At 73.1% G+C, this 112,930-nt stretch carries 95 protein-coding genes, 3 tRNA genes, 2 pseudogenes and 1 riboswitch (1 of these 101 only partly in view); of the genes and pseudogenes, 39 read left to right on the forward strand and 61 right to left on the reverse strand.

Annotated features, from left to right (window positions below):
- Positions 1–232: 232 nt before the first annotated feature.
- Positions 233–306 (reverse strand) — tRNA-Pro (locus tag ACZ66Z_RS01325).
- Between the two features lie 53 nt (positions 307–359).
- Positions 360–3,044, reverse strand: coding sequence for an ATP-binding protein (locus ACZ66Z_RS01330; RefSeq protein WP_469932244.1), 2,685 nt, complete (start codon positions 3,042–3,044; stop codon positions 360–362).
- A 259-nt stretch (positions 3,045–3,303) separates the two neighbouring features.
- Between ACZ66Z_RS01330 and ACZ66Z_RS01335 the strand changes: the two genes are divergently transcribed.
- On the forward strand, positions 3,304–3,834 hold the full coding sequence (locus ACZ66Z_RS01335) for a DUF309 domain-containing protein (RefSeq protein WP_469931893.1): 531 nt from the start codon (positions 3,304–3,306) through the stop codon (positions 3,832–3,834).
- Between the two features lie 203 nt (positions 3,835–4,037).
- On the opposite strand, the gene ACZ66Z_RS01340 is transcribed toward ACZ66Z_RS01335, so the two are convergent.
- Both ACZ66Z_RS01340 and ACZ66Z_RS01345 read right to left on the reverse strand, forming a co-directional pair.
- Positions 4,038–4,409: a DUF488 domain-containing protein gene (locus ACZ66Z_RS01340; RefSeq protein WP_469931894.1), complete on the reverse strand. Its 372-nt coding sequence runs from the start codon at positions 4,407–4,409 to the stop codon at positions 4,038–4,040.
- A 151-nt stretch (positions 4,410–4,560) separates the two neighbouring features.
- Entirely contained in the window at positions 4,561–5,163 is a 603-nt protein-coding gene (locus tag ACZ66Z_RS01345) for a TetR/AcrR family transcriptional regulator (protein ID WP_469931895.1), read from the reverse strand.
- A 149-nt stretch (positions 5,164–5,312) separates the two neighbouring features.
- Here ACZ66Z_RS01345 and ACZ66Z_RS01350 point away from each other — a divergent pair, with 149 nt between their 5' ends.
- The 7 genes from ACZ66Z_RS01350 (at position 5,313) to ACZ66Z_RS01380 (ending at position 16,559) form a co-directional block, all read left to right on the forward strand.
- The gene (locus ACZ66Z_RS01350; protein ID WP_469931896.1) at positions 5,313–6,287 is read left to right on the forward strand and encodes a phosphatase PAP2 family protein; all 975 of its coding nucleotides are present in this window, start codon (positions 5,313–5,315) and stop codon (positions 6,285–6,287) included.
- The gene (locus tag ACZ66Z_RS01355) at positions 6,284–7,426 is read left to right on the forward strand and encodes a DMT family transporter (RefSeq protein WP_469931897.1); all 1,143 of its coding nucleotides are present in this window, start codon (positions 6,284–6,286) and stop codon (positions 7,424–7,426) included. The genes ACZ66Z_RS01350 and ACZ66Z_RS01355 overlap by 4 nt, the downstream gene beginning before the upstream one ends.
- Before the next feature lie 121 nt (positions 7,427–7,547).
- Positions 7,548–8,558, forward strand: coding sequence for an SPFH domain-containing protein (locus ACZ66Z_RS01360; RefSeq protein WP_190160357.1), 1,011 nt, complete (start codon positions 7,548–7,550; stop codon positions 8,556–8,558).
- Positions 8,555–9,454, forward strand: coding sequence for a hypothetical protein (locus ACZ66Z_RS01365; RefSeq protein WP_469931898.1), 900 nt, complete (start codon positions 8,555–8,557; stop codon positions 9,452–9,454). The genes ACZ66Z_RS01360 and ACZ66Z_RS01365 overlap by 4 nt, the downstream gene beginning before the upstream one ends.
- 667 nt (positions 9,455–10,121) lie before the next feature.
- A complete protein-coding gene (locus ACZ66Z_RS01370) occupies positions 10,122–10,988 on the forward strand; it encodes a GNAT family N-acetyltransferase (RefSeq protein ID WP_469931899.1) in 867 nt (288 codons plus the stop codon).
- Positions 10,989–11,523: 535 nt separating this feature from the next.
- Complete coding sequence (locus tag ACZ66Z_RS01375) at positions 11,524–13,326, forward strand: S8 family serine peptidase (RefSeq protein ID WP_469931900.1); 1,803 nt, start codon at positions 11,524–11,526, stop codon at positions 13,324–13,326.
- A 191-nt stretch (positions 13,327–13,517) separates the two neighbouring features.
- The gene (locus ACZ66Z_RS01380; RefSeq protein ID WP_469931901.1) at positions 13,518–16,559 is read left to right on the forward strand and encodes a helix-turn-helix transcriptional regulator; all 3,042 of its coding nucleotides are present in this window, start codon (positions 13,518–13,520) and stop codon (positions 16,557–16,559) included.
- Positions 16,560–16,784: 225 nt separating this feature from the next.
- On the opposite strand, the gene rox is transcribed toward ACZ66Z_RS01380, so the two are convergent.
- Positions 16,785–18,212 (reverse strand): rifampin monooxygenase, encoded by a 1,428-nt coding sequence (rox, locus tag ACZ66Z_RS01385; protein WP_469931902.1) that lies wholly within the window; start codon positions 18,210–18,212, stop codon positions 16,785–16,787.
- A 196-nt stretch (positions 18,213–18,408) separates the two neighbouring features.
- A complete protein-coding gene (locus ACZ66Z_RS01390) occupies positions 18,409–19,068 on the reverse strand; it encodes a maltokinase N-terminal cap-like domain-containing protein (RefSeq protein WP_469931903.1) in 660 nt (219 codons plus the stop codon).
- A gap of 197 nt (positions 19,069–19,265) precedes the next feature.
- Here ACZ66Z_RS01390 and ACZ66Z_RS01395 point away from each other — a divergent pair, with 197 nt between their 5' ends.
- Positions 19,266–19,730 (forward strand): GreA/GreB family elongation factor, encoded by a 465-nt coding sequence (locus tag ACZ66Z_RS01395; RefSeq protein WP_469931904.1) that lies wholly within the window; start codon positions 19,266–19,268, stop codon positions 19,728–19,730.
- Positions 19,731–19,760: 30 nt separating this feature from the next.
- Here the strand turns inward: ACZ66Z_RS01395 and ACZ66Z_RS01400 are convergent, their stop codons facing one another.
- From ACZ66Z_RS01400 to ACZ66Z_RS01415, 4 genes are all read right to left on the reverse strand, one after another.
- Positions 19,761–20,396: a DUF1345 domain-containing protein gene (locus tag ACZ66Z_RS01400; protein ID WP_469931905.1), complete on the reverse strand. Its 636-nt coding sequence runs from the start codon at positions 20,394–20,396 to the stop codon at positions 19,761–19,763.
- Positions 20,397–20,400: 4 nt separating this feature from the next.
- Complete coding sequence (locus tag ACZ66Z_RS01405; RefSeq protein WP_469931906.1) at positions 20,401–21,216, reverse strand: family 1 encapsulin nanocompartment shell protein; 816 nt, start codon at positions 21,214–21,216, stop codon at positions 20,401–20,403.
- Entirely contained in the window at positions 21,213–22,202 is a 990-nt protein-coding gene (locus ACZ66Z_RS01410) for a Dyp-type peroxidase (protein WP_469931907.1), read from the reverse strand. Before ACZ66Z_RS01410 ends, ACZ66Z_RS01405 begins: the two co-directional genes overlap by 4 nt.
- A gap of 101 nt (positions 22,203–22,303) precedes the next feature.
- Entirely contained in the window at positions 22,304–24,814 is a 2,511-nt protein-coding gene (locus ACZ66Z_RS01415) for an ATP-dependent Clp protease ATP-binding subunit (protein WP_469931908.1), read from the reverse strand.
- A gap of 273 nt (positions 24,815–25,087) precedes the next feature.
- Between ACZ66Z_RS01415 and ACZ66Z_RS01420 the strand changes: the two genes are divergently transcribed.
- Positions 25,088–26,395, forward strand: coding sequence for a YhgE/Pip domain-containing protein (locus ACZ66Z_RS01420; protein ID WP_469931909.1), 1,308 nt, complete (start codon positions 25,088–25,090; stop codon positions 26,393–26,395).
- Positions 26,396–26,399: 4 nt separating this feature from the next.
- Here the strand turns inward: ACZ66Z_RS01420 and ACZ66Z_RS01425 are convergent, their stop codons facing one another.
- The 11 genes from ACZ66Z_RS01425 to ACZ66Z_RS01475 all read right to left on the reverse strand — a co-directional run bounded on the left by ACZ66Z_RS01425 (position 26,400) and on the right by ACZ66Z_RS01475 (position 38,429).
- The gene (locus tag ACZ66Z_RS01425) at positions 26,400–26,906 is read right to left on the reverse strand and encodes a hypothetical protein (protein ID WP_469931910.1); all 507 of its coding nucleotides are present in this window, start codon (positions 26,904–26,906) and stop codon (positions 26,400–26,402) included.
- A gap of 73 nt (positions 26,907–26,979) precedes the next feature.
- Complete coding sequence (locus ACZ66Z_RS01430; protein WP_469931911.1) at positions 26,980–27,951, reverse strand: hypothetical protein; 972 nt, start codon at positions 27,949–27,951, stop codon at positions 26,980–26,982.
- 327 nt (positions 27,952–28,278) lie between these two features.
- Positions 28,279–30,366, reverse strand: a complete 2,088-nt coding sequence (gene recQ / locus ACZ66Z_RS01435; protein ID WP_469931912.1) for a DNA helicase RecQ — start codon at positions 30,364–30,366, stop codon at positions 28,279–28,281.
- Positions 30,367–30,433: 67 nt separating this feature from the next.
- Positions 30,434–32,251 (reverse strand): ABC transporter ATP-binding protein, encoded by a 1,818-nt coding sequence (locus tag ACZ66Z_RS01440; RefSeq protein WP_469931913.1) that lies wholly within the window; start codon positions 32,249–32,251, stop codon positions 30,434–30,436.
- A 123-nt stretch (positions 32,252–32,374) separates the two neighbouring features.
- Positions 32,375–32,842 carry a hypothetical protein gene (locus tag ACZ66Z_RS01445; protein WP_469931914.1) on the reverse strand — a complete coding sequence of 156 codons (468 nt, stop codon included), beginning with the start codon at positions 32,840–32,842 and terminating at the stop codon, positions 32,375–32,377.
- A gap of 130 nt (positions 32,843–32,972) precedes the next feature.
- A tRNA-Leu gene (locus tag ACZ66Z_RS01450) sits at positions 32,973–33,057 on the reverse strand.
- 151 nt (positions 33,058–33,208) lie between these two features.
- Positions 33,209–35,347 carry a tetratricopeptide repeat protein gene (locus ACZ66Z_RS01455; protein ID WP_469931915.1) on the reverse strand — a complete coding sequence of 713 codons (2,139 nt, stop codon included), beginning with the start codon at positions 35,345–35,347 and terminating at the stop codon, positions 33,209–33,211.
- Positions 35,344–35,754: a hypothetical protein gene (locus ACZ66Z_RS01460; RefSeq protein ID WP_469931916.1), complete on the reverse strand. Its 411-nt coding sequence runs from the start codon at positions 35,752–35,754 to the stop codon at positions 35,344–35,346. Before ACZ66Z_RS01460 ends, ACZ66Z_RS01455 begins: the two co-directional genes overlap by 4 nt.
- 105 nt (positions 35,755–35,859) lie before the next feature.
- Positions 35,860–37,023: an oxygenase MpaB family protein gene (locus tag ACZ66Z_RS01465; protein ID WP_469931917.1), complete on the reverse strand. Its 1,164-nt coding sequence runs from the start codon at positions 37,021–37,023 to the stop codon at positions 35,860–35,862.
- Between the two features lie 82 nt (positions 37,024–37,105).
- Positions 37,106–38,161: a polyprenyl synthetase family protein gene (locus tag ACZ66Z_RS01470; RefSeq protein WP_469931918.1), complete on the reverse strand. Its 1,056-nt coding sequence runs from the start codon at positions 38,159–38,161 to the stop codon at positions 37,106–37,108.
- Complete coding sequence (locus tag ACZ66Z_RS01475) at positions 38,151–38,429, reverse strand: polyprenyl synthetase (RefSeq protein WP_469931919.1); 279 nt, start codon at positions 38,427–38,429, stop codon at positions 38,151–38,153. The genes ACZ66Z_RS01470 and ACZ66Z_RS01475 overlap by 11 nt, the downstream gene beginning before the upstream one ends.
- Positions 38,430–38,626: 197 nt before the next feature.
- Here ACZ66Z_RS01475 and ACZ66Z_RS01480 point away from each other — a divergent pair, with 197 nt between their 5' ends.
- The 4 genes from ACZ66Z_RS01480 (at position 38,627) to ACZ66Z_RS01495 (ending at position 41,802) form a co-directional block, all read left to right on the forward strand.
- Positions 38,627–38,938, forward strand: coding sequence for an STAS domain-containing protein (locus ACZ66Z_RS01480; RefSeq protein ID WP_469931920.1), 312 nt, complete (start codon positions 38,627–38,629; stop codon positions 38,936–38,938).
- A gap of 149 nt (positions 38,939–39,087) precedes the next feature.
- A complete protein-coding gene (locus ACZ66Z_RS01485) occupies positions 39,088–40,317 on the forward strand; it encodes an alcohol dehydrogenase catalytic domain-containing protein (protein ID WP_469931921.1) in 1,230 nt (409 codons plus the stop codon).
- 162 nt (positions 40,318–40,479) lie between these two features.
- Positions 40,480–41,352, forward strand: coding sequence for a S1 family peptidase (locus tag ACZ66Z_RS01490; RefSeq protein ID WP_469931922.1), 873 nt, complete (start codon positions 40,480–40,482; stop codon positions 41,350–41,352).
- Positions 41,353–41,490: 138 nt separating this feature from the next.
- Complete coding sequence (locus tag ACZ66Z_RS01495) at positions 41,491–41,802, forward strand: SCO0607 family lipoprotein (protein WP_469931923.1); 312 nt, start codon at positions 41,491–41,493, stop codon at positions 41,800–41,802.
- A gap of 24 nt (positions 41,803–41,826) precedes the next feature.
- Here ACZ66Z_RS01495 and ACZ66Z_RS01500 read toward each other — a convergent pair whose 3' ends face one another.
- A complete protein-coding gene (locus ACZ66Z_RS01500; protein WP_469931924.1) occupies positions 41,827–43,551 on the reverse strand; it encodes an acyl-CoA dehydrogenase family protein in 1,725 nt (574 codons plus the stop codon).
- 53 nt (positions 43,552–43,604) lie between these two features.
- Positions 43,605–44,162 carry a PadR family transcriptional regulator gene (locus tag ACZ66Z_RS01505; RefSeq protein WP_469931925.1) on the reverse strand — a complete coding sequence of 186 codons (558 nt, stop codon included), beginning with the start codon at positions 44,160–44,162 and terminating at the stop codon, positions 43,605–43,607.
- 130 nt (positions 44,163–44,292) lie between these two features.
- On the opposite strand from ACZ66Z_RS01505, the gene ACZ66Z_RS01510 reads away from it, so the two are divergent.
- Positions 44,293–46,686: a macro domain-containing protein gene (locus tag ACZ66Z_RS01510; RefSeq protein WP_469931926.1), complete on the forward strand. Its 2,394-nt coding sequence runs from the start codon at positions 44,293–44,295 to the stop codon at positions 46,684–46,686.
- Between the two features lie 68 nt (positions 46,687–46,754).
- Here the strand turns inward: ACZ66Z_RS01510 and pntB are convergent, their stop codons facing one another.
- Entirely contained in the window at positions 46,755–48,173 is a 1,419-nt protein-coding gene (gene pntB, locus ACZ66Z_RS01515; RefSeq protein WP_469931927.1) for a Re/Si-specific NAD(P)(+) transhydrogenase subunit beta, read from the reverse strand.
- 1 nt (position 48,174) lies between these two features.
- The gene (locus ACZ66Z_RS01520) at positions 48,175–49,704 is read right to left on the reverse strand and encodes a Re/Si-specific NAD(P)(+) transhydrogenase subunit alpha (RefSeq protein ID WP_469931928.1); all 1,530 of its coding nucleotides are present in this window, start codon (positions 49,702–49,704) and stop codon (positions 48,175–48,177) included.
- Between the two features lie 638 nt (positions 49,705–50,342).
- Between ACZ66Z_RS01520 and ACZ66Z_RS01525 the strand changes: the two genes are divergently transcribed.
- A complete protein-coding gene (locus ACZ66Z_RS01525; protein ID WP_469931929.1) occupies positions 50,343–50,513 on the forward strand; it encodes an SflA family class IV lanthipeptide in 171 nt (56 codons plus the stop codon).
- Between the two features lie 2 nt (positions 50,514–50,515).
- Positions 50,516–53,131 carry a class IV lanthionine synthetase LanL gene (gene lanL, locus ACZ66Z_RS01530; RefSeq protein WP_469931930.1) on the forward strand — a complete coding sequence of 872 codons (2,616 nt, stop codon included), beginning with the start codon at positions 50,516–50,518 and terminating at the stop codon, positions 53,129–53,131.
- Between the two features lie 203 nt (positions 53,132–53,334).
- On the opposite strand, the gene ACZ66Z_RS01535 is transcribed toward lanL, so the two are convergent.
- Both ACZ66Z_RS01535 and ACZ66Z_RS01540 read right to left on the reverse strand, forming a co-directional pair.
- Positions 53,335–54,276: an SDR family NAD(P)-dependent oxidoreductase gene (locus ACZ66Z_RS01535; protein WP_469931931.1), complete on the reverse strand. Its 942-nt coding sequence runs from the start codon at positions 54,274–54,276 to the stop codon at positions 53,335–53,337.
- A 572-nt stretch (positions 54,277–54,848) separates the two neighbouring features.
- Positions 54,849–56,291, reverse strand: a complete 1,443-nt coding sequence (locus ACZ66Z_RS01540) for a serine/threonine-protein kinase (RefSeq protein WP_469931932.1) — start codon at positions 56,289–56,291, stop codon at positions 54,849–54,851.
- A gap of 435 nt (positions 56,292–56,726) precedes the next feature.
- Here ACZ66Z_RS01540 and ACZ66Z_RS01545 point away from each other — a divergent pair, with 435 nt between their 5' ends.
- Both ACZ66Z_RS01545 and ACZ66Z_RS01550 read left to right on the forward strand, forming a co-directional pair.
- Positions 56,727–57,191, forward strand: coding sequence for a DUF6003 family protein (locus ACZ66Z_RS01545; protein ID WP_469931933.1), 465 nt, complete (start codon positions 56,727–56,729; stop codon positions 57,189–57,191).
- An 11-nt stretch (positions 57,192–57,202) separates the two neighbouring features.
- Positions 57,203–57,343, forward strand: coding sequence for a hypothetical protein (locus ACZ66Z_RS01550; RefSeq protein ID WP_469931934.1), 141 nt, complete (start codon positions 57,203–57,205; stop codon positions 57,341–57,343).
- Between the two features lie 128 nt (positions 57,344–57,471).
- Here ACZ66Z_RS01550 and ACZ66Z_RS01555 read toward each other — a convergent pair.
- Positions 57,472–57,639 (reverse strand): annotated as a pseudogene (locus ACZ66Z_RS01555) (IS5/IS1182 family transposase); the annotation flags it as partial.
- Positions 57,640–57,736: 97 nt separating this feature from the next.
- Positions 57,737–57,813: transfer RNA gene (locus ACZ66Z_RS01560), tRNA-Pro, on the reverse strand.
- A 583-nt stretch (positions 57,814–58,396) separates the two neighbouring features.
- Between ACZ66Z_RS01560 and ACZ66Z_RS01565 the strand changes: the two genes are divergently transcribed.
- Positions 58,397–59,605, forward strand: a complete 1,209-nt coding sequence (locus tag ACZ66Z_RS01565; protein WP_469931935.1) for an acyl-CoA dehydrogenase family protein — start codon at positions 58,397–58,399, stop codon at positions 59,603–59,605.
- Positions 59,606–59,685: 80 nt separating this feature from the next.
- Here ACZ66Z_RS01565 and ACZ66Z_RS01570 read toward each other — a convergent pair whose 3' ends face one another.
- Genes ACZ66Z_RS01570 through ACZ66Z_RS01590 form a run of 5 tightly spaced genes read right to left on the reverse strand, consistent with a single transcriptional unit; the run spans position 59,686 to position 63,719 of the window.
- On the reverse strand, positions 59,686–60,258 hold the full coding sequence (locus tag ACZ66Z_RS01570; RefSeq protein WP_030686834.1) for a GAF domain-containing protein: 573 nt from the start codon (positions 60,256–60,258) through the stop codon (positions 59,686–59,688).
- Positions 60,255–60,878: a GTP-binding protein gene (locus ACZ66Z_RS01575; protein ID WP_469931936.1), complete on the reverse strand. Its 624-nt coding sequence runs from the start codon at positions 60,876–60,878 to the stop codon at positions 60,255–60,257. The genes ACZ66Z_RS01570 and ACZ66Z_RS01575 overlap by 4 nt, the downstream gene beginning before the upstream one ends.
- Positions 60,856–61,227 carry a DUF742 domain-containing protein gene (locus ACZ66Z_RS01580; protein WP_469931937.1) on the reverse strand — a complete coding sequence of 124 codons (372 nt, stop codon included), beginning with the start codon at positions 61,225–61,227 and terminating at the stop codon, positions 60,856–60,858. Before ACZ66Z_RS01580 ends, ACZ66Z_RS01575 begins: the two co-directional genes overlap by 23 nt.
- A 2-nt stretch (positions 61,228–61,229) precedes the next feature.
- Entirely contained in the window at positions 61,230–61,664 is a 435-nt protein-coding gene (locus tag ACZ66Z_RS01585) for a roadblock/LC7 domain-containing protein (protein WP_123456341.1), read from the reverse strand.
- Positions 61,665–61,670: 6 nt separating this feature from the next.
- Positions 61,671–63,719, reverse strand: coding sequence for a sensor histidine kinase (locus ACZ66Z_RS01590; protein ID WP_469931938.1), 2,049 nt, complete (start codon positions 63,717–63,719; stop codon positions 61,671–61,673).
- Positions 63,720–64,482: 763 nt separating this feature from the next.
- Here ACZ66Z_RS01590 and ACZ66Z_RS01595 point away from each other — a divergent pair.
- Positions 64,483–65,790 carry a chloride channel protein gene (locus ACZ66Z_RS01595; protein ID WP_469932245.1) on the forward strand — a complete coding sequence of 436 codons (1,308 nt, stop codon included), beginning with the start codon at positions 64,483–64,485 and terminating at the stop codon, positions 65,788–65,790.
- Between the two features lie 52 nt (positions 65,791–65,842).
- Here ACZ66Z_RS01595 and ACZ66Z_RS01600 read toward each other — a convergent pair whose 3' ends face one another.
- From ACZ66Z_RS01600 to ACZ66Z_RS01620, 5 genes are all read right to left on the reverse strand, one after another.
- The gene (locus ACZ66Z_RS01600; protein ID WP_469931939.1) at positions 65,843–66,133 is read right to left on the reverse strand and encodes an SHOCT domain-containing protein; all 291 of its coding nucleotides are present in this window, start codon (positions 66,131–66,133) and stop codon (positions 65,843–65,845) included.
- Positions 66,134–66,223: 90 nt separating this feature from the next.
- Positions 66,224–66,682 (reverse strand): DUF6325 family protein, encoded by a 459-nt coding sequence (locus tag ACZ66Z_RS01605; RefSeq protein WP_469931940.1) that lies wholly within the window; start codon positions 66,680–66,682, stop codon positions 66,224–66,226.
- A gap of 193 nt (positions 66,683–66,875) precedes the next feature.
- On the reverse strand, positions 66,876–68,114 hold the full coding sequence (locus ACZ66Z_RS01610) for a PP2C family protein-serine/threonine phosphatase (protein WP_469931941.1): 1,239 nt from the start codon (positions 68,112–68,114) through the stop codon (positions 66,876–66,878).
- 177 nt (positions 68,115–68,291) lie between these two features.
- Entirely contained in the window at positions 68,292–68,933 is a 642-nt protein-coding gene (locus ACZ66Z_RS01615) for a carbonic anhydrase (protein ID WP_469931942.1), read from the reverse strand.
- A 217-nt stretch (positions 68,934–69,150) separates the two neighbouring features.
- Positions 69,151–70,098, reverse strand: a complete 948-nt coding sequence (locus ACZ66Z_RS01620) for a quinone oxidoreductase family protein (protein WP_469931943.1) — start codon at positions 70,096–70,098, stop codon at positions 69,151–69,153.
- Between the two features lie 75 nt (positions 70,099–70,173).
- Between ACZ66Z_RS01620 and ACZ66Z_RS01625 the strand changes: the two genes are divergently transcribed.
- From ACZ66Z_RS01625 to ACZ66Z_RS01650, 6 genes are all read left to right on the forward strand, one after another.
- A complete protein-coding gene (locus ACZ66Z_RS01625; RefSeq protein ID WP_469931944.1) occupies positions 70,174–70,647 on the forward strand; it encodes a MarR family winged helix-turn-helix transcriptional regulator in 474 nt (157 codons plus the stop codon).
- A 581-nt stretch (positions 70,648–71,228) separates the two neighbouring features.
- On the forward strand, positions 71,229–71,750 hold the full coding sequence (locus ACZ66Z_RS01630; RefSeq protein WP_469931945.1) for a transposase: 522 nt from the start codon (positions 71,229–71,231) through the stop codon (positions 71,748–71,750).
- Between the two features lie 603 nt (positions 71,751–72,353).
- Positions 72,354–72,938, forward strand: a complete 585-nt coding sequence (sigK, locus tag ACZ66Z_RS01635; RefSeq protein WP_469931946.1) for an ECF RNA polymerase sigma factor SigK — start codon at positions 72,354–72,356, stop codon at positions 72,936–72,938.
- Complete coding sequence (locus ACZ66Z_RS01640) at positions 72,935–73,687, forward strand: anti-sigma factor (protein WP_469931947.1); 753 nt, start codon at positions 72,935–72,937, stop codon at positions 73,685–73,687. Before sigK ends, ACZ66Z_RS01640 begins: the two co-directional genes overlap by 4 nt.
- A gap of 100 nt (positions 73,688–73,787) precedes the next feature.
- On the forward strand, positions 73,788–74,720 hold the full coding sequence (locus tag ACZ66Z_RS01645; protein WP_469931948.1) for an alpha/beta hydrolase: 933 nt from the start codon (positions 73,788–73,790) through the stop codon (positions 74,718–74,720).
- Complete coding sequence (locus ACZ66Z_RS01650) at positions 74,717–76,291, forward strand: molybdopterin-dependent oxidoreductase (RefSeq protein WP_469931949.1); 1,575 nt, start codon at positions 74,717–74,719, stop codon at positions 76,289–76,291. The genes ACZ66Z_RS01645 and ACZ66Z_RS01650 overlap by 4 nt, the downstream gene beginning before the upstream one ends.
- On the opposite strand, the gene ACZ66Z_RS01655 is transcribed toward ACZ66Z_RS01650, so the two are convergent.
- Complete coding sequence (locus tag ACZ66Z_RS01655; RefSeq protein WP_469931950.1) at positions 76,278–76,454, reverse strand: hypothetical protein; 177 nt, start codon at positions 76,452–76,454, stop codon at positions 76,278–76,280. The two genes, ACZ66Z_RS01650 and ACZ66Z_RS01655, sit on opposite strands and share 14 nt — an antisense overlap.
- 211 nt (positions 76,455–76,665) lie before the next feature.
- Here ACZ66Z_RS01655 and ACZ66Z_RS01660 point away from each other — a divergent pair, with 211 nt between their 5' ends.
- From ACZ66Z_RS01660 to ACZ66Z_RS01670, 3 genes are all read left to right on the forward strand, one after another.
- Complete coding sequence (locus ACZ66Z_RS01660) at positions 76,666–77,265, forward strand: hypothetical protein (RefSeq protein ID WP_469931951.1); 600 nt, start codon at positions 76,666–76,668, stop codon at positions 77,263–77,265.
- Positions 77,266–77,376: 111 nt separating this feature from the next.
- The gene (locus ACZ66Z_RS01665) at positions 77,377–78,111 is read left to right on the forward strand and encodes a class F sortase (RefSeq protein ID WP_469931952.1); all 735 of its coding nucleotides are present in this window, start codon (positions 77,377–77,379) and stop codon (positions 78,109–78,111) included.
- A gap of 200 nt (positions 78,112–78,311) precedes the next feature.
- The gene (locus ACZ66Z_RS01670) at positions 78,312–78,968 is read left to right on the forward strand and encodes a fasciclin domain-containing protein (RefSeq protein WP_469931953.1); all 657 of its coding nucleotides are present in this window, start codon (positions 78,312–78,314) and stop codon (positions 78,966–78,968) included.
- A 96-nt stretch (positions 78,969–79,064) separates the two neighbouring features.
- Here ACZ66Z_RS01670 and ACZ66Z_RS01675 read toward each other — a convergent pair whose 3' ends face one another.
- The 4 genes from ACZ66Z_RS01675 to ACZ66Z_RS01690 all read right to left on the reverse strand — a co-directional run bounded on the left by ACZ66Z_RS01675 (position 79,065) and on the right by ACZ66Z_RS01690 (position 83,710).
- Positions 79,065–80,456 (reverse strand): GH1 family beta-glucosidase, encoded by a 1,392-nt coding sequence (locus tag ACZ66Z_RS01675; protein ID WP_469931954.1) that lies wholly within the window; start codon positions 80,454–80,456, stop codon positions 79,065–79,067.
- A gap of 68 nt (positions 80,457–80,524) precedes the next feature.
- The gene (locus ACZ66Z_RS01680; protein WP_469932246.1) at positions 80,525–81,364 is read right to left on the reverse strand and encodes a carbohydrate ABC transporter permease; all 840 of its coding nucleotides are present in this window, start codon (positions 81,362–81,364) and stop codon (positions 80,525–80,527) included.
- A 37-nt stretch (positions 81,365–81,401) separates the two neighbouring features.
- Entirely contained in the window at positions 81,402–82,394 is a 993-nt protein-coding gene (locus ACZ66Z_RS01685; RefSeq protein ID WP_469931955.1) for a carbohydrate ABC transporter permease, read from the reverse strand.
- 11 nt (positions 82,395–82,405) lie between these two features.
- Positions 82,406–83,710: an ABC transporter substrate-binding protein gene (locus ACZ66Z_RS01690; protein WP_469931956.1), complete on the reverse strand. Its 1,305-nt coding sequence runs from the start codon at positions 83,708–83,710 to the stop codon at positions 82,406–82,408.
- A 183-nt stretch (positions 83,711–83,893) separates the two neighbouring features.
- On the opposite strand from ACZ66Z_RS01690, the gene ACZ66Z_RS01695 reads away from it, so the two are divergent.
- Positions 83,894–85,195, forward strand: coding sequence for an ROK family protein (locus ACZ66Z_RS01695; protein ID WP_469932247.1), 1,302 nt, complete (start codon positions 83,894–83,896; stop codon positions 85,193–85,195).
- Between the two features lie 52 nt (positions 85,196–85,247).
- Here ACZ66Z_RS01695 and ACZ66Z_RS01700 read toward each other — a convergent pair whose 3' ends face one another.
- The 5 genes from ACZ66Z_RS01700 to ACZ66Z_RS01720 form a co-directional block, all read right to left on the reverse strand.
- Positions 85,248–86,267, reverse strand: a complete 1,020-nt coding sequence (locus ACZ66Z_RS01700; protein WP_469931957.1) for a LacI family DNA-binding transcriptional regulator — start codon at positions 86,265–86,267, stop codon at positions 85,248–85,250.
- 151 nt (positions 86,268–86,418) lie between these two features.
- Positions 86,419–88,914 carry a beta-glucosidase gene (locus ACZ66Z_RS01705; protein WP_469931958.1) on the reverse strand — a complete coding sequence of 832 codons (2,496 nt, stop codon included), beginning with the start codon at positions 88,912–88,914 and terminating at the stop codon, positions 86,419–86,421.
- Positions 88,915–89,016: 102 nt separating this feature from the next.
- A complete protein-coding gene (locus ACZ66Z_RS01710) occupies positions 89,017–90,105 on the reverse strand; it encodes a DUF1996 domain-containing protein (RefSeq protein ID WP_469931959.1) in 1,089 nt (362 codons plus the stop codon).
- A 150-nt stretch (positions 90,106–90,255) separates the two neighbouring features.
- Complete coding sequence (locus ACZ66Z_RS01715) at positions 90,256–92,451, reverse strand: discoidin domain-containing protein (RefSeq protein WP_469932248.1); 2,196 nt, start codon at positions 92,449–92,451, stop codon at positions 90,256–90,258.
- A gap of 180 nt (positions 92,452–92,631) precedes the next feature.
- Positions 92,632–94,818: a discoidin domain-containing protein gene (locus ACZ66Z_RS01720; protein ID WP_469932249.1), complete on the reverse strand. Its 2,187-nt coding sequence runs from the start codon at positions 94,816–94,818 to the stop codon at positions 92,632–92,634.
- 482 nt (positions 94,819–95,300) lie between these two features.
- Here ACZ66Z_RS01720 and ACZ66Z_RS01725 point away from each other — a divergent pair, with 482 nt between their 5' ends.
- Positions 95,301–95,933, forward strand: a complete 633-nt coding sequence (locus ACZ66Z_RS01725) for an ATP-binding protein (RefSeq protein ID WP_469931960.1) — start codon at positions 95,301–95,303, stop codon at positions 95,931–95,933.
- Between the two features lie 60 nt (positions 95,934–95,993).
- On the opposite strand, the gene ACZ66Z_RS01730 is transcribed toward ACZ66Z_RS01725, so the two are convergent.
- Both ACZ66Z_RS01730 and ACZ66Z_RS01735 read right to left on the reverse strand, forming a co-directional pair.
- Positions 95,994–96,362, reverse strand: coding sequence for a barstar family protein (locus ACZ66Z_RS01730; RefSeq protein ID WP_469932250.1), 369 nt, complete (start codon positions 96,360–96,362; stop codon positions 95,994–95,996).
- A gap of 116 nt (positions 96,363–96,478) precedes the next feature.
- Positions 96,479–97,681, reverse strand: a complete 1,203-nt coding sequence (locus ACZ66Z_RS01735; RefSeq protein WP_469931961.1) for an MBL fold metallo-hydrolase — start codon at positions 97,679–97,681, stop codon at positions 96,479–96,481.
- A 124-nt stretch (positions 97,682–97,805) separates the two neighbouring features.
- On the opposite strand from ACZ66Z_RS01735, the pseudogene ACZ66Z_RS01740 reads away from it, so the two are divergent.
- A pseudogene (locus tag ACZ66Z_RS01740) lies at positions 97,806–98,309 on the forward strand (TetR family transcriptional regulator C-terminal domain-containing protein); the annotation flags it as partial.
- Positions 98,310–98,370: 61 nt separating this feature from the next.
- On the opposite strand, the gene ACZ66Z_RS01745 reads toward ACZ66Z_RS01740, so the two are convergent.
- The 3 genes from ACZ66Z_RS01745 to ACZ66Z_RS01755 all read right to left on the reverse strand — a co-directional run bounded on the left by ACZ66Z_RS01745 (position 98,371) and on the right by ACZ66Z_RS01755 (position 100,649).
- A complete protein-coding gene (locus ACZ66Z_RS01745) occupies positions 98,371–99,141 on the reverse strand; it encodes an SIMPL domain-containing protein (RefSeq protein WP_469931962.1) in 771 nt (256 codons plus the stop codon).
- Positions 99,142–99,285: 144 nt separating this feature from the next.
- Positions 99,286–100,296 carry a DUF6745 domain-containing protein gene (locus ACZ66Z_RS01750; RefSeq protein ID WP_469931963.1) on the reverse strand — a complete coding sequence of 337 codons (1,011 nt, stop codon included), beginning with the start codon at positions 100,294–100,296 and terminating at the stop codon, positions 99,286–99,288.
- 26 nt (positions 100,297–100,322) lie between these two features.
- Complete coding sequence (locus ACZ66Z_RS01755; protein WP_469931964.1) at positions 100,323–100,649, reverse strand: hypothetical protein; 327 nt, start codon at positions 100,647–100,649, stop codon at positions 100,323–100,325.
- 166 nt (positions 100,650–100,815) lie between these two features.
- Here ACZ66Z_RS01755 and ACZ66Z_RS01760 point away from each other — a divergent pair, with 166 nt between their 5' ends.
- The 5 genes from ACZ66Z_RS01760 to ACZ66Z_RS01780 are packed head-to-tail and all read left to right on the forward strand — an operon-like array spanning position 100,816 to position 106,011.
- On the forward strand, positions 100,816–101,775 hold the full coding sequence (locus ACZ66Z_RS01760; RefSeq protein ID WP_469931965.1) for an STM4015 family protein: 960 nt from the start codon (positions 100,816–100,818) through the stop codon (positions 101,773–101,775).
- On the forward strand, positions 101,772–102,980 hold the full coding sequence (locus ACZ66Z_RS01765) for an STM4014 family protein (RefSeq protein ID WP_469931966.1): 1,209 nt from the start codon (positions 101,772–101,774) through the stop codon (positions 102,978–102,980). The genes ACZ66Z_RS01760 and ACZ66Z_RS01765 overlap by 4 nt, the downstream gene beginning before the upstream one ends.
- 11 nt (positions 102,981–102,991) lie before the next feature.
- Positions 102,992–103,813 (forward strand): STM4013/SEN3800 family hydrolase, encoded by an 822-nt coding sequence (locus ACZ66Z_RS01770; RefSeq protein WP_469932251.1) that lies wholly within the window; start codon positions 102,992–102,994, stop codon positions 103,811–103,813.
- Positions 103,810–105,141 (forward strand): STM4012 family radical SAM protein, encoded by a 1,332-nt coding sequence (locus ACZ66Z_RS01775; protein ID WP_469931967.1) that lies wholly within the window; start codon positions 103,810–103,812, stop codon positions 105,139–105,141. The genes ACZ66Z_RS01770 and ACZ66Z_RS01775 overlap by 4 nt, the downstream gene beginning before the upstream one ends.
- A 9-nt stretch (positions 105,142–105,150) precedes the next feature.
- Positions 105,151–106,011, forward strand: coding sequence for an STM4011 family radical SAM protein (locus tag ACZ66Z_RS01780; protein ID WP_469931968.1), 861 nt, complete (start codon positions 105,151–105,153; stop codon positions 106,009–106,011).
- On the opposite strand, the gene ACZ66Z_RS01785 is transcribed toward ACZ66Z_RS01780, so the two are convergent.
- Entirely contained in the window at positions 105,998–106,792 is a 795-nt protein-coding gene (locus ACZ66Z_RS01785) for an SGNH/GDSL hydrolase family protein (protein ID WP_469931969.1), read from the reverse strand. The genes ACZ66Z_RS01780 and ACZ66Z_RS01785 overlap by 14 nt on opposite strands.
- Positions 106,793–106,955: 163 nt before the next feature.
- Positions 106,956–107,900 (reverse strand): M23 family metallopeptidase, encoded by a 945-nt coding sequence (locus ACZ66Z_RS01790; RefSeq protein ID WP_469931970.1) that lies wholly within the window; start codon positions 107,898–107,900, stop codon positions 106,956–106,958.
- A gap of 2 nt (positions 107,901–107,902) precedes the next feature.
- Positions 107,903–108,060: riboswitch (cyclic di-AMP (ydaO/yuaA leader) on the reverse strand.
- Between the two features lie 372 nt (positions 108,061–108,432).
- On the opposite strand from ACZ66Z_RS01790, the gene ACZ66Z_RS01795 reads away from it, so the two are divergent.
- Positions 108,433–109,254, forward strand: a complete 822-nt coding sequence (locus ACZ66Z_RS01795; RefSeq protein ID WP_469931971.1) for a tyrosine-protein phosphatase — start codon at positions 108,433–108,435, stop codon at positions 109,252–109,254.
- Between the two features lie 6 nt (positions 109,255–109,260).
- Here ACZ66Z_RS01795 and ACZ66Z_RS01800 read toward each other — a convergent pair whose 3' ends face one another.
- From ACZ66Z_RS01800 to ACZ66Z_RS01820, 5 genes are all read right to left on the reverse strand, one after another.
- The gene (locus ACZ66Z_RS01800; protein WP_469931972.1) at positions 109,261–109,416 is read right to left on the reverse strand and encodes a DUF6126 family protein; all 156 of its coding nucleotides are present in this window, start codon (positions 109,414–109,416) and stop codon (positions 109,261–109,263) included.
- Positions 109,417–109,434: 18 nt separating this feature from the next.
- Positions 109,435–110,064, reverse strand: a complete 630-nt coding sequence (locus ACZ66Z_RS01805) for a helix-turn-helix domain-containing protein (protein WP_469931973.1) — start codon at positions 110,062–110,064, stop codon at positions 109,435–109,437.
- A 74-nt stretch (positions 110,065–110,138) separates the two neighbouring features.
- Entirely contained in the window at positions 110,139–111,524 is a 1,386-nt protein-coding gene (locus ACZ66Z_RS01810; RefSeq protein WP_469931974.1) for an aspartate aminotransferase family protein, read from the reverse strand.
- Between the two features lie 7 nt (positions 111,525–111,531).
- Positions 111,532–112,554 (reverse strand): adenosyl-hopene transferase HpnH, encoded by a 1,023-nt coding sequence (gene hpnH, locus ACZ66Z_RS01815; RefSeq protein ID WP_469931975.1) that lies wholly within the window; start codon positions 112,552–112,554, stop codon positions 111,532–111,534.
- Positions 112,555–112,561: 7 nt separating this feature from the next.
- On the reverse strand, positions 112,562–112,930 hold the 3' portion of the coding sequence (locus ACZ66Z_RS01820; RefSeq protein ID WP_469931976.1) for a phosphorylase family protein. 303 nt of this gene lie beyond the right edge of the window; the window shows 369 of its 672 coding nt (coding positions 304–672); the start codon falls outside the window, past its right edge — the gene reads right to left on this strand; it ends in the stop codon at positions 112,562–112,564.

Below are 112,930 nucleotides of genomic sequence, written 5' to 3' on the forward strand. Positions count from 1 at the left end.
CCGTCGTGTCGGGCAGGTCGATGGGGACCCGATCGAGCAGGTCGTCCAGCCGCCGGCGCCGCACCGACCGCCCGGCTCGGCGTGCTCCGCGCACCCGGGTCCCTGCCCACCGCGATCGCGGTCGCCCGCCGGGGCGGGTCAAGGCCGATCGGTCCCCGAGCGGCCCCTGAAACGGTCGAGGGGCCGTTTCAGATCTCTCTGAAACGGCCCCTCGACCTACGACTCCTTCGAGTCGGGACGACAGGATTTGAACCTGCGACCCCTTGACCCCCAGTCAAGTGCGCTACCAAGCTGCGCCACGTCCCGATGCGCGTCTCCGCGGGGTTCCTCCCGCGTCGCCGTGCAGGGAAAACATTACCTCACTCCGGAGGGTGGGATGACGCACGGGCTGTCACGGCCTCCGGGGTGAGGAGGTCGACGCCGCAGGTGGCGGCCAGGGCGGTGGCTTCGGCGAGGGCTTCGGCGGAGCCGGTGGCGTGCGCCAGGTCGAGACGGGCGCGGGCTTCCTCGTAGCGGGACGGCGACGCCGCGAGGTGCTCGACGGCCCGCTCCAGGAGGCGGCGGGACTCGGACGGGTCGGCGAAGAGGGCCAGGCAGCGGAGGGCTTCGCCGAGGGCGGTGTGCGTGCCGAGGCGCTCCGCGTGGACGTGGGCCTCGCGGGCGATCCGGACCGCGCGGTCCGGATCGGTGGGCGCCAGGGCGCGGGCGAGGTCGAGCGGCCAGGGAGCCCAGACGATGTGGTGACGGCCCCGGACGGTCAGGGCCTCGGCGGCGCCCTCCAGGGTGGACACGGCCTCGTCGACGCGGCCTTCGGCGAGCAGCAGCCGGCCGAGGACGCTGGGGCCGTCCGGCAGCACGATCGCGCCCGGCCAGGGCGGCCCGAAGGAGTACCGGTCGGCGACGGCGCGCGCCTCGCCGATGCGGCCCCGGGCGACGAGGGTGTCGACGAGGAGGCAGGCGGTGTCCCAGTGGACGGGCAGGCCGTCGCCGACGCGGTCGGCCAGCCGGAGCCCCTCCTCCAAGTGGTGCTGCGCGCGGGGCAGGTTGCCGCGGCGCCGGTGGACCAGGCCCAGGAGGGTGTGGGCGAAGGCGAGGTGGGCGCCGCTCCAGCCGGAGATCTCGAAGGCCCGGACCGCCTCGGTGAAGAGGGCCTCGGCCCGGTCGGGGCGGTCCGCGAAGGCGTAGGCGATGCCGGTGAGGGACGGGATCTCGAAGCCCCATTCCTGATCGGTCCAACCGAGCCCCCGGGCGGGTGCGCCGTCGACGAGGGCGAGGTCGCAGAGCCGTACGACCTCGGCGGCGGGCTCCCCGCGCATCATCGCGTCGAAGCCGCGGACGGTGATGAGGGCCCGCTCGGAGTTGTCGGCCCCGGTGAAGCCCGCGGTGAGTTCGGCGAGGCGGCGGGAGCGGTCCGGGCCGTCCGCCTCGGCGGCCTGGAACCCCTCGTACACGAAGTGCGCGCCCTGGAGCCGTCGGCGGCCGGTGCCGGGCGGCGTCCGGGCGTGTTCGAGGGCGGCGGTCCGCGCGGCCTCCTGGAGCTGGTTGTTGTGGGCGAGGGCCTGGACGAGCCGGAAGGTCGCGTCGATGCGCAGGTCGTCGTCGAGACCCGGCAGTTCGAGCGCGGAGCGCAGGTGGCCGACGGTGGCGGCGGGCGCGGTGAGCAGGGAGGAGCAGCCGAGTTCGTACAGGACCCTGGCGTACGCGTCGGGGCCGGGCGGTTCGACGAGGGCCCGCTCCAGGCAGCGGCGGGCGGCGTCGGGGGCTCCGACGGCGAGGTGTTCGACGGCGGCGGCCCGCAGCCGGCTCACCACCTCCTGGTCGTCGTCGGGGTGCACTTCCAGGAGGTGGCGGGAGACGGCGGCCGGTCCGTGGCCCGCCTGGGTGAGCGCCCAGGCCGCGCGCCCGTGCAGGGCGGTCCGTACGCCGGAGGGCACGGAGCCGTACACGGCGGTCGCGATGAGCGGGTGCGTGAACTCCAGCGGCGGGACGGGCACGAGGGCGAGGCCGTTCCGGCCGGTCGTCGGCGCCGTCACGATCCTGGCGGCCCGGAGGCGTTCGGTGTCCTCGGCGACCTGCTTCTCGTTCATGCCGGTGAGGGCCGCGAGGAGTTCGGGCGTGCTGTCCGTGCCGAGCACCGCGGTCGCCCAGGCGAGCTGCGTCGGGCCGCTGCCGAGCTCCTCCAGGCGGGCGACGAGTCCACCGCCGCGGGTGCCGGCGCCGAGGTCGCGGAGGAGGCCGGCGGAGCCGGCGACGGGTTCGAGCATCCGGTCACGGGCCTTGGCCAGCAACTCGACCATCTCGTAGGGGTTTCCGGAGGTCACCGTCCACAGTTCGCGGCAGAACGGTTCGTCCGCGTGCCCGCCGAGGGCGTCCCGGGCGAGTGCGGCGGTGGCGCCGGAGGTGAGGGCGTGCAGGCCCAGGGTGAGGACGGCGCGGTCCGCCAGCGCGGCGAGCGTCGCGGACGGACCGGGTCCCTGCGGCTCGCGCACGAAGGGGCGGTGGGCGAGGACGACGAGGGCGGGCAGCCGGCCGTCGTGCCGGGTCCGGGTGAAGGCGTCGAGCCAGGCCAGGGATTCGGCGTCGGCCCAGTGGACGTCGTCCACGAGCAGCACCGGGGGCCGGTCCCGCAACCGGTCCGCGAGGCGGTCCAAGAGCCGGGCGAGGCCGAGCAGCACGCCCTGCGGGTCCGCGGGCGCGTCGGAGGACGGCGGGGCGAGGCCGAGGGCCGGGGCCAGGAGGTCGAAGTGGTCGCCGAAGAGCTGCCGCACCTCGTCGGCGTCGAAGCCGTCCAGGGCGGGCTGGAGCAGCTGGCGGGTGAGGTGGAAGGGGACGGAGGTGAGGGTCTCGCCGCCCCGGGCGGTCAGCACGGTGCACCGGTCCCGGGCGGTGCGGTGTATCTCGGCGAGGAGCGCGGTCTTCCCTATGCCCGCGTCGCCCCGGTAGACGAGGATGCCGCCGCGTCCGGGGCCGCCGGTCCTGGCTCCGGCGACGAGTGCGTCGACCGCGTGGGCGGCCGCGGCGAGTTCCGGGCCGCGTTCGAGCAGACCGGCCCGCTCCGGGCCTCGTTCCGGCGGGCCGCCCCGCTCCCGGCCGCGGTCCGGCGGACCACTCCGCTCCGCGTCGGAGACGTCCGGCGCGAACGGCGTTGCGGGCGGCGACTGTTCGGGATCCGTCGGCACCGGTGACTCACTCCCCACACACGAACTGTTGGCATGACGCGTCCGGCACGACCCGCGCGGATCGGAACGGTGCCGGACCGATGAGCCTAGCGCTCGTGATCGTCCAGGGGGTGACAATGGACGGGTGAACCGGACAACGGGTGACGAGGGCGGGCGCGGCGGGGCCGGCGGCAGGGATCGTGACGAGGCGGGGCGCGCCCGGAGCGCCCGGCCGCGCGACGGGCTCGGCCGGCCGCTGCCGTACGGGACGGAGGGGGTGCCGCGACAGCCCGAGGGGGTCGTGCGCGGCCCCGACGAGACCCTGCGCGAGGCACAGCGGCTGCTCGACGCCGGGATGCCCTTCCACGCGCACGAGGTCTTCGAGGACGCCTGGAAGTCCGGCCCGGAGGAGGAGCGGGACCTGTGGCAGGGGCTCGCCCAGCTGGCCGTCGGCCTGACGCACGCGGCCCGCGGCAACACGGCGGGCGGGGCCAGGCTGCTGCACCGGGGAGCCGGCCGTCTGGCGGGGGCGGGCCGCTCCCCCGCGGGCGCGTACGGGATCGACGTCGGCGGACTCGTGGCGTGGGCGCGGGAGTTGGCCGGGCGCACGGAGGGCGGGGACCTGGTGGTGGACGCGGCGGCGGAGGCACCCCGGCTGCGGCCCGGGGCCCGTTAGCCGGCGCCCCGTCGACCCGGGGTCGATGGGGCGCCGGTCCACCGGGCCGCCGGGTCTCCGGGGCGCCGGGTCTCCGGGGCGCCGGGGCGCCGGGGCGCCGGGGCGCCGGTCCTGCCTCGTCGTTCTCGTGGCGGGGCGAGGAGAGCCGACCGGCGCGGCAGGGCGGCCGGGCGCCGCCCTGCCGCAACCTCCCGCACCGCGCTTCAGCCCGTCAGTTCCCGGCGCAGTACGGAGGTGTGGCTCACGGACGGGTCCTTCGCGGCCGTCAGGAGGGTGACCGTCTCGCGGGCGGCGAGCTCCCGGAGCCGGTCGAGCGCCGCGGCGGCCTCCGGGGCGCCGAGCTCGGCCCCGTAACGACGGCAGAACTCCTCGTACTCGCCCTCGGGGCCGTGGTACCAGCGGCGGAGTTCGATGGACGGGGTGAGCGCCTTGGGCCACTCGTCGACGTGGGCGTCCGTCTTCTTGATTCCGCGCGGCCAGAGCCGGTCGACGAGGACGCGCACCCCGTCGTCGGGTGACGAGTCCTCGTAGACGCGGCGGACGCGGACGTCGGGGGTGCGGCGGGCGGCGGCCATGGCTCCAGGGTGCGGGACGGAGCCGGACCCCGCCTCCCCCGACGCGCGGAGCACGGGCGGCTCGTGCTTCTCGACGTGCGCGGCGGGCGGGGCGGGCCGTGGCGGCGTGGGCGGGACCGCCCGCTCCGGCCGACGCGCCGGGCCGGCGGTCTCAGCCCTCGACGCCCAGGGCCGGGAGGAGGACGGCGTCGACGAAGGTGCGCATGGTCGCGGTGTCCGCGAACCGTTCCTCGAAGAGCCGCTCGATGCGGAGCATGCCCATGAAACAAGGGGCGACGAACCCGATCGCCGGGTTGTCGGCGTCGACCTCGCCGCGCTCGACCGCCCGTGCGACGACGGCGTCGATGGCGGCGACCTCGGGGGCGATGACGGTCTCGCGGAGGGCGGCGCGCAGGTCGGGGTGCTGGATGTAGGCCTGGGCGACGGCCTCCATGAGCTCGGTGTCCCGCTCGCGCCGGGAGGCGGCGATCCGGGCGGCCTCGCGCAGGTCGCCGGCGAGGCCACCGGTGTCAATGCCGGCGAAGACGATGCAGCGGCGCCGGGCGAGGGCGGCGGTCACGAGCTGGGGCTTGGTGCCCCACTGCCGGTAGAGCGTGGCCTTGCCGCACTTGGTGCGGGCGGCGACGCCCTCCATGGTCACCGAGTCGTAGCCGCCCTCACGGAGGAGACAGAGCACGGCGTCGTAGAGCTCCGTCTCGCGCTCCGGCGTGATCTTGCTACGACGGGCTGCGGCGGTCGCGGCCTCTGTGGACATCGATCCTCCCGGACACCTCTGGCTCTGCACATACGAGAGTAGGGGGTGCACAATCGAGACGCAAACGTATCGAGACGCTTGCGTCTCGATGAAAACGGATCTAGGCTCACTCCGTTTGCTGGCGATTTGACGGATTAGAGGGCCGCGCTATGGCTGTCGGGATACCCGGGACACGAGGACCACGTCCCGCAGGGCCGGGAATCCCCCCTACCCCGGACACCGCCCGGCATGACGGACGCGCCAGGCGCGATGAGCGCGACGGGCACGATGAGCGCGACGGGCGCCAGGAGGATGCGGGGGCCGCTCCCGAACGCGGGCCGGAAGCGGATCCCGGGCCGGAGACCGCGCCCGCCCCGCCCGCTTCGCCCCCCGCCCCCGCCCGGCCGCCGCTCCTGCGCGAGCTCCTGCTCGTCACCGCGCTCTTCCTCGTCTACAAGTTCGGCCGGCTCTTCGCCAACGGCCACGAGACCCGCGCCTTCCGGAACGCCGACCGCGTCTGGGACGCCGAGCGCGCGATCCACCTCCCCGGCGAGGGAACGATCCAGCAGCTCCTCCTGCACGGCGAACCGCTGATCCGGGCGGCCAACACGTACTACGCGGCCGTGCACTTCCCGGCCACCGTCGCCTTCCTCGTCTGGCTGTACTGGCGCCGCCCCGCGCACTACCTGTGGTCGCGCCGGGTGCTGGCCCTCGTCACCGGTGCCGCGCTCGCCCTGCACCTCCTGGTCCCGCTCGCGCCGCCCCGGATGCTCGCCGCCTCCGGACTCGTCGACACCGCCCGCGTCTACGGCCCCTCCGTCTACGGGGCGACGCCGGAGACGGACTCGATGGCGAACCAGTTCGCGGCCATGCCGTCCCTGCACTTCGGCTGGGCCCTCATGGTCGCGATCGGCCTGATCGCCGCCACCCGGTCCCGGTGGCGGGCGCTCTGGCTGCTGCACCCGCTGCTCACCCTGCTCGTCATCATCGGCACCGCCAACCACTACTGGTTCGACGCGCTCGCCGCCGCCGTCCTCCTCGGCCTCGCGCTGCTCGCCGTCCGCGCGCCCGGCCGGCCGACAACGCCCCCACCCGTCCCCCGCCCGCTCGGTGCGGCACCCCTCCCGGTCGGAGCCCTGCGATGAACCCCGCCGCCGGTACCGCGCTCGCGGTGCTCCTCTCCCTCGTCTCCGCCGCCGGATACGCGCTCGCCGCCGTCGCCCAGGCCCGGCTCGCCGCCGCCTCCCCCGCCGCTCCCGACGGGCGCGGCGCGCTGCGCGCCCTGCTCGCGCGCGGGCAGTGGTGGTGGGCGGTCGGCCTCAACGCGGCCGGAGCCCTCGCCCACGTGGCCGCCCTGCACTACGGCCCCCTGACCCTCGTCCAGCCGCTCGGCGCGCTGACGCTGGTGGCGGCGCTGCCGTTGGGCGCGTACTGCGCACGGCGCCGGGTGACCCGTACCGAATGGCGCGGGGCCCTGTGGACCCTGGGCGGACTCGTCGGGCTCGTCGCCGTGACCGGCCCCACGGCCCCCGGCGAGGCGCTCAGCCTGCGCGAGTCCCTGGTCGTCGCCGCGGCGACCGCGCTCCTGATCGCCGCACTGGCCTCCGGGCGGCTGCACGGGCGCCGGCGGGGCGGGACCGGCGGCACGGCCGCGCGCGGACTCGGGCACGCCACGGCCTCCGGGATCGCCTCGGGCGTCGCCTCGGCGCTCACCCAGACCCTGACGGCCGCACTCGCGCTCGACCTGCCCGGCACCGAGCCGACCTGGTGGCAGACCGCGCTGCTCGCGGTGCTGATCTCCGGCTTCGCCACCGGCGGCCTGCTGCTGTCCCAGGCCGCCTACCGGGGCGGGCTCGCGGCACCGCTGGCCGTCGTCAACCTCTCCAACCCGGCGGCCGCCGCGGTGATCGGCGTGGCCCTGCTCGGCGAGACCTTCCGCGCCGGCGCCTGGGGCTGGCTGACGGCGGCCGCCGCGTCGCTGGTCGCGGCGCGGGGCGTGGTCCTGCTGACGAAGGGCGGGGCGGCGGCGGAACCGGCGTCGACGGAGCCGGTGGCGACGGCCGGGCCGACACCGGTCGCGGTCCCGTCGGCCAGGGTCTCGGGCCCCGCGGCGGCAGCACCGTCGACCTCGCCGGTCCCGGCGGCCTCGCCGCTCGGGGAAGTGCTGCTCGCGGCCGTACCGGCGCCGCCCGTCGCCCCGGAGGCGCGGCCGAGGCAGGCGCCCCGCGTCACCGGTCGGGGCACACCGGAGGGCGAGGCGCTGCCGGCCCCGGTCGCGGGGTGAGGGGCCCCCTCCGCTCACGGACCGGCCGCCGCCCCTCCGGGCAGCCGCACCCACCTGAATGCGTCACCTTGACGACAATTACCCGCACCCCCTATCGTCAATGTGACGACAAGGGGTTTCCATGGCCGACATCACCCGGCGGGCCGGCTGGCGCCATCTGCGCTCCGCGCCCACCGCCCACATCCGCCACCAGCGCCGCGGCCGGCTCGTGCACGACGGCGAAGGGCTGAGCTTCTGGTTCCGGCCGCTCACCGCCGCCCTCTCCGAGGTGCCGGTGAACGACCGCGAGCTCGCGATGGCCTTCCACGCCCGCACGGCGGACTTCCAGGACGTGAGCGTGCAGTCCACCGTCACGTACCGGATCGGCGACCCCGGCGCGGCGGCCACCCGGCTCGACTTCTCGATCGACCCCGACACGGGCGCGTGGCGCGGAACGCCACTGGAGCAGATCGCCACCCTCCTCACCGAGACCGCCCAGCAGCACGCCCTCGACGTCCTCGCCCGCACCGCGCTCGCCGCCGCGCTCGTCGACGGCGTCGCGGCCGTACGCGACCGCATCGCGGCCGGACTCGCCGCCGAACCGCGCCTTCCGGACACCGGCATCGAGGTCGTCGCGGTCCGCGTGGTCGCGATCCGCCCCGAGCCCGAGGTCGAGCGCGCCCTGCGCACGCCCGCGCGTGAGCAGATCCAGCAGGAGGCCGACCGGGCCACGTACGAGCGGCGCGCGGTCGCCGTCGAGCGGGAACGCGCCATCGCCGAGAACGAACTCGCCAGCAAGATCGAGCTCGCCCGGCAGGAGGAGCGGCTCGTCGAGCAGCGCGGCACCAACGCGCGTCGCGAGGCCGAGGAGAACGCGGCCGCCGACGCGGTACGGGCCGAGGCCGAGGCCGCGCGGAAGGTCCGGCTGGCCCGGGCCGAGGCGGAGGCGGCGCGGGAGGTCGGCGAAGCGCGCGCCGGAGCGCAGTCCGCGTGGCTGCGGGCGCACGCGGAGGCCGACCCGGCGACCCTGCACGCCCTGGCGGTGACCCGGGCGGCGGAGAACCTGCCGCGCATCGAGCACCTGACGCTCTCCCCGGACGTGCTGACCGGGCTGCTCGCCAGGCTGGGCGGCGAGGGCGGGGCGCGGCCGTGAGCCTCGCGCCGCGCGCGGTGCTCGTGCACCGGACCACGGAGTACGAGGAGCTGCTCGCCCGGCACGGCACGCACGGGCAGGCCGCGTTCTTCCTCTCCGCGCGCGGCCGCTCCGTCGACGCGGTGCGCGAGCGGCACGAACGCGCCCGGCGGGCGCTCGCCGAGGTGGCGGCCGCGGTTCCGCTGACGTGGCGCCAGACCCGGGTCGAACGCGCCGACCTGGACCGGTTCCTGTTCGGGCCCGAGGACGTCGTCGTGGTGGTCGGACAGGACGGACTGGTCGCCAACGCGGCGAAGTACCTGACGGGGCAGCCGGTCATCGGCATCGACGCCGACCCCGGGCGCAACCCGGGCGTCCTGGTCCGGCACCGCCCGGACCGGGCACGGCGGCTGCTGCCGTACGCGGCGGGGGCGGGGGCGGCGGTCGACGAGCTGACGATGGTCGAGGCGGTCACCGACGACGCCCAGCGGCTCCTCGCGCTGAACGAGATCTACGTCGGGCCACCCGGCCACCAGACCGCCCGCTACGCGCTCGGGCTCGACGGCACGGACCTCCCGCCCGAGCCCCAGGCCTCCTCGGGCGTCCTGGTGGGCACCGGCACGGGCGCCACGGGCTGGCTCCGCTCCCTGTGGGAACAGCGCTCCAGCGCGCTCGCCCTGCCCGCGCCGGCGGACGCGCGGCTCGCCTGGTTCGTCCGCGAGGCCTGGCCGTCACCGACGACCGGCACCACCCGCGTCGAAGGCCTCCTGGACGCGGGGCGGGGGCTGCGGCTCACCGTCGAGTCGGACCGCCTGGTCGCCTTCGGCGACGGGGTCGAGTCGGACGCCCTCGAACTGACCTGGGGCCAGACGGTCCGCCTCGCGGTGGCACCCTCCCGCCTACGGCTGATCCACTGAACACCGCCCCCCACCCCTACGAGCCCGCCCACCCGCCGGGGCCCGTTGTGGCCAATCGTTCGGCCGGGACGTCGCCCCCGCCCACCCCGTCGTGGGCAACCGTTCCGCCGGGGCGGCGCCCGCCCCGCTGCGGGCTGCGCCCACCCACCCCCCGTTGTGGGCAACCGTTCCGCCGGGGCGAAGGGGGTCCCCCCTGCTCGAGCGAAGCCGAGAGCTTGGGGGAGGGTGGGCACAACGGAACGGCGCCCCTGCCGGCACCCGAGGCTCCCGCGCCCGAACCCGCACCGGCAGGTACGGCGCACACGGGTGCGGGCCCAGGCGCGGAACGCGGAGGCGCCGCTACGGGCGCCGTCCCGTGTGCCCACCCTCCCCCAAGCTCTCGGCACTGCTCGAGCAGGGGGACCCCCTCGCCCAGCGGGACGACTGCCCACACGTCGGGTGGCGGGGAGGGCACCGCCCCGGAGCGCGCGGGCCCCGCACGGCGGATGGTGGGGGCACCGCTCCGCCGGGCGCAGCCCGCGGGTGGGGAAGGCGCCGCCCCGCGGCCGGAATCGATCGGCGGCGGACCGGCGGAACCCGGCACGGCGCTATGCTCGCCCCGCTTCGCCCGGCTTCCGACCGCCCGGGCGTCCGCCCGCCTCCCCGGCCCGGCCGTCGAAGGACACCCATGACCTCCGCCTCCCCCGGTTCCCTGTCCGTCTCGTCCGCCACGCCGCAGGACTGGGCGCTCGTGCGGTCCTGGGCCGCCGAGGAGGGGTGGAACCCCGGGCTCTCCGACGTCCCGGCCTTCTTCGCCCAGGACCCCGCCGGCTTCTTCCTCGGCCGGGTCGACGGGGAGCCCGTCTCCGCCGTCTCGGTCGTCACCTACGACGACTCCTACGCCTTCCTCGGCTTCTACCTCGTCCGCCCCGAACTCCGCGGCCTCGGCTACGGGCTGGCGACCTGGCGCGCCGCGCTCGCCCACGCCGGCGGCCGGGCCGTCGGGCTCGACGGGGTCCCGGCCCAGCAGGACAACTACCGCCGCTCCGGCTTCACCACCGCCCACCGCACCGCGCGGTACGTGGGCGAGGTCCCGGCCCCCGACCGCCCCGCGGCCGACCTCGTGGCCGCAGGGCGGATCGATCCGGCCGTCCTCTCCGCGTACGACAACGCGTGCCACCACGCCGACCGGCCCCGGTTCCTGAACACCTGGCTGACCACCCCCGGCCATCGGGCGCTGGCCCGCGTGACCGACGGCCGGTTGACCGGGTACGGGGTGGTTCGTCCCGCCCAGGACGAGGCCCGGGTGGGGCCGCTGTTCGCGGACACCCCGGCGGACGCCGCGGCCCTGCTCGACGGGCTCGCCGCCGAGGCCCGGGAGTTCGGCGCGGCCCGGATCGCGGTCGACATGCCGGAGGCGAATCCGGCGGCGGCCCGGCTGGCCCGGGAGCGCGGCCTGGAGCCGACGTTCGAGACGGCCCGGATGTACACGGGCCCGGTCCGCCCCGTGGCACGGGAGCGCGTCTTCGGCGTCACCACGCTCGAACTCGGCTGACCCCGCCGCACCTCGCCCTCCCGCCCGAACCGTCCGAACCGTCCGAACCGCCCGAACCGCCCGAACCGTCCGAACCTCCCCTCGCCGCGGCGCCCCCAGGCCTCCGGCCAGGCCCCTCCCGGGCTCCTCGCCCGGGCCCCGCACGTCTCCGCACGTCCCGCGCCCCGCACGTCTCCGGACGCCTCCGCGCATCCCCTCGTCCCCCTCCCCTCACCGGACCCCCGCCGCCCCGTGAGGGGTGACAAGGGTTTTCCCCGTATCGGGTTCACCCCCCCGTTCCCTACTGTCCTCCGCACCGGCAGATATCATCCCCCGAGCGCACCATGACAGGTGCATGCGGAGGGTGCTGTCCGCCGGTGGCGGCCTTGACCCGGGCCGTCGCGCCGGTGGCGGCGCACGGGCCCCCCAAGCCCAGGGAACCTCGGACGCGACCCCACTTCGCCCCGTGCGTCCCCGCGCCGCCGCCACTGCTCCGCAGTTACGTCGTACTCGAAAGGGCCACACCTTGAACGGTTCCAGGCGGAGAGTCATATCCGTGGTCGCGAGCGCCGCGATCCTCGGTGCCGCTGCCATGACCTCCGGGGCGTTCGCCGCCGCCCCGGTCGCTGCCAGCCCGAAGCCGGTTCCGGCTTCCCAGGCGATGCGGGCGCTGCCCGACGCCCCCGTCGAGAAGGTGATCGTCACCTACAAGAGCCGGACCGCCGAGGCCGGTTCCAACACCGCCGCGAAGAGCGACACGGCCGAGAAGGCCGCGAAGACGGGCGAGAAGCTCTCCTTCGAGCGCCGCCTCGCCGGCGGTGGCGCCCTCGTCGACCTGGGCGACAAGGCGACCAAGCAGGACGTGACCGAGGTCATGGACGCGTTCCGCGCCGACCCCTCCGTCGCCTCGGTCGAGCCCGACATCCGCGCCTACGCGATGGCGGTCGCCCCGAACGACACCGACTACGCCAAGCAGTGGGACCTCTTCGAGCCCACCGGCGGCATGAACGTTCCTGCCGCCTGGGACAGGACGACCGGCTCCGGCGTCACCGTCGCCGTCATCGACACCGGCTACGCGGCCCACTCGGACGTGGCGTCCAACGTCGTCGCCGGGTACGACTTCATCTCGGACTCCACCGACGCCCGCGACGGCAACGGCCGCGACGCGGACGCGAAGGACGAGGGCGACTGGAACGCCACCGCCGGCGAGTGCGGCACCGGCTCCACGGCCTCCAACTCCTCCTGGCACGGCACCCACGTGGCCGGCACCATCGCCGCGACCACGAACAACACCAAGGGCATCGCGGGCATCGCGTACAACGCGAAGATCCAGCCCGTGCGCGTGCTCGGCAAGTGCGGCGGCTCGTCCTCCGACATCGCCGACGCCATCACCTGGGCCTCCGGCGGCTCCGTGCCGGGCATCCCGGCCAACCCGAACCCGGCCAAGGTCATCAACATGAGCCTGGGCGGCGCGAGCTCCACCTGCCCGAGCGTCTACCAGACCGCGATCAACGGCGCCGTCTCGCGCGGCACCACCGTCGTCGTCGCCGCGGGCAACAGCAACGCCAACGCCTCCGGCTTCACCCCGGCGAACTGCACCGGCGTCATCACCGTGGCGTCCACCAGCCGCGAGGGCAACCGGTCGTACTACTCCAACTACGGCAGCATCGTCGACGTGTCGGCGCCCGGCGGCGAGACCCGTCGCTCGACCGACACCCCCGGCACCGTCACCACCCCCGAGAACGGCATCTACTCCACGCTGAACTCGGGTCTGACGACCCAGTCGACCGAGACCTACAAGCCCTACCAGGGCACCTCGATGGCCGCGCCGCACATCGCCGGCCTGGCCGCCCTGCTGAAGTCGGCCAAGAGCACGCTCACCCCGGCCGACGTCGAGTCCGCGATCAAGAACACCGCCCGCCCGCTGCCCGGCACCTGCACCGGCGGCTGCGGCACCGGCATCGCCGACTCCGCGAAGGCCGTGGACTCGGTCCTCAACACGACCCCGCCGACCGGCACCGTCTTCACCAACGCGACGAACGTGACGATCGCCGACAACACCACCGTGTCGTCCTCGATCGCCGTCACCGGCCGCGCCGGCAACGCCCCCGCCACCCTCAAGGTCGGCGTGGACATCAAGCACACCTGGCGCGGGGACCTGGTCGTCGACCTGGTCGCCCCCGACGGCACGGTGCGCAACCTGAAGGCCTCGTCCTCCTCGGACAGCGCCGACAACGTCCTGGCCACCTACACGGTCGACGCGTCGAGCGAGGTCGCCAACGGCACCTGGAAGCTCCAGGTCCGCGATGTGGCCACGGGTGACACCGGCTACATCGACTCGTGGAGCCTCACTTTCTGACGCACCGCCCGCACCACCTCTGAACCACCCCCCACATCAGCATCATTGCTGGTCAGCAACGCGCCCGTGGTCTACACCACTGGCGCGTTCTGGCGTTGTGGGAGCGCGTCCACCCCGGGCCCCCTGTCCGTATGTCGGACAAGGGGCCTGGACTGTGCCGGTCCGCTCCGTATCCTCTGCGCACGGGGTCCATGGGCCGGGCCCCGAGGGGCCGGAGGTGGTGGACAGTGACGACAACTCCGCAGAGTCCTGCCCCGGTGGGCCGGGAGGAGCTCCTCAACCGGCTGGAACGCGCCCTCCACGCCCGGGGCCGCGCCCTGCTCACCGGCCCCGCCGGCGTCGGCAAGACCGAGGTCGCGCTCGCCGGGGCGGCCCGCGCGGAGGCCCGCGGCGAGACCGTGCTGTGGCTCGCGACCCTCCCGTCCGACCGCGAGATACCCGGAGCGGCCGCCGCCGCGCTCGTGGCCTCGGTGGCGGCGACCGTCACCTGGCCGGGGCTCGGCACCAGCCGCCCCGAACCGCCCGCCGCGCCCCTCCAGGACCCGTACGGGACCGGAGCGACCGGAACCGATCCGGCGGCGGGCCCGCCCCGCCCCGACTCCCCCGTCCCCGACGCCCTGTCCTCCGGGATCCTCTCCTCCGGCGTGCTGAACTCCGGGATCTTCTCCTCCGGGGTCTTCGACCAGCTGCCGGGCCCCCAGCGCACCGCCGTCGCCATGCTCTGCCGCGAGGCGCCGATCGACGCCGGCGGCTGGGACCCGATCGCGCTGCGCCTCGGCATCGCCCGGATCCTGCGCGCCCTGACCTGCCGCGGCCCCGTCCTGCTCGTCGTCGACGGGGTGCAGCACATCGACGCGGACAGCGCCGACCTGCTCCGGTTCGCCCTCCACCTGGCCCCGCCCTCGCTGCGGGTGGTGGCGGTGGAGACCCCCGAGCCGTACGCCGAGACCCACGAACCGCACCGGGAGAGCCACCGCCCCGAGGACCCGCACGCCGCGCACCTCTGGGTGCCGTCCGAGGCGGACGTGCTGCGCGTCCCGCCGCTGCAGGCCGACGAGATCGCCGAGCTCCTCATCCACCACCGGCTGCCCTCCCGGATGGCCGGCCGCATCCACCGCGCGAGCGGCGGCAACCCGCGCCTCGCGCTCGCCGTCGGTCGCTCCCTCGCCGACGCGCGGACCCCGGTGCACCACGCGGAGGCGCTGACGCTCTCCGGGCGCGCCCGCGACCTGGCCCGCCAGCTCCTGGGCGCGGCGCCGCCCGCCGTGCGCGAGACGCTGCTGCTGGCCGCGCTCGCGCTGCGCCCCTCCGCCACGCTGGTGCGGCGGGCCGGTCGGCCCAGTGCGGAGGCGGACCTCGCCGCCGCCGAACGGGCCGACCTGGTGTCGCTGTCCGAGGACGGCTCGGTGACGTTCACCGCCGGACTGCTGCCCTCCACCCTGGTGCACGACGCCTGTTGGGCCGAGCGGAGCGCCGGACACGCGGCCCTCGCGGAGGTCGTGGACGACCCCGTCGAGGCGGTGCGGCACCGGGCGCTGGCCACCGAGCGGCCGGACGAGGAACTCGCCGCCGAGGTCGCGGCCGCCGCCGACCTGGCCCGGCGGCGCGGGAACAGCGCGCTCGCCGCCGAACTGGCTCTGCTGGCCGCCGAGTCGACCCCCGGTCGGCACGGGACGCGGCGGATCACGCGGCTCGTCGACGCCGCCGAGGAGGCGGCCCGCGCCGCCCGCGCCGACCTCGCGATGCGGGCCGCCACCGATCTGCTCGCCCGGGACGCGGGGCCGTCCGACCGGGTCAGGGCGCGGCTCGCCGTGCTCGACACGGCGGGCCAGGGGCTCACCGGGCTCGACGAGATGTACGTCCACGCCATGGAGGACTCCGAGGGGGACACCGCCCTGCGGGCCGCCGTGCAGCTGCGGCTCGCCGTCAAGTACGTGCTGGCGGACGGCGATCCGGAGCGGTCGCGGACGGCGGCGGTCGAATCGGCCGCGTTGGCCGCCTCGATGGGCGATCCCCGGCTCGCGGCGCAGGCCCTGACCGTGCAGGCGCGGATGGAGCGGGCCCTCGGCTTCCCGGACGCCGAGGCCGTGCTCGCCCAGGCCCGCGGCCTGGAGCGGGCCGAGCGTCCGCTCGGCATCCGCAACGCCGCCCAGATCCTGACGATCCGCCACGCCCTCTTCGACGACCGGCTGAACGACGCCCGGGACGAGCTGAACGCGCTCCTGCCCCTGGTCCAGCGGCGCGGTTCGGTGGAGGACACGATCGAGCTGTTCTCCACGCTGGCCGCGATCGAGTCCCGCCGGGGCGCCTGCGCGGCCGCGCTCTCGCACGCGGGGCAGTCCCTCGCGCTGACCCTGGAGGCGGGCCTCTCCCCCGGCCCCGCCTGGTACACGCTGGCGCTCGCGGAGACGGCCGGCGGCAGCTTCGCGCGGGCCGCGAGCTACGCCCGGCGCAGCGTGCAGGCCTCGGAGGAGGAGGGCGACCGCGTCTTCCTCTCGCGCAGCCGGTACGCGCTCGGCCGCGTCCAGCTGATCACCGGCGACGTCGCCACCGCCCTGGAGACGCTGCGGCGGGTCCAGGCCGACGAGCGCGCCCAGTCGACGGTGGACCCCTCGATGCTGCGCTGGCACGAGGAGCTGGCGGAGGCGCTGCTCGCCCAGGACGCGGCCGACGAGGCCCTGGCGCTCCTGGCGGAGGTTCGGCCGGTGGCGGAGCGCCTGGGCCGGTCCACGGTCCTGCTGGGCTGCGACCGGGCGTACGCGCTGTGCCTGGCGTCGGAGGGGCGTACGGACGAGGCGGCGGAGCTGCTCACCCGCACGGCCGAGAGCTTCGGCCGGGCCGGGCTGCCGCTGGAGCGGGGGCGCGTGCTGATCGCCCTGGCCCGGGTCGAGCGCCGGCGCCGGCGCCGGTCGGCGGCGCAGACGGCCCTGCACGAGGCGGCCTCGGTGTTCGAGCGGGCCGGGGCGGCTCCGTGGCTGGCCCTGGCGAGCGAGACGCCGGCCGGCGAGGGCGCCGGGCCCGGTGCCGGGGTCGAGGAGTCGGTGCCCGCGCTCTCCGCCCTGACGGAGGCGGAACTGCGCCTCGCCCGGCTGGTGGGCCAGGGCGCGAGCAACCAGGAGGCGGCGGCGAAGCTGTACCTGAGCGTGAAGACGGTGGAGGCGCGGCTGACCCGCATCTACCAGAAGCTCGACGTCCGCTCCCGCGCGCAGCTGGCGACGGCCCTGCGTCCGTGACGGCTCCGGGCGGCGGCGGTACGTCGCCCCCGGCACCCCGCGGGCCCGCACCCGCACGAACGGCCCCTCCCCGGGCCCCGGCCGCCCCGCCCCCACCCGGGGCCCGCCCCACGACGGGCCCGCGCCGAAGCGCCCGGGGCGCGGGGGCCGCGCGAACGGTCCCCCGGCCTCCGCCCGGCGGCCCGGCACCCGCCCGGGCCCGCCCGTCGGGCGCCGTCGCGCGGTTCAGTCCGTCGCGGCGCCGAACCACTCGGCCAGGGGGCCGAGGAGGTCCTCCTGGGCCTCGCCGACCCACACGACGTGGCCGTCCGGCCGCAGCAGCACGGCGGGGGCGTCCAGCTCCTCGCTGTCGTCGACGACGTGGTCGACGCGGTCCGCCCAGCCCTCCACCGAGAGCCGGCCGGTCCGGTCCAGCAGCAGGCCGCGGCCGCCGTGCGTCAGCTCGTACAGCCGCCCCCGCTTCAGCGCCACGTCCCGCAGCCGTCGGCCGAGGAGTTCATGGCCCTCGCCGAGGTCGTAGCGGACGTCGACGGCGGTGATCATGCCGGTCACGTACCGGTTGACCTCCTCGAAGTCCATCAGCTCCGCGAACAGCTCCCGCAGCGCGGTCGCCCCGGCGTCGGTGCCGAGCAGCGTCATCTGCGCGCGGGTGTTCCGCACCACTCGGGCGCCGACCGGGTGCCGTTCGGCCTCGTACGTGTCGAGCAGTCCCTCCGGCGCCCAGCCGGCGACCGCGGCGGCCAGCTTCCAGCCGAGGTTGAAGGCGTCCTGGACGCCGAGGTTGAGGCCCTGGCCGCCGGTCGGCGGGTGGATGTGCGCCGCGTCGCCGGCCAGGAACACCCGGCCGACCCGGTAGCGCTCGGCCTGCCGGGTGGCGTCGCCGAAGCGGGACAGCCAGCGGGGCGAGTGCACGCCGAAGTCGGTGCCGGCGACGGCCCGCAGCCGCTTCTTGAAGTCGTCGAGGGTCGGCGCGGTCGCGCCGTCCTCGGCCACCGCGTCGGCGGGCACGCCGACGCGGCACACCCCGTCCGCCAAGGGCTGGACGCCGAAGCGCAGTTGGGTCTTGCGGACCTCCGCGACGACGGAGGCGATCGTCTCCGGGTCGGCGGTCACCTCCATGTCGCCGAGGAGGGTCCAGACGGTGGCGGGCTCACCGGGGAAACCGACGCCGAGCAGCTTGCGCACCGTGCTGCGGCCTCCGTCGCACGCGGCGACGTAGCGGGCGCGCAGTTCGGTGCCGTCCGCGAGCCCGACGGTCACCCCGTCCTCGTCCTGGTCGATGCCGACCACTTCGGCGCCGCGCCGGATCTCCGTGCCGAGTTCGAGCGCGCGCTCCTGGAGCAGCCGCTCGGTGACCGGCTGCGGTGTGGCGAGGCCGTACGGGTGGGCCGTGTCGAGCCGCTCCGGCCACGGCTTCATCACGCCTCCGAAGAGGCCGCCGACCTGGAACCTCTCGCTGACCGCGGCGAACCGACCCAGCAGGCCCCGCTGGTCCATCACCTCGACGCTGCGCGCGTGCAGGCCCTGCCCGCGGGACTCCCGGGTCGGCTCGGCCAGCTTCTCCAGGACGACCACGCGGACGTCGTGGAGCCGCAGTTCGCTCGCCAGCATCAGACCGGTCGGTCCGCCGCCGACCACGATCACATCAATCATCAGTACGCCCCGTTTTCCGCAGGTCCTTGCTCGGAACGGAGATTCTGCGACATGGCGGGGGCCTTGCCGCAAGGCCCCCGGTGCGCTATATCTTGAGAGTGGCAAGGAGAGGTCGTCCCTCCTTGCCTTTGTTCGTTCTCCGGCCCTTCGCCTTCGGACCGCTCGAAGAGCTGCCGCCACCGGCCGCCGGAATCCGCTACCGGTCGGCCTCCGCGAGGGCGACGGCGTACGTGCCGCGGGCGGTGGTCCCGTCGGGGAGGCTCCACTCGGCCGTGACCCGGCCCCGGCCCGGCGTGCCGTCCTCGCCGGGGCGCAGCACGCGCCGCACCCGGAGCGTCAGCGGTGCGGCCGCGCCGGTCTCCCGCACCTCCACGTCGGTGCGGTCGGCGCCGTCCGTGACCCGTACGAGCTCCGCACCGGTCCCGGCGGGGGCGAGCTCGGCGGAGACGGTGGGGTCGGGCGCGTCGGTGAGGGACTGGGCCTGTGCCTCGGTCCGGCCGGCGAGCAGGGCGTACAACTGGGCGACGAGCACCGGGTCGTGGGCGCCGTCGTAGATCCAGCGCGTGCCGAGGACGCCGTGTTCGGAGGTGCCGATGAGGGCGTGCTCGGCGCCCTCCAGGGGCGCGCCCCGGTAGGTCATCGGGACGAGGTAGGCGACCGCGTCCGGCGCGGCGCCGTCGGTGACCGCCATGAACTCGATGCCCACCTCGCCGGCGGGGTCGTCCAGCCGGAAGCCGCCCGCCTTGGCCGGCCGCGGCTCCTCGGCCCCACCGGTGTACCAGGCGCGGGTGGGCAGCCAGGAGGCGAGCAGTTCCAGCTTCGTGGGCTGCATCGTGGTGTGGTGGATGACGGCCATCGTGCGTTTCTCCCTCTCGCCGCGGTCCGGGCGGCCGTGGCTCGGGCCCGGAGCACCGCAAGCCTACCGACGGAGCCGGAGCCGGGGCCTGGGGCCGGCGCGGGTCCCCGGCCGTCCGGCCGCACCCCTGATAATCTGCGAAATGTCCTGAATGTAACCTTGCACTCCTTTGTGCCGCCGCAGAGTCGGGAGCAGCAATGACCGGTGGACCCGAGCCCATCAGCGCCGTCGCCCGCGAGGAGCTCGAGCGCGAGCTCGCCGAGTTGCGGACCGAACGCGAGGCCGTCGCCGCCACCCTGCGGGACGGCGGCGGGGACGAGGCCGGCGACCGGGCCGACCAGGCCGACGAGTTGCAGCGCGCCGACGACCTCGACCGCCTGGACGCCGACATCCAGGAGGTCGAGGGGCGGCTCCGGGAGGGGTCCGTCGCGGCGGCTCCGCCCTCCGACGCGGTCGGCGTGGGCAGCAGCGTGACCGTGCGCTTCGAGGACGGCACCGAGTCGACCGTCCGGGTCGGCGAGCTCGCGAACGCCCTGGACGCGACCCTGGTCACCGCCGACAGCCCGCTCGGCCGGGCCCTGCTCGGCCACGGCGCCGGCGACACCGTCACGTACGAGACCCCCGAGGGCCGGACGACCGCGGTCGTGCTCTCGCTCGGCTGACGGCGCCGGGCCCGCCGACGGTCGCACCGGTCAGCCCGTGACGATCCCGGTGACGAGGTTGATGGTGGTGGCCAGGATGCTCGCCCCGAAGACGTACGACAGCAGACAGTGCCGCAGGACGACCGACCGGACCGTGGGGCTGGAGACGTTCGTGTCGGAGACCTGGCAGGTCATGCCGAGGTTGAAGCTGAAGTACAGGAAGTCGCTGTACTTCGGCGGGACCGGGGAGTTGAAGTCGATCCCGCCGCCGGGGTTCAGGGCGTAGTAGAGGTACGCGTACCGGGTGGCGTACATGAGGTGGAGCGCCGCCCAGGCCATGAAGACGCCGCAGAGCGCCGTCGCGGCCGCCGCGTGGCTCAGGTCGGTGCGGCCGACCAGGAGCAGCACGACGATGCCGACGAGCCCGCACAGGGAGGTCGCGACGACGACGAGTTCCTCGACGACGGGCCGGAACTCCTCGCGCCGGACGTTGTGGTGGGTCGTGGCGGCGTCCATGGGCCACAGGACGATCCAGCCGGTGGCGACGAAGACGGTCTCGGCCGCGGCGATGCCGGCGAGGACGCCCAGCGGCACGCGGGCCGGGGCGGCGACGGCCGCGCCGACCGCCGCCCCGGCGAACGCCGAGACGGCGAGCCGGGGCACGGCGCCGAGGAGCCGTCGTTCCATCGGCTCAGGTCTCCAGGACGACGACGGCCTCGTCCGTGTGGGTCAGGAAGGTCAGCGTCTCCTGGAGGTACAGCTCCACGCCGGTCGCGTCGTGCGCGGTGTAGCCGATCGCCACGTCCTGGCCGATGCGCAGCGCGAAGTCACCGCCCCGGGTGGAGAGGACGAGACCGCCGTCGAGGGCGGGCGCCCAGATCGGGGAGCCGTCGAGCATCCGGGCGAGGTGGGCCGCGATCGGGTAGCCGTGGTCGGAGGTCTCGCTGACCGCCCGGTACTGGTCGGCGCCGAGCAGCAGGGCGTAGGGCCCGTCGACACCGGCGAGCCGCAGGGCGGTGAGGGCCCGGCTGACCGCGTCGGGGTAGTCGCGGGGTTCGGTCGGCAGCCGCAGCGGCGGGTTGGAGCTGCGGCCGCGCAGCCCTTCGATCCCGGCGGCCCCGTACCCCTCGAAGACCATGCGGTCCTCGATGAGCGCCAGGGCGCGGGCCGCGTCCTTGACGGGTTGCCAGTCGGAGTCCTCGGAGCCGCGCTCGACGTCGTCGACGGCGGCCCGGGCGACGGTGAACGGCACCCGGAGCTCGACGAGGGGCCGCGCCTCGCGCAGCCGCGCCGTGGCGCCGGGCGCGGGCGCCGTCAGGTCGGAGAGGTGGCCCGTGCCGACGGCGGAGAGCTCCGGTCCGGCCGGGTCGGGGACGTCGACGACGCGGCGGCCCGCGACGTTGCGGCGGAAGGTGCGGCGGGCCTCCTCCTCGATCTCGGCCCAGGCGGCCGCGGTGATCGGGGCGAGTTCGCGGTGGAGGTTGTTGGTGGACTCGGGGGGCGTCATGGGGCGAGGGCTCCTTTCAGGCTGCCGATGCCCAGGGTCTCTTCGGGGGCCGCGGCGGCCGGCGGGGCGGGGAGGTCGTCGAGGAGGTCGGCGCTCGGCACGAAGAAGAGGCCGCCGGTCACGGCCCGGGAGAAGTCGAGGATGCGGTCCGTGGTGCCGGGGGGATCGCCGAGGAACATGTTGCGGAGCATCCGCTCGGTCACGGCGGGCGTCCGCGCGTAACCGATGAAGTAGGTGCCGAACTCGCCGGTGCCGACCTGGCCGAACGGCATGTTGGCGCGGAAGATCTGCTGCTGGACGCCGTCCTCGTCGGTGACCGTGTTCAGCGTGACGTGCGAGTCGGCGGGCTTGACGTCGTCGGACAGTTCGATGTTGGAGCCCTTGGCGCGCCCGATGACGTGCTCCTGCTGCTCGACGGTGAGCGCGTCCCAGGCCGCCATGTCGTGCACGTACTTCTGGACCATCACGTAGCTGCCGCCCCGGAAGTCCGGGTCCTCGTCGCCGATGTGGACCGCGCCGGCGGCCGTCGCGCCCTCGGGGTTCTCGCTGCCGTCGACGAAGCCGAGCAGGTCGCGGTCGTCGAAGTACGCGAAGCCGTGCACCTCGTCGACGACGGTCACCGCGGCGCCGAGGGCGGCCACGACGTGCCTGGCCAGCTCGAAGCAGAGGTCCAGGCGCTGGGCGCGCAGGTGGAAGAGCAGGTCGCCGGGGGTGGCCGGGGCGCGGTGGCGGGGGCCCCGCAGCGCCGGGAAGGGGTGCAGCTCGCGGGGGCGGGGGCCGCCCACGAGCCGGTCCCACCCCTCGGAGCCGATGCCGGCGACGCAGGTGAGGTACGAGTCGGGGGCGCGGAACGCCACCGAACGGGTCAGTCCCGTCAGGTCCCGGAGCGCCTCCCGCACCGCGGTCTCGCCGCCCGGGTTGACGGTGGCCACCAGGAAGACGGCCGCCTGCGAGGGCGGGACGACGACGTACTGGGGTACGGCCATGGCGCTCCCACGAGAGTTGGACGAAAAGCCGTGAAGGGGACGGCGTCAGCCTAGGTGCGCATGATCCGGTACGCAGCCCGGCGCGCGCCCTCCGGCGGCCGTCAGGCCACGGCGGTGCTGCCCGACTCCTCGTGCTTGCGGACCGTGCAGTGCAGCGAGTCGTCGACGACGTCCGCGACGATCGTGTCGCCGGGGTCCGCCTCGCCGCCGAGGAGGAGGGTGGCGACGCGGTTGTCGAGCTCCGCCTGGATCGTGCGGCGCAGCGGCCGGGCGCCGAAGGCCGGCTGGTAGCCGTGGGCGACGAGCAGCTTCTTCGCCGCCTCGGTGACCTCCAGGGTCATGCCCTGGGCGTGGACGCGGTGCTTGCTCCGGTCGAGGAGGTGGTCGACGATCTCCGACAGGTCCTGCTCGGTGAGGCTGTGGAAGACGATGATGTCGTCGATGCGGTTGAGGAACTCGGGCAGGAAGCGCCCCCGCAGGTCCTCCATCAGCTCGTCCTTGAGCTCGGCGGCGTCGCCCTCGTGCGCGAGGATGCGGTGGGCGCCGATGTTGGACGTCATGACGACGACGCAGTGGCGGAAGTCGACCGTGCGGCCCTGTCCGTCCGTGAGGCGCCCGTCGTCGAGGATCTGGAGCAGCGTGTTGAAGACGTCGGGGTGCCCCTTCTCCACCTCGTCGAAGAGCACGACGCTGTACGGCTGGCGGCGGACCTTCTCGGTGAGCTGGCCGGCCTCCTCGTAGCCGACGTATCCGGGGGGCGCGCCGACGAGGCGGGCGACCGTGTGCTTCTCCTGGAACTCGCTCATGTCGAACCGGATCATGCGGTCCTCGGCGCCGAAGAGCAGCTCGGCGAGGGTCTTGGCGAGTTCGGTCTTGCCGACGCCCGTGGGTCCGAGGAAGAGGAAGGAGCCGACGGGCCGGTTCGGGTCGCCCATGCCGGCCCGGTTGCGGCGCACGGCCTCGGAGACGGCGGTGACCGCCTCGTCCTGTCCGACGATCCGGGCGTGCATCTCCTCCTCCAGCCTGAGGAGCTTCTCCTTCTCGCTGGCGGTGAGCTGCGAGACGGGGATGCCGGTGCGGCGGGAGACGACGTCGGCGATGTCGGAGGCCGTGACCGAGACGACGCCCTCGCGGCGCTCCTCGATCCCGGCGAGCTCGCCCTCGATCCCGGCCATCCGCTCCTTGAGCTCCTTGGCCTTCTCGAAGTCCTCGCGGGCGACGGCCTGGTCCTTCTCGCGCCCCAGCTTGGCGAGCTCGTCCTCGCGGCTGACGACCTCGGTCGAGCGGCCGCCGCTGCGGAGCCGTACCCTCGCACCGGCCTGGTCCATCAGGTCGATGGCCTTGTCGGGCAGGAAGCGGTCGCTGACGTAGCGGTCGGAGAGTTCGGCCGCCGCGGCGAGGGCGCCGTCGGCGAACCGGACCTGGTGGTGGGCCTCGTAGGCGTCCCGCAGTCCTTCGAGGATCTGCACGGTCTCCTCGACGGTGGGTTCCGGGATCAGGACGGGCTGGAAGCGGCGTTCGAGGGCGGCGTCCTTCTCGATGTGCTTGCGGTACTCGTCGATGGTGGTGGCGCCCACGACGTGCAGTTCGCCGCGCGCGAGGGCGGGCTTGAGCATGTTGCCCGCGTCCATCGAGCCCTCGCCGGTGGCGCCGGCGCCGACGACGGTGTGCAGTTCGTCGATGAAGAGGACGACGTCGCCGCTCGCCTCCTGGACGTCCTCGATGACCTTCTTGAGTCGCTCCTCGAACTGTCCCCGGTACTGCGCCCCGGCCACCATGCCGGACAGGTCCAGGGAGACGACCCGCTTGCCCTTCAGGGTGTCGGGGACCTCGTCCGCGACGATGCGCTGGGCGAGGCCCTCCACGATGGCGGTCTTGCCGACGCCGGGCTCGCCGATGAGCACGGGGTTGTTCTTGGAGCGCCGGGAGAGGATCTCGACGGTCTGCTCGATCTCGTCGGCCCGGCCGACGACGGGGTCGAGCCTCCCCGCCCTGGCCTCCTCCGTCAGGTCCCGGCCGTACTCGTCGAGGGTCGTGGCCGGCTGCTTCGCGGCGGGCGCGCCGCCCTGCTCCGGGCGGGGCGCCCGGTCGGTGAGGCCGCGCAGCTTCTTCACGTCCAGGTCCTCGGCCCGCAGGAAGCGGGAGGCGCCGGAGTCGGCGTCGCCGAGGAGGGCGCTGAGGATGTGCTCGGGGCCGATGTAGGAGACGCCGGCCGCCTGCGAGTAGGCGTGGGCGGTGGCGAGGGTCCGCTTGGCCGCCGGGGTGAGCCCGGGCTCGGCGGACGGTTCGGCGGACTCCCGGGGGAGGACCTGGGCGAGCCGGTCGGCGAGCTTGTCGGGGTCCACCCCGCCCCGGGAGAGGAGCCGGCGGGTCGGTTCGGTCCGGGTCGCCGCCCACAGGAGGTGTTCGGTGTCGAGGTCGGAGCTGCCGTCCTCGTCGGCCTTGCGCGCGGCCGTGTTCAGCAGTTCGTGGGAGGACTCGGTCAGCAGCCGTCCGATGGGCACGCGCTGCACCGCGGGGGGCGACGAGGCCGGCGACATGCCGAAGAACCGGTTGAACAGGTCGCTGAACGGGTCCGACGAACCGAAGGGTGAACCGAACGCCATCGACATGGCAGCTCCTGAAGGGGCGAAAGAGGGGCCCACCCACTCAAACCCGACGCCGACCGCTCCGCAATCGGAGCGTGACCGGCGGCCCGTCGACGCTCCCGTCCCGCGGGGAGGCCTACGTGCCCACCCGTACGGAGGCCGACGCCCGCCCCGTACGGAGGCCGGCATCCATCCCCTGCGGAGGCCGACACGCCACCTCGCGCGGACGCCGACACGCCACCCCGCACAGGCGCCCGAAATGACCGGATCGCGGCTCGGTCCGCCGACGATGGGCCCATGACCTCCGCCCTCCCCCCGAACGCCCCGGACCCGGCCCCCGGACCCGATCCGACCCCCGGCCCCCAGGTCCGCGCCTCCGCGCTCGTACGGCACGCCAAGCTGTGGCTCGTACCGACCGTCCTGTGCGCCCTGGTGTCGCTGCTGCTGTCGCTCCTCTACATGGGCGGCATCCTCAGCCCGGGCGACCACCTGGACCGGCTGCCCATCGCCCTGGTCGACGAGGACGAGGGCCGTCCGCTGCCGGGACAGCGGGAGAACCTGGGGAAGCAGATCACCGACTCGATCGCCTCGGCGGGCTCCTCCAGGGCCACCGTCGACTGGCGCCGCCTCGACCGCGCCGCCGCCCAGGACGCGCTGGCCTCGGGGCAGGTCTTCGGCGCCCTGGTCGTCCCGGCGGACTTCACCGCGTCCGTCGCGGCCCTCACCACGAACCGGGCGACGGCCCGCCCGACGCTGACCGTGCTCACCAACCCCGGCCTCGGCAGCCTGGGCTCGTCCCTGGCCTCCCAGATCAACCAGAGCGCGGCCCACCGGGCCTCGCTCACCATCGGCGGACGGCTCTCGGCCGCCTCCGCCGTGCCGACCACGCGGGTGCTCCTGTCCGACCCCGTCACGGTCGTCACCCGCGTCGGGCATCCGATCGGCCGGCACAGCGGTCTGGGCCTGACCGCCTTCTACTACACGCTGCTGCTCGTCCTGGGCGGCTTCATCGGCGGGAACCTCGTCAACAGCGGCGTCGACACCGCGCTCGGCTACGCCGACAGCGAGATCGGCCCCTGGCACACCCGCCGGCCGACCGTTCCCGTCAGCCGCACCCAGACGCTCGTCCTGAAGATGCTGATGACCGCCGGGATCTCGCTCCTGACGACCACGCTCGTCATGGTCGCCACCATCGCGATCCTGGACATGGACGCCGACCACCTGCCGATGCTGTGGCTCTTCTCCTACTGCGCCACGGTCGCCGTCGGCCTGGGCGTCCAGGCCATCAACGCGGCCTTCGGCGGCATCGGCCAGCTCGTGTCCATGTTCGTCTTCATCGCGCTGGCCCTCCCCTCCTCGGGAGCGACCGTCCCCCTGGAGGCCACCCCCGCGTTCTACCGCTTCCTGGGCGTGTTCGAGCCGATGCACCAGCTCAGCGCGGGCATCCGGTCCATCCTGTACTTCGACGCCCGGGCCGACGCGGGGCTCGCCCGTGGCTGGATCATGATCGCGATCGGCGTGGTGGCGGCCCTGGCGTTCGGATTCGCCATGACGCACTACTACGACCGCAGGGGGCTGCGGCGCCTCACGCCGCAGCCCGAGTGAGCGACTACCAGGTGCTGGTGAAGTGGATGGAACGGTTGTCGTTCCGGGTGTTCCAGAGGGTGGACATGCCGGAGCGCGCGCCGACCGTGTCGGAGACGCCCTTGTAGCCGGCGCTGTAGTACACGGTGCCGACGTAGCCGTCGTACCAGTTGTAGGCGGAGGCCGCGTTGTTGCCGACGGCCTGGCCGCTGCCCGAGCCGGTGCCGTCACAGAAGCGGAGCGGCATGGCCGGGGTGTACGGCATCTTGAGGGCCAGCATGTCGTAGATGTTGTGGCCGATGTTGACCCAGGCGCCCGAGTAGTTGGGGCTGTAGTAGAGGCGGAAGCGGAACTCCTCCGACGAGCCGGCGCACTTCTGGTTCGACATGATGGTGTACTCGTCGCTGGTGATGTAGGCGGTGGGGTCGCCCTCCGCGTGGGCCGTGCCTGTGCCGGAGAGCGCGGAGGCGCCCATCACGGCGGCGACGAGGGCGGTGCGCAGGCGGCGGCGCGAGGTGGTCGAGGTCTGCATCGGGTTCTCCAGAGGGATCGTCGGAACGGAATCGACAGGAACGGGATCGACAGGAAGGGCGGAGGGAGAGGGGTCAGGGGCGGGCGAGGACGTCCGCCGCCTTGCGCAGGGAGGCGTCGAGGGCGCGGCGGTCCGCCGCGAGCGCCGTGGCGTTGCGCGCGATCGAGCCATGCTGGATCCGGGTCTCCGCCTCGTGCCAGACCTCCGCGACCCGGTGCGCGGCGCGGCAGGCGATGTCGGCGAGCGCCGTGTCGATCTCCGCGCGGGACGCGCCCTCGGGCCGGGGCCGGAACCGGGGGTCGTCGTTGGCGGCCATGGGCGCCGGGTACGTGAAGCCCTTGGCCTTCATGCAGGCGGACCAGCGGGCGAACACCGCCTTCACCGGCGGGTCCTCCATGGAGGCGGGGTACGACTCGTTCGTGAGCCGCTGCACCAGCGGGGAGATTCCCTGGGGCGGACCGCCCAGGGTCCGGCGGGCCCGGCCGAAGCAGCCGCCCTCGGGGATCCTCCGCCCCGCGTAGGAGCCGTGCCGGGCCCCGGGGCCGGCCTTCCGCAGGAGTTCGGCCGGCACGTCGGTGCCGCCCAGAACCAGCTGCTGGTCGTCGGAGAGTCGCGGTCGCGCGTCGGCCTCGCTCAACGCCTTCTCGTACCTCGCCTGTTGGGCCGGATCCACCTGGTAGCCGAACTTCGCGGACATCTCCGCGTCATGGATCCCGTACCGCCAGTCGAGCATGTTCTTCGGGCCGATCGGGGGGAGCTCCGGCGCCGGCTTCCAGGCGATCCCGAACTCTGCGAGGCACCGGCCGACCAGCTTCTGCTCGGCCCGGGCGAGGGTCCGGGTCTGCTCGGTGGTGGGGCGGTACGCCTGCATGGGCAGGGTCCAGGACGACGGGTCGGCGGCGGAGCCCGGCACGGCGCCCGCGGCCGACGCGGCGGCCGGTGCCGCGGGCCCTGCTCCCTGCCCGGTGGAACACCCGGTCAGGGCGAGGGCGGTCAGGGCGAGGGGCGCGCCCGTCCGCAGGATTCCGTGCAGGCTGCTCGTCATCGGCGGAGGGGTCCTCACGTGCGCGGTCTCAGGGGTCCTGGTCGCCGCACGAGGGGCGGTTCAGTGACGCCTGGAGCAGCGCCGAAAAGCGCGCTGCGCTCCGGCCCGCGCCGCCGTCGTCCTCCGCGTCCGAGGCGCACCCCGGCCGCCCCCCGGGAGACTGGGGAGAACCGTACATCCAGAGATGATCACTGGTCAAAGCCCCCGGAGAACGCCGATCGGGGGCCCGCCACCAAGAGGTCCCCCGACCGTGTTCCACCGCTGGAAAACGGCCGGAGGCCGTGTCGGACGTCTCCGTACGGCCTCCGGTGCGCGGGGTGCCCCGGGCTACTCGCCCTCGTCCCACGGCGGTTCGAGCTCGTCCTCGTCCCACGGCGGTTCCTCGTCGTAGGACGGCGGAACGTCCGGCTCCGCCCTGCGCGCCGACGGCACGGAGGCGGCCGGGGCGTCACCGGACGCCGCCTTGGCGGCAGGCGCCGGAGCCGCGGGCCCGGACGGGGCAGGACCGGAGGACGCGGTGGCCCCGTCGGGACCCGTGTCACCCGTCCCCGCGCCCCCGGACTGCGCCAGGGCGTCGAGGACGCCCTCGGCGTACTTGGCGAGTTTGGCCTCGCCGACGCCTCCGATGGTGCCGAGCTCCTCGACGGTGGCGGGCAGACGGGTCGCGATCTCGCGGAGCGTCGCGTCGTGGAAGACGACGTACGCCGGCACGCCCTGCTCGCGCGCCGTCGCGGCCCGCCAGGCACGGAGCGCCTCGAAGACCGGCACGGCGGCCGCGGGCAGGTCGACCGGCACGCGCGCGCCCTTGCCGGAGCGGCTCCCGGACTCCTTGCGGGCGGGGGCGGCGACCGCCTTCTCCTTGCGCATCGGGACCTGGCGGCGTCCGCCGAGGACCTCGCCGCTGTCCTCGGTGAGCACGAGCGTCCCGTAGTCGCCCTCCACCGCGAGCAGCCGCTGCGCGAGGAGCTGGCGGACGACCCCGCGCCACTCGGCGGTGCCCAGGTCCGATCCGACGCCGAAGACGGACAGCTGGTCGTGGTCGAACTGGATGACCTTGGCCGTCTTCTTGCCCTGGAGGATGTCGATGATCTGGCCGGCGCCGAACTTCTGGCGCCGTTCCTTCGCCAGCCGCCACACCGTGGAGAGCAGCTTCTGCGCGGCGACGGTCCCGTCCCAGGACTCGCCCGGCGTCAGGCAGGTGTCGCAGTTGCCGCAGGGCTTGCCGGACTGTCCGAAGTACTCCAGGAGCCGCACGCGGCGGCAGTCGACCGTCTCGCAGAGGGCGAGCATGGCGTCCAGGTGCCTGGCCAGGGAGCGGCGGTGCGTCTCGTCGCCCTCGGAGCCGTCGATGAGCTTGCGCTGCTGGACGACGTCCTGGAGGCCGTACGCCAGCCACGCCGTGGCCGGCTCCCCGTCGCGGCCCGCGCGGCCGGTCTCCTGGTAGTAGCCCTCGACCGACTTGGGCAGGTCGAGGTGGGCCACGAAGCGCACGTCCGGCTTGTCGATGCCCATGCCGAAGGCGATGGTCGCCACGACCACCACCCCGTCCTCCCGCAGGAAGCGGGCCTGGTTCGCCGCGCGCGTCCGGGCGTCCATGCCGGCGTGGTACGGGACGGCGTCGATGCCGTGCTCCACGAGGGCGGCCGCCGTCTTCTCCACCGAGGCCCGCGAGAGGCAGTAGACGACGCCCGCGTCCCCGTCGTGCTCGGTCCTGATCAGCTCCAGGAGCTGCTTGAGCGGATTGTTCTTCGGGACGATGCGGTACTGGATGTTGGGCCGGTCGAAGCCGGCGACGAAGTGCCGGGCGTCCTCCAGGCCCAGTCGCCTCGCGATCTCGGCGTGGGTGGCCTCGGTGGCGGTCGCCGTCAGCGCGATCCGCGGCACCTTCGGCCACCGCTCGTGGAGCATGGAGAGGGCGAGGTAGTCGGGCCGGAAGTCGTGGCCCCACTGGGCGACGCAGTGCGCCTCGTCGATCGCGAAGAGCGACACCGTGCCCCGGTCGAGGAGCCGCTGGGTGCCCTCGGTGCGGAGCCGCTCGGGGGCCAGGTAGAGCAGGTCCAGCTCGTCCGCGAGGAACGCCTGCTCGACGGCCTGCCGCTCGTACGGGTCCTGCGTCGAGTTCAGGAAGCCGGCCCGCACCCCGAGCGCCCTGAGCGCGTCCACCTGGTCCTGCATCAGGGCGATGAGGGGCGAGACCACGACGCCCGTGCCCGCTCTGACGAGGGCCGGGATCTGGTAGCAGAGCGACTTGCCGCCGCCCGTCGGCATCAGGACGAGCGCGTCGCCGCCGCCGACGACCTGCTCGATGATCTCCTGCTGCTCCCCGCGGAAGGAGCTGTAGCCGAAGACGCGGTGGAGCACCCGAGCGGCTTCGGAGGTCTCGGCGGAGGCGGCGGGAGCGTCGGAAAGGACCATTCGTGAAGCCTAGCCGTCCGCACCGACACCGCGGTCCCGCCCGGGGCGACCTGTGGACGACCGCGGGTCACCGCAGGCCGGCCGCCGCGGGGGCGTCGTCGATGAAGCCGCCCGACTGGTGCTGCCACAGCTTGGCGTAGGCGCCCTCGGTGGCGAGCAGCTCCTGGTGCGTGCCCTGCTCGACGATCCGTCCGCGGTCGAGGACGACGAGCCGGTCCATGGTGGCCACCGTGCTCAGCCGGTGGGCGACCACCAGCGCCGTCCGTCCCTCCATGAGCCGCCACAGCGCGTCCTGCACGAGGATCTCGCTCTCGGAGTCCAGGGCGCTGGTCGCCTCGTCGAGCAGCAGGATCGGGGCGTCGCGCAGGATCGCCCGGGCGAGGGCGACCCGCTGGCGCTGGCCGCCGGACAGCTTCACTCCCCGCTCGCCGACCATGGTGTCGAAGCCCTCGGGGAGGGCGTCCGCGAACTCCGTGACGTGCGCCGCCTCGGCCGCGCGCCGGATCTCGGCCTCGGTGGCCTCCGGCCGGGCGAAGGCGATGTTCTCCCGCAGGGTGCGGTGGAACATCGCGGGGTCCTGCGGCACGTACGCGATCATGCTGCGCAGTTCGGTCTGCCGGAGCCGGCTGATGTCCTGGCCGCCGATCGTGATCCGGCCGCCGTCGATGTCGGTCATCCGCAGGAGCAGCCGGGTGAGGGTGGTCTTGCCGCCGCCGGACCGTCCGACGAAACCGATCTTCGCGCCGCTGGGCACGTCCAGGTCGAGGCCCTCGAAGAGCGGCTTCGCGCCCGCGTGGGCGAAGGTCACCTTCTCGAACCGCACCTCGGCGTCCTCGGGCCGGAGGGGCTCCGGCTCCTCCGGGTCGAGGACGGTCGGCTTCTCGAGGAGGAGCTCGGTGAACTGCGCGGCCTCCGTCATCGAGCTTTCCAGGCGCCGGTAGATCTGGTTGAACTCGAACATGATCCGGGTCGCGTTGGCGTAGTACGTGAAGGCGACGATGACGGCCTCCACGCCGTGCTCTCCCCCGCCGAGTCCGACGGCGAGGAGGAGTCCGAGGACGTTCGTCAGGACGGACATCGGCGCGACGAGCGTGTCGATGCGCAGGTTTCCGTAGTCCCAGGAGCGCAGGGTGAGCCGTCGGGACTCCGCGACGCGGGAGCGGTGCTCGGCGGCCTCGCGGCGCTCGGCGCCGAAGGACCGGACCGTGTCCATGTTGGTCAGGCTGTCGGCGACGTGTCCCGAGACCCGGGCGATCGCCTGTTCGCGCCGGGCGACGAGCGCCTGTCGGCGCCGGATGAGCGGTGCCACGCCGAGGCCCGTGACGGCGATGAGGAAGAGGAGTCCGACCACGAGCAGCGGGTCGTACTGCCAGAGCACCACCGAGGCGAAGACGAGCGGTACGAAGCTGCCCATGACCGAGAAGGTCAGGGTGTCGACGCACTCCTCGAAGCGGGAGGCGAAGCTGAGGACCCGTTTGGTCAGCGATCCGGCGAAGTTGTCGTGGAAGAAAGCGGCGTCCTTGGCGAACAGTTCGTCCATGCCGATGACGTACAGGTTCTCGATGCCGCGCGCGTCGAGGCGGTTCAGGCAGTGCAGTCCGACGCGCCACAGGGCCTCTCCGAGCAGCAGGACGCCGGCGAAGACGAGGACGTACGGGAGGAGCGGGCCGATCCCTCCGCCGGTGTCGTGGCCGACGATGCGGCCGACGAGCTTGGCGACGACGAGGGGGGCGATGTAGTTGATGCCGATGTTGCCGAGTGCCGGCAGGAGGAGGGCGGGGGCGGTCAGCCGTCGGAGGCGGACCAGTTCCCGTCCGTAGAAGCGGACTGCGAGGAGTACCGAGCCTTTGTTCGGCAAACCTTCGCGCGATTCAGGTGATCCCATACCCAACCCTGTGCTGTCGTACCGAAGGTGAGCAAAAGGAGTCTCCCGTGCGGATGCTCGCGCGGTCCAGGCATTTTCCGCCCGACCGTCCGGTCGCGACCCGTGACCCGTGGCCGTGGCCCGTCAGGAGCCTTGCGAGGCCGCCGGATTGACGGCGTCGAAGACCATGAGCCCCGCTTCGGGATCCAGATGGAACGATCCGGAGGAGACGTCCCGGGTGACCTCGGAGGCGAAGTCCTCGCTCGTCCGCCACGCGGCGCCCTCGGGGACCTCGGGCGCGACGCCTCCCAGGACGGTCGGCGGCTGCTCGGCGGGCACCCAGTCGTACTCCTTCAGGAGCCGCCGGACGTCCTCCTCCGCAAGGGTCGCGACACCGGAGAGCCGGATGTCGGTGGGGCCGGGCACTCGGGAACCCGCCCCGCCGAGGGGGGCCGCGACCCATGCGACGCCGGTGAACCTCCCGAACTGCGGGAACCGCTTCTCCACCGGTTCCCGGTCCGTCCTGACCTTCGCCTGCGGGGGCTGCCGCGAGGCCGTACCGGTCCGCGGCCCGGCCGCGTCGCCGCAGCCGCCGACCAGGCTCAGCACCATCAGGACTCCGACCACCGCTCGACGCGGACCACCCGGACCCATCGGCCACCCCCCGGTGCCATGTGACGACGCACGGAAACACCATGTGGTGGTCGGGAGACTTCCCGACCACCACATGGTGTTCTTCTCGTGTCCGAGGGGGGACTTGAACCCCCACGCCCGATAAAGGGCACTAGCACCTCAAGCTAGCGCGTCTGCCATTCCGCCACCCGGACGGGGTGATTGTCGTTCCGGGGTTTCCCCCGCGGCGACAGAGAACAATCTACCAGGCCCCCGGAGTGCTCCTCACCCGCGTTTCCGGTGGTCAGCAGGGTGGGGAGGCGCGTACTGACCAGATCGGACCGATCGAGGACGACGGCTTCGGGATCAGAACGGCGCTCCCCCCTCCCGGTACCGCACGAGCAGCTCCTCGGCCGACCGGGTCCACGGGTGTTCGGGGCCGAGCACCCGCCGCCGCCCCTCCACCACCCGCTCGATCTGCACGACCGCCTCCGCCTGCTCGCCGACGGCGGCCAGGACGTTCGCGAGCAGATGCCGCGCGGCCAGGGTGATCGGGTACTCGACCCCGTAGAGCTGCTCATGGTGGGCCAGTGCTTCGCGGGCGCGGGGCAGGGCGTCGACGGGATGGCCCGTGTAGAACAGCGCGTAAGCGCAGTTCAGCTCGACGACCAGGGTGATCTGATGCTGCGCGCCGAGCTCTCGTCGGCAGTCCGTGACGAGCTCGGGGCCCGCCGGGGCCGCGGCGTCCAGCTCGGGGCCGGGGTCCACTTCCATGGGGTGGGAACGCGCCAGCAGCGTCAACGGGTGGAACGGCCCGAGAGACGCGGACCGGCCCTCGATGGCCCGCCTCATCAGGGCCGCCGCCTCGGCCATCCGTCCGAGCTGGCGCAGGGGGCGCGCCAGGGCGATGCACGCGTCCAGGGTCACCAGATCGGACGGGCCGAGTGCGCGCTCGCAGTCGGCCAGCACCTCACGGTTGACCGTTTCCGCCTCCTCGAAGCGCCCGAGCCGGTAGACGGCTCTGCCGACGCGCTGTCTGAGGCCGAGGACCAAGGGGTGGTCCCGCCCCAGACGCTGCTCGCCGAGTTCCCTCGCCGCCGTCCCCAGAGCGAAGGCGGAGGAGTAGTCACCTGCCCGGTGCTGGGCCGTCACGAGCCGGAGGGCGCATTCCACCGCGGCTTCCGCGGTCTGCTGCAGAACGCCCGGCCAGTCGCGCACGCGCCGGAGAAGTGCCAGGACGTGCGGTCCGACGAGGCTGAGACCGGCGTCCCCGTGTCCCCGCTGCGGCACCGCGGGAAGCGCGGACGACAGGCGCCCGGCAGCAGCGGCGGCGAGCGGTTCGTGCTCGTCCTCGGGTGTGCTGCGCGCGACGCTGTCGAGCAGGACCCCGTGCGTCCGCAGGCACCGCGCGCGGCCGGGCACGAGCTCGGTCAGGGAGTGGTCGAACAGCCCCCGCAGCGCCGGCTCGACACGAGTGGCGGGAAGGCTCGTGCCGACCGAGACGCCTGCGAGCAACGAGAGCGGGAGCGGGTCGTGCGACCAGCAGGCCAGCAGACGCAGCAGGGAAACGGCCTCGGGCAGGCCGCGCGCGACGAGGCGGTCCGTGGAGAGCTGCCACGTGCCGCTGACCAGATGGCGCGAGTCGTCGCCGGCGGCTCCCTGGTCGATGAGCTCGATGGGGTGGATCCCCCGGTCGCCCTCCAGGTGGCGGACGTACTCGGTCATGCTCCAGGGTTGGATGACCTGGTGGGCGAGGAATCCGCCGGCGAGGGTCAGGGCCAGCGGGAGGCGCCCGAGCCGGTCGGCGATCTCCGCCGCTTCCTCGGCCGATCCCCTTTCCGGGGCGAGGTCGCACAGGACCTGGGCGGCCTCCGTTCGTGGCAGCACGCCGACCTGGAGCAGCTCCGCCCGGGGCCACCAGTGGGCCGCCGCCTGCCGGGTGGTCACGAGGACGGTGCCGCGCGGGCTGGAACGGAGCCAGCCGCCGTCGCGGAGTACGGCCGGATCGTCGGCGTTGTCGAGGATCAGCAGCCAGGGCCGGGCGGATCGGTCCAGGTACTCCCAGACCAGGTCCGCCGCCGCGCGGAGACCGCTCCGTGCGGCGACCAGCTCGCCCTGGCCCGCGCCCCGGTCGGCGGCGACGGCGAGCATGCCGGCCCGCAGGGTGCCCTGGTCCGACGCGTTCACCCAAAAACCGAGCCGCTCCCCGTCGGCGGTCGCCTGCTGGAAGAGCGTGTACGCGACGGCGGTCTTGCCGCAGCCACCGAGCCCGTGGAGCACCAGCACCTCGTTGCCCGTGCCTTCGACGACAGAGGCCCGGAGTCGGGTCATCAGCTCGACGCGGTCACGGAGCACCACGGGGGCCCGGCCGATGGCTGGGTGACGCACGGAGTCCGGCCCGGACCAGGACGGGCCGTGGTGGTGGTGCTCGGAGATGTGCACGTCGCCCGACGCCTGGTAGACGCGCCCCTGCCCTTCGGCCCGACCGTCGTTCCGGCCGGTCACGACTGGTCCAGGTGCATGTCGCGGCCCGCCTGGTAGACCCGTGCCTGCCCCGAGGCGGTGGCTCGCTGCGTGACGACGTACGGCGCGGCCTCGGAAGGGGACGCGTCGACGAGAAGTTCCCTGAGTTCTGCGGCCAGTTCGGGGTGGGCGGCGAGAAACCTCCGGATCCGTCCCTGCCACTCGGCCCGGACCTCGGCCTGGGTCTCCTGATCGTCGGTGTCCCTGGCTCTGATCAACTCCTCGCGGGCGGACACGAGTTCCGTCGAGATCGCCGACGCGCGTTCGGGCCTGGCCCGTCGCCACAGGTCCACCACACCGTCCCTGACGCCCTGCCAGGTGTCGGTCACGAGCATCGTCACGAGCGCGGTCCCTGCGGCACCGGCCAGAGTTGCGATCTCCGGATCCATGAAGCCCCCCTCACCTCTCGACGACGGAGCCACCTTAGGCGAGGAAGTCGGCGCGCGACACCCGATGATCAACCGCCTCACCGGCGACGTCTCCGGGCGTCCGCGTCACGGGGAGACCGTGGCGGCCGGTGGGGTCCAGCGGTGGGTGCGCGGCGGGCCCGTCGGGAGGCCGTAGTCCTTCTTGAGGTGTTCGGGGATGGCGTAGTGCATGACCCGGCCTCGGGTGAGGGAGGACAGTTCGAGGACGGTGGTGAGGTGGCCCAGGCGGTCCAGGGCCCAGGCGCCGAGCGGGGAGCGGTCCTCGATGGTCTCCAGGACGCCGAGGAGGTGGGGGACGGCCTTGACGACGGTGTCCCAGGGTGTGCGGGGGACCTCCAGCCAGTCGCCGCAGGTGTCGCCGACGAGGTGGCGGATGAGCGCGGAGACGATCGGGTCGAAGAAGGTGCCGGGGACGACCTCCTCGTACAGGTCGATGAGCTGCCGGGTGAGGTGGACGCCCTCGGGGGACGGCCCCATGTGGCGGATCATGTACAGGTCGAGGAAGCGGCGGGCCTCGTCGAGGGTCTTCGGGACGGCTTCCTGGTCGACGCCCAGCATCGCGCCGACCACGCGCCAGGCGTAGTAGTAGGCCTCGGCCCCCTCGGAGGACATGTGGATGCCGAGGCGGTGCAGGCTGTCGAGGACGAGCATCGAGAAGAACATCTGCCCGCCGATCATGTCCTCCTGACAGATCGGCACCCCCGACGCCCCGGCGTCCCAGAGGTCCTCGCGCCGGAGGTGGTGCCGGATGGAGGCGTGCAGCAGGCGGACCTTCTGCGCGGCCGGGACGAAGCGGCCGCCGGCCTCGAAGGCGTCGGGCCGCATGAGGTGGACGGTGAACTGGCCGGTCTCCGCCATCCGCTTGGAGGGGTACTTCAGGCCGTGCGTCGCCGACAGCAGCTTCGCCACGTGCGGGACGAGGTAGCAGGCGGGCATGGAGGCGAAGGAGAGCGCGGTGGAGATGTGCACGTTGTTGTCGATGAAGAACAGCCGGGCCTTCTCCATCTCCCCCCAGTCCACCCAGGACGGCGGGGCGCTCGTGGCGCGGAGGTACTCCCGGGCGACGTCGGGCAGCCCGTCCGGCAGGGGGGAGCCCGCGGTAGAGACGTACCGCATGAGGGTGTTGAACGTGCCGACCTCCCCGCGCTCGAAGAGGGTGGCGACCGTGGCGTCGGCGAGTTCGTCACCGGCGTGCCGCAGGGCGTCCATGGACACCTCGGTGGGGGGCATGGGCAGGGCTCCTTGTTCTGCGTCGTTCTGCTTCGTTCTGCGTCGTTGCGCGTCGTTGCGCGTCGTTGCGCGCCGTCCCGCGTCAGGAACGGCGGACCGCGGCCGAGTGCGCCAGGGCGGTGAGCGCGGCGGCGGGGGCCGCGGGAAGGTTCAGCCCGTGGAGGGCGCGGAGGGCCTCCTCGACGCGCTCGGTGATCATGGCCTCGACCCGGTCGGGCGCCTTCAGCCGTCGCATCACCTCGCGTACGGCCTCCAGGGCGTCCCCGTCGGGCGCGCGCCGGCCGAGCAGCTCGCGCAGCCGTCCGCGCTCCTCCTCGTCGGCGAGCCGCCAGGTCTCGGCGAGCAGGGTCGTGGGCCGGTGTCCGCGGACGTCGTCGGCGCCGGCCTTGCCGGTGGTCCCGGGGTCGCCGAACAGGCCGAGCAGGTCGTCCCTCAGCTGGAAGGCCTCGCCCAGCGGCACTCCGTACGCGGAACAGCCCTCGCGCAGCCGGCCGCCGGCCCCGGCCAGGGCGCCGCCGATCAGCAGGGGCTGCTCGACGGTGTACTTGGCGGTCTTGTAGCGGATCACCTTCAGCGAGGCCGTCGTGTCCGGGGCGGCGCCCGTGCGCAGGATCTCCAGGGACTCCCCCGCGACGAGGTCCCGGGCGAGCGCCGCCCAGAGCGGTCGGGCCCGGCCGAGGTAGGCGGCGGGCAGGCCGCTGGTGACGAAGAGCTGCCCGGCGAGCGACATGAGCAGGTCGCCGACCAGCATCGCGAGCGACCGGGCGCCCGCGGCGGGCCGCGGGTGGTGCGCCACCGCACCGCGCAGGGCCATGTGCGCGGTGGGCCGGCCGTGCCGCAGCGGGCTGTCGTCGATCAGGTCGTCGTGCACGACGGCGGCCGCGTGCACGAGTTCCATGGACGCCGCCGCCCGTACCAGGGCGTCGCTGTCGGGCTGTCCGGCAGCGCGCCAGCCCCAGTAGCAGAACGCGGCCCGCAGCCGTTTGCCGTCCGCGACCGCCGCCTCCAGCTGGTCCGCCACCGGGCCCAGGTCCGGGTCGACCGCCGTGAGCCCGTCGGCCTCCGAGGCGACGTGGTCCCGCAGCACCTCGTCGACGCGCGCCTTGAACGCGGCCGGCTCCCACCGCTCAGCCGTCATCGCCGGCCCGCCGCGCCAGCACGTGCCGGGCGAGGACCTCCAGGTGCGCCGGCGGTGGGGACGCGTACCGGTCGAGCACGAGACGGCCCCGCGCCGCCAGGTCCCGCTCGGCCTCGGCCGCCATCTCGGCGGCGTCCGACCGCCTCAGCAGCCCCCGCACGAGCCCGAGGCCCGAGCCGAGGGTGCTCACCGCCAGATCGGCGAGCCCCGCCGCCAGTAACACCACCCGCTCGTCCGGACCCCCGCGGGATCCCGGTTCTCGCGTCACGTCCACTCCCTGGTCTCTCGCCGCCCTTCGCCCCCAGCGTGGCGTCCGGTCGGCGGGCCGGGCGGCGGAACTCACCAACGGGTGATCCACTCGTCGGGACGTACGAACCGCGGGGGCCGGACGTGCCGGGTCGGGTGGCCCGGCAGGCGTGAAACGGGCCCTGCCGGGCAGACGCGGGGCGTACGAGGAGGCTCGCGATGGCAGTCCGTGACGATCCGTACGTGATCCGTGTGATCGGCGACATGGACCTCAACAGCGCGGAGGAGCTGCACACCGCGCTCATGGGGGCCGTCGAGGGGGCTCCCCCCGGCTCCGAGATCGTCGTCGACCTGCGAAACTCCTCGTTCTGCGACTCCACGGGCCTCAACGCGCTGCTGGCCGCGCGGGAGCGGGCACGGGTCTCGGGGCACGCGCTCAGGCTCGCGGCGCCCAGCCACCAGATGGTGCGGCTGCTGGAGCTCACGGGTACGGAGGGCCTCTTCGTCCTCGGACCGGCCGTGTCGGGCTGAAGCGGTCCGCCGCTCCCGGCGCCGCGGACCCGTTCGTCGGGAGCGCGGCGAGTAGGGCCGCTCGCCCCGGGTAGCCGCCGCAGCGACATCGCCGAGCTTCCGGGGCGGGGGAAGGCCCGTCGTCCCGGACGGACGGGAAGGTGGCCGCCATGAAGGCCGTCACGTGGCAGGGACGACGGAAGGTCTCGGTGGAGCAGGTGCCGGACCCCGTGCTGCAGGAACCCACGGACGTGATCGTTCGGATCACGTCGAGCGGGCTGTGCGGTTCCGACCTGCATCTGTACGAGGTCCTCGGGCCGTTCCTCGACGCCGGTGACGTCCTCGGGCACGAGCCGATGGGTGTGGTGGAGGAGGTGGGCCCGGAGGTGCGGCGGCTCCGGCCGGGCTCGCGGGTCGTGGTGCCGTTCAACGTGTGCTGCGGCACCTGCGCGATGTGCTCGCGGGGGCTGCACTCCCAGTGCGAGACCACGCAGGTGCACGCGTACGACACGGGCGCCGCCCTGTTCGGCTACACGAAGCTGTACGGGCAGGTGCCGGGCGCGCAGGCCGAGTACCTGCGCGTGCCGTTCGGGGACACCCTGCCGATCCCGGTGCCGGAGGGGCCGTCGGACGACCGCTTCGTCTACCTCTCGGACGTGCTGCCGACGGCGTGGCAGGCCGTCGAGTACGCGGAGGTGCCGCCGGGCGGCTCGGTCGCGGTGCTGGGCCTCGGGCCGATCGGCGACATGTCCGCGCGGATCGCCCTGCTGCGCGGCGCCGGCCTCGTCATCGGCATCGACCCCGTGCCCGAGCGCCGGGCCCGAGCGGCGGCCCGCGGGGTGCACGTCCTGGACCCGTCCGAGGACGAGCTGATCGACCGGGTGCGGGACCTCACCGACGGGCGGGGGCCCGACGCGGTGATCGACGCGGTCGGCATGGAGGCGCACGGCGCCCCGGTCGCCAAGGGGCTGCACACCATGGTCGGCCTGCTTCCGGACGGGCTCGCCCGGCGCATGATGCGCCGCTTCGGCGTGGACCGGCTGTCCGCGCTGCACCTGGCGGTCGAGCTGGTGAGCCGCGGCGGGACCGTGTCGCTCTCCGGGGTGTACGGGGGCGCCGCGGACCCGATGCCGCTGCTCGCCATGTTCGACAAGCAGCTCAAGCTCCGGATGGGCCAGGCCAACGTGCTGCGGTGGGTCGACGACCTGCTTCCCCTGCTCACCGACGACGACCCGCTGGGCGTGGACGACTTCGCCACGCACCGGCTGCCCCTGGACGCGGCGCCCGAGGCGTACGACATGTTCCAGTCCAAGCGCGACGGCGCCGTGAAGATCCTCTTCTCCCCCGACGCCCGCCTCCCGGGCGGCGACACCCCCGTCGTGGGGCCGCCTGCCGCCTGACCCCCGCGACACCCAGGGCCGCTTCGGACCGTTCCGAAGCGGCCCTGGCGCGTTTCGCCCCAACCCGGTTCGCGGTCTTGCCAGTTGGGGTTCCCCCTTCAAAGAATGTGCATGACAACCGAAGGATCTTCGGTTGCACAGCCATCAGAGGGGAACCCCCACATGAAGAAGCCTCTCGCCGGCGCCCTGCTCGCCCTGCTCCTGGCAGGCGCGGCAGCGGTCCCGGCCGCCGCCTCCGCACCCCGGGAGACGGTCGCACAGGCCCCGGCCCCCGCTTCCGCACCCCGGGCGCAGGCCGTGACCGCCGTCGACTTCGCGGGAACGGTCGCGCTCAGCAACTGTTCCGGCTCCGTCGTCCGCACCCCGAGCTCCCTGCCGAGCGACCCCGCCCTCGTCCTCTCCAACGGCCACTGCCTGGAGACCGGCATGCCGGGGCCCGGCCAGGTCGTCAAGGACCGGCGCTCCAGCCGCTCCTTCACCCTGCTCAACTCGGCCGGCACCGGCGTCGGCACCCTGCGCGCGAGCAAGATCGCGTACGGCACGATGACCGACACGGACATCTCGATCTACCAGCTGACCAAGACGTACGCGCAGATCCAGAGCACGTACGGCATCAGCGCCCTGACCCTCAACGACGCCCACCCGGTCCAGGGTTCGGCGATCAAGGTGGTCTCCGGCTACTGGAAGCGGATCTACAGCTGCAACGTCGACGGCTTCGTCTACCGCATGAAGGAGGGCGACTGGACCTGGAAGGACTCGGTCCGCTACACCTCGGCGTGCAACACGATCGGCGGCACGTCCGGCTCGCCCGTGATCGACGCGACCACCGGCAAGGTCGTCGCCGTCAACAACACGGGCAACGAGAGCGGTGAGAGCTGCACCGTGAACAACCCGTGCGAGATCGACCAGAACGGCACCGTCACCGTCCACCAGGGCATCAACTACGCCCAGGAGACCTACACGATCGTCCCCTGCGTCGGCGCCGGCAACGTGATCGACCTCAACCGCCCGGGCTGCACCCTGCCCAAGCCGTGACGCCCCCGCCGTCCCCGCCGGCCGCCCGGAGGCGGGCGGCCGGCGGGGGCGGCGCCCCGCTCAGGACCGGTTGAGTACGCGTACTCATCACAGGGGCCCCGCATTCGCCGAGACTGGGGGCACCAGCGAGAGAGGCCCGTGACAGTGACCACGCAGCAGACCCGACGCCCCCGCCCGTCCCGCACCCTTCCCGTCCTCGCGGCAGCGGGGGCGGTGGCCCTCCTCCTGACGGGCTGCGCGGGCCAGGAACGGGTCTGCGGCTCCGGCCGCCACCCGGTCAAGGCGGTCGGCAACACCGACGGCCAGGACTGCGTGGCCGACGGCCAGGAGCCGCCGGAGGGCTACGTGCGCTACCCGGCGGGCAAGGTGCCCGAGCACGTCGGCGACACGTGGGACCGCTACTGGGGCACGGTCGTCGTGGACGAGGAGGGCCGCCAGGTCCCGAACTGACGGCCCGTCACCCGAGGGGACCGGTCAGGGCGTCATCTCGTACGCGCCCGACAGCGCCTCGACGCGCCGCCAGACGCGCTCCGACCGCGCCTCGTCGACGACGGGGCGCCGGACGGCGCCGAGCGCCCAGAGCTGCTGCTGCTCGGTCGCGGAGTCCTTGCCGTGCAGCTCGACCGCGTGCCCGGAGAAGTCGCGGACGAGGACGGCGAACAGCTCGTCGAGGACGTCCTCGTCGAGACCGGTCAGGGCGGCCTGCTCCAGGACCAGCTGCCCGTGGACGACGAGCGCGAAGAGCTGGCCGACGGCGAGGAGCAGGTCGAGGTCGCGGCTCTGCTCCTCGCCGGGCGCCGCCTTGAGCACGAACTCGCAGAGCGCGTCGGCCTGTTCGCGGAAACGGGCCACGTTGGAGACGTGGGCGTACGCGTCGTAGGCCGGCCGCCAGTCGTGGAAGCGGACCGAGCCGAGCCCCCGGGCCGGGCCCTGCCGGAAGAGGAACGCGTCGTCGGCCGCGTCCAGGCGGGTCGGGACGGGCTCGTACGCGACCGGGTCGAGGAGGTGGTTGCGCATGAACTTCAGGATCAGCGCCAGATTGACGTGGACCGTGCCCTCCAGCTTCGGCAGGCCGCGGATCTCCACGGCGGCCTCCGCGAAGTAGTTGTCCTTCTCGAAGCCCTTGGCCGCGATCACGTCCCACATCAGGTCGATGACCTTCTCGCCCTCCGTGGTCACCTTCATCTTCGTCATCGGGTTGAAGAGGAGGTAGCGGCGGTCGTCGGGACCGGCGGTGCGGAAGTAGTCGACGGCGCGGTCGCTGAACAGCTTCATGCCGACGAGGCGGACGTACGCGTCGGTCAGCTCGCGGCGCACGTGCGGGAAGGCGGTGACCGGGCGGCCGTACAGGATGCGGTTCTGCGCGTGGGTGACGGCCTCGTACATCGCGTGCTCGCAGATGCCGATGGAGGCGGTGCAGAGGTTGAACTTGCCGACGTTGACGGTGTTGAGGGCGGCGTCGAAGGCGGCGCGCCCGGTGTGCAGGACGTCCTCGGCGGCGACGGGGTAGTCCTCCAGGCGGAACTCACTGACGAACTTCGACGAGGCGACGACGTTCTTGACGAGGCGGTACGCCGGGTGGCGGCTGTCGGCGGCGAAGAAGACGTAGCCGTCGGGGCCCTCGACGTCGGTGCGGCGGCCGAAGACGGAGACGAGGCCGGCGGCGTTGCCGTTGCCGATGTAGTACTTGGAGCCGGTGGCGCGGAAGCCGCCCCCGCCGTCGGGCTCCAGGAGCATGTCGGTGGAGTAAATGTCGGCGCCGTGGGACTTCTCGGAGAGGCCGAAGGCGAACACCTCGCCCCGGCCGAGGAGTTCGGCGGCGCGGGCGCGGGCGGCGGCGTTGTCGCTCTGCCAGACCGGGCCGAGGCCGAGGATGGTGACCTGCCAGGCGTACCAGTAGTCGAGGCCGTAGAAGCCGAGGATCTCGTTGAGCGCGGCGATGCGGGCGGTGTCCCAGCGCTTGTCGCCCTCGTCCTCGCCGGCGGCGGCGGACGGCGTCAGGAAGGTCGCGAAGAGTCCTTCCTCCGCGGCGAAGGCGAGGAAGTCGCCGAGCCAGACCCGGTTCCGGTAGTCCTCGATGATCCGTCGCTTGCCGCGCGCCTCGAACCAGTCCACGGTGGCGCGCAGCAGCCGGCGGGTCTCCGGGTCGAAGTGGGCGGGATCGTAGGTGTGCGGGTTGAACAGCAGCGGGTCGGCCATGACGTCCGCCTTTCCGGCTCGGGACGGGGGATGGGGGTGGAGGGTGAGGGGTTTCAGCGCTCGGCTTGGAACCGGGCGAGCGTGGCGAGGACGTCGTCGAGCCAGGCGATCATCATCCGCTCGTACGAGATGCCGCCGCGCAGCACGGCGTGCTGGAGCTCCCGCTCGGCGTCGAGCGGGCCGTCGGTCCCGCTCTGCGGGAAGTCGCGCGCCTCGCCCGCGAGGTAGTGCTCCAGCCGGTCGGCGTGCGCCCGCCGGTGCCGCTCGACCTCGCCGATCAGCGCGGCCGGATCGTCGAAGGCGGCTCCCCGGATCTTCACCGCGAGGTCGTGCCGCACGCTCTCGGGCTCGATCGGTTCGTGCAGCCACGTGGAGAGCGCGGCCCGCCCGGGGCCCGCGACGGAGTACTCCTTCTTGTCGGGGCGCCCCTGCTGCGGCACGTCCCGGACGTCCACCCAGCCGTCGCTCTCCATGCGCTTGAGCACGCGGTAGATCTGCTGGTGGGTGGCGGTCCAGAAGTACCCGATGGACCGCTCGAAGCGCCGGGCCAGCTCGTAGCCGGATCCGGGCTTCTCGAGCAGGGAGACGAGGATCGCGTGGTCGAGCGCCATGCGCCCGATCTTGCTATGCAACGAGTTGCATAGCAAGGGAGGCCGGGTCGGTGAGACGCGGCTCACGGGCGTTGTCAGTGGTGCGCGATAGCTTCGAGCACGTTCGAAAGATTGCGCGGGAGGGGAATTCGTGGGTGTCGAGCGTGCGTTGAAGGTCGTCCTCGTCGACGTCAACGACGAGGTGGTGGCGGCCTGGCGGTCCGCGTTCTCGGACACGCCCGGGGTCGAGATCCGGCGGGGTTCCGTCCTCGACGTGGACGTCGACGCGTGGGTCTCCCCCACGAACGCGAAGGGCCGGATGGACGGAGGGGTCGACGCCGTCGTCAAGCGGCACCTCGGCGCCGGTGTCCAGGTGCGGGTGCAGCGGGCGATCCGCGAGCGGTTCGGCGGGAGCCTGCCGGTGGGCAGCGCGGTCTGCGTCCCGTCCGGGGCGGCCGTGCCGCGCCACCTGATCTCGACGCCGACGATGCGGCAGTCCTCGCAGGACGTCAGCGACACGGTGAACGTGGCGCTGGCGTGCGCGGCGGCGTTCCAGGCGGTGCACCTGCAGAACCTGGCGCAGCCCGGCAGCATCCGGTCGGTGGCGCTCGTCGGGATGGGCGCGCGGACGGGTCGGGTGCCGGCGCAGGTGTGCGCCAATCTGATGTGGACGGGGTACACCCTGTTCCACGACCACGGGTTCGCGGACTACGACGAGTTGCGGGCAGCGGTGCTCGGACAGCTCGCCGACATCGAGGGCGCGGGGCCGACGCAGCGGGTGCGGATCAAGGTGCCGGAGCAGCCGCCGGCCGTCGCGGCGCCGGAGCCGCAGGAGCAGGCCGGGGCCGCTCCGCACGCGCCGGAGCCGCCGGAGCAGGCCGGGACGCAGGCCGGCGGGGCCTCGGGCGCGTCGGAGCAGGCCGGGACGTCCTCCGGCGCGGCCTCGGATCCGTTGGGGCTGGCCGAGCTGTTCACGGGCGGTGGTGAGCCGTGGCTGCCGCTGCTCGCCCCGGTGATCGAGGCGCAGCCGGGGGCCGCCTCCTTCATCGGGCCGAAGCGGAGCCCGGAGGTCGTTCCGGTGCGCGAGCTGACGTTCCAGGCGCTGAAGCCGCATCCGCCGCACCGGTGGAAGGTGGTCGCCTTCGGGCAGAACCCGTACCCGCGGGCGGAGAGCGCGACCGGCATCGCGATGTTCGACAACACCTTCCACGACTGGAAGGACAGCCAGTTCGGCCGGGTGGTCAGCATTCGCTGCCTCATCAAGGCGGCCGCGATGTGGAAGTACGGCATCGTCAAGAAGACGCCGATCGCCGATGTCCGGGCCCTGTTGAAGAAGGAGGACACGGTTCAGCCGCCGGAGTGGTTCCAGGCGATGCTCGCCCAGGGCGTGCTGCTGCTGAACGCGTCCCTCACGGCGAGCGCGGACGGGGCCGTGCCGACCGAGGGGCACACGTCGTTCTGGCGGCCCGTGGCCGAGCAGATCGTCGAGGAGATCCTCCGGGCGAAGCAGGACGCCGAGGAGGAGGACCGCGGGGTGGTGTTCGCCTGGTGGGGTGCGCACGCCCGGAGCCTGAAGCGGGTCGTCGAGCGGCTGGAGAAGAAGTACCCGGGGGTCGAGGTCCGGCACCTGGACCACGCGAACCCGGCGGCGCAGGGGGACCTCTTCTGCGAGGGGGACCACTTCGCCCGGGTGAACGACGCCCTGGCGGCGGTGGGGGCCGAGCCGGTCGACTGGCTGCCGCGCAAGGGCTGGGACCGGGACACGGCCGGGGCCGGCGGGTCCGGCGGCGGCGTCGCGGAGCGCATGGGCGCGTTCATCGCGTCGACGATGGAGCTGCACCAGCTCTATCTGGAGCGGCTCACGAGCGTCAAGGACGAGGGTCTCGTCCTGCCGCCGATCACCGGGGTGTTCGACACGCCGGTGACGGACTTCCGGAAGGCCGTCGAGCCGGTGACGCGGGTGCTGGCGAACCTGGACCGGTACGTCGAGCGGTCGAGCCGGTTCGCGGAGGCCAAGGTGGCGGAGGCGGAGGCCGCGGGCGGAGCGTCCGGGGCCGGACCGTCCGCCGACGCGATCTCGGCGCTGTACCTGTACACGTGCGAGTCGGCGTTCTACCGCGAGATCAACGCCGTGCTGCGGTCCCCGGACCGGGAGCGGCTCGTGCCGTACCTGCCGTATCTGCGTCTGCTGTTCTCGGCCGTCGCCGACCTCCCGGCGCAGACGCGACCGCTGTGGCGCGGTGTGGCGCTCGACCTGCGGTCCCAGTATCCGCTGGGCCGCACGGTGACGTGGTGGGGCGTCTCGTCGTGCACGTCCGAGCCGGGCGTCGCCCGGGCCTTCCTGGGGAGCCGCGGCCGGCGGACCCTGTTCGAGGTGACGCCGGCGCGTGCGGTGGGGATCCGGCGGTTCTCCGCGTTCACGGGCGAGGAGGAGTACATCCTGACCCCGGGCACCCAGCTGAAGGTGACGGACGTGAGGACGGAGCGCGGCGGACTGTGCACCGTGCGCCTCACCGAACTGGAGGGCCAGGGGCTGGTGTCGTAGGCCGCGCCGCCGGGGTGCGCGGGGGGCCGTCCTCCCCCGAGGGGGAGGACGGCCCCCGTCCGTTCCTCTCAGAGCGCGCCGACGATGTCCTCGACCCGGTCCTTCGCGTCGCCGAAGAGCATGGAGGTGTTCTCGCGGAAGAACAGCGGGTTCTGCACGCCGGCGTAGCCGGAGGCCATCGATCGCTTGAAGACGATGACCTTGTTCGCCTCCCAGACGGTGAGGACCGGCATGCCGGCGATCGGGCTGCCGGGGTCCTCGGCGCCGGCCGGGTTGACGGTGTCGTTGGCGCCGATCACGAGGACGACGTCGGTGTCGGCGAAGTCGTCGTTGATCTCGTCCATCTCGAGGACGATGTCGTAGGGCACCTTGGCCTCGGCGAGGAGCACGTTCATGTGTCCGGGCAGGCGGCCGGCGACCGGATGGATGCCGAACCGGACGTCGACGCCCTTCGCCCGCAGCTTCGAGGTGAGCTCCGCGACCGGGTACTGCGCCTGCGCCACGGCCATGCCGTAGCCGGGTGTGATGACCACCGAGCGGGCCGCGCCGAGGAGTTCGGCGGCGGCCTGGGCGGTGATCTCGTGGTGATCGCCGTAGTCGACGTCCGAGGCCGAGGGCGCCTCGATGCCGAAGCCGCCGGCGATCACGGAGAGGAACGAGCGGTTCATCGCCTTGCACATGATGTACGACAGGTAGGCACCCGAGGAGCCGACCAGCGCGCCGGTGATGATCAGCAGGTCGTTGCCGAGCAGGAAGCCGGAGGCCGCCGCGGCCCAGCCGGAGTAGCTGTTGAGCATCGAGACCACGACCGGCATGTCGCCGCCGCCGATCGAGGCCACCAGGTGCCAGCCCAGGGCGAGCGCCAGGACCGTCACGGCGATCAGCAGCCACAGTTCCGGCGTGATCACGAACCACACCGTCAGGGCGACGAACAGGCCGAGCGTACCGAGGTTCAGCGCGTTCTTGCCCGGCAGCACGAGCGGCTTGGAGTCGATCTTCGCCGAGAGCTTGAGGTAGGCCACGATGGAGCCGGTGAAGGTCACCGCGCCGATGAACAGGCCGATGAACACCTCGGCGTGGTGGATGCCCAGGGTGCCGAGCGCGTCCAGGGCCGCGGCCTCGTGGCCGTCGGGGTCGTGCTCGACGTTCAGGAAGCCGTTCCAGCTGACCAGCACGGCCGCGAGGCCGACGAAGGAGTGCAGCAGCGCGATCAGTTCGGGCATGCCGGTCATCTCGACGCCGCGGGCGCGCTGCAGACCGATCAGCGCGCCGATCAGCATGGCCACGGCCATCAGCCCGAGGCCGGCGGTGCTGATGTCGCCGTCGATCGCGAGCACGATCGTCGCGACGAGCGCGACGCCCATGCCGAGCATGCCGAACGCGTTGCCGAGTCGTGCGGACTCGTGCTTGGAGAGTCCTGCCAGCGCGAGGATGAACAGCAGCGCGGCAACGAGGTAAGCCGCCTGTGCGGCGATGGTCGCAGACATGTCAGCTCCGGTTGAACATGGCGAGCATGCGACGCGTCACCGCGAAGCCGCCGAAGACGTTGATACTGGCCAGGAGGATCGCCACGGACGACAGCACCGTGACCGCGGCACTGTCGTGCCCGATCTGCAGCAGCGCGCCGACGACGATGATCCCGGAGATCGCGTTGGTCACCGACATGAGCGGCGTGTGCAGGGCGTGGTGCACGTGGCCGATCACGTAGTAGCCGATCACGATCGCGAGCACGAAGACGGTCACGTGCGGCAGCAGCGCCGCCGGCGCGAACCCAGCGGCGAGGAACAGCGCCAGCGCGGCGACGGCCACCCCGCCGAAGCGCCGGGCCGGCGTCAGCGGTTCCTTCGCCGACTTCGCCGGCTTCGTCTCCGCCGCCGCGGAGGCGGGGGCAGGGGCCGCCGAGACCTGGACCGGCGGGGGCGGCCACGCCGACTCGCCCTCACGGACGACGGTGATCGAGCGCTGCACCGGATCGTCCCAGTCGAGGACCAGCCGACCGTCCTTGCCTGGCGTCATCAGCTTCAGCAGGTTCACCAGGTTCGTGCCGTAGAGCTGCGAGGCCTGGGCCGGCAGCCGGCCCGCCAGATCGGTGTAGCCGATGATCGTCACGCCGTTCTCCGTGACGACCTTCTCGCCCTTCACGGTGCCCACGACGTTGCCGCCGTTGGCGGCCGCCATGTCGACGATCACGGATCCCGGCCTCATGCTCGCCACCATCTCCGCGGTGATCAGCGTCGGCGCGGGACGCCCGGGGATCAGCGCGGTGGTGATGACGATGTCGACCTCACGGCACTGCGCGGCGTAGAGCTCGACCTCGCGCGCCTTGTAGTCGTCGCCCATCTCCTTGGCGTAGCCCGTCTTCGAGACCTCGACCTCCGGGGACTCGATCGACAGGTACTCGCCGCCCAGCGACCGCACCTGGTCGGCCACTTCGGGCCGGGGGTCGGTCGCCCGTACGATCGCGCCGAGCGAGCCCGCCGCACCGATCGCGGCCAGGCCCGCGACGCCCGCGCCCGCGACGAGCACCTTCGCCGGCGGCACCTTGCCCGCCGCCGTCACCTGGCCGGTGAAGAACCGGCCGAAGGTGTGCGCCGCCTCGACCACGGCCCGGTAGCCGGCGATGTTCGCCATCGACGACAGCACGTCCATCGACTGCGCCCGGCTGATGCGCGGCACCGCGTCCATCGACAGCGCCGTGAACGGCCGGCGGCCCAGGTCCTCGACCGTCGCGGGGTCGAACGCCGGGGCGAACAGGGCGATCACCGTCGCCTCCGGCCGCACTCCGTCCAGCTGAGCGGGACTCGGGGCGTTGACCCCCAGCACCACGTCGGCGGTCGCCGCGTCGCCGATGCGCGCGCCGGCGGCCTCGTAGGCGCTGTCGGTGAAGCCCGCCGCGACACCCGCGCCGGAGTCGACGACGACGTCGTACCCCAGTTTGCGGATCGGCTCGATCGTGGCGGGTGTGGCCGAGACACGATGCTCACCCGCCCGCGCCTCCTTGAGGACTCCGACAATCACGAGTGTTCTCCGTTCGCTGCAGTTGCCGACGACGGCCGTTTCCTGCCTCGACTCCGCTTCGGGTCCCACCCCGTCGGAATCGGGCCGCTCCCACCTCGACCGGAAGCGTTCCGGCGATGATCCATGCCATACCACTCGACCGACCCCTCGCGAGCCACCGCCCGCGCGGGCACGGTGAAGTCTCCGGATCTCCATGGTCGAGGACGGGCTCACGTTAGGGGTCCCCGGTCTTCCCGCGACACCGGCGGCTCGCAGGGGATAGCTCATATTGACGCGCGACTCGCCCGCTCCTAGGCTCCTCCGCCCTCCATCGAGCACCACGCGCGGGACACGGGCCCTCTCCGTGCCCGGGGAGATCCGGTCGCCCGGCGGCGCCGCACGGGCGCCGGGCGGGGACGGACGGGCGGGCGCCGGGCGGGGACGGACGACCGTGCCCGGACCCCGCCCGTCCGCAGGCCCGTCCGCCCAGGGGCCCGGTGACGTCCTCCGGAGCAGTGCCACCCGTCCTCTTGTCAGGGAGTTCGGCCCTCCCTACCTTGGTTCAGCGAGTCCCGGCCCAGTGGGTCCACCGGCCCGCGCCGGCCGTTTCCTGTTCCTCAGCGCACGACAGACCGTGGAGGCGTCACATGCCCTTAGCCGTGCCGGATCTTCTGGAAGTCGACGGATTCCGCGACGCGGGTCCGCTGGAGATCGACGACGAGTCGATCGTGTTCGAGGACGACGACCGCAGCGACCGCGAACACACCGCGTGTCTCGCCGATCCCTGGGTGACCGCCACCACCCGCTTCGCCTGTGACCTGAACTCGTAGCGGTGGCCGTTTCCATCACCGGCCGCAGCGGTTGGTCCGACGGGACGTGGTCGTACCTGAACGATCCGCGGATGCCGGTGATGGAACACGGCTGGAAACTCCACGTCTCGACGCGCCCCGGCGACCTCGACGCCGTGATCCGGCTCGTCCTGCCGGTGCTCTCCCGACACGTCTGCCACGCGAAGTTCGCCCGTGACCCGGAGACGCTGCGCCGCCTCAACTCCGGGGCGGTGAGCGCCGGAGCCGTCGGCAAGGCGATCACCGTCTACCCCGCGGCCGACGCCGTCGTCGAGGTCGCCCGGGAACTCGTCGCCGTACTGCGCGACCGGGAGGGTCCGCGGATCGTCAGCGATCGGCGGGTCGACCGGAGGGCCCCGGTCTACTACCGCTACGGCCCCTTCACGGGCGACTACCGGACCGGCCGGAGCGGGCGGCTCGAATCCATCATGACCGGGCCGGACGGCCTGATCTTCGACGGCCTGGCCGTCGGCCGCTACCGGTGCCCGCCCTGGGCCGAGGACCCCTTCGCGATCGATTCCGCACACGGTGACGAGCCGTCCGCACCCGGCTTCGGCGGCGGACGCTACACGGTCACCGCCGGCATCGCGCGCGCACCCCGGGGCAACGTCTACCGCGCGGTCGACCGCACGCTCGGGCGGCCGGTGGTGGTCAAGCAGGCGAGGGCCTTCGTGGGCGAGGACGCGTCCGGTACGGACGCCCGCCACCGGTTGCGCAACGAGCGCACGGTCCTCACCGTGCTCGACGGCGTCACGGGCGTGCCCCGCGCACTGGACTACTTCGCCCACCGGTCGGACGAGTACCTGGTGATGACCAGCTGCGGCGACCTGAACCTGCGCAGGGACGTTCTGCGCAACGGCCCCTACCGCGACGGCCCCCGTCCCGACGCCCCCCACGGCGACGACGGCCTCCACCGGGACGGCGGCGCCCGCCGGGACGACGGCTCCCGCCCGGTGCGCTCCCTGTCCGTCCTCGCCTCCCGGCTCCTGCGCGTCCTGGACGCCATCCACGGCCGGAACGTGGTCGTCCGCGACCTCAAGCCCGACAACGTCGTGCTCGACGGCTCGGGCCCCGGCCACTGCCACGTGATCGACTTCGGGATCAGCGAGCTGGACGGCGCCGGTCCGGGAGGCGCGACCCCCGGATACAGCGAGCCGGTCCTGCCCCCGACCGGACCGGCCGCCCCCGCCGACGACCACTACGCCCTCGGCGCGACCCTCTTCTTCGCCGCCACGGGCATGGACCCGGTGATCGTCGACACCGACCACGGGGTCAACCGTGACAGGACCCTGGCCTGCCTGGACCGGGCACTCCCCGGGCGCGCCCACCGGGAGGTCCGGTCGACGATCGCCGGCCTCCTGAGCTTCGATCCGGCCGTACGGACCGCCGCCGCCGACCGCCTGCGCACCGGCACGCCCGGAACCGCACGCCGGCCCGCACGCCCCCGGATCGACGACGGCCTGCTGGACGAGATCATCGAGCACACGACCTCGTACTGTGCCGGTGAAGCGCGGGCGATCGTGGACCCGGTACGGGCCGCGCAGCTGCACGTCCCCACCTCGATCGACGTCTACGGCGGCAGTTCGGGGCTCGGACTGGAACTCCTCCACCATGCGCACCGGCCCCATGTGCGTTCCGCCGTCGACGCGTTGGCGCGGTGGACGGCGGAACAGCCCAGGAAACTGCCTCCCGGCTTCTACACGGGGCACACCGGCGTCGCGCTCTTCCTCGCGGAGGCGGGCGGGGAGGCGGGGACCGGCGCGGACACGGACGGCCGGTCCGGGCACCCCGTCCTGCCGGAACGCGCACCGGACGGCGGTCCGCCGGAGGCGGACCTGATCGCGGGCGCCGCCGGGATCGGCCTCGGCCGACTGCTGCTCGCCCGACACGCCCTCCGGACCGGTCACCGTCCCGCCGCGGACCGGCACCTCGCCGTCGCCGCCGACTGCGACCGGTTGCTGGCGTCGGGCACCGCCCGGCTGTCCCCGACCGGCGCGGACGCGCCCGGCGGCGCCGCACTCCGCGAGGGCATCGCGCACGGCGACGCGGGCGTCGCCTGCTTCCTGCTCGAGTACGGCGGCGCGACCGGGGACCCGGACGCGATCAGCCGCTCCGCGAAGGCCGTCGCGCGCCTGGCCGCCGTGACGCCGGACGTCGTCGCGGCGGCCACCGCACCGGGGGCGGCACGCAGCTACGGCTCGTGGTGCCGGGGCCTGGCCGGCATCGGCACCGTACTCGTCAGGGCCGCCGCACGCCTCGACGAACCCGGGTACCTCGACCTGGCCCAGCGGGCCGCGCGCGCCTGTGCCGCGCTGGCACCGCGGATGCCGCTGGTCACGCAGTGCTGCGGACTGGCCGGAGTGGGCGACCTGATGGTGGACGTGGCGGAGGCCTCCGCGTCCGAGGAGTTCCGGAAGGCGGCCGAGACCGTCGCCCTGCTCATCCTGAGCCGCAGCGGCGGCACCTGGTCCCGGCCCGTCTTCCCGGACGCCGGTCTCGCCCGGCCGAGTGCCGCCTGGGCCGGCGGCTCCGCAGGCGTGCTGGGCTTCTTCAGACGACTGCGCGACCGGGGCGGCCCGCGACTCGGTCTCGTCGCCTGACCACTGCCGTCGGCGCCGCGATTCCCCTCGGGCCGATCGTCCGCGCCCGAGCAGGGCGATCCGGACGACGTGGTGAGAGCCGGTCGGCAGCGGGACCGGCCGGCCGGACCACCGGGCGGCACGTCGGGCGGGAGCGGCTCCGCGACCCGGCTGACGTCCGCGACCCGGTCGGCGATCCGTCGGCCACCACGCGCGTGTCCGAGCTACCCGGAGACGGGGCTGAGGTCGGCGCCGGTCAGCTCGCGGCTCGCGTCCCACAGTCGTGCCGCGGCGGAGCGGTCGGCCAGGTGGTTCCACACCGCTTCACGTCGAGGCCGGCCGCGCAGGCCGAAGACGTGAGGCCCCCACAACTGGCCTCCGCGCACGGCCGGGTCGAGCACCGCCCGGACCGCGGGCCATGCGCCGGCGTGCTTGCCCTGGACGAGGAGGGCCGCGGGCGCCGCGCTCAGCCGTGCGCCGGTGGTTCGCACGTGGACCGGCGGGCGCGACGGGGTGAGGGAGTCCAGCGCGCCGCCGGGATGGACCACCACGCTCGCCACCGTGCTGCCGGCCGCACGCAGGCGGCGGTCGAGTTCGAGGCCGAAGTACATCTGTGCCAGCTTGGAGCGTCCGTAGGTGCGCTTGGGCCGGTAGTCCTTCCGGGACTGCAGGTCGTCCAGGTCGAGGCGTTCGGACTTCGCCGCGAAGCTTCCCGTGGTCACCACGCGGGCCGCCGGCGCGGCCGACAGCAGGGGCATCAGCCACTGGGTCAGGACGAAGTGTCCCAGGTGGTTCGTGCCGAACATGAGCTCGTGGCCGTCCCCGGTCTCCCTGCGCGGCGGATCGTCGAGTGCGACGCCGGCGTTGTGGACCACCGCGTCGAGGCGCTCGACCCCCAGTGACTCCACCGCTGCTCCGAGCGACGAGGGGTCGGCGAGGTCCAGCCGTACGGACCGCACCTGTGCGCCGGGGACACGCGCACGGATCGAGGCCGTGGCGACCTCGGCCCTGGCGGGGCTCCGGCTGCCGAGCACGACGGTGGCTCCGGTCGCCGACAACTGCTCGGCGACGAAGTACCCGATCCCGGCGTTGCCGCCGGTCACCAGGAAGACGCGGCCCTCGGCCTCCGGCAGTCGTCGGACGTTCCAGGGTGGGGTGGACGGCATGGCGACGGGGTTCCCTTGCTGTCGGCATCGGTTGCGGTTGCTCCCTCGGGCAACTCGACGTCCACCGTTCCAGCGGCCGCCGACAGACCGCTGATGAATCACCGACAGTCCCGCCGGCCGACCGACGCCCCGCCGACCGTCCGGACCGGAGCAGTGGCAAGCGTGGTGTCCGCCGTCCATGGGGCCCCGGTCGGCAGTGCGTCGCTGCTCGTCGAGGGGCGGCTGTCGGGCGAGGAACTCCTCGAACGCCGCCTTCTGCTTCGGGTCCATGAAGCTTCCCTGGAGGCTCCGGTGATCAGGTGCGGTTCGACGGTCTTGTCCCCGCCGACATGTCCGCCTGTTGCCCGACTGCGGGGCAGGAGCGTCGGTGGCCTTGCCCGACCGCCCGGGATGTGGGTGGCGGGGTCGAAGGCGAGACCGCCGGTCGATCCGTGGAGATCCGTTCCCGAGGGGGATGGGAAGGTGCGGCTCACGAGTCGGCGGATCGTCTTGCGGTCATCCGGCCGGGCAGTCGGCGAGTCGACCGCCCGGTGTTCCGTCAGGCGGCGTGGACGCAGGGCGTCGCGGCGGTGTCACCGCGCGTGCCTGCCCTTGGCCGGCTTCGGCTTCTTCTGCCGCGCCTCGCCCTTCCGGGGGGCCGGCCCGGCTGCTTCCGGACCGGTCGTACGGCCGTGTTGCCGCTTCGAGGCGCCGGGGGCCGACGGCGTCCCGCTGTCGACCGCCGCGCCCTCGGAGCGGGAGGCCCGCCGGTCCCCGGTGTACGAGGGGGACCGCGGCACGGACGCGGAGACGGCGGCGGCTCCGGCCGGCGGAGCGGGCGAGGCGGTCGGGGAGGCCGGCCCGGTCGTGGCGGGGCGCGACGGAACGGGCGCGACGTTCTCCGCCTCGGCGGCCGGCCCGCCCACCGAACCGGCCAGTCCGACGCCGAAGACGGTCAGTGCCGCACCGGCGGTCACCAGGATCCGGCCGGCCCGGCGTGAGGCGGGCCGGCCGGAAGAGGATCGTGCGGGCACCGGCTCGCCGTGTGCGGGGACGGCGGCCTCGACGCCGGCGACCCCCACCGCCGCGCCCGCCCCGTTCGACCTCAGCGTGTTCGGATTCCGCTCACCGGCGCCGTCCTCGTCCGTCATGGGCGGAGCCGCGAGCGCGGAGGACCCCGCGGGCACCTCGGCCGTCCTCGCGAGATCCTCCGATGCCAAGGCGGCCAGGGCGCGCCCACAGGCCCGGGCGTCCGGCCGACGGCTCTCGTCCGCGTCGGTCATGGCTTCCAGTAGTTCGACGACGGCCGCCGGTACGTCCGGGGGAATGACCGGGGGGCGGTTCAGGCGGGCGATCGCGGCCTCCAGCGGTGCCCCGTCGTACTCCAGTTCGCCCTTGATCGACTCGATGAGCACCAGTCCCAGGCTGTAGATGTCCGCTGCCGGCCCGGCGCCCCGGCCCAGTACCTGCTCCGGGGCCATGTACGCGGCGGTGCCCACCAGGGCGCCCGTCACGGTCTGAGCCGTGGTGCCGAGCAGCCGGGAGATGCCGAAGTCCGTCAGGCGGGGGGCGCCCGCCTCGTCCAGCAGGATGTTGGCGGGCTTGACGTCGCGGTGGACGATTCCGGCCTCGTGCACATGGGCCAGCGCCGAGGCCAGCGCGGCTCCGATGCGGCACGCCTCGGCGGGCGCCAGCGCAGCCGCCGCGATCCGCCGGCGCAGCGTGGTGCCCCTGACCAGTTCCATCACCAGGTAGGGCGTTCCGTCGTCCCGGCCGCAGTCGTACACGGTGATCAGGCCGGGGTGCTGCAGCTGGGCCAGCAGCCGGGCCTCGCCGTCGAACCGCTCCTCCGTGTCGGCGGCACCGTCCGGGCGGAAGACCTTCACGGCGACCGGTCGCCGCAGGCGCAGGTCCATGCCCTCGTACACGTCGGCGGCGCCGCCGCGGCCCAGCAGGTCGTCGAGCCGGTAGCGTCCGGCCACCACGTGGGCGGTGAGCCGGAGGTCCGGTCGGATCGGCCACGAGCGGACTTTCATCACTGCGCTCCCTGCGTCCTGTTGTCACCTGCCGTCGTCCGCCCGTCCACGTGTGCGCTGCCGATGGCATGCCCGGCTGCGTGGTTGCGAGCACCGTGTGCACGTGTGCCCCCTCAGCCGCCGGACATCCCCCGACCCTGCACACGGCCTCGTGGAAGGAGGGCTGGGCGCCGTTTCCGCATGAGGGAGCCATGCGCACTCGATCGGTGCTCGCCCTCGACGGAGACTGCGGCTTCCGTACGACGTCCGTTCCGTTCGTCGAACCCCGCCTGCGCCCCGACTGCGAGATCGTTCCCCGGCAGTTCGCGGATCCGGCCGCGCCGGGCGCGCCCCCGGAACGCGCCGTGGGCGAGGGTGACCGGAGCCGGGGTGACTTGTGCCGCAGGGGGTAAGTGGGGACGACACACGACCATCGCGTCTGCGAAGGAGAAGAGCATGACCGACGACGCCTACCTGTTCCTCGTGGACGACCCGGCGACCCCGCTGGGAGCCTCCGTCGCCTCTGTGGGAGACCTGGCGTGCCTGGAGACGCCCGCCGTACGGGCCTGGTTCGACGCGCACGGCGTCACGGCCGCCTCTCCCCGTGTCCGGCTGCTGCCGCCGGAGGAGACGGGCGCCATCCCCGACGGGGCGGAGAAGCTGCCCGTTCCGTTGGGCGACGAGGAGCTGAACCAGCTGCGCCACGCGCTGACGCCGGGCGCCCTCGCCCGCGTGGAGGAAGAGCTGCTGGCCTACCGCGACTGCGCGGGCGAGCGGGACGCCCTGTTGGCGCGGGCCACGGCCGCCGGGATTCCGCCGCACCGCATCGTCGAACTCACCGGCGAGGACGCCCGGACCGTGGCGTCGGCGGCGGCGCAGGGGCAGGGCCGTCCGTCGGGTCCCGGTCCGCGACGGCGGTGACGGGGGGAGACATGACGACCGAGGAGACGCGTACGAGGCTCCGACAGTTGGAGGACCGGCTCGGCGAGCGCACCCCGGCACCGATCGAGGGACAGACCCGCATCCCCCTCCCCCGACCCACCCGGGCGGAGGACGAGGACGAGAAGGCGTGAAGGCCCGGCTCGGAGAAGTGAGGGCCAAGGGCGTTTTCTGGATACAGCAGACGCCGTCGGGGCTCAGACAGCGCACGGACCGACCCGCCCTGCGTGAGCGCGCGCCGCACGGTCCCCAACCGGACCCGCCAGATGGTGAGGGCTGCTGCGGTGACCGTGCCGAGGTGGACGTGGCCGCGCCTGTCGTACCGGGTGGCCACCGCTTGCTGCTTCGGCCGGTTGATCGTCCGCTCGACGGTGTTGCGTTTCTCGTACCGCTCTTCGTCGAAGCCGGGTGGCCGTCCACCGCGTGCCCCTCAGACCGCCCGCCCCGACCGGCATGGCGGGGCCCGCGACGCGCGAAAGGCCGCCCTCCCACGGATGAGAGAACGGCCTCCGACCTGCGTTTCCGCATGGTCGGGACGACAGGATTTGAACCTGCGACCCCTTGACCCCCAGTCAAGTGCGCTACCAAGCTGCGCCACGTCCCGATACCCGTCTGACCTGGGGTTTCCCCTGGCCGAACGCGCATGAGAACAATACCGCACTTTCTCCGGTGGTCACGCATGCCTTTCCGGGCACCCGTGCTCGGCCCGCGCGCCCGGCGCGCGTCACTCACTCTCCGTGACGCACCCCCACCGGACCGGGTGCGCCCGCGCGCCCGGTCCGGTGGGGCGGAAGGGAGGGCCGGGACGGCGAAGAGCGGTCCCATCCGGGCAGGAGGGGAGGACGGAGAGGTTCCGGAATGCCCCCCGTTCAGGGAGGAAGGTGCTCATAGGGCGACACATCAGCGCTTATTAACTGATGGCGGCATTTTCACCACCGTTGGTACGTGGCAGAAAGGCGACCATGGGGAGGGGAGTCCGAATCCGGCCGAGAAGGCCAAGACCACACGAAACACAGTCAGAACCAATCGTCAACCGCTCCTGTTTCAGACAAACTTCGTGGCGATATTGATCCGTTCCGGAAAGATCAACACCATGAACGGGTCGGCCTGTTCGGGACGGGACCACTGCCGATGCTCCACCTGTTCGGACAACCCGCCGAGCAGGCGTTTCGCAGGTGAGGACTCGGATGGACAGCTACTTCAGCAGCCGACTGCATCATGAGCTCAGGAAGACGGTCCGCGACTTCGCGGAGCGTGAGGTCCGGCCCCGGATACCCGAGATGGAGGAGTCCCGGACGGTCCACCACGAGCTGTCCCGCATGATCGCAGAGCAGGGCTGGCTGGGCGCGACAATCGGCCAGGAGTACGGCGGCATGGGCGCCGGCCACCTGGCCAAGACGATCATCATCGAGGAGCTCTCCCGGGTCAGCGGTGCCATGGGTGCCATGGTCCAGGCCTCCCAGCTGGGCACGGCGAAGATCGTCCACTTCGGCAGCGACGAGCAGCGCAAGACCTGGCTTCCGGAGATCGCCGCCGGCGCGTGCCTGCCGACCATCGCGGTCACCGAACCCGAGTCCGGCGGCCACGTCCTCGGCATGAGCGCCGACGCGGTCCGGGACGGGGACGACTACGTCCTCAACGGCAGGAAGGTCTACGTGGGCAACAGCCACGTCGGCGATCTGCACGGCGTCGTGGTCAGGACCGGTCCGGGTTCGAAGGGACTCACCGCTTTCCTGGTCGAATCCGATCGCCCGGGGTTCAGGACCGGCCCCCAGCAGCAGGCGATGGGCCTTCACGGCTTCAGTTTCGGCGAGCTGATCTTCGAGAACTGCCGGGTGCCGGCCGCCAACCGGCTCGGCGACGAGGGCGACGGCCTCGCCGTCGCGTACTCCTCCAGCGTGCTGTACGGGCGGGCCAACCTCACCGCCGTCTCGCTCGGCATCCACCAGGCGATCCTGGAGGAGACCACGCGGTTCGCCTCCGAGCGCATCCGCTACGGCAAGCCGCTCCACGACCTGCCCACGGTCAAGCTGAAGCTGGGACAGATGCAGTCCCGGCTGATGACCGCCCGGCTGGCCGCGTACCACGCCGTGCACCTGCTCGACCAGGGGCTCTCCTGCGACGCCGAGCTGATGAACGCCAAGCTCGTCAACGTCGAGTCGGCGATCGACTCCGGTCGCAACGCCATGGAGATCCACGCCGCCGCCGGCCTCTTCACGGACCGGGCCATCGAGCGCTACCTCCGGGACGCGCACCACATCTTCGCCCCGGCCGGCACCTCCGACATCCAGCTCCTGCGGCTGGCCGAGGTCGCCCTCGGTCAGGACAAGGGCAGTTGGTCGGAGCGCCTGTCCGAGCTGGTCCGCACGCCGCAGCCGGAGCTCCTGCACGCCTGACGGTCCTCACCCCACGAGCCGGGAGCCCCGGTACGGCGGCTGCCGTACCGGGGCTCCCGGCCGTCGTCGGACGGCGACGGTCAGAACATGCCGTCCTCACGGCGGTGGATCTGCTCCATGAGCTCCGCCGCCATCGCCTTGATCGTCTCCAGACCGGCGCGCCCCCACGGCCGGACGTCGGTGTCGACCACGCAGATGGTGCCGAGGGCGACGCCGGTGCGGTCGATCAGCGGCGCCCCCATATAGGAACGGATGCCGATCTCGTCCACGACCGGGTTCCCCGCGAAGCGCGGGTAGTCGCAGACGTCCTCCAGGACGAGCGCCTTGCGCCGCACCACGACGTGCGGGCAGTAGCCGTGGTCGCGGGCCATGAAGCGGCCGACGCCGCCACCGCCCGCGGCGGCCGCGCCCAGGTCGCTGCCGGAGTGGGTGCCCTCGGGGGTGTGCAGCCCCGCGAAGAACTGCCGGTTCTCGTCGATGAAGTTGACCATCGAGAACGGGGCGCCGGTCACCTCGGCGAGCCGGTGGGCGAAGTCGTCGAACGCCGGGTCCGGCCGCTCCCCGAGACCGAGTTCGCGCAGCCGCTGCACGCGGGCGGGCGCCTCCTTGTCGATGGGGGTCAGCAGGAGGTGACCGGTCGGGTCGTAGGTCATGGCGTGGCTCCGTAGCTCGGCACGGTGTCCGGGATGGTGGTGAGCAGATGCTGGACGAGGGTCAGCAGGGTGCGGATGCCGGAGCTGGAGATCCGGGCGTCGCAGGCGACGACCGGCACCTCCGGCTTGAGGTCGAGGGCGGCCCGCACCTCGTCCGGTTCGTAGCGGTAGGCGCCGTCGAACTCGTTGACCGCCACGATGAACCGGATGCCCCGCCGCTCGAAGAAGTCCACGGCGGAGAAGCACTCCTGGAGCCTGCGGGTGTCGGCCAGGACGACCGCCCCGAGCGCGCCCTCGGAGAGCTCGTCCCACATGAACCAGAAGCGCTCCTGGCCCGGGGTGCCGAAGAGGTACAGGACGTGGCGGTCGTCGAGCGTGATGCGGCCGAAGTCCATGGCGACGGTGGTCGTGGTCTTGGACTCCACGCCCTCCAGGCTGTCGGTGGCCGCGCTGACCGAGGTGAGCAGCTCCTCGGTGCTCAGCGGTTCGATCTCGCTGACCGCGCCCACGAGGGTCGTCTTGCCGACGCCGAATCCGCCCGCCACCAGGATCTTCAGTGCGGTGGGGAAGGGGTCGGTCGCGAAACCGTCGTGGCGCTCAGAGCCGTTGTCGTAGGCCATCGAGCACTGCCTCCAGCAAGGAACGGTCGGTGGGATTGGCGTGGAACCGGGGTGCCCGGGCGGTCAGCGCCCCGCAGTCCACGAGGTCGGAGAGCAGGACCTTGGTCACGACGGCCGGGAGCCGTAAGTGTGCCGCGATCTCGGCCACCGAGGTGGGCCCGTCGCACAGCCCGAGGGCCAGGCTGTGCTCGGGGCCCAGGTGAGCCTGGGGGCTCGAACCGGTCGCCATCACCATGGACAGCAGGTCCAGGGCGGTGGTGGGTTTGGTCCGGCCGCCGCTCACGGTGTACGGGCGGATCAACCGCCCGGCCGCGTCGTCGAGCCAGGGCCCTTCCTGATGGGACGTCACGTCTACTGCCCGCGCCCGCCGACCGCGCCGGCGGCCTGCCTGGCGGGGGTGACCAGGTACGGCCGGACGCTCTTGACGAGCATCGCCATCTCGTAGCCGAGGACGGCGGCGTCCGCCTCGCGCCCGGCGAGGACGGCCAGGCACGTGCCGGAGCCCGCGGTGGAGACGAACAGGAGGGTGGAGTCGAGCTCCACGACCACCTGGCGGACCTCGCCGCCGTCACCGAAGCGGGCGCCCGCGCTGCGGCCGAGCGAGTACAGCCCGGAGGCGAGGGCCGCCATGTGGTCGGCGGCGTCGGGGTCGAGGCCGTGCACGGATTTCACGAGACCGTCGGAGGAGAGCAGGACGGCGTTGCGGGTGTACGGGACCCGCTGGACCAGTCCGCTGAGCAGCCAGTCGAGGTCCGAGGAATGGCCGGTCGGCACATTGCTCGCCATGGTGATCTACTCCTTGTGCGCGTCGCCGGGACGCTGCGATTCGTGGGGGGCGGGCTGGGATTCGGCGAGGCCGATGCCGCGCTGGAACGCGGCCATCAGGCCCGGGTCGTGCAGGGCGTGCTCCTCGGTCTTGCGGGCCGCGGGCTCGTCCCGCAGCTGCGGGACGATGTGCTCCTGTGCGCGCCTCTTGGGGAGCAGGGGCCTGCCGCCGTCCTCGGCACGGGGAGCCGGGGGGAGCGGCGAGAGCAGGTGTTCCGGCGGGCCGGCGGGCCCGACGCCGACCGATCGGGCCGGTGCCGCGGGGACGGGGGCTCCGTACTGGCTCGTCTGCTCGCTCGTACGGAGGTACGGGTGCGAGCCGGGCACGGGGGCCTCCTCGTGACGGACGGCGGCCCGCTCCGGGAAGGGCGAGGGCGAGGGCGGGGACTGCGGTACGGGCGCGGTGACAGCCGCTCCGCTCATGTCGGCGAGCGCGCTCGTGCCGGCCGCTCCACTCGTGCCGGTCCCTCCGCCCGTGCCGGCCGCTCCGCTCATGCCGGTGGGCGCGGGTGTCTGTGCGTGGCCGGGGACGTGACCGGTGGCCTGGGCCGTGACCGGGGCCGGTGCCTGGTTCGGCACGGGGGCCGGGTTCTGGACCGGGGCACGGCCCGGCACGGCGGCCGGGACGGGGGCGTGGCCCGTGGCCTGGGCCGGTGCCGCGACGGCGGCCGCGGGCCGGCCCTGCGGCTGCATCTGCACCTGGTCGGGCGGGATCGCCGCGGAGCCGACGGTCGCGGCGGTCTGGCGCTCGTGCTGCGCGAGGCCTTCGGGGTCGGAGCCGAGGAGTCCCTGCGGGAGCACGAGGACGGCCTGCACACCGCCGTAGATGTTGGACTGGAGGCGCACGGCGATGCCGTGCCGGCGCGCGAGCGCCGAGACGACGAAGAGTCCGATGCGGCCGTCCTGGAGCAGATGCGCGACGTTGACCTGGTCGGGGTCGGCGAGCAGGGCGTTCATCTTGTTCTGCTCGATGACGGGCATGCCCAGGCCCCGGTCCTCGACCTCGATCGCGAGGCCCGCCGTGACGTACTGGGCGCGCAGCAGCACCGTGGTGTGCGGCGCGGAGAACAGCGTCGCGTTCTCGACGAGTTCGGCGAGGAGGTGGATGACGTCGGCCACGGCATGGCCCCGGAGCGTACCGTCGATCGGGGGCACGAGCTTCACGCGCGGGTACTGCTCGACCTCGGCGATGGAGGAGCGCAGCACCTCGGTCATGGTGACCGGGTTCGACCACTGGCGGCGGGAGATGGCGCCGCCGAGCACGGCGAGGTTCTCGGCGTGGCGGCGGATGCGGGTGGCCAGGTGGTCGACGTGGAACAGGCCCTTGAGCAGCTCCGGGTCCTCGACCTCGTTCTCCAGTTCGTCGAGGAGCTGGATCTCGCGGTGGACCAGGGACTGCAGGCGCCGGGCGAGGTTGACGAAGACCTCGACCTTCTGTTCGTTCCCGACGCTGCTGGAGAGCCGGGAGGCCTGCACGACGGCCGCCACGGCGGCCTCGTGAGAGCGGGTCAACTCCTGCGAGAGGAGGTCGAATTCGTCGCCGGACGCGGGGGCGGTCGGCTGCGCCGGCCGGGCCGGCGGGCCCTCTCCCCTGCGCAGCTGCTCGACGATCGCCCGGAGTTCGCTCTGACCTCGGGCGCTGGTGCGGCGCAGGGAGTTGCAGCGGTCGAGGACCGCCTTGGCCGCCCGGTCGGCGCCGAGCGCGGCGGCCGTCACGGAGGCGATGGTGAGGGCGGCGGCGCCGGTGAGCGCGGCCCAGAGGCCGGGGCTCGGGCTGGCTCCCGTGGAGCGGATGGTGAAGAGGACGGCCGCCGCGCCGCCCAGGGCCACCGCGACGGCGGGGAGCACGGAGGTGCGCAGGAGCTGGGGGCGTATGCGGGCTTCGGCGGGAAGCGGTACGGAGGTCTGCGCCGGGGGGTTGCTGTGGGTACCGGTGGCGGAGCGGGCGCCTGGCCGGCCGTGCCGCCCGCCCTCGCGTCGATCGGACCGCGAGGCGGGTGCGCGAAGTTGAGACATGAGTGTCCTTGGTACGTGCCCAGGAATCGGCGTACTGCGGGGGTGTGTGTTCTGCAGGGGTGTACGGGGGAGGTGTTCTACAGACGTTCGATGAGCCTACCGATGATCATCAGCCACACACTGTAGTCGTCAACCGTTCATGTGCGGTGCGCAGTTGACAAACTTACCCGTAGACCGGCCCGCTCTGGTATCGGCCCCGGCCCGACCGGCCGAGAACGATCGGCCGAAAGTCGACGACATGGCCGGATGGAGACGTCGGGCAGCGGGAACGGAAGGGTCCGCGGGTACCCGCACGGCATCGCCATCGGCGGAAACCGCCCTCTACCGGAATCCCCCGGAGACGCGGTGGCTCCCCGGCCGGCGTTCGTCCCCTCCGGGGGGAGTGCGACCTGCGGTCCACCCCGTCCGCGTCCCCACCGGCCTCCCCCGCGCCCTCCCGCCCCACGGATCGCCGACCTCGCCGCGCTCCGGCCCCGGGCGGGCGGTGACGGTCGGTGAGAGCCGGCGCCCGGAGGCGTACCGCCGCCGTGAGGCCGGACGGGTCCGCTCGTCCCGTCGGCCGAACCGACGAGCACACGCATAACCGTGCGGCCTCCACGGTATGTACGCCCCCACACATGCCCGCATGACCACCCTGCGCCTGCCGACCGGCCGCCTGGTGTGGTGTCGAGCCGAGGAGGACCCCATCGCCGGAACCCCACCTCGGAGCCCATCGGTGGACGCTCCGGGAAGCCAGCCCCAGGAAGCCGACCTGCTGCGGACCATGCTGCAGCGACCCGAGTACCGCAAGGCCCTGGTGTTCTCCGGGCTGATCGGCGTCCCGGTGGCGCTCGTCGCCTTCTGGTTCCTCGTGGCGCTGCACCAGCTGGAGCACCTCGTCTGGACGGAATGGCCGAAGGACCTGGGCTGGGAACGGGCTCCCTGGTGGTGGGGGCTCCCCCTGCTGCCGGTCGCCGGCCTCGTCGTCGGTCTGGTGGTCGCGCGCCTTCCCGGCCGGGGCGGGCACGTTCCGGCGGGCGGACTGCACTCGGGCGGAGTCGTGAAGGAGGCACTGCCCGGCGTCGTCCTCACCGCGGTGGTCGGTCTTCCGCTCGGCGCCGTACTGGGCCCCGAGGCGCCGTTGATCGCCCTCGGCGGGGGGCTGGCGCTGCTCTTCGCGGCTCTGGCCCGGGTGCCGCAGACCGGGGCGAGCACGGCGCTGCTCGGCGCGGCCGGGGCGGCGGCGGCGATCTCCGCGCTCTTCGGGAACCCGGTGGTCGGCGCCGTGCTCCTGATGGAGGTGGCCGGGGTGGGCGGGCCCCAACTGTTCGCGGTGATGCTGCCGGCCCTGCTGTCCAGCGGCGTGGGAGCGCTGATCTTCACCGGATTCGTCCACTGGACGGGCCTGGAGACGGGAAGCCTGGACATCGGCCTGCCCAAGCCGCCGCCGCTCGACGGGGCGGACGTGCTGTGGGTGCTGGTGGTGGCGCCCGCTGTCGCGTTCGTCGTCCACTGGACCCTCGTGGCCGGCCGGTTCGCGGCCCTCTTCGTCGTGAGCCGGATCGTGCGGAACACCGTACTCTGCGCGGCGGGCGCGGGGGTCTGCGTCACGCTCTACGCCGTCACCACCGGCCGCTCGCCGGCGGAGGCTGCCCTGTCCGGCGAGGCCACGCTGTCCGACCTGGCGCAGAACCCGCACGCCTGGTCCGTGGGCGCCCTCGTCGCGGTGCTGGTCTTCAAGGGGATCGCCTACGCCCTGTGTCTGGGCAGCCTGCGGGGTGGCCCCGTCTTCCCCGCCCTGTTCCTGGGCGGGGCGACCGGGGTCCTGCTGGCCCCGCTGCCCGGCCTGGGGCTGGTTCCGGCGATGGCCGTGGGCATGGCGGCCTCGGTGACCGCGGCCCTGCGCCTGCCGGTGAGCAGCGTGATCCTCGTCGTGCTCCTGCTGGGCAACGTGGAGACGGTCGCACTCGTGGTCCTGGCCGCCGTCCTGTCCTTCGTCGTCACCGAGCTCCTGCCCCAGGGCCCGCGCGTCCCCGCCCTCGACGAGCGACCGGGCGGTCGGCCGCACCGCCCCTCGCCCCGGAGGCCGTGAGCCATCCGGGGCAAGGGCCCGTCCGCGGGCGGAGAGGGCCCGCCGCGGGCGGTCAGGAGCCGAGGATCCTGCTCTTCTGGACGGCGAACTCCTCCTCGGTCAGCACGCCCTGCTCCTTCAGCTGTCCGAGTTCCTTGAGCTGGTCGATCTTGCTGCTCATGTCGTTGGCCGGCGGGGGAGGCGGGGGCGCGGCGGCCTGGGGCGGTGGCGGTGCGTACTGTTCCGCCGCCATGTCCTGCTGGGCCCAGCGCCCCGCCTGGCGTCGCGAGACCCTGTTGGAGACGGCGGTCGCCGTCCCGGCCACCACCGCGGTGCGCGCCACACCTCGAAGAAGTCCTGGCATGTCGGTCCTCCTTGACCGCTTTCGAGCGGATCGGCCTTCCCGGTCGTCCCGGGACGGCCGTCCGCCGGGTTCCACCGGATTCCGCCGGATTCAGGCGGCGGCGCTGCCCCCGGCTTCCTCCATGGCGTCCAGCGAGGCGAGCAGGGCCTGCACGGGAATGCGTCCGCCGGCCACGAGCTGAGCACCGCCGCGCCGCAGCTCCCGCGCGAGGGGGGCGGCCCAGAGGTTCTCGTAGACGAGGACGCCGGCCGAGCTGCCCGGATCCAGGACCATTCCCGCCTCGTCGAGGTCGTCCTGCCCGAGGAGCCCGGACGAGGAGCCCTCGAACACGGACAGGTCCAGCTCGCCGTCGGCGTCGATGTCCCGCAGCTCCAGGGCGACGACGCTGCCGTCGGCGTCCTTCCGGACGAACGTGAGGTCGAGAATGCGGATGATGCCCCTGTCGACCAGATCGAGGAGCAGAGGCAACCCCTTGCCCGTCATGCGGTTGCCGGGAAACTCGATGACCAGGAAGTCCACCGGTCCCATGTCCTCGAATTCATCACTCATGACCACTCCACACGCCGTTGGTGAGGACCTGCCCGAACCCACCCCCCGCCCGCGCCGCGTCTCGACCGACGCGGCGGACGCACTCATGTCCCCATTGCAGCATTCGTCCGGGTGCCTCGCACGTTCACGGACGCCGGGGTGCGCGACCGAAGGCGACGCGAGGCCCCGGGAGGGGCGCCCCGTGCGGTCGGGGTCACAGGCGGACGACGACCAGGGCGATGTCGTCGCGGGCGCCGCCGGCGACACCGAGGCGCGCGAGGAGGGCGTCGGCCAGGTGCTCGGGACCGAGAGCGGTCAGATCGCGGAGGGCGGTGGTGAGCCGGTCGAGGCCGGTGTCGATGTCCTCGCCGCGGCGTTCGATCAGACCGTCGGTGTAGAGGACGAGGGTGTCGCCCGGGCGGTAGGCGGTGCCGGCCTGCGGCCGGGGGACGTGCTCCGGGCGCGCCCCCAGCGGCGGATCGGTGGCCTGGTCCAGCAGCTCGAACGTGCCGTCGGCGTGCAGCAGGACCGGAGGGGGGTGCCCGGCGCTGGAGTAGACGATCAGCCGGGAACGGCTGTCCACGAGCACGGTGATCGCGGTCGCGGCCAGCGCTCCGTCGACGGAGCGGGCGTACATGCCCAGCACCTCCAGCGCCCCGGCCGGGCCGACGGCCGTGCGGCAGGCGGCGGACAGGGCGCTGCGGAGCATGCCCATGACGGTGGCGGCTTCCAGGCCGTGGCCGACGACGTCGCCGACGGCGACGGTGAACCGGCCGTCGGAGAGGTCGACGGTGTCGTACCAGTCCCCGCACACGTTCAGCGAGCCGATCGCGGGCAGGTAGCGCACCGCGACGTTGCTGTGCCGCGCCAGGTCGGGAGAGCGGAGCATCGCCGCCTGCAAGGTGACGGCGACCTCCCGTTCCCGGGCGTGGGCCGCACGCAGTTCCTCGTTCAGCCGTTGCAGCTCGCGGGCACGGGCGTACAGCTCGGCCTCCATGCCGTCCTCCCGCACGGTCATGCGTCCGCCCTCGCCGCGGAAGCGGCGGGACAGCACGAAGGCCGTGACGTCCTCCGCCCGGTGGATGATCCACGCCACCCGCCCCTCCGGTCCCGCGACGGGCGTGTTCACCGGCGACCACCACCGTTCCTCGAACACCCCCGGCCGCCCGGCCACCGGGATGTCGTACTTCTGCACCGCCATGACGTCCGGCTCGCCCGTGGCCAGGACCCTGCCCAGCGACGCACCCAGGTTCGTCACGCCGTCCGCGTGCGGATCGGCCGGGTTGTCGGGGAAGGCGTCGAACAGGCGCCGGCCGACCAGGTCCTCCCGCTCACGGCCGGTCGCCCGTAGGTACGCCTCGTTGACGTCGACGATCACCAGGTCCGGCGACAGCACCAGATACGGGCTCGGCGTCGCGGCGAACAACGCCCTGTAGTCGACATCCCGTCGCATCAGCCGTCGGCTCCTCCCTGGCCCACACCCTGCCGCCAACTTACGCACCCCTGCGGCCGTCCGCCTGGTGGCAGAGGTGCGAGGGACCCGTCGAAGAACGGGTCCCGGCGGGGCACGGACACAGGCGCGGGCATGGGCATGGGCATGCCGATGCTCAGGAACGTCGACGGACCGCCGTCACGACGCCGCGTTCGCGGACACCTCGAGACCGCGGGTGGTCACCGGGCGGGCCGTGCCGTCCGCCAGCCGGTACGACAGCCCCACCACCGCCGCCCGTCCGTCCTCGACCGCCTGCGCCAGGACACGGGAACGGTCGAGGAGCAGGTCGACGGTGTGCCGTACGTGCTCGGTGATGAAGTCCTCGTCCTCGGTGCGCCCGGCGGCGCGGGCGGCCAGCACGCTGGGGGTCACCCGCTCGATCACGTCCCGCACGTAGCCGCCCGCCGCCGTGCCGTCCTCGACGGCCGAGCGGGTGGCCGCGACCGCGCCGCACGCGTCGTGGCCGAGCACCACGACCAGTGGCGCGCCGAGCACGCTCACCCCGTACTCGATGCTCCCCAGCACCTCGGGACCCTGGACGTGTCCGGCGGTGCGGACCACGAACAGGTCGCCCAGACCGCGGTCGAAGACGATCTCGGCGGCCAGTCGGGAGTCGGAGCAGCCGAACAGCACGGCGAACGGATTCTGCGCCGGGACGACCTCGGTACGGCGGGCGGCGTCCTGGTTCGGGTGCTCCGGCGCACCGGCGACGAACCGCCGGTTGCCGGCCAGCAGCATCTCGAGGGCTTCACGGGGCGCAGGGCTGGGGGTCTCGGTCATGTCCGCAGCCTAAGTGGTCAGCTCCGGAAGTCCTTCGGGGCTTGACGCGATTGGCGTGGCTGTGCGGGCATCGGCAGGCTGGGCAGCGACCTGGGTCGCTGCCCAGCACTGATGAGGGGGCGTGTGGGCTCGGCCCCCGCGTCTGGGGTGATCCCTTCCTGCCCTGGCGGGGTGCGATGGGGGGAACCACCTCGTGGTCGACGCTTTCGGCGTGTTGTCAGGCGACGCGGAGGATGCTCTTGCCGTGGGTGGCACCCTCGGCGAGCCGCTGTACGGCGGTGGCCAGGTCTGCCAGGTTGTATTCGGCGGTGATGTCCACGCGCAGCTTGCCGTCTGCGACGAGAGCGAGCGCGCGGCGGGCGCTGTCGGCGAGGCGCTCCGGGTGGGTCTGACTGAGCAGGTTGCTGTTGTAGGTGATGAGTGACTTGCCGTGCATGAGCAGGTCGTTGGTGTCGGCCAGGACGGGTTCGTAGGTGCTGAGGTTGCCGTAGACGGCGAGTCGGCCGTGCGCCGCTAGCTGCTCCAGGGCGGCGCGGCGGGTTGCGCCGCCGACCGGGTCGAGGATCACGTCGAAGCGTTCGGTGCCGAGCTTGGTCGGGAACTCTTCGCGCAGCAGGACCTGGTCGTAGCCGAACTGGGCGGCGTAGTCGGCCCTGGCGGTACTGCCGGCGACGCCGACGATCCGGCCGGCCCCGGCCAGCCGGGCGAACTGGGCGGCGAGCGTGCCGACTGAGCCGGCCGCGGCATGGATCAGCACGCTCTCGCCGGGCCGTACCTGCGCGGTGGCGTTGATCAGGTCGTAGGCGGTCGGTGCGCCCCAGCCGAGACCTGCGGCCGTCCGCAGCGGCAGATCGCCGATGTCCAGGCTGAGCGCGGCGGGTGCCAGGACCACCTCGGCACAGGCGCCCGCCGTGGTCAGCGCGGCCACGGGCGCACCGACACGGCTTGCGTCGACGCCCTCGCCGACCGCGGCGATGTGCCCGGACGCCTCGAAGCCGGGGACGAAGGGGCGCGGCACGGGGAAGTGGCCGTCCCGGACCATGGTGTCCCCCCACTGGATCCCGGCGTAGGCGACTCGGATCGCCACCTCGCCGGGGCCGGGGTCGGGCTCGTCGAGTTCGGCGACTCGGTAGTGGTCCTCAGTGTCGAGGAGGACAGCCCTCATGGTTACAGCCCCTTGTGTTGACTCAGTATCCTTACAGTAGAAGACGGTAGGTGTATAAGGTTCCTGAGTCAACCCATGAACCTGTCAATGGAGTGGAAGTGCATGATGGAAGCCCCGGTCGAGGAGTCCCTCTGTACCCGGATCAGGCGGTCGGAGCAGGCGTTGATGGCACACCACGAGGCAGTGCTGCGCGCCTACGGGCTGACCATGACGCAGTACACCGTGCTGCTGGCCCTCTCGCACGAAGGCGGCATGTCCGGCGCCCAACTGGCCCGCTCCTGCGGGGTGACGCAGCAGAGCATGAGCAGCGTGCTGACCAACATGGAGACCAAGGGACTCATCCGCCGCGAGACGTCCCCGGTGCACGCCAAGGTGCAGATCGCCACCCTGACCGATGAGGGTCAGGCGCTCCTTGACCGCGCCTACCAGGAGGTGATCATCCTTGAGCGCGCACTCACCGACGCGTTCACGCCCTCCGAACACGCCGCGCTCTGCGAACTCCTGGAACGAGCCACTACCGTCCTGATCCAGCAGACGCGCCCGCGATAGCCCCGCCCGCCGCCTGAGCCCTCGGCCACCAGACGCACAGGAGCCCCATCCCCCCATACCCGCCCTGGAGGATTCGGTTGCCCTGCCTGCGATGCCTGCTTGCTCTGCCGTGCCCGTGGTGCTGACCGCAGCTGAGCGCCACCGGCTGAAGAAGATGGCCTACGGCCACAAGACCCCGCACCAGATGCGGCAACGGGCGGCGATCGTCTTACTGGCGGCACGCCGAGGCCAAAGCGCTGGCCTGCCAGCTTCCCGCCGAAACCGGCGTGCCGCTGTCGCGCTGGTCCTGCCCGGAGTTGGCCACCGAACTGACCGCGCGGGATCACCGACACCATCTCGGCATCCACAGTGCGCCGCTGGCTGCGCGAGGACGCGCTCAAACCGTGGCAGCACCGTTCCTGGATCTTCATCACCGACCCGGACTTCCGCCTCCGGGCCAAGCGTGTGCTGGATCTGTACGCCCGCACCTGGAACGGTGAGCCGCTCGGCGAGAACGAGTACGTCATCAGCGCGGACGAGAAGACCTCCATCCAGGCGCGCTGCCGCTGCCACCCCACCTCGCGCCGGGACAAGCCCGGGCGATGCGCGTCAACCACACCTACGGCCGCGGCGGCGCCCTCGCCTACCTGGCCGCCTACGACGTCCACCAAGCCCGCGTGTTCGGCCGCTGCGAACCACCCACCGGCATCGTCCCGTTCATGAACCTGGTCACCCAGGTCATGACCCGCGAGCCCTACGCCAGCGCCAAGCGAGTGCTCTGGGTCGTCGACAACGGCTCCTCCCACCGCGGCAAGACGGCCGCCGACCGGCTGACCGCAGCATTCCCGAACGCGGTCATGGTCCACACCCCGGTGCACGCCTCCTGGCTCAACCAAGTGGAGATCTACTTCTCCGTCGTCCAACGCAAAGTCGTGGCACCCAACGACTTCACGAACCTCGGCCAACTTCGAGCGCGACTCCGCGCCTCCGAAGACCGCTACAACGCCACGGCACAGCCGTTCCAGTGGAAGTTCACCGCCTCCGACCTGGACGATCTGCTGGCCAGGCTCGACCGGCACACCGCCGATCACCCAGAAGAATCCTCCGCCGCACAGGCAGCGTGATCAACCCCCGAAGGACTTCCGGAGCTGACCACTAAGGTTCGGCCCCCCGTGCCGCGTCTCCAGGTCCGTCGGTGGCCACTGCGGCCTGCCTGCCGAACTCCTCTTCCTCCTCGGTCGTACCGTGCGCCGTCGACAGCCCGAGGCGCCGGGCAAGGGTCCGCGCCGCTTGCGCCCGCAGCCCGCGGACAGCCGCCGCTTCATCCCGTTCACCGGCACGGCCCGCCGGTCTCCGCCACGCTTCCACACGCGTCAAACGACCTGGGGCGAACGGCGGTGTCGGCCGTACGGGTGACCCCCTGTGTGAGGCCGCCCCTGCCTCGCCGTCGGCGCAGGACCGGTCATGACCACCACGGCCCCGGGTCACCGACACCGCACGCCGCACGCGTGCCGGTGCATCACGATCGCGGAAAATGTCGCTCCCCCACCCATCCGCACACGCGTCCGCCACGAAGTACGGGGCGAGAAGGATCTCCCGGGCCCCGGTCCGGGGGGACCTCCACGCTCGAACCCCCACTGCCGAAGGACTGCCATGCGATGGACAGCGACCCCCGCCCCGGCCGGCACCGGCACCTGCAGATCGCTCAGCCACCCGGGAGGCGGCCGGTGACCCAGCCCCTGCCACTCGGCGGCACCGCCAGGCACGGTGGCGATCTCACCTCGGTGATGCAACAGGTCGCGCACGGCGACAAGGAGGCGTTCTCGGTCCTGTACGACGCCCTCGCACCACTCGTCTTCGGCACCGTCCTCAAGGTCGTGAGGGACCGCGCCCAGTCCGAGGAGGTCGCCCAGGAGGTGATGATCGACCTGTGGCGGCAGGCTGCCCGCTACCGGCCGGAATCGGGCAACGTCCGGACGTGGGCGGCGACGATCGCCCACCGCCGGGCCGTGGACAGGGTGCGCTCGGCCCAGGCCGCCCACGACCGTGAGCAGGCGACCGCCGCCCACGATCACTCCCGGCCCTTCGACGAGGTCGTCGAGCGGGTCGAGACGCGCCTGGAGAGCGAGCAGGTACGGCGTTGTCTGCGCGGCCTGACCGAGCTTCAGCGCCAAGCGGTGACCATGGCCTATTACGGCGGCCTGACCTACCGTGAAGTGGCCGTGGCGCTCGGTACGCCGCTGCCGACCGTGAAGACACGTCTGCGCGACGGGCTGATCCGGCTGCGCGACTGCATGGGGGTGAGCGCATGAAGCAGCACCACGACGACCTGCACGCCCTCGCCGCCGCCTACGCGGTGAACGCGCTGGACGCGCGCGAGCGCGAACTCTTCACGGCGCACCTGTCGACCTGCGTTCCGTGCCGGCGCGAGGTGTACGAGTTCGAGGCCACCGCGGCGCGCATGGCCGGGGCCGTGTCGCAGGCCCCGCCCGCTTCCATGAAGCAGCGGGTCGTCGCCGACATCGACGGCGTGCGGCAGCTCCCGCCCCGGGTGGCCCCGGGCAACGGGGGGGCCACGGTGTGGACGGCGCTTCGCCGCAGGGCCACGACGTTCGCGGTGGCCGCGAGCCTGGCCGCCGCCGTCTCCTTCGCGGGCATCGCCGCCTGGCAGCATCAGGAGAGCGACGACGCCGCACGCCGTGCCGCCCGGAGCGAGCAGCGCCTGGACGCGGTGAGCGCGGTCCTCGCCGCCCCGGACGCCCGCAGCGTGCAGGGCCGTACGGGCGGCGGCGCCGGCACCTCCGTGGTGTCCTCGCAGCGGCTGGGCAAGGCCGTCTTCATCGCCAGCGGACTGCCGGACCCCGGCTCGGGGAAGACCTACCAGCTCTGGCTGGGCCGGGGCGGCACCATGCGGCCCGCCGGTCTCCTCCAGGGGGACGGCACCGTGGTCCTGGAAGGCGACACGGCACACGCGAACGCCGTCGGACTGACGGTCGAACCGGCGGGCGGATCGACTCGGCCGACCACCCAGCCCCTGTTGATCCTGGACATGCCCGCCTGACCGGCGTCCCCGCGGCAGGCGGGGACGCCCCCCTGTGGCGCACGGCCCGGGGCTCGGAGCGAGGGGTGGAGAGAGGAACCGCCGACGGAGCATCGCGGTCGTGGGAGCGGACGTGGCGGGGCTGACCGCGGCGTACGTGCCGTCCCGCGCGTACGACGTGGTCCGGTACGCGCCCCCGGAGCCGCGCGGCGCCGTGCTGGTGTTGCCGGGCGGGCGTTCCGAGGGGCCCGGGGCGCCACCGTTCCTCGACCTGCCCCCCCTCCGCATGCGGCCGTTCACCACCGCCCTCCTCCGCTCCGCCCGGGCGAACCAGGTCCCGGTCGCCCGGGTCCGCTACCGGCACCGGGGCTGGAACGGGGAGCGCGCCGATCCGGTCCGGGACGCCGAAGCGGCGTTGACCGAGCTCCGGGCGCGGCTCGGGAGGACGCCCGTGGTGCTGGTCGGTCATTCCATGGGCGGGCGCGCCGCGTTGCGTGCCGCGGGCGACCCGGCGGTCCGGGGCGTCGTCGCCCCCGCTCCCTGGTGCCCGCCGGGGGAACCCGTGGCCCGTCTCGCCGGTCGTCGGCTGTACCTGCTGCACGACGAGACGGACCGGGTCACCTCGGCCGCCCGGTCCTGGGCGTTCGTCCGCAGGGCCCGGGCGGCCGGGGCCGACGCGGTCGGGATCCCGATGCCCGTCGGTGGCCACACCATGCTCCGGGGCGCGAGCCGGTGGCACCGGATGACGGCCCAGCTGGCCATGGGGATGCTCGCGGGCGACCGACGCGGCGCCGGGTCGGCCTCCGCGTCTCGCCAGGGCCCTCGCCGTACGGGGCGTGATCCCCGCACCGGCAACGAGCACGAGGGCTGCCGTTGTTTTGGTCGGCCCGTCCGCACGAGACCGGCCCCGAGGCCCGGCCCGTGGGACCCGCCGCGAGCGTGCGTGCGGTGGCGGGGCGCCCCCGGCTCGCCCGGTCCCGGCGACTTCGTCCGACCGGCCGAACGCGTCAGGGGGCCCATCCCTGGGCGGCCGTGCTCCGAATCCCCGGTGTGAGCATCGACAAGAAGGTTCTGGACAGGGCGTCCCGGGCGGCCCTCGCGGGTCTCGTGTCCGGTTACGCCGCCGTGGCGGTCGCCGCACTGGTCTCCGCGGCGGTACGTCCGGAGGCCGGGCCCCTGACAGCCGTCGGTGGCGCGGCCGTCGACCGCACGCCCGCCGAGCTCAAGGACTGGGCCATCCGGAACTTCGGGACGAACGACAAGCTCGTCCTGCAGTCCGGGATCCTCGTGGTGACCGCCCTGTTGTCCGTGGCCCTCGGCGTACTGGCCCTGCGGTGGCGACGGGCGGCCGCCGCGGGGGTGGTGCTGTTCGGGGTCGTGGGCGCGGCCGCCGCGCTCGACCGGCCGGATTCGGACTCCCTCTCCGACGCGCTTCCGTCGCTCGTCGGCGGTGGCGTGGGCGGTGTCCTGCTGTTCTTCCTGGCCGGTCTGCCCATCGGCACGGCCCGGGACGAGCCCGCCGGGTCGGCGGGCGCATGGAACCGGCGGCGGTTCCTGCTGGCGACCGGTGCGGCCGCCGCGGGCGGCACGGTGGCCGGCGCGGTCGGACGCGGGCTCGCCTCGTCACGGTCCGGTGACGCGGTGGCGTCCCGGGCCGCCGTCGTCCTGCCCCGCCCGGCCTCGCCCGCCTCCGCCGTTCCCCGGGGCGCCGGTCTGCGGCTGCCGGGAGTGAGTCCCTTCCTCACCCCGAACAAGGACTTCTACCGGGTCGACACGGCCCTCGTGGTCCCCGAAGTGCCGACGGCCTCCTGGCGCCTGCGGGTGCACGGCAAGGGCGTGCGCCGAGAACTGTCCCTCTCCTTCGACGACTTGCTGCGGTACGGGCTCGTCGAGCGCGACATCACGCTGACCTGCGTCTCCAACGAGGTGGGCGGCCCCTACGTCGGCAACGCCCGCTGGCTCGGCGTGCCCCTGGCGGACCTGCTGCGGGAGGCGGGGGTGCGACCGCCGTCGGAGGGCGGGGCGGCCGACCAGCTCGTCGCCCGCTCGGTCGACGGAATGACGCTCGGTACCCCGGTCGAGGACGTGATGGACGGCCGGGACGCGATGCTCGCGGTCGGCATGAACGGCGAGCCGCTCCCCTTCGCACACGGGTTCCCCGTCCGCATGGTCGTACCCGGCCTCTACGGCTACGTCTCGGCGTGCAAGTGGATCGAGGACATCGAGCTCACCACCTTCGACTCCTACGACCCCTACTGGGTGAAGCGGAAGTGGGCCCGTCGCGCGCCGGTCAAGACGCAGGCCCGCATCGACACGCCCAAGCCCTTCGCCCGCCCGGGCGTCGGCACGGTCGTGGTCGCGGGCGTCGCCTGGGCCCAGCACCGCGGCATCGACCGGGTCGAGATCCGCGTGGACGACGGCCCCTGGCAGCAGGCCGGCCTCGCCCCCGAGGCCGGCCGCGACACCTGGCGTCAGTGGTCCTTCCCCTGGCGGGCCACGCCCGGCACCCACACCCTGACCGTGCGTGCCACCGACCGCACCGGCACGACGCAGACCGAACGACGCACCCGGACGATCCCCGACGGCGCCGACGGATGGCACTCCGTCGTCGTCACCGTCGGCTGAGCCCCGCACGGGCGACGGCCTTGGCCGGTGTGGGCCGGTGGTGCCAGTCGTGCGCCGTCTTCACGTCGGCCGGGAACACCGCCGCGAGGAACAGCGCCGTGGCGCGTGCACTCGTCCGGCGCGTGGTCGGGAGCGCGAGGCCGGCGGCCAGGGCGAGTTGCACCGCGCCACTGGCCAGGGTCCGGCCGCGGTGGCCTGACGGCAACTCAAGGACACGGCACCGACGCCCTTCGGGTCCACGGGAGCACGCTGTCAGCCCGGATGCACTAGTCCCAGTGGCATGCGGACAGGCATCGGCTGACGGTGGGCCATGTCGCTGTGTACGAGAGGCCGACAGTGGGTCGGCCTGCGCAGCGGACGGAAGGAAACCATCGATGCGCTCTGCCCGCATTCTCTTCGCCGCCACCGCCACCGCCGCCGCCCTGGCCATGACCGCCCCCGGCGCGTACGCGCTCACCACGGGCGACGAGTGGTCCAAGGACGACTCCTCCCACAGCCGGGAGAAGGACCACGACAAGCCGCACGGCGGCATGCACACCGGCTCCGGTGCCCTGTCCCTCCTCGGCGGTGACGAGTGGTCCAAGGAGCACGACAAGGACAAGAAGGAGCACGACAAGGGAGAGCACGACAAGGGCGAGAAGGACCACGAGAAGGGTGAGGGCCACGAGAAGGACCACGGCAAGCCGACGGGTGGCATGCACACCGGTGGGGGTGCCCTCACGACGGTGGTGAACGGGGACGACTGGTCCAAGCCCGAGTCCGAGTCCACTGACAAGTCCGAGCAGGAGAAGAAGGACCACGAGAAGGACAAGGACTGGGGCAAGGAGCACGAGAAGCCCAAGGGCGGCATGCACACCGGTGGCGGCGGTCTGGCGAGCAGCGGCTCGAACGTGACCGGCGCCCTGGTGCTGGCCGGCGGGGTGGCCGCGTTCGCCCTCTACCGCCGCAAGAAGGCCGCCGACGCGGCAGCGTGACCCCCGGCCGGGTGCGGGGCCGCCTTCGGAAGGGCGGCCCCGCACCCGGCCTCCTTCTTTCTTTCGGCCCGCCCTGCCGGCAGCGCCGTCCGACTTCGAAAGGCACCTGTGGTGAAGACCCGACCGGACCCCGTCGACACGGAAGCGCCCCGGCGTGCCGCGCGGTGGGTCGTCCCCACCGTGTTCTGGACGCTGGTGCTGGTGGTGCTCATGGCCCTCTTCGGCCCGCGGGTCTTCACGCGGGACGCGATCGTACAGCCCCTGCCCGTGGCCTCCTCCCCCGCCGGAAACGCTCCGGCCGCCGCGCCGCAGCCCGTCGCGCCGTCGGTCCCGGGCCTCGCGCCCTCGTCCTCGTCGAGCACGGCCGCGGCGGCCGGGCCCGCCATGCCGAGGTCGGCTCCCACCCGTCTGATGATCCCCAAGATCGGAGTGGACGCGCCGTTCACCGCTCTGGAGATCGGACCTTCCGGCGCCCTCGACCCGCCGCCGGCCGATGACACGAACCTGGTCGGCTGGCACGCCTCCGGCGTCTCCCCCGGCGAGCGGGGAACCGCCCTCATCGCCGGCCATCTCGACACCGCCACGGCCCCGGCCGTCTTCGCCCGTCTCGGCGAACTCGCGGCCGGAGACAGTTTCGAGGTCGCGCGCGCGGACGGCACCACGGCCGCCTTCCTCGTCGACTCCGTGGAGAGCTTCCAGAAGAACGACTTCCCCGAGGAACGCGTGTACGGGGACACCCCTGACGCCCTCGTGCGGCTCATCACGTGTGCGGGCGCGTATGACCGCACGGTGAGGGACTACACCGAGAACCTGGTCGTCTTCGCCCACCTCGACACCTCCGGCTGACCTCCGGGGCCCGGGCGCGGGGACGACCCCTCCGGCAGGCCCGGGACGTCAACCTTTCCGTCCGAAGTCATTCTTCCGAGCGATCGGCCCATCCGACGGGCGGTCGGCCCCGAATACAGGTCGTGAGCAGCGACCGGGCCCTCCGCCCGGGTCCGTCCCCCAGTGGGGGCCGGCGCGCCGACCCCTCAAGGAGAAGAATCATGAACACGCTTCGCTTCCGACGCTCCGCCGTGGCCGTCGCCGCCGCGGCCGCCCTGCCCTTCGCGCTGGCCGCCTGCTCCGACTCCGGCAACGACTCCTCCGCCGACTCCGCGTCGGCCTCTCAGGCACCGGCGCCGCAGGACGACTCGCCGTCCACCGGACCCGGCACCGGCACGGCGATGTCCGGACCGTTCGGCCCGGCGTGTGCTTCCGTGCCCGAGGAGGGCGCCGGCTCGTTCGACGGCATGGCCAAGGACCCGGTCGCGACCGCCGCGTCCAACAATCCCGCCCTGTCCACCCTCGTCACGGCCGTGAAGAAGGCGGGCCTGGTCGACACGCTCAACAACGCGGAGAACATCACCGTCTTCGCCCCGACCAACGACGCCTTCGCCAAGATCCCCAAGGCCGACCTCGACAAGGTCCTCAACGACAAGGCCACCCTCACCAAGATCCTCACCTACCACGTCGTCGGCCAGAAGCTCACCCCGAAGCAGCTGGAGAACGGCAGCTTCGAGACCCTGGAGAAGGGCAAGATCACCACCAAGGGCTCCGGCGAGGACTACACCGTCAACGACACGTCCAAGGTCGTCTGCGGCAACGTGCCCACCGCGAACGCCACCGTCTACATCGTGGACACCGTCCTCATGCCGAAGTGACGGTGCCGCCAGGGGCAGTCCCACCGGGGTGACGGGATGAGCCGTGCGGCCCGGGCCGGGCCGCTCGGCCTTCCCGGGGCCCCTCAGCCGGGCCCGTCAGCCGGTGGCCGTCTGCCGGTGGGCCCGGATGAGGTCGGCGTACCGGCGGCCGCTCGTCTTCACCGTGCGGCGCTGGGTGGCGTAGTCGACGTGGACGAGCCCGAAGCGCTTGTCGTAGCCGTAGGCCCACTCGAAGTTGTCGAGCAGGGACCAGGCGTAGTAGCCGGCGAGCGGGGCGCCCTTGCGCAGGGCGCGGGCGCAGGCGGCCAGGTGCTCCTCCAGGTAGCGGGTGCGCTCCGGGTCGTGGACGGCGCCGTCGGGGCCGACGGCGTCGGGGAAGGCCGAACCGTTCTCGGTGACGTACAGCTCGCGCACGCCGTAGTCCTCGGTGAGCCGCAGCAGGAGGGCCTCCAGGCCGCCTCCGTCGACCTGCCAGTCCATGCCGGTGCGGGGCACGCCGGGGAGGCGGACCTCGCGGGCGTACGGGACGGGGCCCGTCGGGTCGTCGGCGACGGTGACCGGGAAGTAGTAGTTGAGGCCGTGCCAATCGAGCGGGGCCGCGATGGCCTCCATGTCGCCCTGCCGCTCCGGGAGTTCGACGCCGTACAGCTCGCGCATGTCGGCGGGGAAGCCGCGGCCGTGGACCGGGTCGAGCCACCAGCGGTTGGTGTGGCCGTCCATGCGGGCCGCGGCGGCGAGGTCCTCGGGGCGGTCGGAGGCGGGCGCGACGGTGGAGTGGTTGGTGACCAGCCCGACCCGGGCGCCGGGGGCGGCGGCGCGGATCGCCCGGGTGGCGAGCCCGTGCCCGAGGAGGAGGTGGTACGAGGCGCGGACGGCGGCCGTGAGGTCGGTGAGGCCCGGCGCCATCCGGCCCTCCAGATGGCCGATCCACCCCGAGCAGAGCGGCTCGTTGAGGGTGGCCCACCGGGTGACCCGGTCGCCCAGGCGCTCGGCGACGACGGAGGCGTACGCGGCGAGGTGTTCGGCGGTGGCCCGCTCGGTCCAGCCGCCGTGGCTGTCCTGGACCCGGTCCTGGAGGCTCTGCGGCAGGTCCCAGTGGTAGAGGGTGACGGAGGGGGTGATCCCTGCGTCCAGGAGGCCGTCGACGAGCCGGTCGTAGAAGTCGAGCCCGGCCTTGTTGACCGGCCCGTCGCCGCCGGGGACGACGCGGGGCCAGGCGATCGACATCCGGTAGGCGTCGGTGCCGAGTTCCTTCATCAGCGCGATGTCCTCGGACCAGCGGTGGTAGTGGTCGCAGGCCTCGTCGCCCGTGTCTCCGTTGTCGATCGCGCCCGGCACGCGGGAGAAGGCGTCCCAGATGGAGGGGGTGCGGCCGTCCTCGGCGACGGCGCCCTCGATCTGGTAGGCGGAGGTCGCGGTGCCCCAGGCGAAGGACGGGGGGAACGCCTCCAGGTCGAGCGTGGCACGCGGGTCGGTGGATTCGGACACGGGGGACCTCTTCGTGATCGGTGGGCAGAGGGTGGATGAAGCCGTGGTCGAGGCGGCGCAGGGGGCTGTCACTTGACCGCGCCGGCGGTGAGGCCGGCGACGAGGTAGCGCTGGAGGAGGAGGAAGCCGACGACGACGGGGACGCTCACCACGAGGGAGGCGGCCATCACCTGGTTCCAGTAGACGTCGTTCTGGGTGGCGTAGCCCTGGAGGCCGACGGCGAGGGTGCGGGTGGTGTCGTCGGTCATGACGGAGGCGAAGAGGACCTCGCCCCAGGCGGTCATGAAGGCGTAGATCGCGACGGCGACGATGCCGGGGGACGCGGCCGGGACGATGACGCGGAGCAGCGCCCTGATCGGCCCGCAGCCGTCGACCTTCGCTGCCTCGTCCAGCTCGCGCGGGATCGAGTCGAAGTACCCGGTGAGCATCCAGATGGAGAAGGGCAGCGAGAAGGTCAGATAGGTGAGGATCAGACCTTCGCGGGAGCCGAACAGCGCGATGCCGGTGGCGTTGCCGATGTTGACGTAGATGAGGAACAGCGGCAACAGGAAGAGGATGCCGGGGAACATCTGCGTCGACAGGACGGTGACCGTGAAGGCCCGTTTGCCGCGGAAGGAGTACCGGCTGACGGCGTACGCGGCGAAGATCGCGACGGCCACCGAGAAGACCGTGGCCGCGCCCGCGACGACGATCGAGTTCACGAAGTAGTCCGCGAGCGGGACCGTCTCCCAGATGTCGACGTACGGGCGGAGCGTGAGCCCGGAGGGGATCCACTGGAACTTCCCCGAGACGTCCTCCAGCGGTTTCAGCGAGCTGGAGATCATCACGTACACCGGCAGCACCACGAAGGCGGTGAGCAGGGTGAGGAAGATCCGCCGGGTCCACAGGAAGGAGCGGGGCGCGGCCATCGGGGAGCGCGGCGGGGCCGGGCGCCGGTGGAGGGTGTCAGACATCGGAGGTCCTCCTTCCGCGGGTGGTGAGCAGGAGGTAGACGCCCGTGACGACGAGGAGGAACAGCAGGAGCAACACGGACATGGCCGAGCCGGTGCCGAAGTTCCACGTCTGGAAGGACGACTGGTAGATGTGGAGGGAGATCAGGTCGGCGGCCTCGGGCGCCGCCTTGCCGAAGAGCACGAACGGCGTGTTGAAGTCGTTGAACGTCCAGAGGAAGAGGACCAGGACGAGGACCTGGTTGACGGACCGCAGCGACGGCAGGGTGATGTGCCGGATCTGCTTCCACACGCCGGCCCCGTCGAGGGCGGCGGCCTCGTACATGTCCCGGGGGATGTTCTGGAGCCCCGCCATGACGGTGAGGAAGGCGAACGGCCAGCCCTTCCAGACGGAGACGGTCAGCAGGGCCCAGAAGCTGTTGTCCCCGATCAGCCAGAAGGCGGGACCGTCGCCGATGCCGAGCTGGTCGTGGAGGACGTGGTTCACCAGCCCGTTGTCCCTCTGGAACATGAACGCCCACGTGATCACGGCGGCGTAGACGGGCAGCGCGTACGGCACGAGGAACAGCGTCCGGAGGAAGCCGCGGCCCCGGAACTCCTCCTGGAGGAAGATCGCGGCGGCCGTCCCGAGGAGCCAGCACAGGCCCACGGACAGGACCGTGAACGTGCACGTCGTCAGGAACGACGTGAGGAGCGCCCGGCCGACGGGGGCGTCGAAGTCGAGCGTGACGGAGAAGTTGTCCAGCCCCGACCACGGCGCCTCGGACCAGTTGCGGATGGAGAACTGGGTGAGCTCGCGGAAGCTCATGGTGATGCCCATGAGCATCGGAACGAGGTGGACGAGCAGTTCGAGGAACAGGGCGGGCAGGAGCAGCAGGTACGGCAGTGCGACGCGGCGACGCCCGGAGCGGCGCGGTGCGGGCGCCTCTCCGGGTGCGGCCTTGCGCACCGCCGGCTCCCGTGCGGGAGTGACGGCGGTTTCGGTCATGGCGGGGCGGCCTACTTCTCGGACATCTGCTGCTGGGCCTTTTCGAGCTTGGCCTTGACGGACTCGGTGGTGACGGGCCGGCCGGCGGCGGCGTCGGCGAAGAGTTCCTTGACGGCGGTGCCGACGACCGTCTCGAACTGCGACTCCTCGGGGACCTGCGGGAGGGCGGCGGCGCTGGTGGCGAGGGTGTCGCGCAGGACCGTCAGTGCGGGGCCGCTGAACGCGGGGTCCTGCTGGGCGGTCTTGACCGGCGGGATGGAGCCGTAGGACTTGTTGAGGAGGATCTGCTCCTCGTCGCCGGTCATGAACTTCACGAACTTCAGGGCGCCGTCGAGGTTCTTGGTGTTCTTGAAGACGGCCATGTTGATGCCGGCGACCATCGAGTTGGTCTGCCGGCCCTGGCCGGGCCTGCCGGAGGGGACCGGGGCGGGGGCCACTCCCCACTCGTCCTCGTTCATGCCCTGCGCCTTGAACGTGGCGGACGCGGTCTGCCACAGGACCATGCCGGTCTTGTCCTTGGCGAAGTCGCTGAGGGACTGGTTCTGGGCGTACTCGGCGTTGCCGGGCGCGACGATCTTGTGGGCGGCCATGAGGTCGACGTACTGCTTGACGGCGGCGACGGCGCCGTCGGAGGTGAAGTCGGCCTTGCCGTCGGGGGTGAAGAAGTCGGCGCCGTGCTGCTTGCCGAGGACGAAGACCTGGTGGATGTTGTTGGAGAGGTTGGAGCCCTCGACCCCGATGCCCCCCTTGCCGTCCCCGCCGAGCTTCTTGCCGGTGGCGATCAGCTCGTCCCAGGTGGCCGGCGGCTTCGCTATGCCGGCGTCCTTGAACATCTTCTTGTTGTAGTAGAGCGCGTAGGCCATGGAGTACAGCGGGACGGCGGCCGGGTCCTGCGCCTGGACCCCGGTGGAGCCGAGCGCGGAGTCGACGAAGCGGTCCTTGCCGCCGATGGCCTCGAAGTTCTTCGCGTCCCAGGGCAGCAGGGCGCCGGTGGACTGGAGGGAGGCGCTCCAGGTGTTGCCGATGTTGAGGACGTCGGGGCCCTGGCCGGACGTGGTCGCGGTGAGGATGCGGTTGAGCAGGTCGGCCCAGGGCACGACCTCCAGCTTCACCTTGATCCCGGTCTGCTTCTCGAACTTGTCGAGCTCGGGCTGCAGGACCTTCTTGTCGACCTCGATGCCGGCGCCCTGGTTGGAGGCCCAGTAGGTGAGGGTCTTCTCGGCTCCGGCGCCGTTGTCACCGCCGCCGCAGGCGGTCGCCGTGAGGACGAGGGAGAGGGTGACGGCACCGACGGCTGCGACTCTGATTCTGCGCATGCTCCTGGAGTCCCTTTCAGGGAGTCGAAAGCCAAGGAGGGCGAGGGGGTGGTGTCCCGCGGCCACCCCTAGCCTCTCGGCTTAATTTAGGATGTGAGTTAAACCTCGGGAGAAGGTCGCGTCAAGAGGGGTCGCGGCGGTAGGTTGCACACAGGAGCGAGGGAATGAGGGTGTCCGGTGAGCATGCGCAGCGGCCGTACGGTGCGTGACCTGCGGCGGGAGAACCGCGCCGCGGTATTGCAACGGTTGTATTTCGACGGCCCCCTGAGCCGCTTCGCGCTCGGGCCGGTGACGAGCTTGAGCTCGGGTTCGGTCAGCAACGTGGTGGCGGATCTGGTGGCCGAGGGCCTGGTGGAGGAGGCCGGCAGCGTGGACTCCGCCGGCGGCCGGCCCCGCACGCTCCTGCGCATCCGTCGGGACAGCGCTTGCATGATCGGTGTCGACATCGGCGAGACGCGGGTCCGGATCGAGCTGTTCGACCTCGCGTTCACCGAACTGGCCCGCACCGAGCGCCCGTTGGCGACCTCGGGGCCGAAGACCGCCCGGTACGAGGTGGCCGTGGTCGTGGACCGCCTCCGGGACGGCATCGAGGAGGTCGTCCGGCAGGCGGGCATCGACGCCGGGCAGCTGTTGGGCGTGGGCGTGGGCGTCCCCGGCATCGTGGCGAGGACGCCGCAGGACGGCGCCGTGGTGCACGGGCAGACCATCGGCTGGGACGCCGTGCCCCTGGAACGGTTGCTGCGGGAGTCCGTGCCCCTGCCGGAGTCCGTGCCGTACTTCATCGACAACGGGGCCAAGACGCTCGGCCAGGCGGAGATGTGGTTCGGTGCCGGACGCGGAGCGAGCAGCGCCGTCGTGGTGCTCTTCGGCTCCGGGGTCGGCGCGTGCGTGGTGACGGATCCGCTCGGCCCCGGGCGGGCACTGGAGTGGGGCCACCTGACGGTACGCGTCCGGGGGCGCCGCTGCCGCTGCGGGGCCCGGGGCTGCCTGGAGGCCTACGCGGGCGCGGAGGCGCTCTTGGAACGCTGGCGCGAAGCGGGCGGCCGCCCCCCGGTCGGCGCGGAGGAGGAATCCGCACTGACCGCGCTCCTCGCCGCCGCCCACCCCTCCGACCCCGGGGCGGAAACCGACACGACCGCGCTCGCCGTCCTGGAGGAGACCGCCGAGTACCTCGGCGCCGGACTCGCCGACCTGATCAACCTCTTCCAGCCCGAGCGGATCCTCGTCGGAGGCTGGGCGGGCCTCCAGCTCGGCGCCCGGTTCCTCGACGGCGTCAGAACCCATGCCACGTCCTACGCCCTGTCCTACCCGGCCTCCCACGTGCGCATCGAGCTCGGCAGCCTCGGACCGGACGCCGTCACGGTCGGCGCGGCGATCCTGCCGCTCGCCGACTTCTTCGCGCGTGGAGGCCGCCGCGCGCCCGCGGCGGTCGAAGAGCCCGTGCCGGCCTGGGAGACCACCCTCCGGCAACGGACGGCGCACTGAAAGGCACGGGCCCCGCGCACTCCGGCTCCGGCCCGGAGTCGGCGGCGGTCCCTCAGGCCGACTCGCGTACGACGAGTTCGGGGTCGAAGAGCATGTGCGTGTGGCCGCCCGCGGATCCCTGGAGCTGACCGGCCAGCAGTTCCGCCATGGCGGCGGCCATCGTCTCGACCGGCTGACGCACCGTCGTCAGCGGTGGCCGGCACGTGATCGCGATGCTGGAGTCGTCGAAACCCACCACGGCCACGTCCTCGGGCACGCGTCGTCCCCGCTCGCGCACGATCTGGCAGGCGCCCTGCGCCATCAGGTCGTTGGCCGCGAAGACGCCGTCCACCTCCGGGTGGTCCTCGAGGAGGCGGATCATCGCCGCAGCGCCGCTGTCGAGGGTGAAATCACCCTCGACGACCGGTGCCGGGCCTCGTCCGGCGTGTTCGAGGGCGTCGCGAAAGCCGGCGAGTCTGTCACGGCCGGCCGGGAGGTCGTGCGGCGCGCTGATCGTCGCGGGGTGCCGGCACCCGCGGGCCAGCAGGTGCTCGGCGGCCAGCCGTCCGCCCCGGTAGTGATCCATGTCGACGTGGCTCACGGGCAACGGCTGCGGCGGGCGCGCGAACAGCACGACCGGGACCCGGGCGTCGAGGAGCATCTGCGGCAGCGGGTCGTCGGCCTGGACGGAGACGACGAGGGCGCCGTCGGCGCTTCCCTGTCGCAGGTAGTCCACCACCTGCTCCCTGGCCGCGTCCGACTCGGCGAACATCAGCACCGGGTGCATGGCGCGCCCGCGCAGGTACGTCATGGCGCCGCTGACGATGCGGCCGAAGAAGGGGTCGGCGAACACGCGGGCGGCGAAGCCGTCACCCGCGCCCGAGACCAGCAGGGCCACGGTCCGCGCGCGTCGCGTCACCAGGGACCTCGCCGCGCCGTTCGGGATGTATCCGGTGGCCCGAATGGCCTGGCGGACCAGGTCCTGGATCCCGGGGTCCACATTGCGGACCCCGTTGACGACGCGCGACACCGTGGCCCGGGAGACGCCTGCCTCCCGGGCCACGTCCTCCAGAGTCGGCCCCCGCTTGTCCACTCCGGCACTTTAACGTGCCGTTTCCTCCTTCGGCCGCGGTCCCTCGGGGCGCCTCGACCGCCCGGGCGGACCGACGGGGCCCGGGTCTCGCGTCGCGCGGGGAGCCCTGGGCCGGGAGCCCTTCGACCGCGGCGGGCGGACGTCCTGCCCGTCATCGCGCTCCCCCTCGTCCGGGGTTCCGCGGAAGCCCTCCCGCACCTCCCTCCGTGCTCACCGATTCCGGTTCCCTCACGGTCAGGGGCCGTTCCCGCTCCACGGCCCCCGCCGAGCGCCCCACCATGAGCCGGTAGGGGCCGGGCTCGATGCGCCACGCACCCTCTTCGGAGGACCAGTGCCGTAGCGCGCGCGGTGCCACGGTCACTTCGGCCGTCACCTCCTGCTCCGGGTCGGCGTGGACCGCCGCGTATCCGGCCAGCCACCGAGCGGGGCGTTCCACGCGCGATCCCGGGCGGGCCACGTACACCTGGACGACCTCGCGCCCGGGGCGCTCCCCGGTGTTGCGCAGGGTCGTCCGGACGGTGAAGGGCGTTCCGGCCTCGATCTCTGCCGGTGCGTCCACGTGCCCGTACTCCCAGGTGGTGTACCCCAGGCCGTGTCCGAACCAGTAGGCGGGTTCGCGGTCCTCGCGCAGCCAGGCGCGGTACCCGATGTGGATGCCTTCGGCGTAGTCGAGCCGGCCGTCGACGGGCCGGGTGCGCGTGACGGGCGCGTCGGCGAGGGAAGCCGCCCAGGTCGTGGGGAGCCTGCCGCCCGGCTCGGTGCGGCCGAAGAGGACGTCGGCCAGGCCGGCGCCGGCCTCCTGGCCGGGGAACCAGGCGAGCAGCAGGGCGCCCACCTCGTCGCGCCAGGGCAGTTCGACCGGGCCCCCGCTGTTGACGACGGCGACGGTCCGGGGGTTGGCCGCGGCGACCGTGCGGACGAGGTCGTCCTGGCGAGGGCCGAGGGACAGGTCCGTGCGGTCGTGGCCTTCCGTCTCGCCGTGCTCGGTCGTGCCGACGACGACGATCACGGCGTCCGCGTCACGGGCCGCTTCCACCGCCTCGGCCAGAGCGACCGCCGGGTCCCGCTCCGGTGGCGCGGCTGCGACGACGGTGGCACGACCGGTGCCGGAGACCAGTTCGCGGCGTGCGACGAGGTGGACGGCCCGGTTCTCGACCAGGTGCACCGCCGCGGTGTGCAACGGCGGGGTGACGTGCACGATCGCCGGATCGTCGGTCGCGCGGGGGTGGGTCCCGTCGAGGACGGCGCACCCGTCGACGCTGAGCGTCATCCTGCCGAAGCCGCCGATGCCGAAGGTCCACATGCCGGTGGTCTCGGGCCGGAACGACGCGCTGATCTCCACGGTGTGCGCACCGGGGGGCAGGTCGGGTTCGAGCTGTCGTCCCGACAGGCGCCGCTCGGCGGAGAGTTCACGTCCTTCGGCGTCCAGGCAGCGCAGCAGCACACCGGGCTCGTTCGACCTGGGATCCGTGCACCTGCCGGGGTCCAACGGCGACGGCGGCGCGTTCAGCGAGGGGCCCGGGGCGTACACCACCCGGCCCCGTCCGCGCATGTGCGCACGGATGCCGTCGAGCGGAGTGACGACCGCCGGGGGGAACACGCCGGCGCTGCCGCCTCCCTGGACGCGGGGCGAGGCGGCGTGCTCGCCGATGACCGCGACCGTCGCCGGGGCGCCGAGGTCGAAGGGCAGGACGCCCTCGTTGCGCACCAGGACCGCTCCGGCCGCGACCGCGCGGCGCAGCAGGGGCCGGGGGGGTCCCGGGCTCGGCGGCGGACGGCGGTGGCAGGGGGCCTGGAGCGCACCGACGCGGGCCGCGAGCCGGAGCAGACGGCGCACCTTGTCGTCGAGGGCCGTCTCGGGGACCCTGCCGTCCTCCACGGCTCGGACGAGGTGCGCCGCCCAGGGACCGCCGGGTCCCGGCATGGCCAGGTCGAGGGCGGCCCGGGCCGGTTCCTCGGTGGTGCGGACGGCGGCCCAGTCCGAGAGGGCGACCCCGTCGAAGCCCCAGGCGCCCTTGAGCGGTTCGGAGAGGAGGGGGTGGGCGGTCATCGTCGTGCCGTCGACGCTGTTGTAGCCGGCCATGAGCAGCCATGCGCCGGCTTCCACGGCGGCTTCGAAGGGGACGAGGTACACCTCGCGCAGGGCCCGCTCGGAGAGGCGGACGTCGGCGCGGAGCCGGTCGGTTTCGGAGTCGTTGGCGACGAAGTGCTTGGCCGTGGCGGCGATCCCCCGGTCCTGGATTCCTCTGATCAGCGCCGCACCGGTACGGGCGGTCAGTTCGGGGTCCTCCGAGTAGCACTCGAAGTGCCGGCCGCCCAGCGGGGTGCGGTGCAGGTTCAGGTTGGGCGCGAGGACGACGTCGACGCCCTTGCGTACGGCCTCGGCCGCGAGCAGGCCTCCCAGCTCCCGCAGCAGCTGTTCGTCCCAGGACGCACCGAGGGCCGAAGCGCAGGGCAGCAGGGCGGAGGTGCGCCGCTCGTCCCACGCTTCGCCCCGTACGCCCGCCGGCCCGTCGGAGAAGACCATCTGCCTGAGCCCGATCGTCTCCTCGGCGGCCGTCCGCCAGGTCGTGGCGCCGGTCAGCAGGCGCACCTTCTGCGCCAGGTTCAGCTTCTCGACCAACCGGTCCGGCATGTCGTCAGGCATCGCTACCCACTTGCCTCTTCCTTCGTTTCCTCTTCGTCGGTACGGCGGGGGCCCGGCCGCTCCCCGAGGCGGCCGGGCCGGGTGGCGGATCGGCCCACCGGGTCAGGGCAGACGGTGATCGGCGTTCAGCACGGCACCGCGCTCGGGGTGGTACAGGTCGAAGCCCCGGGTGTCGCACTGGAGGCCGCCGTCGATGCAGTGGTCGACCAGGGCCTTGAGGGTGCGCTCCTCCCAGGCGTTGAAGAAGTCGTAGTGGAAGGAGTAGCCGCGGCCGCTGGCCAGGCGGACCTGGCTCATGTCGCCGTTGACCGGCCACGCCATCTTGAACTCGATCATCGGCAGGGCGACCGGGTGGGAGGCCGGGCACATGTTGTCGTTGGTGCCGGGCTTCACGACCGGGTAGGCCATGTGGCTCTTGTGGTCGGGGGTGTCGAGGTACAGCCCGTTCCAGCAGCTGGGGGCCTGCATGCGCAGGTTGAGCTGCACGTCGGGCCGGCTCGGGCAGCTCGCCGGGATGTCGACGTTGAAGAAGCTGTCACCGCATTCCCAGCCCTCGACGAAGCCCTTGTGACCGCGGAACTCCTGGGCGGTCTGCGTCGGGTTGCCGACGACGAACCGCAGCCCCTTGGGGAAGGGACGGACGCTCCGGTAGTCGGTGACGCCCGACTTGTAGTAGATGACCTGGGGCCCGACGGGCAGGATCTTCTGGTCGCCCTTGTACAGCGAGGGCATCCAGTACGCGGACGCGTCCGCGGGCGCCTTGCAGGTGGTGCCGCCTCCGTAGAGCGAGGCGGTGGTGCTGGAGGCGTCGGTGGAGGTGTTGCCCATGAACGTGTGGTCGTGGGACCTGCCGAACTGGCCCGGGTAGACGATCGGGTCGTCCGGCGCGGTGTGGGTCACGGAACAGCCGGCCTGGAACTCGTGGTGGTAGGCCGGGGGCGGGGTGTCCGTGGACGGGACGACACCGGTGACCTGGGGTACGGCGGGGATGTACCCGTCCCCATCGGTGTCGTCGCCCGACGCCTGGGTGGAGACGGCCGTCTGGTGCCCGACGTGGTGGGCGGCCGTGGCGGCGGGTGGGGTGCCGCCGTCCGGGTCCGCGGCCGAGGCCATCGTGCCGATGCCGAGGAAGCCGGCGACGAGGGCCGTGCTGACGAGGAGTACGGAGAGCCGTTTCGGACTCGATCTCATGGGGATCTCCTGCCCGTGGGGGGAGGGTTCGCGTGAACGCGGAGGCGCCGCGCGACTGATGGGGTGGACGGCTTTCGCTTCGTGCGGTGGTGCGGGGTGACGGGGTCGAGCGGCAGGCCCCGTCACCCCTGTTCGCGGGGTCCGGCTCGATCAGCCGTAGATGCCGAACTCGTGGAGGGAGTAGCCCCATCCGGTGCCCCGGGCGGTCAGCCGGAGCTTGACGTACCGGGCGGTGGTGGCGGTCTCGACGGTGTCGACGTCTCCGTTGCCGGTGGTGGTGGTGTGGACGGTCCGCCAGGCGTTGCCGTCGTCGGAGACCTGCACCTCGTAGGACTTGGCGTAGGCGGGGTCCCATACGAGCTGCAGCGTGCGGATGGGCTTGGCCGAGCCGAGGTCGACCTGGATCCACTGGGGGTCGCTCCAGTCGCTGGCCCAGCGGGTGTTCGGGTCGCCGTCGGTGGCGTTGGCGGCGGGGCAGGGGCAGTCGCCGTAGGACGCCTGGGCGGAGGAGGCGGTGGTGGGCCTGTTCAGGGCGAGGTCGGTGCCGGTGACGGGCGGGGCGACGACCTTGACGGACTCGGTCTCGATGCCGGCGTTGCCGCGGCCGTCCTCGGCCTGGACGTAGACCTTCCAGACCCCGAGCTTCTCGGGTGCGGTGACGGCGAAGGTGCCGTTGCCGGTGGAGCGCCACTGCGCGTCGACGAGACGCTTGTCGCCGTTGGCGTAGTTGCCGCTGAGGTAGATCCTGGGGGTGATCGGGTCGCCGTCGGGATCGCGGATGTCGGCGCGGACCGTGAACTCGCGGCCCGCCGGGGCCGCGGAGGCCGGCGAAACGGTCATGTTCGTGATGACGGGCGGCGTGTTGGCGCCCGTGGAGCCGGTGTACGCCTTCTTCACGGCGTGGTACGACAGCCGCTTCAGCCCGTCGGGCACGAGGTTGAACCAGATGCCGCCGAAGTCGTGTTCGAGGCCGTAGTGGAAGAGGGTGGCGCCCAGGGCGACGCCCTGGTGGCCGGTGACGCAGCCCCACGCCTTGGTGTAGCCGTCGGCCTTCTGCACGTCGGTCGGCTCGTCCGGGATGCCGTTGGCGTCGTTCGGGACCTCCCACTCGCCGGCGGGACCGCCCTCGGTGATGATGTACGGCTTGGTGTAGCCGCCGTCGATCCAGTCCTGGCGCACCTTGCAGAGGTTGCCGTAGGAGTTCATCGCGTACAGGTCGAGGTCGGGAGCGTTGCGCTTGTAGTACGGCCAGGCGCCGGTCCACGCGTCCGTGGAGGTCACGGGGTGGTCGGGGTCGATGGAGTGGATCTTCTTCGCGACGTCGTTCACGAAGGAGGTGTAGGCGTTGCGCTGCGCCTCCAGCTCGGTGCCGCCGTAGCAGTTCTGCAGACCGAGGACGGACTCGTTGCCCACGTTCCACATGAGGGTGGCCGGGTGGGACTTGTAGGTGTCGACCCACTTGGCGAACTCGGTGAGCACGTTGCTCTTGTACGTCGTGTCGGTGACGTAGTCGACGCAGCCTCCGGCGCCGGGGCCCCCGCCGGGCTGGAGCCAGAAGCCGTTGACGACCTTGAGTCCCTGGGCGGCCGCGGCGTCGAGCAGGGGCTTGCTGGAGGCGTCCGTCCCCCAGGTCCGGACGGTGTTGACGCCCATGGACCTCAGGTCCGGCATGAAACGGGGAGCGTCCGCCATGGCCGGGCCCCAGGTGAGGCCCTTGACGGTGTACGGCTGCCCGCCGACGGTCAGCTGCCAGTTGCCCTGGGAGCCGGTCACCTTGACCGCGCCGGCGGGAGGCGGATTGGTGCCGCCGCCGTCGCTGCCGTAGACCTGGAACTCCCACAGGGAGTACCCGTAGCCGCCGGCACGCGTGACGCCCTGCATGCGGACGTAACGGCCCGACCCGGAGACGGCGATCTCGTCCGTGCCGCCGTCGCTGCCGGTCACCGTCCTCAGGGTCCGCCAGTCGGTGCCGTTGTCGGACGCCTGGATCTCGTAGTTCTTGCCGTAGGCGGTCTCCCAGGTCAGGACGGCGCGGCTCAGGTTCTTGCTCGCTCCGAGGTCGACCTGGATCCATTCGCCGTCTCGCCGCTCGCTCGACCAGCGGGTACCGGTCAGGTTGCCGTCGACGGCGGCTCCCGCGGCGTACGCCTCGCCTTCCTGCGAGGAGGCCGTGGCCGGCCTGCCCTGGGAGAGGAGCGCGTCGGCCGCCTGTGCCTGCGGGGCAGGGCCCAGGGCCAGCGAGGAGGCGAGCAGGGCGCCGAGCGTCGCGAGGGACGTCCCGCCGCGGCGGCGGGAGGGAGTGAAGGGGGAAGGAGGGCTGGACACGTGTGCTCCTGGCTGGTTCATGACGCCGGGACGCAGCCGGCCGGCCTCGGTGGCTGACCTCCGCATGCGGCGTTGCTCGTGGAGGGGGACGCACGGTGCTGTTGCGCAAGCCCTTCCGGGCCGGGCCGCGGGGACGTGAACACCCGGCCCGGAAGGGAATCGGAGGTCCTCACCACCTGGCGGGTGGGGGCAGGGGTCGGATCAGGGGAAGCTGACGACCGTGGAGGGAACCGTGGAGGTACCGGCGGGGACCGTCGAGGCTCCGGTGTCGTTGATGACGTGGTTGTAGTGGCCCATGCCGCCGAGGGAGACCACCAGGAGGCTGTGGAACTTCACCCCCGGCTTGACGGGTGCCTTGAAGCCGTGGTCCTGGCGGATGTTCGGGTCGACGTTGTAGTTGCAGTAGCTGCCGAGGCCCCACGCCTCGTGGGTGTTCACCGAGTCGTCGACGCGGTAGGCGGCGTAGCCCTTGGTGGCGCCGTTCTGGATGGCGGCCTGGTTGGGCGCGTCGTACGCCTTCTCGTTCTGGTAGAAGACCGTGCGGCCGCGCTCGCCGTACCACTCGACGTCGTACTTGTTGAAGTGCTCGACGAACAGGCCGGTGGCGAGGACGTCGTCGCCGTTGACGCGGACGCCGTAGTCGGCGCGGTTGGTCTCCCAGCCGACGCCCTCGCCGTGGTCGGCGCGCCAGACCCAGGTGTGGTCGACGATCGTGTCGTCGCTGTTCACGACCACGCTGGTGGTGGCCTTGCCGGCACCGGCGCCGCCGACGCGGACGTAGACGTCCTGCATGGTGGTGGGGTTGGCGGCGTGGTCCGCGGAGGCGTTCTGCGGGCCGATCTCCAGGAGGGTCGGGGAGTTGACCGGGCCCGCGTCGATCAGGAAGCCGGCGAGGCGGACGCCGTCGACGTCGGCGACCTTCATGGCGGTGACGCCGTTGTCGGGGATGATCGTGGCCAGGCCGAGGCCGAGCACGATGGTGTTCGCCCGGTTGACGTCGATGGTCTGGTCGACGTGGTAGACGCCCGGGGTGAACAGCAGGTGCAGGCCCTGGGCGAGCGCCTGGTTGATGGTGGCGGCGGTGGCGCCCGGCTTGACCACGTAGAACCGGCTCAGGGGGATGGATTCGCCCTGCGGAGTGCCGTTGGCCCAGGTGGTGCCGCGGGCGTTGACGCGCTTGGCGGGCGCGAACACCTTGTACTCGTTGCCGTCGAGGTAGAGGTAGGGCTTCTCGCGGGAGACCGGGGTGGTGTCGAGCGTGGTGTAGCGCGGCTCGGGGAACGAGGTGGCCGGAGCGCCCTCGACGCCCGAGAAGGTCTGGTTCCACACGCTGTTGGACCAGCCGCCGATGGAGCTGTCCCGGGTGTACCACTGCTGCTGCGAGTAGTTGCCGATCTGGCCGTCGACCTTGGAGTCGGCGATGTAGCCGCCGCTGGCCCAGCCGTAGCCGTTCGGGGCGAGGTTGAGGCCGCCCTTGACGTGCATGCGGCGGAAGGAGGAGGCCTGGGAGACGGCCCAGCGGTCGGTGCCGTTCACCGGGTTGAGGGTCAGGCCCTCGGCACCGCGCCAGAAGTTCTGGGTGGCGTTGCCGTTGAACCAGCCCGCGTCGACGGTCACGTCGCCGTTGATCGTGGTGTCGCCGGGGCGCAGTCCGAGACCGGCGATCTGGGTGTAGAAGCCGATCTGGGCGTTGAGGTTGTTGTACGTGCCCGGCTTGAACAGGAAGGCGTGGCGGCCGGAGCCGAACTGGGCCGACTCCTGCTGCCTGAACACCTCGTCCAGCCGGCCCTGGATGTTCGGGGTCGAGGGGTCGATGACGTGGACGTTGGGGCCCAGGTCACCGCCGCCCGGCAGGGTCGGACCGCCTCCGTCGCCGCCGTACACCTGGAACTCCCAGAGCGAGTAGCCGTAACCGGTCGCTCGCGTCACTCCTTGCATCCGCACGTACCGGGCGGTTCCGGACACGGCGACGGTCTCGGTGCCGCCCGCCCCGGTCGTGGTGGAGTAGGCCGTCGACCAGTTGGTGCCGTCCGTCGAGAGTTCGATCCGGTAGGCCTTGGCGTAAGCCGCCTCCCACCGCAGCACCACCTGGCTGAGCACGACGGGGCTGCCCAGGTCCACCTGCAGCCACTGCGCGTCGGACGCGGCGCTGGACCAACGGGTACCGAGGTCCCCGTCGACCGCGCCGGTCGCCGGGGTCCCGTAGTGCTCCTGGCTGGACGCGGTGACCGGCTTGCCCTGGGACAGGAGCACGGGTGCGGCCTGCGCGGACGTCGCCGGAACGACCGAGAGCAGAGTCGCGGCCAGCGCGGTGACGACGGCGCCCGTCAGACCGCGCCGCAGCCGTCCGCGAGCGGGTGGTGAAGTGGTCAAGGGCATGCCAAACATGGACATGGGGGGTCTCCTTGAAGCGAGAGGAGCGCGGGGGAGAGCGCTCTCCCGAACCTTGCCGCCCCCGTGAGCCGCGGTCAATATCCCTGGCGCGACTTTCCTTCAGTCTTGAGTTAACCCTTGGCTTTCGCCTTTCACACACGCCGGTCACCTCGTCGTGCCGCGCCGCGGGGGCGCCGGGGCACGACGCCGCGGGGGCGCCGGGGCGGAAAAGGCCGATGGGGGCCGTCGGCGCGGTCGGACCTCCTGGCCGACGGGCGCCGTCGCCGAGGGTGACGCCGACGGCGGTCAGGAGGGCCGGGCCGGCGGTGCGCGTCGGACCGGGCCGCGCCGGGTGGGACCCGCCCGGCGCGGCACCCGCCACCGATCCGGTGCCCCCCTGGGGAAGGGTCGGTCGGCGAGGGGGCCGGGGCCCCGCGAGGTCGATCTCACGGCGGGACGAGGTGTGAGCCGCGAGGAACCGGGTACGTGACGGGATCGTGAACGGGGAACAAAAGGCGATCGTGGAACCGGTCCCGGCGGCCTGCGGTGGCGCGGCGCCGGACACCATGGTCCCGCAGGCCAGCGTGGCCCTCGACGGCGAGGGCGCCTGCATCGCCCGGTCCCGCCACTTCGCCGGGGACTTCCTGAGACGTGTGCGGGACGACCACGGCTTCGGCATCTCGCAGCGCGTCCTGGACGTGACGGAGCTGGTGGTGAGCGAGCTGATCACCAACGCCTGCAAGTACGCGCCCGGGCCGGCCCTGCTGGACCTGCGCGTCATCGGTGACGCGGTGGAGATCGCCGTGTGGGACTCCGACCCCGTGCTGCCCGCCGCCCGGGCCGCGGACGTCGACCGGGTCGGTCAGCACGGTCTGGAGATCGTGATGGCCGTCGCCCACGGCTTCGAGGTCCGGCGCGAGCCCGTCGGCAAACGCGTCACCGTGCGCATCGCCCTGTCCGACGGCTTCCAGGGCATCGCCTCCGACCTCCGACCCGCGTGGACGTCTCCCCTCGGAGGGCCCGCGCAGGACGTCACCCCCCTCGGAGCCGTACGGCGGAAGGAGTTCCGCAGCAGGTGGAAGCTGCACGCACTGCCGGGCGGGAAGAGCGACCGGAGTCCGAGCGCGTGACGGCTCCGAGCCGGCTCGGAGGTCCGTTCCGGGCGGCTCCCACCCGAGCCGATGGGCCGGTCAGCGCAGCACCAGGACGCCGGGCACTTCGCATTCGAAGATCTCGACCAACCAGTCGAAGGCCGTCGGGCCCTCACCCGCACGGGCCGCGGCGAGTTCCTCGGCCACCCCGGGACGGTTGACGGGGTGGCATCGACTCAACCCGATGTCCAGCTGACGGGCCGTCTCCGCGTGTCCGAGCGCCCGCCGGGAGTCGGCGTGGTCGCGCCACTCCACCTTGTGGTCCTCGTCGTCCGGGGTGCCGAAACCGCCTCGAAGACAGTCGTGGAACGCGTCGAGGTTCCGCCCGAAGTAGCCCCCGGGGCCGTTGACCGCCTCCCCCATGACCCGCCAGAAGTCCTCCAGCGTCTGGATCTGCCGGCCGTCCAGGGCATGGGTCGCCGTCGTGCCGCCGGGCCGGGCGATCCCTCCGAGAGGCCCGTCCGACGTGCAGGGCGCCTGCGCATCGGAAGGGGCGTCCGCGGCGAGCGCGTCCCCGGTCGACGTCACCGGTCGCCCGCGAGGTCGAGATCGTCGCTGCGCGTCTCCCCGGCCGCGACCTCGACGTCCCGGGGACGGCGCCACGGGTACGGGATCGGGCGGGAGAGCGCCCGCCACCACGGCTCCCCGGGCAGCTTCCCCGCGGGCTCGAAGGGCTCGCCGGGGCGGGGGAACGCCACCGCCTGGCCGACCTCCTCCGCCGCGTCCTTCGTCCACTCCCCCGGCTCCGCCCAGGCGTGCGGGGCGAGGTTGAAGGTGCCCCAGTGGATCGGCAGCAGCACACCGCCCGGCCGGCCGCCCTGGAGGTCCAGATGAGCCCGCACGCCCTCGGCGGGAGTCATGTGGATGTCGGTCCAGAACTCCGAGTAGGCGCCGAGCTGGATCATGGTGGCGTCGAAGGGGCCGTGGGCGGCGCCGATGTCCTTGAAACCGGAGAAGTAGCCGGTGTCGCCGCTGTGGAAGATCCGGTGGGCCGGACCCCGCACCACCCAGGAGGCCCAGAGCGTGTGCTGCTTGTTGCGCAGGCCCCGGCCGCAGAAGTGCCGTGCCGGGGTGGCGGTGAGCCGGAGCTCGCCGACCTCGGTGGACTCGTTCCAGTCCAGCTCGCGCAGGCGGGAGGCGGGCACGCCCCAGCGCTCCAGGTGCGCGCCGACGCCGAGCGGCACCGCGAAGAGCGTGTCCGTGGTGGCCAGCGCCTTGATCGTCGGCAGGTCGAGGTGGTCGTAGTGGTCGTGCGAGATCACGACGACGTCGACCGGGCCGAGCTCGGCGAGCGGCACGGGCACCGGGTGGAGCCGCTTGGGGCCGGCGAAGGGGAACGGGGAGCAGCGGTCGCCCCAGACCGGGTCGAAGAGGACCCGGTGGCCGTCGATCTCCGCGAGGACGCCGGAGTGTCCCATCCAGGTCAGGCGCAGGCCGGTGGCCGGGGGCTCGGCCAGATCGGCGAGGGTGGTGGGGTGGACCGGGATCGCGCCGGTGGGGACCCGGCGCGCGCGCCCCTCCTTCTCGAAGTAGACCTTGGCGAACTCGACGCCGGACCCGGAGGGGCTGCGCCGCGCCGGTTCGGGGTTCTGGAAGATCCCGTCCGCGAAGTTCGGCGAGCGGCGGATCCGGGCGAGGCGCTCACCCGTGGGTTCCGCGCCGAAGGACTCGGGGCGCAGCTCGCGCAGCCGGGCCCGTGGCGAACGGTCGGAGCCGGTACCGGTCACAGGACCTCCTGATCTCTGGGGGTCGTTCCATTATGGGCGGCCCGAGCCGGAGACGGCCGGGCCGGTCGACCTTACTGAACCTCCGTTCAGTAAGGTCCCGCCCCTCCCGTCCTTCCCGCCCTGCGAGACCGACCTCGCCCAGCTCCGGCGGCTGCTCGGGCGGCGTTCCACGGCCGTGCGACGGCTGCGGGCCGCGGTGCGCCGGTACGCCCCGACCGGCCGGGCCAAGGGCTGGCGGCTGTGGATCGAGGGCTGGGCCGTCTCGCTCCGCGATCCGGAGCTGCGCCGGGTCACCGCCTCCCTCGACCGGGAGTGGAAGGCGGTGACCCGGGTGATCGCGGAGGGGGCCGCGGCCGGTGGGTTCCGCTGCGCGGATCCGGCGGCGGCCTGGCGGCTCACCGCCCTCCTCGACGGCCTCGCCGTCCAGACGACGGCCTACGCCTGCGCCCTCCCCCGCGCCACGATGCTCCGCTGGGCGGACACGGCCCTCGCCCGTGAGCTGGACCTCCCGGACCGGGAGGTGGTGACCCCGGACCAGAGCATGGTGATCCCGGACCGGGAGGCCGAGAACGGGGCCGAGGGCGAGACCGGGGAGGGGCCACGGGCGCGGACGGGGCGTAGGCCGTAACCGGGGTCCGTACGGAGTCGGCAGCCGGACGGTGCGAAGCCCGGCCCCGGCCGCCGACCCCTCAGATCAGCTCGTAGACCGCCGAGACCGTGACCTGCTCCTCGATCTCGCCCGGCGCCAGGGGAACGGTCGGCTCGTCCGCCGAGACCTCGGGGGCCGCGCCGGGGCCGGGGCGTACGGACTCGCCCTCGCTCAGCGAGACGAGCCGGCCGAGTCGGTGGCCGCTGAGCCGGGCGTGCTGCACCGCCTTGTCGTACGCGTCCTGGTACGCGGACTCGCGGGCCTTCGCGCGCAGCGCGGACGGGTCGGCGACGTCGAAGACGACGCCGTTGATCCGGCCCGCGTCCTTCTTGGCGTCGTTGACCGCGCTGATGACCTGGCCGGTCCTGTCGAGGTCGCGGACCTTCACGGAGAAGGACTGGCCCGCCTGATAGCCGGTCACCTTGCTCTCCCCGTCCTTGTTCTGGGTGTAGACCGGGGTGAGCGCGAGGCTGTCGGTGCGGATGTCCCGGTCGGCGATCCCCTGTTTGTGCAGCACGTCGAGCACCGTCTCGGCGGCGGTGGTCTGCGCCGTCATCGCCGCCTTCGCCGTCGGACGGGTGGCCTCGACCCCGACGGACAGGATCGCCAGGTCGGGCGCGGCGGACGCGCGGCCGTGGCCGGTGACGGTGACCGTGGCCGGAGCGGTCTCCCGGACGGTGGTGCGGGGGGCGGTCCGCCCGGGCGCGACGGCCAGGGCGGGGGCCGCCGTGCCGGCGAGGAGGCCACCGAGCACGGCGGTGGCGGCGAGCAGACGGGCGGTGCGGGCGGCACTGGGCCGGCGGATCGTCACGGGCGGTCCCTTCGGAGGTGGGGGGTGCCGGGGCTCCGGCGGGCACATCCCAACACCCGGCGCCGCCGCCTCCCGCGCGCCACTCCTGACCGGTGGCTCCCTTCACCTCTCCGCACCAACCGCGGCCGGGTCCCGGGCGTGCGCTCAGGTCTGGACGAGCGGCTCGTACTCCTCGGGCCGCAGCCCGAAGGTCCAGGCGACGCCCTCCCGGGCGGTCCGGGTCCCGGGCGGCACCCGCAGCCAGTACGTCCGGTGGGTGCCGTCCGGCTCGGGCGTGGAGTTGACGACCTCGACCATCGCGACGTCCTCGTCGTCGGCGAGTTCGATCCGCCAGAGGACGCCCGTCCCGTCGCTGTGCTCGTGCCGGGCACCGGAGGCGGCGAGGTAGCGGTCGTAGCCGTAGTGCTCCAGCATCACGCGCCGCAGTTCGGCGTTCTCCTCCTCGCGTATCCGCTCGGGGGTGAGGTCGGTGAGACCGGCGAGGAACCCGGCGGAGACCCGCACCCCCCGCCAGGCGTGGAGGGCGAAACCGTCCCGGAAGGCGAGCGCGGGGCCGTCGCCCCGGTCGAGGCGTCCGGCCTCGTCCCGGTGGAGCTCGACGGGCCGCTCGCAGAGCACGACGGCGTTCTCGTACGGCCACCACCAGCCGGCGTGCTCGGCGACGGCGGCGAGGCCCGCGAGGCGCTCCCCGTGCCCGTCGAAGGCGGCGAGCCAGGCGGCGTCGTGCTGACCGAGCACCGCGTCGAGCAGCACGAGACGGACGTCGCCCGCCTCCTCGAAGGCCTCCGTCGCCGCGGCGCGCATCTGGTCGACGAGGGCCCTCGTGAGGTCCCAGAGCGGCGCCCCGGTCGCCTGCCAGTGGGCCGCCCAGCCGGCCGGCCCGAGCGCGTCGTGGAGACGGCGGCGCTCCTCGGCCCACGGTCGGGTGCGCACCTCGTCCCGTACCGAACGGCCCGTGTCCGTCAGGCCCCGGAGGAGCGTGACGGCCGCGAGCGGCGAGTCCGCCCAGAGGACGCGCTCCGGCTCGGCGAGGCCCGCCGAGCGGTAGGCGAGCCGGACGCCGGTCTCGGCGGCGGAACGGTCGGCGGGCCCGGTGGCGGCGGCGACGGCCCGCCATCTGTCGGTGGTGGTGCGGTTCATCTCGGTGTCCCCCATGTCCTTCCCTGCTTCTCCGGCGGACATCAGTCCGCGACGATCCGGTACGCGCCGGGCACGTACTCCCGCTGCCGCACCACCCGGTACCAGCCCTTGGGCAGGGGTATCGGCGCGTGCTCCTCGTGCACCAGCCGTCCGCCCTCCGGCAGTTCGAGCAGGAACGGGCCGAGCGGCCCCGGCTCCCGCACGAGCCGGCCGGGGCCGGGGATCGCGTGGGCGTGTCCGGTGACCTCGCCGAGGGCGAGGACCAGGCGGCCCCGGCCGTCCCTCGGCTCCCCCGCCGCCTCCCTCACCCGCTGCGGAACGGCCGTCTCCGCGACGGGCGCGATCAGCACGTCTCCCTGCCGGTACATGGCTCTCCCCTCCCCGTCCGGCACGTGCTGCCGGACACGGGAACGACGCTAGGGCCCGGCACTGACAACCGGTCCGGGGGCGACCCGGCGAAGGGTGTTGTCGGTGCCGCTTGGTAGAACTCTCTGCGTCAGCCGACCCGTCTCGACCGTTGTCTGGAGCGCCGCCATGACCGTTGGCACCTACCTGCAGGAATTCCACGGCCTGCCCGTGTTCGACTTCCCGGGCACGGACGCGGAGGTCGAGCTGCCGGCGACGGACTCGGTCGCCTGGCGGATCTCCTCCCCGACCTACTCCGACCCCGGTGACGAGCTGTGGGGACCGCAGTTCGAGCGGTTCCTGAAGACGGTCGACACGGGTCGGGTGCGCGCGCTGGTCGTCGGCGGCTGGGACGAGGCCTACGAGAACTCGTCCGCCGACATCGTCACCGCGCTGATCGGCGCCAACGACCGGCTGACGGCCCTGGAGGCGGTGTTCCTCGGGGACATGACCGGCGAGGACTGCGAGATCTCCTGGATCGTCCAGTCCGACGTGACGCCGCTCCTCGCCGCCTACCCGGCCCTCCGCGAGTTCGGCGTGCGCGGCGGCTCGGAGCTGGCGTTCCCGTCGATCCGGCACACCGGTCTGGAGACCCTGGTCGTGGAGACCGGCGGCCTGGGCGCCGAAGTGGTGCGGGGGATCGTGGGCAGCGACCTGCCCGCCCTGGAGAACCTGGAACTCTGGCTCGGCACCGACGAGTACGGCGGCGACAGCACCCCCGAGGACCTGGCGCCGCTCCTCGCCGGCACGGCGTTCCCCGCCCTGCGCCGCCTGGGCCTGTGCGACAGCGTGATCCAGGACGCCGTGGCGGCCGCCGTCGCGGGCGCGCCCGTCGTCGCGCGCCTGGAGCGCCTCGACCTGTCCATGGGCGTGCTCACCGACGCGGGCGCGGCGGCCCTTCTCGACGGGCAGCCGCTGACCCACCTCTCCCACCTCGACCTCTCCCACCACTACCTGTCGGAGGCGATGTGCGAGCGGGTCCGCGCCGCGCTCGTCCCGTACGGCGTGACCGTCGACCTCGGTGACGCGCAGGTGGGCGAGGACGACGGCGACGGGGACGTCTGGCGCTACGTCGCGGTCGCCGAATGACCTCCGGCCCGCGCCCCGTGGTCGTCGGCGATCCGGCGGGCCGCCGCGTCGCGTTCTTCCGGGACGCGCTGCGGGCCGCCGGGCTGCCCGAGGCGCGGGCGGTGTCCTGGCCCGAGGTGCTCCGGGGCCGGGCGGGGTTCGCCGCCGGCGAGACCGTGCGCCTCGACTCGCCCGGCGAGGATCCGGAGGCCGACCGGCTGCTGCGGGGGGTCGACGATCCGGCCCGGGTCGAGGGCACCGGCCGCTGGTACGGGCGGTTCACCGCCGCCGTGGCGGGCCTCGCCCGCTCCGTCGCGGAGGCGGGTGCCGTCCTCGTCGACGATCCGGCCGAGCTCGCGGTCCTGTTCGACAAGAGGCTGAGCCACGGCCGGCTCCGGGCGGCCGGGGTCCCGGTGCCCGAGTCGCCGACCTCGGGTCCCGACGCCCCGGCGGTGCGCGGCTGGGCGGACGTCAGGGCGGTGACCGCCGGGGCGGGACTGCGCCGGGTGTTCGTGAAGCTCGCGCACGGCTCCTCCGCCTCGGGGGTGCTCGCGGTGGAGACGACCGGCGCGGGCCGGGTCCAGGCCACCACCTCGGTGGAGCGCGGGGCCGACGGACGGCTCTTCAACTCCCTGCGGGTGCGGCGCTACACGGGCGAGCGCGAGGTCGCGGCGATCGTGGACGCCCTCGCTCCCGACGGACTGCACGTCGAGCGCTGGCTGCCGAAGGCGACCCAGGGCGGCCGGGCGGCCGATCTGCGGGTGGTGGTGGTCGACGGGCGGGCCACCCACGCCGTGCTCCGCACCAGCCGTTCCCCCATGACCAATCTGCACCTGGGCGGTGCCCGGGGCGATCTGGACGCCGCGCGGGCGGCGATCGCCGCGGCCGGCGGCCGGTGGGCGGACGCGCTCGCGGTCTGCGAGCGGGCCGCCGCCGTCTTCCCGGGCACCCGGTGCGTGGGGGTCGACCTGCTGCCCGCGACCGGGTGGCGCCGGTTCGCCGTGGGCGAGGTGAACGCCTTCGGCGATCTGCTGCCCGGTCTCACGGGCCTGCCCGGCAGCGGCGCCGAGGGGCTCGACACGTACGCGACGCAGGTCGCCGCGCAGTTCCGGAGCGGCCGGGGCGCAGAACCTCCTCGCGGCTCCACTCGCACCGTCCGTGCCCCTCACGACCCCACTCGCACCATCCGTGCCCCTCGCACCACCACAGGAACGAGCACCACGTGAACCAGCCCGACATGAACGAGATCGTCGGCAGCCACGATCTGCTCCTGGTCACCCTCGACACCCTCCGGTACGACGTGGCCGCCGAGCTCGCGGCCGAGGGCCGCATCCCGAACCTGGTCCGTCACCTCCCCGGGGGCGTCTGGGAACGGCGGCACGCGCCCGGGAGCTTCACGTATGCCTCCCACCAGGCGATCTTCGCCGGGTTCCTGCCGACCCCCGCGGCCCGGGGCCCCCACCCGCGGCTGTTCGCGGCCCGCTTCGCGGGCAGCGAGTCGACGGCGGACGGCACCTGGGTCCACGACACCCCGGACTTCGTCTCCGCGCTGGCGGACGAGGGCTACCGGACGGTGTGCGTCGGCGGGGTGGGCTTCTTCAACAAGCAGCCGCCCCTGGGCTCCGTCCTTCCCGGCCTGTTCCGGGAGAGCCACTGGGAGCCCTCCTTCGGCGTCGCCTCCCCGACGTCCTTCGAGTCCCAGGTCGCGTGCGCCGAGGAGGTCGTCGCCGGCCTTCCCCGCGAGGAGCGCCTCTTCCTCTTCGTCAACGTGTCGGCGCTGCACCAGCCCAACTGGTTCCACCTGCCGGGGGCGACCCGCGGGGCGGGCGACTCGCGGGAGACGCACGCGGCCGCCCTGGAGTACGTCGACCGGCACATCGGGCGGCTCTTCGCCGCGATGGGCAGCCGGCGTCCCTGTTTCGCGATCGTCTGCTCCGACCACGGCACCGCGTACGGGGAGGACGGCTTCACCGGGCACCGGCTCGGCCACGAGGTCGTGTGGACCGTGCCGTACGCGCAGTTCGTCCTGGCCGGACCCGAGGACGGGGCGGCGGCATGAGCGGCACCCCGCGCCCGTACCGGAGCTACGTCTACGCCTACCCGCACAAGACGGCGTACCGCGCGCTGCCCGGGCGCCCGGAGCTGTCCGCCCTCTGGGCCGGGGAGCCGAAGGACGCGCTCTCCCTGTACGCGCACATACCCTTCTGCGAGGTCCGCTGCGGCTTCTGCAACCTCTTCACCCGGATCGGCGCACCGGACGAACTGACCACCCGTTACCTCGACGCCCTCGACCGCCAGGCCGCCACCGTCCGCGAGGCCCTGGGGGACTCGTCGCCGGTGCGGTTCGCCACGGCCGCGTTCGGCGGCGGCACGCCCACCTTCCTCACCGCCGCCGAGCTGTCGCGGCTCTGCGACATCGCCGAGAAGCGGACGGGCGTGGACCTGCGGGCGGTGCCGCTCTCCGTGGAGACCTCGCCGGCGACCGCGACCGCCGACCGGCTCGCGGTGCTCGCGGACCGGGGCGCGACGCGGCTCAGCATCGGCGTGCAGAGCTTCGTGGAGGCCGAGGCGCGGGCGGCGGTCCGGCCGCAGCGCCGCGCGGACGTCGAGGCGGCGCTCGGCCGGATCCGGGACACGGGCGTGCCCGTGCTCAACATCGACCTGATCTACGGCATCGACGGGCAGACGGAGCGGTCCTGGCGGGTCTCGCTCGACGCGGCCCTCGCCTGGCGGCCCGAGGAGCTGTACCTCTATCCGCTGTACGTGCGCCCGCTCACCGGTCTCGGCCGGATCCAGGACCCGGCGGCCGCCGACCGGGAGTGGGACGCGTCGCGGCTGCGGCTGTACCGGTACGGCCGGGACCACCTCCTGGCGCACGGCTACGAGCAGGTGTCGATGCGGATGTTCCGCCGCACGGACGCGGGCCCCGCCGGCCCGGACGACCACGCCTGCCAGACGGACGGCATGATCGGCCTGGGCTGCGGCGCCCGCTCGTACACCTCGGCCCTGCACTACTCCTTCGACTACGCCGTCGACATGCGGGAGATCCGCTCGATCATCGACGCGTACACGGAGACGGAGGACTTCTCCCGCGCGGAGATGGGCCGGGCGGTGGACGGGGACGAGGCCCGTCGCCGTCATCTGCTCCAGTCGCTGCTGCAGGCCGAGGGGATGCCGGTCGCCGGGTACGAGGAGCGGTTCGGTTCCTCGCCGTTCGCGGACTTCGGCCCGGAGCTCGCCCGGTTCGGGGAGTACGGCTGGCTCGCAGACGCCCCGGCGGGGCTGCTGCGGCTGTCGCCCGAGGGGCTCGCGCACTCCGACGGACTGGGCCCCGAGCTCTTCTCCCCCGCCGTGCGGGCCGCGATGGCCTCGTACGAGGCGAAGTAGGCGGCGGTCGTGGACCTGACCCTGCTCTACCGCGGCCCGCTCTCCTCCTGCGACTTCGACTGCCCGTACTGTCCCTTCGCCAAGCGCCGGGACAGCCGGGAGCAGTTGCGTGCGGACCGGGCGGCGCTCGAACGGTTCACCGGCTGGGCCGCCGCGCAGACCGGGGACCGGCTGCGGATCCTCTTCACCCCGTGGGGCGAGGGGCTCGTCCGGTCCTGGTACCGGCGGGCGCTGGTCGAGCTGTCCCGGCTGCCGCACGTGGAGCGGGTGGCGATCCAGACCAATCTGAGCTGCCGGACGGAGTGGCTGGCGGAGGCGGACCCGGAGAGCGTGGCCCTGTGGTGCACGTACCACCCGGGGCAGACTCCGTACGAGCGGTTCCTCGCGAAGTGCCACGAGCTGGCGGAGCGGGGCGTCCGGTACAGCGTCGGGGTGGTCGGCCTGCCCGAGCACCGGGAACACGCCCGCCGGCTGCGGGACGCGCTGCCGCCGCACGTCTACCTCTGGGTGAACGCGGCCGAGGGACACACGTACACCGACGCGGAGGCCGAGGGGTGGGCGGAGCTCGACCCGCTGTTCCCGTACAGCCGGCATCCGCACCGCTCGGCGGGGCTGCCCTGCCGCACCGGGGAGTCGGTGGTCTCGGTGGACGGCGGGGGGACGGTGCGGCGCTGCCACTTCGTCAGGGCCGAACTGGGCAACCTGTACGACGGTTCGTACCGTGCCGCGCTGCGTCCCCGCGCCTGCCCCCTCGCCGTCTGCGACTGCCACATCGGCTACGTCCACCTGGAGACGCTGCCGCTGTACGACGTGTTCGCCGGCGGGGTCCTGGAGCGGATCCCCGCCGCGCCACGGCCTACAGGGGCATGAGGTCGGGGCGCTTGGCCCCGACGTGGTCGCCGGAGCTCTCGCCGCGCAGCCGGCGCCCGATCCAGGGCACCAGGTACTCCCGGGCCCAGTGGATGTCGTCGCGGCGCACCTCCAGGGTGCCGCGCGGCGGGACCGGCGGCCAGGGCTGGTCCGGGTCGGCGGGCACGGGCAGGCCGAGGACCTGGGCGGCGCGCAGGGCGACGCGGGTGTGTCCCTCGGGCGAGAGGTGCAGCCGGTCGTCGTCCCAGGCGCGCCTGTCCTGGACGGACTTCAGCGACCACAGGTCGAGGACCGGGCAGCCGTAGCGGTCCGCGACGGCCCGGACGTGACCGTTGTAGGTGGCGATCTTGCCGCGCAGGTGCTTGAGGAGGGTCACCTCGCGGGTGTCGAAGCCGGTGGTCACCATGACGGTGCCGACGGCGGAGGTGAGGTCGGCGACGGCGCGCTCGAAGCGCTCGGCCACGTCGTCCGGGTCCGTCCCGGGGCGGATGATGTCGTTGCCGCCCGCGCAGAAGGTCACCAGGTCGGGGGCGAGTTCCTTCGCCCGCGGGACCTGTTCCGCCACGATCTGGTCGAGGAGGCGCCCGCGTACGGCCAGGTTGGCGTAGCGGAAGGCGTCGTGCTCCGGCAGCTGGTCGGCGAGCAGGACCGCGAAGCGGTCCGCCCAGCCGACGTACGTCCCGTCGGGGCCGGGGTCGCCGACGCCCTCGGTGAAGCTGTCACCGATCGCCGCGTACGACCCGAATGCGTTCTTGTCTTTTGATCTCGAATCGTCTGCCACGGGGGCACATCCTCCCCCTTCGGATGTGACCTACGCGACCGTAAGGAGGGGTTGACGGCGGGTGACATATGCCACCGATAAAGATTCCGCCAAGCCGGAATACGCCGGAGGCCCGGCACCTGGGTGCCGGGCCTCCGGAGGACGAGCAGAGGACGACGGCGCGTCAGATGCTCACGCCGTGCTGGCGGAGGGCGGCCAGCGGGTCGATGTCGGAGCCGTACTCCGGCCCGGTGCGCATCTCGAAGTGCAGGTGCGGGCCGGTGACGTTGCCGGTCGCGCCGGAGAGGCCGATCTGGTCGCCGCCGTTGACGGTCTGGCCGGCGGAGACGGAGATCGAGGAGAGGTGGGCGTACTGCGAGAAGGTGCCGTCGGCGTGCTGGATGACGACCTGGTTGCCGTACGCGCCGCCGTCGCCGGCGGAGTAGACGGTGCCGGGGCCGACCGCGTGGACGGGGGTGCCGGTGGAGGCGATGAAGTCGACACCGGTGTGGTAACCGGAGGACCACATGGAGCCGGACTGGTGGTACGGGGTCGACGTGCCGGCACCGGCGATCGGGGCGACCCAGCCGGAGGAGGAGGTCGTGCCGGCCGACGGGGACGACGAGGTGGCGGCGGCCGGGGCGGCCGGGGCCGAGGAGCGCTCGCTGCCACGGGAGGCGCGGGGGGCGCTGTCACCGTTCTTGGCGGAGCTCCGCTCGCTCTGGTGGTCGGCCTTCGGCGCGGCGGTCCCGGCGGTGTTCTTCGCACCGAGGACGAGCTTCATGCCGGGCAGGATCAGCGAGGGGTCCTCACCGATGACCTGGCGGTTGTCCTTGTACAGCTTCTGCCAGCCGCCCGCGAGGTGGTGCTCGCCGGCGATCTTCGAGAGGTAGTCGCCCCGGACGACGGAGTACGTCTTCGGCGCGGCCTTCGCGTGGGCGGGCGCGACGGTCTCCAGGTGGGCGACGACCTGGGCGGAGGCGGCTGCCGGGGCGGCCTGCTCGGCGGCGTGGGCGCCGGTGGCTCCGAGGAGCGGGAGGGCGACGACGGCGCCGCCGGTACCGGCGGCGGCGATGCCGCGGGTCAGACGGTTGGACTTGGTGCGACGGTGCTTACCCTTCGCGGGCATGGCGAATTCCTCTCCGGCGCCTGCGAGGTGAGCTGTCGGGTTCGGACTGGAGATGTCCGGCCGCGTGTCCACGCGGCTTCACCCCGAGCCGTCCTTCTTCGAAGGGATCGGCGACTTACCTGGGTCCCCCGCTCCTGCCTCGTACGGGTGAGTGCGGATTCCGGTCGGTGGCAGGATTCGGCGGTCCGTCCGGATTGAGCGCGACGCTAGACGAGCGGGTCGGCGCGAACAAGCCACGGTTTTCACGCGCTCCGGAATTCCTCGGCGTCCGGCCGGAATTCCGGTCACCCTCCGTGGATGGCGGCGCTCCGACCTCCTTTTTCCGGGGGGCATTTGGAAAAGACGATCAGGCACGGTCCGTCACGGTTATGACGCTGCTCACGCGCCGATCCTCATCTCCCCCGTAACCAGGGCGGGTTATGCCGAACTCCTCAATACGGACAGATCACCCATTACCGTCCGAGGGGGTGCGTGCCGGGGCCCCCACCCGAGATGATTGCCCCAGGAACCGATCGACAGAACAGGAGCAGCCGTGACGCAGCAGCTGCCGCAGGTCCCGCCCACCGAAGCCGCCGAGCCCGAGCTGACGGGCGTCCGCAACTTCCGGGACGTGGGCGGCCTGCCGACGACGGACGGACGCGCCGTCCGCCCCGGCCGGCTCTTCCGCAGCGGCCACCTCGCCCACGCGACGGAGGACGACGCCGCCTTCCTCGCCTCACTGGGCCTGCACACCGTCTTCGACTTCCGCAACGAGGCGGACCGGAGGATCGAGGGCGCGGACGTCGACCTGCCCGGCGTGCGGAACGTGAACATACCCCTCAACGACCCGGCCGACGGCAAGGAGTTCTGGAAGCTGGTGCGCGACGGCGAGGTCGCGCAGCTGCGGGGGGTCCTCGGCGACGGCAAGGCGGCCGCCCGCATGTCCGACTCGTACCGGAGGATGGTGGTCGAGCGGACGATGGAGCACAGCCGGGTCCTGCACTCCATGGCGGAGGAGAGCGTCCCGGCCCTCATGCACTGCGCGGCCGGCAAGGACCGGGCCGGGCTCGCCGTCGCGATCACCCTGCTCGCGGTCGGGGTCGAGCGGGAGGCCATCGCGGCCGACTACGTGAAGTCGAACGCCCCGCACCGCCGCTACAGGATACGCCGCGGCTCCACCTCCCCGGACGCGATGTCGCCCGAGGTGATGGAGCTGCTGAGCCCGCTCTTCGACGCGCGGGCGGAGTACCTGGGGGCCGCCTTCGAGACGATCGAGGCGACCTGGGGCTCGGTGGACGCCTACCTCGCACAGGGCCTGAAGCTGGCCCCGGAGACCCGCGAGCGCCTGCGGGAGCGGCTGCTCACGGAGGCGTGAGGCCTCCTACCTGCCCTGCGCGCCCATCGCGAAGAGCAGGTAGAGGAAGCCGGCGAAGAGGTGCCCCGCGACCAGGTAGGCGAAGAGGCGGAGCACGAGGCCCCTGGGGAACTTGCCTTCACCGCGCTCCTCGCCGGTGACCGGTACGGACTTCTCGGGCATGTCGGTCCTTTCTGGACGTCAGCGCCGGTGCGGGGACCCGTCGCCGAGGCACAGCTCGGCGACGGGGCTCTGCATCAGGGTGTGGACGAAGAGCAGCTCGGCCCCGCCGGACGTGGCGGCGCCGATCCGGTGCGGGGTCAGCGAGTCGAAGTGCGCGCTGTCCCCGGGGTCGAGGACGTGGACGGCCTCGCCGAGCGCGAGCCGCACCCGCCCCTCCAGGACGTGGATCCACTCCTCGCCGGGGTGGACGCGCACGATGTCGGCCCGGGTGGCGTACGGCACGTGGACCCGCAGGCACTGGAGGGCGCGCCCGGCGCCGCCCGCCTGGCGATAGGTCCAGCCGTCGGCCTCGACGGGTTCGGAGCGGTCGGCCCGGACGACGGGGTCGCGCTCGACGGGCGTCTCGCCCAGGAGCTCGGAGACCGTCGTACCGTAGATGCGGGACAGGGCCAGCAGCATCGGCAGCGAGGGCTGCCGGTTCCCCGTCTCCAGGCGCGAGAGGTGGGCCGGCGAGAGGCCTGCCCGCTGGGCGGCGGCCTCCAGGGTGAGCCCCCGGCGGCGGCGCAGGGCCCGCAGCTGCGGGGCGACGTCGGGCAGGACGCCGGGGGTGGCGGGGTCCGGGGAGGTGTCCCCGGGGACGTGGTCCATGCGTCCATTCCGCCAGGATCGTGCCTCTGAGGCAAGTTTCTTGCCTCAGAGGCAAAATCGACGTCGAGAACCGGTCAGCGTTGCGCGACCGCCTGCCTGACCAGCGTCTTCCCGAAGTCCCACATCAGCCCGCCGCCGCCGTGGGCGTCGTCCATGACCGCGGTGAAGGCGGTGACGAACCGGTCCACGTCCGCCTCGTCGATGACCAGCGGCGGGATCAGCTTGATCACCTCCAGGTGGTCCCCGGAGACCTGGGTGAGGATCCGGTGCCGCTGGAGCAGCGGGACGACGACCATCTGGGCGAAGAGGCCCTTGCGGGCCGCCTGGAGCATCGTCCAGCGCCCGCGCAGTGCGAGCGAGGACGGCCGCCCGAACTCGATCCCGATCATCAGGCCGCGCCCGCGGATCTCGTGCAGCAGCTCGTACCGCGGCACGAGCTCCCTCAGGCGGCCGGAGAGCAGGTCGCCGATCCGCCGGGCGTGCGCGACGGTGCCCTCGTCCTCCATGACCGAGAGGACGGCGAGCCCGGCGGCCATGGCCTGCGCGTTCGACCCGAAGCTCGCCGAGTGGACCAGGACCCGGTCCATCGAGGAGTAGACCTTCTTGAAGATCCAGTCCTTGCCGAGGGTGGCGCCCACCGGGACGTAGCCGCCGGAGAGCGCCTTGGCGACGCAGACCAGGTCCGGCTCGACGCCCTCCTCGTGCTGGTAGGCGTAGAAGTCGCCGGTCCTGCCGAGGCCGGTCTGCACCTCGTCCGCGACGAGCAGCGCGCCGTGCCGGTGCAGCAGCTCCTGGGCGCCCCGGAGGAAGCCCGGCGGCGCCTCGTGGACGCCCTTGCCCTGGACGGGCTCGACGACGAAGGCGGCCACGTCGCCCCGGCGCAGCTCCCGCTCCAGGGCGTCGAGGTCGCCGAGGGCGATCGCGGTGTCCGGCAGGAGCGGGTCGAAGCCCTCCCGGAAGCCCTGCTCGCCGTTGACGGAGAGGGAGCCGGTGGTGAGCCCGTGGAAGGCGTGGTGGCAGTAGAGGACCCTCGGTCGTCCGGTGGCGTACCGGGCGAACTTGAGGGCGGTCTCCACGGCCTCGGTGCCGCTGTTGCCGAAGAAGACCCGGTCGAGGTGGGGGCTGTGGGCGAGCAGCCTCTCGGCGAGGAGGCCCGGCAGCGGCTGGCAGTCGAAGCGGGTGAGGTCGGCGAGCCCGGCGTCCAGGACGTCGTGGAGGGCCTTGCGGACGACGGGGTGGTGCCGCCCGAGTCCCATCACGCCGAAGCCGGCGAGCATGTCGAGGTGGTCGACGCCGTCGGCGTCCCAGAAGTGGGCGCCCTCGGCCCGCTCGTAGACCTTGTCGAAGCCGATGGTGTGCAGCATGCGCGGCAGCTGGTGGTTGAGGTACCTGGCGTGCAGCTCGTACCGCTCGCCGCCGCGCTCGGAGAGCAGCGTCCGCAGGTCGAACCCGCCCTTCACGAGGCACTCACCCGTTGCTCCCGGAGACGGTCTCCCGGACCGCGCGCAGCGACTCCTTGAGGGAGCCCATGGTGGCGAGGACGGCGGTGGGCTCGTAGCCGCAGTGCGCCATGCAGTTGGCGCAGCGCGGGTCCTTGCCGCGGCCGTACTTGTCCCAGTCGGTGTCCTCGACGAGCTCGCGGTACGTGGGGACGTATCCGTCGCTCATCAGATAGCAGGGGCGCTGCCAGCCGAAGAGGGAGTAGTTGGGGATGGCCCAGGCGGTGCAGGGGAAGTCGGCCTTTCCTTCCAGGAAGTCCAGGAAGAGCGGCGAGTGGTTGAGCCGCCAGCGGCGCCTGTTGCCTCCGGCGAAGGCCTTCTTGAAGAGTTCGCGGGTCTGCTCGACGCCGAGGAAGTGCTCCTGGTCGGGGGCCTTCTCGTAGGCGTAGGCGGGCGAGATCATCATCTCGTCGACCTGGAGGTCGTCGTTGAGGAAGTTGAGCACCTCGATGATGGTCTGCGGGGTGTCGGTGTTGAAGAAGGTCGAGTTGGTGGTGACCCGGAAGCCGCGCCGCTTGGCCTCCTTGATGGCCGCCACCGCCTCGTCGAACACGCCCTCCTTGGCGACGGACTCGTCGTGCCGTTCCCGCAGCCCGTCGATGTGGACGGCGAAGGCGAAGTACGGGGAGGGGGTGAACTTCTCCAGCTTCTTGCGCAGCAGCAACGCGTTGGTGCAGAGGAAGACGTACTTCCGACGGGCCACCAACTGGCGCACGATCTCGTCGATCTGAGGGTGCATCAGGGGCTCGCCGCCCGCGATGGACACCATGGGGGCCCCGGACTCCAGGACCGCGCCGACCGCCTGGGCGACCGGCATGCGCTGCTTGAGGACACCCGCCGGGTGCTGGATCTTTCCGCAGCCCTCGCACTTGAGGTTGCAGGCGTAGAGCGGCTCCAGCTCGACGATCAGCGGGAACTTGTCCCGCTTGCGGAGCTTCTGTTCGAAGAGGTAGGTCCCGACCCGGATGGACTGACGGAGCGGCATGGCCATAACTCGCTCACCTCCTGGGGAGCAGCAAAGAACGGTGCCATTCGAAGAATGCGGGAAGGACGGCGCGAAGAACGCGGAAGGCCGATATTCCCCCGCGCACCGTGCCAATCCGGACCAGTTCATATTCCGGAGCGTCCACGACCACCCGGACGGCCGCAACCGGGCGGGCGTCCGGCCCGTCCCCGAGCGCTCCGGCGGCCCGGGCGGTACGGAGGGTGGCGGCGGACTCCATGTCGACGGCGATCGCGCCGTCGGCGGCCAGCGCGGCCCGCTCGGGGCCGCGCACCACGTGGTCGGAGCCGATCAGCGGCCCGGTGTGGACCGCCCGCCCGGGCACCGCCTTGACCAGGGCCTTCACCAGGAGCTCGGTCCCGGA

The organism is Streptomyces sp. NPDC107498 (assembly GCF_055582805.1).

What these genes read in the sequence shown, in the direction of transcription:
- ACZ66Z_RS01340 (WP_469931894.1), bottom strand. Translation starts at nt 4,409, where the DNA reads ATGGCCGCCGCCCGCCGCACCCCCGACGTCCGCGTCCGCCGCGTCTAC.
- ACZ66Z_RS01345 (WP_469931895.1), bottom strand. Translation starts at nt 5,163, where the DNA reads ATGTCCACAGAGGCCGCGACCGCCGCAGCCCGTCGTAGCAAGATCACG.
- ACZ66Z_RS01350 (WP_469931896.1), top strand. Translation starts at nt 5,313, where the DNA reads ATGGCTGTCGGGATACCCGGGACACGAGGACCACGTCCCGCAGGGCCG.
- ACZ66Z_RS01355 (WP_469931897.1), top strand. Translation starts at nt 6,284, where the DNA reads ATGAACCCCGCCGCCGGTACCGCGCTCGCGGTGCTCCTCTCCCTCGTC.
- ACZ66Z_RS01360 (WP_190160357.1), top strand. Translation starts at nt 7,548, where the DNA reads ATGGCCGACATCACCCGGCGGGCCGGCTGGCGCCATCTGCGCTCCGCG.
- ACZ66Z_RS01370 (WP_469931899.1), top strand. Translation starts at nt 10,122, where the DNA reads ATGACCTCCGCCTCCCCCGGTTCCCTGTCCGTCTCGTCCGCCACGCCG.
- ACZ66Z_RS01380 (WP_469931901.1), top strand. Translation starts at nt 13,518, where the DNA reads ATGGGCCGGGCCCCGAGGGGCCGGAGGTGGTGGACAGTGACGACAACT.
- rox (WP_469931902.1), bottom strand. Translation starts at nt 18,212, where the DNA reads ATGATTGATGTGATCGTGGTCGGCGGCGGACCGACCGGTCTGATGCTG.
- ACZ66Z_RS01390 (WP_469931903.1), bottom strand. Translation starts at nt 19,068, where the DNA reads ATGGCCGTCATCCACCACACCACGATGCAGCCCACGAAGCTGGAACTG.
- ACZ66Z_RS01395 (WP_469931904.1), top strand. Translation starts at nt 19,266, where the DNA reads ATGACCGGTGGACCCGAGCCCATCAGCGCCGTCGCCCGCGAGGAGCTC.
- ACZ66Z_RS01400 (WP_469931905.1), bottom strand. Translation starts at nt 20,396, where the DNA reads ATGGAACGACGGCTCCTCGGCGCCGTGCCCCGGCTCGCCGTCTCGGCG.
- ACZ66Z_RS01405 (WP_469931906.1), bottom strand. Translation starts at nt 21,216, where the DNA reads ATGACGCCCCCCGAGTCCACCAACAACCTCCACCGCGAACTCGCCCCG.
- ACZ66Z_RS01410 (WP_469931907.1), bottom strand. Translation starts at nt 22,202, where the DNA reads ATGGCCGTACCCCAGTACGTCGTCGTCCCGCCCTCGCAGGCGGCCGTC.
- ACZ66Z_RS01415 (WP_469931908.1), bottom strand. Translation starts at nt 24,814, where the DNA reads ATGTCGATGGCGTTCGGTTCACCCTTCGGTTCGTCGGACCCGTTCAGC.
- ACZ66Z_RS01420 (WP_469931909.1), top strand. Translation starts at nt 25,088, where the DNA reads ATGACCTCCGCCCTCCCCCCGAACGCCCCGGACCCGGCCCCCGGACCC.
- ACZ66Z_RS01425 (WP_469931910.1), bottom strand. Translation starts at nt 26,906, where the DNA reads ATGCAGACCTCGACCACCTCGCGCCGCCGCCTGCGCACCGCCCTCGTC.
- ACZ66Z_RS01430 (WP_469931911.1), bottom strand. Translation starts at nt 27,951, where the DNA reads ATGACGAGCAGCCTGCACGGAATCCTGCGGACGGGCGCGCCCCTCGCC.
- recQ (WP_469931912.1), bottom strand. Translation starts at nt 30,366, where the DNA reads ATGGTCCTTTCCGACGCTCCCGCCGCCTCCGCCGAGACCTCCGAAGCC.
- ACZ66Z_RS01440 (WP_469931913.1), bottom strand. Translation starts at nt 32,251, where the DNA reads ATGGGATCACCTGAATCGCGCGAAGGTTTGCCGAACAAAGGCTCGGTA.
- ACZ66Z_RS01445 (WP_469931914.1), bottom strand. Translation starts at nt 32,842, where the DNA reads ATGGTGCTGAGCCTGGTCGGCGGCTGCGGCGACGCGGCCGGGCCGCGG.
- ACZ66Z_RS01460 (WP_469931916.1), bottom strand. Translation starts at nt 35,754, where the DNA reads ATGGATCCGGAGATCGCAACTCTGGCCGGTGCCGCAGGGACCGCGCTC.
- ACZ66Z_RS01465 (WP_469931917.1), bottom strand. Translation starts at nt 37,023, where the DNA reads ATGCCCCCCACCGAGGTGTCCATGGACGCCCTGCGGCACGCCGGTGAC.
- ACZ66Z_RS01470 (WP_469931918.1), bottom strand. Translation starts at nt 38,161, where the DNA reads ATGACGGCTGAGCGGTGGGAGCCGGCCGCGTTCAAGGCGCGCGTCGAC.
- ACZ66Z_RS01480 (WP_469931920.1), top strand. Translation starts at nt 38,627, where the DNA reads ATGGCAGTCCGTGACGATCCGTACGTGATCCGTGTGATCGGCGACATG.
- ACZ66Z_RS01485 (WP_469931921.1), top strand. Translation starts at nt 39,088, where the DNA reads ATGAAGGCCGTCACGTGGCAGGGACGACGGAAGGTCTCGGTGGAGCAG.
- ACZ66Z_RS01490 (WP_469931922.1), top strand. Translation starts at nt 40,480, where the DNA reads ATGAAGAAGCCTCTCGCCGGCGCCCTGCTCGCCCTGCTCCTGGCAGGC.
- ACZ66Z_RS01500 (WP_469931924.1), bottom strand. Translation starts at nt 43,551, where the DNA reads ATGGCCGACCCGCTGCTGTTCAACCCGCACACCTACGATCCCGCCCAC.
- ACZ66Z_RS01505 (WP_469931925.1), bottom strand. Translation starts at nt 44,162, where the DNA reads ATGGCGCTCGACCACGCGATCCTCGTCTCCCTGCTCGAGAAGCCCGGA.
- pntB (WP_469931927.1), bottom strand. Translation starts at nt 48,173, where the DNA reads ATGTCTGCGACCATCGCCGCACAGGCGGCTTACCTCGTTGCCGCGCTG.
- ACZ66Z_RS01535 (WP_469931931.1), bottom strand. Translation starts at nt 54,276, where the DNA reads ATGCCGTCCACCCCACCCTGGAACGTCCGACGACTGCCGGAGGCCGAG.
- ACZ66Z_RS01540 (WP_469931932.1), bottom strand. Translation starts at nt 56,291, where the DNA reads ATGAAAGTCCGCTCGTGGCCGATCCGACCGGACCTCCGGCTCACCGCC.
- ACZ66Z_RS01545 (WP_469931933.1), top strand. Translation starts at nt 56,727, where the DNA reads ATGACCGACGACGCCTACCTGTTCCTCGTGGACGACCCGGCGACCCCG.
- ACZ66Z_RS01550 (WP_469931934.1), top strand. Translation starts at nt 57,203, where the DNA reads ATGACGACCGAGGAGACGCGTACGAGGCTCCGACAGTTGGAGGACCGG.
- ACZ66Z_RS01565 (WP_469931935.1), top strand. Translation starts at nt 58,397, where the DNA reads ATGGACAGCTACTTCAGCAGCCGACTGCATCATGAGCTCAGGAAGACG.
- ACZ66Z_RS01570 (WP_030686834.1), bottom strand. Translation starts at nt 60,258, where the DNA reads ATGACCTACGACCCGACCGGTCACCTCCTGCTGACCCCCATCGACAAG.
- ACZ66Z_RS01575 (WP_469931936.1), bottom strand. Translation starts at nt 60,878, where the DNA reads ATGGCCTACGACAACGGCTCTGAGCGCCACGACGGTTTCGCGACCGAC.
- ACZ66Z_RS01585 (WP_123456341.1), bottom strand. Translation starts at nt 61,664, where the DNA reads ATGGCGAGCAATGTGCCGACCGGCCATTCCTCGGACCTCGACTGGCTG.
- ACZ66Z_RS01590 (WP_469931938.1), bottom strand. Translation starts at nt 63,719, where the DNA reads ATGTCTCAACTTCGCGCACCCGCCTCGCGGTCCGATCGACGCGAGGGC.
- ACZ66Z_RS01595 (WP_469932245.1), top strand. Translation starts at nt 64,483, where the DNA reads ATGCTGCAGCGACCCGAGTACCGCAAGGCCCTGGTGTTCTCCGGGCTG.
- ACZ66Z_RS01600 (WP_469931939.1), bottom strand. Translation starts at nt 66,133, where the DNA reads ATGCCAGGACTTCTTCGAGGTGTGGCGCGCACCGCGGTGGTGGCCGGG.
- ACZ66Z_RS01605 (WP_469931940.1), bottom strand. Translation starts at nt 66,682, where the DNA reads ATGAGTGATGAATTCGAGGACATGGGACCGGTGGACTTCCTGGTCATC.
- ACZ66Z_RS01610 (WP_469931941.1), bottom strand. Translation starts at nt 68,114, where the DNA reads ATGCGACGGGATGTCGACTACAGGGCGTTGTTCGCCGCGACGCCGAGC.
- ACZ66Z_RS01615 (WP_469931942.1), bottom strand. Translation starts at nt 68,933, where the DNA reads ATGACCGAGACCCCCAGCCCTGCGCCCCGTGAAGCCCTCGAGATGCTG.
- ACZ66Z_RS01620 (WP_469931943.1), bottom strand. Translation starts at nt 70,098, where the DNA reads ATGAGGGCTGTCCTCCTCGACACTGAGGACCACTACCGAGTCGCCGAA.
- ACZ66Z_RS01625 (WP_469931944.1), top strand. Translation starts at nt 70,174, where the DNA reads ATGAACCTGTCAATGGAGTGGAAGTGCATGATGGAAGCCCCGGTCGAG.
- ACZ66Z_RS01630 (WP_469931945.1), top strand. Translation starts at nt 71,229, where the DNA reads ATGCGCGTCAACCACACCTACGGCCGCGGCGGCGCCCTCGCCTACCTG.
- ACZ66Z_RS01640 (WP_469931947.1), top strand. Translation starts at nt 72,935, where the DNA reads ATGAAGCAGCACCACGACGACCTGCACGCCCTCGCCGCCGCCTACGCG.
- ACZ66Z_RS01660 (WP_469931951.1), top strand. Translation starts at nt 76,666, where the DNA reads ATGCGCTCTGCCCGCATTCTCTTCGCCGCCACCGCCACCGCCGCCGCC.
- ACZ66Z_RS01670 (WP_469931953.1), top strand. Translation starts at nt 78,312, where the DNA reads ATGAACACGCTTCGCTTCCGACGCTCCGCCGTGGCCGTCGCCGCCGCG.
- ACZ66Z_RS01680 (WP_469932246.1), bottom strand. Translation starts at nt 81,364, where the DNA reads ATGGCCGCGCCCCGCTCCTTCCTGTGGACCCGGCGGATCTTCCTCACC.
- ACZ66Z_RS01685 (WP_469931955.1), bottom strand. Translation starts at nt 82,394, where the DNA reads ATGACCGAAACCGCCGTCACTCCCGCACGGGAGCCGGCGGTGCGCAAG.
- ACZ66Z_RS01690 (WP_469931956.1), bottom strand. Translation starts at nt 83,710, where the DNA reads ATGCGCAGAATCAGAGTCGCAGCCGTCGGTGCCGTCACCCTCTCCCTC.
- ACZ66Z_RS01695 (WP_469932247.1), top strand. Translation starts at nt 83,894, where the DNA reads ATGCGCAGCGGCCGTACGGTGCGTGACCTGCGGCGGGAGAACCGCGCC.
- ACZ66Z_RS01705 (WP_469931958.1), bottom strand. Translation starts at nt 88,914, where the DNA reads ATGCCTGACGACATGCCGGACCGGTTGGTCGAGAAGCTGAACCTGGCG.
- ACZ66Z_RS01710 (WP_469931959.1), bottom strand. Translation starts at nt 90,105, where the DNA reads ATGAGATCGAGTCCGAAACGGCTCTCCGTACTCCTCGTCAGCACGGCC.
- ACZ66Z_RS01715 (WP_469932248.1), bottom strand. Translation starts at nt 92,451, where the DNA reads ATGAACCAGCCAGGAGCACACGTGTCCAGCCCTCCTTCCCCCTTCACT.
- ACZ66Z_RS01720 (WP_469932249.1), bottom strand. Translation starts at nt 94,818, where the DNA reads ATGTTTGGCATGCCCTTGACCACTTCACCACCCGCTCGCGGACGGCTG.
- ACZ66Z_RS01750 (WP_469931963.1), bottom strand. Translation starts at nt 100,296, where the DNA reads ATGGGGGACACCGAGATGAACCGCACCACCACCGACAGATGGCGGGCC.
- ACZ66Z_RS01755 (WP_469931964.1), bottom strand. Translation starts at nt 100,649, where the DNA reads ATGTACCGGCAGGGAGACGTGCTGATCGCGCCCGTCGCGGAGACGGCC.
- ACZ66Z_RS01760 (WP_469931965.1), top strand. Translation starts at nt 100,816, where the DNA reads ATGACCGTTGGCACCTACCTGCAGGAATTCCACGGCCTGCCCGTGTTC.
- ACZ66Z_RS01765 (WP_469931966.1), top strand. Translation starts at nt 101,772, where the DNA reads ATGACCTCCGGCCCGCGCCCCGTGGTCGTCGGCGATCCGGCGGGCCGC.
- ACZ66Z_RS01770 (WP_469932251.1), top strand. Translation starts at nt 102,992, where the DNA reads ATGAACGAGATCGTCGGCAGCCACGATCTGCTCCTGGTCACCCTCGAC.
- ACZ66Z_RS01775 (WP_469931967.1), top strand. Translation starts at nt 103,810, where the DNA reads ATGAGCGGCACCCCGCGCCCGTACCGGAGCTACGTCTACGCCTACCCG.
- ACZ66Z_RS01790 (WP_469931970.1), bottom strand. Translation starts at nt 107,900, where the DNA reads ATGCCCGCGAAGGGTAAGCACCGTCGCACCAAGTCCAACCGTCTGACC.
- ACZ66Z_RS01800 (WP_469931972.1), bottom strand. Translation starts at nt 109,416, where the DNA reads ATGCCCGAGAAGTCCGTACCGGTCACCGGCGAGGAGCGCGGTGAAGGC.
- ACZ66Z_RS01805 (WP_469931973.1), bottom strand. Translation starts at nt 110,064, where the DNA reads ATGGACCACGTCCCCGGGGACACCTCCCCGGACCCCGCCACCCCCGGC.
- hpnH (WP_469931975.1), bottom strand. Translation starts at nt 112,554, where the DNA reads ATGGCCATGCCGCTCCGTCAGTCCATCCGGGTCGGGACCTACCTCTTC.